The organism is Sorangium aterium (genome assembly GCF_028368935.1).
GTDB classification, from domain to species: Bacteria; Myxococcota_A; Polyangia; order Polyangiales; family Polyangiaceae; genus Sorangium; species Sorangium atrum.
Genome location: NZ_JAQNDK010000006.1, coordinates 727,501 through 842,843, shown reverse-complemented (window position 1 = coordinate 842,843; position 115,343 = coordinate 727,501). Strand labels below are relative to the sequence as shown.

Here is a 115,343-nt window from a genome sequence, read left to right as displayed (position 1 = left end):
TCGTCGCAGCCGCAGACCGGGTCGTACTGCTCGGTGCACGCCTCCGGGATGGTCTGGCAGGTGCCCGTCTGATCAGCCGCGCCGCACATGGCCTCGATGCTGTAGTTGCAGAACTCGCCCTTGTCGCACGCGAAGCCCGCGATGCCGCCGCAGATCTTCCCCGCAGGCGCGCACTCGCCCTTCGAGGCGACCGACACGCTCGCCGAGGCGGCGGCGCAGGCGTTGCTGTACGTCTGGCCGTCGCAGCCGCAGACCGGGTTGTACTCGAGCGTGCACGCCTCCGGGATGGGCGTGCAGGTCCCCGGCCCGTCCCACGCGCCGCACTCGACCTCGGGCGCGAAGTTGCAGAACTCGCCCTTCTCGCACGTCCAGCCGCCGCGGGTGCCGCACGCCTTGCCCTCTTCCGGAGGCGGCGCGCACTCGCCGCTCGACGCGACCGAGACGCCCGCCGCGTTCGCGGTGCACGCGTTGCCGTACGTGTTCCCGTCACAGCCGCAGACCGGGTTGTACTCCCTGGTGCACGCGCCCGGCGTGGGCAGGCAGGTGCCCGTCATGTCGCCCGCGCCGCACTGGGCGTCGGGCGCGAAGTCACAGAAGTACCCGTCCTTGCAGGAGAGGCCGAGGAGGCCGCCGCAGGTATCCCCCGGAGGAGGCGCGCACTCGCCGACCGACGACACCGACGTGCCCGCCGCGTTCGCCATGCACTCGTTGCCGTACGTGTTGCCGTCACAGCCGCAGACCGGCCTGTACTCCTTCGTGCACGCCTTGGGGATGGACTGGCAGGTGCCCGTCTGATCGGCCGCGCCGCACATGGCGTCGAGCTCGTAGTCGCAGAAAAGGCCCTTCTTGCAGGAGAGGCCGAGGAGGCCGCCGCAGGCCTTGCCCTGCCCGCCGCCGCCGCCCTTCACCTCCGCCGAGTCGGAGGCGGTGCTGTCGTCGGCGATCTCCACGTGACAGCCCGCGGCGAGCGGGAGCATCGAAAGCGCGAGCCAGAGGAAGGATCCGATACGGCTGCTCTTGATACGATTCTGGACGTTCATGTGTTCCTCCAAAAGAGCCCCGCCGTCCCCGGCGAGGCGATAGACATCCACGAGCCCCTCCCCTCCACCAGAGGAAGGGGCGCCTCGCGCCGCGCGCAGTACGTCGAGCGCGGCGCGCGAGTTCGTTGTTCGTCTCCCCGACCGCTCAGTCGGGGAGCGTCAATGTCACGGCGCGGCGCCCAGGCTCCGGCGCCGTGACCTCGAGGAAGAGCACGTCCTCGCGCTCCACCCCTTCACCGTCCGCGCGCACCGTGACGACGGCGGACTCGCCCGCCGGCACCACGAACGCCTCCGCCGGGCTGAACCCGAACGGCCCTGCGCCCCGGCGCAAGCGCGGCGCGCCGATGGCCACCTCCTCGGCGCACGAATTGCGGACGACCACGTCGCCTTCGCCGGCCTCGAGCGAGACCCACGCGGCGGGCTCGATCGTGAGGCAAGGCAGGTGCGCCAGCATCGTCCGCGTCGCGTCGATGGGCTCCCCGGTCAGCTGCAGATCCACCGGCTCCGACCGGCGCTCGCCCTGCTTCACCTGGATCCGCAGGACCTGCTCCGTCGACGCGTCCACCGCGGCCACGAAGCTGCCGTCGGCCTTGATCTCCGCGACGACGGGCGCGTCGGCGCTGTCGAGGTTCGTCACCAGGACCACGCCCTCCGCCGGCTCGACCGCGCCAGGCTCCCCCTTGAGGAAGACCTGTTGCCGCAAGACCATGGGGTCGCCCGAGACGCCGACGAGCCCCGTATCCAGGATCGGCTCGTGGACCGGCGGGCTCGGCTGCGGGCTCACGACACAGCCGCCAAGCAGCACCCCGAGGAGCGTCGCGACGCGCGCGCCCCGCCGTCCTCGGTGTCCGTATGTCGTCTGCATCGCCATGCCGGCCATTAGAGCAAACCTGGTGCCGAATGAAAAAGAACGGAAATCGACGCGAAATCCAAGGCACATATGTCTCATAGAGTGTCTCACTGTCTCAGATGGCACATCCGTGAGACACTGCGCGGGTGAGCCAAGCCGAAGGGACCCTGCTCGCCCGCCGCTACCGCCTGATCCGTCCCCTGGGGCGGGGGGGCCTGGCCACGGCGTGGCTCGCGCGCGACGAGGCGCTCGGGCGGGACCTGTGCCTCAAGCTGCTCGGCCACGCGCGCACGGCGGAGCGGGCGGCGTTCCGCGGCGAGTTCAGGATGCTGGCGGGGCTCTTCCATCCGCACCTCGTCCGGGTGCTCGACTTCGGCATGCTCCGGGAGACCGGCGAGCCGCGCTTCTACTTCACGTCGGAGGCGGTGCTGGGCGCGCCGCTCGACGAGTACGTGACAGGCCGCCGCTTCGAGGAGGCGCGGGCCGCGATCGTGGACGTGCTCGACGCGCTCCGGTTCCTCCACCGCGCGCGCATCCGCCACGGCGACGTGAAGCCGGCCAACATCCTCGTCGGGGCCTCGGGGCGCGCGGTCCTGATCGACCTGTCGTGCGCGGCGCGGCTCGGGGGGAGGCCCGACGACGGCGTCTCCGGCACCCGGGGCTACCTCGCGCCCGAGGTGATCCGCGGCGAGCCGGCCGACGGGCGCGCGGACCTGTTCTCGCTCGGCCGCACGCTCGAGGCGATCGCGCCGCTGCTCGCGGAGCCGCTGCCGGAGGCGATCGGCGCGCTCGCAAAGCGCCTCGTGCGGTCCGAGCCGCGCGACCGCCCGGCCGACGCGGGCGAGGTGCTCGACTGGGTGGGCGCCGCGCCGCGCGCCCTGGCCCCGCCGCCGCCGGAGCCGCCCCACCTCGTCGGGCGCGAGGGTGAGCTGCGCGCGGTCGCCGAGGCGCTCGCCGCGCTCGAGCGAGGCGAGCGCGGCCCGCGCGTCTGCGTGATCTCCGGGGAGCCAGGCTGCGGGAAGAGCCGCCTCCTGCGCGAGGCGACGTGGAGCGCCGAGCTCCGGATGGAGGCCGTGGAGGGCTTCGCCAGGGCCAGCGCGCCGGTGGCCTCGATGCTGCGCCGCGCGACCGGCGAGGAGGCGCTCCCCGCCGGCGCGCTGGGCGCCCTGCGCGCGCACGAGCGCCTGACGCGCGCGCGGGGAGGAGGAGGCGGCGACGCGGGGGCCGGGCCGCTGGTGCTCGTGCTCGACGACGCCGACGAGGTGAGCGGGGCGGACCGGGAGATGCTCGAGGCGCTCGCCCGCCTGCTCGGCCCCGAGGATCCGGTCCTGCTCCTCGCCGCCGAGCGCGTCCCGCACGGCGGCGGCCGCGCGCCGCTCGCCGCGGTGGCCGCCGAGGCGGGACGGAGCGCGCGCGAGGTCGCGCTGCCGCCGCTCGGGCGCGAGGCGGTGCAGCGCTGGATGGACGACATCGGCCTGGGCGACGCGACGGAGGTCGTGCTGCGCGCGAGCGCGGGGTGGCCCGCCGATCTCGTGGTGATCGCGGGGCGGCTCGCCGAGAGCGGGGACGTGGCCGGGCTCGACGCGACGACGCCCGGGGCGAGCGCGCGCTACGCGCTGCGGCTGCGGGGCCTCGGGCGGCCGCTGCGGGACGCGGTGGCGACGCTGGCCGTGCAGGGCGGCGCGGTCGCCGACGAGGAGCTGCCGCCGCTCGGGCTCCCGGTCGCGCACCTGGCCGAGCTCGCCGCCCGCGGCGTCGCCGCCCGCACCGCAGGGGGGTGGACGCTGACGCGCGCCGGGCCGATCGCCGCCCTCCTCTGCGCGCTCGGCGGCGAGGTGGTCCGCGCGGCGCACGCGCGGGCGGCCGCCGCCCTGCCGGCGCACGCCGAGCAGCGGGCGCTGCACCTCGCGCTGTCGGGCGACGCGGCGGCCGCCGAGCGCCTGTTCCTCGAGCGGCGCGCGGAGCGCGAGGCGGATCCAACGCCGTGGGCCGCGACCGCGGAGGCGCTGCTCGAGGCGGCGACGTCGGCGGAGGCGCGGCTCGAGATCGCGTCCACCCTCCAGCGCGCCGGCCGCGCGGCGCGGGCGCGCGAGGTGCTGGAGCACCTGCTCGCGAGCGACGAGGCCGGAGGGCTCGGCGCGCGGCGCGCGCAGGCGCTCGTCCGGCTCGGCGCGTGCCTGCTGGAGCTGGGCGACCCCACGGCGGCGCTCGCGCGGCTCGACGAGGCCGAGCGGGTCGAGCAGGCCGGCGGGGAGGGCTCGGCGTCATCGTCCACGCCGCGCGAGCGCGCGGCCCTCGCCGATCTCGCGAGCCGGGCGCTCTTGCGGCTCGGATCCCACGCGGAGGCGCGGGCCCGCGCCGAGCCGGCGCTCGCGTGGTGCGACGAGCCGGAGGTGCTGGCGAGCCTCCACGAGGACGTCGGCGTCGCGGCGAGCTACCTCGGCGAGCGCCGGCTCGCGGGACTGCACCTCGGGCTCGCCGCCGGGCTGCACCGCGATCGGCGCGCGCCGAGGGCGCTGGTGCGGGCGCTGTCGTACCAGGCGATCGACGCCTTCCGGGCCGGGGAGGTCGAGGCGTCGCTCGTGGGGTACCGGCAGGCGCTGGCGACCGCGGAGGAGCACGGGCTCGGCGACCTGGTGGCGCGCTGCAGCCTCAACGTGGGCACGGCGTGCCACCAGTCGGGCGAGCTCGGGGAAGCGCTCGCCGCTTACGAGCGCGGGGCGCGGCTGGCCTCCGCCCTGGGCCAGGCGGACCTGGTCCTCGTCCTCGATTTCGATCTGGCGAAGCTCTGGGCGGACGTGGGGGCGTTCGAGCGGGCCGCCCGCGTCGCCTCGCGGGTGGAGGCGGAGGCCGCGCGGCGGGGCGCGCCGTTCTTCGCGGCGGCGGCGGCCTCGGTCCTCGGGGACTGCGCGCTCGCGGCCGGCGACGCCGAGGAGGCGGCGCGCTGCTTCGAGCGGTCGCGGCGCGGCTTCGAGGCGCAGGGGGCGCAGCGGGAGGTGGTGGAGGAGGAGCTGGAGCTCTGCCGGGCCCACCTCGCGCGGGGCGCGGCGGGCGACGCGTGGGCCGCGCTGGGCCGTGCGCGCGAGCACGGAGCCGCCCGGGAGGCGCCCGACCTCGGGGCGCGCGCGGCGCTGCTGGAGGGGCGGCTCGCGCTGCTCGACGGCGAGGGCGACGGCAACCTCGGTCAGGACCTCACCGCTGCCCGGGAGCGCCTCGAGCGCGCCCTCGGCCTCGCCGAGCGCGCGGCGCAGCCCGACCTCGCCGCGGACGTCCGCCTGGCCCTGGCCGAGGCCCACGAGCTCGCAGGCGAGCCCGAGGCCGCCGCGGCGCAGCGGGAGCGCGCGGCAGCCGCCTGGACCGCCATGGCGCGCTCGCTGCCGGAGGCGCTGCAGCACGCCTTCTGGACACACCCCCGGCGCCGCGCGGCCCAGCCGTCGCGCGCGCCCGCGGCGGCCGAGCCCGCGGCGCAGCCGGCGGCGGAGCGCACGGCCAAGCTCGAGCGGCTCCTCGCGGTGTTCCGCAGGCTCAACTCCTCCGTCGAGATCGCCGACATCCTCGCGATGGCGATGGACGCCGCGATCGACCTCACGGCCGCGGAGCGCGGGTTCCTGCTGATCGAGCAGCCGGGCGGCGAGCTGCGCGTGGCGGTCGCGCGCAACGTCGACCGGGAGAAGGTCGGCAGGAGCCACCTCAAGTTCAGCTACGGCATCGCCGAGCGCGCGATCGCGACGCAGGAGCCCGTGGTCACCGTGGACGCCCAGGAGGACCCGCGCTTCCACGAGCACGCGTCGGTGCACGCGATGCGGCTCAGGTCCGTGATCGCCGTGCCGATCCGCTCGCCGGACGGCGTGCTCGGCGCGCTCTACCTCGACAACCGCTTCCGGCGCGCGCGCTTCGCGCCGGAGGACGTCGACCTGCTCCTCGCCTTCGCCGACCAGGTCGCGCTCGCGCTGCGCAACGCGCGGCTCGTCGACGATCTGCGCCGCCGCACCGTGGAGCTCGAGGCCGAGCGGCGCCGCGTCGAGGAGCTCCTGCGCGGCCAGGCCGCGGAGATCGACCGTCTGCAGGAGCAGGTGCTCGTCCGCCAGCAGGCGCTGGAGCACCGCTACGATTACGGCGCCATCGTGGGGCGCGGCCCCGCGCTCCGCGCTGTGTTCGCGACGCTCGACCGCGTGGTCGAGGCGCCGGTCAACGTGCTCGTGACGGGCGAGAGCGGCACCGGCAAGGAGCTCGTCGCGCGCGCCATCCACTTCGCCGGCCCGCGGAAGAGCGGCCCGTTCATGGGGATCAACTGCGCCGCGCTCCCCGCCGCGCTGCTCGAGTCGGAGCTCTTCGGGCACGTCCGCGGCGCGTTCACGGGGGCCGACCGGGACCGGACCGGCCTCGTGGTCGCGGCGCGCGGCGGCACGCTCTTCCTCGACGAGCTGGGCGAGATGCCGCTCGAGGTGCAGGCGAAGCTGCTCCGGGTGCTCCAGGAGCGCGAGGTGCGCCCGGTGGGCAGCGCCGAGGCCGTGCGCGTGGACTTCCGCCTCGTCTGCGCGACGAACCGCGATCTCCTGGCCGAGGCCGCGCGCGGGCGCTTCCGCGAGGACCTCTACTACCGCGTCGCCGTGGTGCAGATCCGGCTCCCGGCGCTGCGCGATCGCCTGGAGGACCTGCCGGAGCTCGCGCTCCACTTCGTGCGCCGCGCCGCCGAGCAGCTGGGCCGCCCGGCGCCGCACCTGTCCCACGAGGCGCTTCGGCGGCTCGGCCAGCACGGCTGGCCCGGCAACGTGCGCGAGCTGGAGAACGTGATCACGAAGGCGGTCGTGCTCTGCGACGGCCGCAGGATCGGCCCCGACGACGTGGACCTGCCCCGCGCGCAGGAAGGCGGCGGCCGCGGCGCGCTGCGACCGCCGCGCGACGAGCGCGCCGCGCTGCTCGCCGCGCTCGAGCGGACCGGCTGGAACGCGCTGCAGGCCGCGCGCGAGGCGGGCATGTCGAGAGCGACATTCTACCGGAAGCTGCGGAGGCTGGGAATCGAACGGCCGATCGAACCGCCAAACGCACGCACGACCGAACGGCCGAAAGGCGCCCGCGACGACTGAGCCCTTCCTCCAGCGCGGGCCCGATCCGGTGCTGGCGACTGGCGCTCTCGACGACGTCCGTCACAGGCGTACACACGCACCGTCCTCCGCGCGATAGCGCAAGTTCTCCCTTTCTGACATGGCCGGCACGGGGCAGTTCGCCCCACTTGGGGCAGTCCGGCCTCTTTCCAGTCATGAGCTTGCCAGCCGCGCGCCGACGCATGGAAGAGCCGACCCACGGTACGGCGTGAAAAAAGGCATCTCATCCTCCGGCGTGACGGGGGTCATGCTCCGCCGTGGCCACGGCCGCGCACCGACAGGCGCTCTCCACCGGGGGATGGCCCGGGCCTTGCGAGGGCGGCGGGCATGAACACAGCAAAATACCTCCTGCTGATGCCTCTCTCGCTCGCCGCTGCGGCCGGCTGCGATCGAGCGGAAGGCACGACTCGCTCGGACGGCAATCCCGCGGTGCCGGGCGAGATCGCCCAGCGGGCGAACAGCCCCACGCCGACGGCCGCCGACAACACGGGCAAGAACGATCGCGATCGCGATCCCGCCGCGCTGACCCCCGGGGACCAGGGCGAGAACGAGGCCGATCGCACGATCACCCAGAAGATCCGCCAGGCGGTGGTCGCGAACGACACGCTCTCGATGAGCGCGAAGAACGTCAAGATCATCACGACGGGGCAGGTGGTGACGCTGCGCGGCCCGGTGAAGAGCGACAAGGAGAAGGCCGATATCGGCGCGATCGCCCTCGGGATCCCGGGTGTGCAGAAGGTCGATAACCAGCTCGAAGTCGACGTTGACTGAACCGAATCGAACGGTCCGAAAGGAAGACACCATGGCAACGAAGAAAGCGGTCCTTGGCCTCGTGAGCACGCTCGCTCAGGCAGACATCATCGTCGGCGATCTGCAGCGCGCCGGCTTCATGACAGGCGACATCTCGGCGCTGTTTCCCGACAAGCACGGGACGCGGGACTTCGCGCACGAGAAGCACACGAAGGCGCCCGAGGGCGCGACGGCGGGCGCCAGCGCGGGCGGCGCGGTCGGCGGGACCATCGGGCTGCTCGCGGGCATTGGCGCCCTCGCCATCCCGGGGCTCGGGCCCTTCATCGCCGCCGGCCCCATCATGGCCGCGCTGAGCGGCGCCGCGGCCGGCGCCGCGCTCGGCGGCGTGACCGGCGCCCTGATCGGGCTCGGCATCCCCGAGGTCGAGGCCAAGCAGTACGAGGGGAAGATCAAGGGCGGCAACATCCTCATCTCCGTCCACGTCAACGACAGCAACGAGCGCGCGCTCGCCAAGCAGATCCTGGAGCGCAGCGGCGCGACCGACATCGCGGTCCTCACCGAAGAGGGGATCTCGTCGAAGCAGAAGGCCGTCGCCTGAGCGCGACGCTCTCTCTTCCCACGTGACCTCGGGCAGCTGCCCGCCTGACGCCGCGCATCGGCCGGCCTCAGGCGGGCAGCCGCTCGAGGTCGAGCTCGTCCGACGGCGTGATGTCGGCCTTGAGGAAGCGCTGCATCTGCCGGAGCGCATGGCCGTTGTCCTCCTCCGTCTCGGAGGCCGTGCAGTCCGACGGGACGAACAGCCGGTAATCGCGCATGTAGGCGTCGTTCGCGGTGAACAGGACGCAGATGTTCCCCGCCATGCCGGTGAGGAGGAGCGTCTGCGCGCCGAGCGACTCGAGCAAGATCTCCAGCGTGGTGCCGTAGAAGCCGGAGTGCTTGGGCTTGAGCACGAAATAATCGTCCTCTCCAGGCCGCAATAGCGCCGCGATCTCGCGGCCGCGGACGCCCTCTTCCAGGCAGTGCTCGATCTGACGGTGGAAGTTGGATTGCCAGCGGCCGAAGTTGTCGTTCACGTAGACCGCCGGAATGCCGGCGTCGCGACACCGCTGCTTCAGCGCCCGGACGCGGTGCGCCATCGGGAGCGCGTGGGCGAGCAGCCGGTCTCCTCCCGGGAAGTCCAGATCGTTGATCACGTCGATGAGGAGCAGCGCTGTCCGGCTCTCGTCCGGCGCGGCGCCGTGAAGGTCGTGGGAACGCCGAGGCATGTCACGCGGGTTATACAGCGGGCCAAGGCGCGTGGGGCAGCGATCACCACCGATCGGCGCGCGCCCGGTCCGCCGTGGCGAAACGCGACCTCGGCTGTGGCAGCGCGCGGCGGGAGGCGCAGGATCCGCGATGCCCCCGGGCGGCCGGGACGGGCGCGCGGCGCAGGCTCCGCGAGGACGCGTCGTCGGCCGCCGGCTTGCATTGCCCGCCATGACGGACCTGGCGCGGCCCCTCGGGTCGCCGCCCGGGTCGAAGGAGCGCACATGCCTCGCAGCATCTGGAAAGGGAGTATCAGCTTCGGGCTCGTGCAGATCCCGGTGGCCCTCTACCCCGCCGAGGAGCCCGACGAGCTCCACTTCACCCAGCTCGACAGGCGCACCATGGGGCCGATCCGCTATGAGCGCGTGAACCGGGAGACGGGCGAGCCGGTGAGCTGGGACGATATCGTCCGCGGCTATCCCTACGAGAAAGACGAGTATGTCGTCCTGTCCGACGAGGACTTGCGCCGCGCGAACGTGGAGGCGACGCAGACCGTGGACATCCTCGACTTCGTCGACGCCTCGGAGATCGACCCGATGTACTACGATAAACCGTATTTCCTCGCTCCCGCGTCCCAGAACGGCAAGAAGCGATCGCCGGTGACGGCGTATGTCCTCCTGCGCGAGGCGCTGCGGAAGACGGGCAAGGTCGGTATCGCGAAGGTCGTGATCCGGACGCGCGAGCACATCGCCGCGGTGAGGCCGCACGGCAGAGGGCTCGTGCTGAACCTGCTCCGGTTCGCGCACGAGCTCCGCTCCGACGAGGAGCTCGACCTGCCCGAGATGGACGCCAAGGGAAAGGGGCTCGGCAAGCGGGAGCTGGAGATGGCGGAGCGGCTGGTGGCCGAGATGGCCACCGCGTGGGAGCCGGAGAAATACAAGGACGAGTACCGTGACGACGTGATGAAGCTCATCGAGAAGAAGGTGAAATCCGGCCGCACGACCGCGCCAGCGGAGCCCGTGGAGGAAGAGCGCGAGCGCCGCGCCACCGGCACGGTGGATCTCATCGCGCTGCTCAAGAAGAGCCTCGGACAGAAGGGCGGGAAGGCCGCGAACGACGAGGCGAAAAACGGCACGAAAAACGACAGACCAGCGCCGGAAGAGGGCGGCAAATCCAGGGCGCGGAAGGCGGAGACCCCGAAGCGGAAGGGCGGCAGCTCGCGTCGGGCCGCGTAGCGAGCACGGCGAAGCGGTCCGCGCGCCGCCCGCCGGGCTGGCCGGGGGCGCGGAGGAGGGTAGAGCGAGCTCATGCGCCCCAAGTATCCGGCGGACGTCACGGCGGCTTTCCTCGAGCTGCAAGGGCAGGCCCCGCTCGCGGCGCAGAAGCTGGCTCCGGGCGCCCGCGTCGCCCCCGACGAGGCGCCGCCCTCCTTCGCCGCGATCCTGACGCAGCTGATCGAGACGCTGTTCTTCGCGTCCATGGCGACGGAGGAGGGGCGGCTCAACCCGATCGGCGTCGTGTTCGCCGAGCGCCTCGCCGAGTTCGAGTCCGGAGAGCCCGCGTGGGATCTCGTGCGGTTCGGGTCCCCGGTGGCGTTCGACGCGGAGCACCTGGCCAACCTGGCTCCGGCGAGCGCGTGGCCGCGCTCCTTCCTGGCCGTGGTGCCGCTCGAGGGGTCGCTCGCCGTCGCCGGCATCGCGGTGCCGCACGGCCGGCCGTCGTTCGCGCTCGATCAGCTCGTGCGCGTCGTCGCCCCGAAGCCCGGCGTCGTGGCCGTGTACCGCGGCGAATGGGAGGTCGTCCGATACGAGCGCGGCGCCGTGCGGACGTGGATGCCCAAGAACCTGCCGCTGCTCGACTCCATCGAGCGGACCGTCGCGCGGGACCAGGCGAGCGCGCTCGCCCGCAATGTGCGCGGCTATCTGCTGCGCATCGTCGAGGGGATGGTCGAGCTCGGCCGCGGCGGGCTCCTGGTCGTACTGGGACCGGGCGAGGGCCTGCCGCAGCTCTTCGGTGAAGAGGGCAATCAGCTCGACACCGAGGTCAAACGGCTGACCCCTGCCCTGTGCCTCGGCTCGGCCATCCTCGACCTCGCCGGCGCGCACGAGACCCACCTGCCGGACGGGCCATGCCAGCCGTCCGGGGGGAGGCCGGCGGCGAGCGAATCGGAGCACGCGCTCCAGCGGTCCGAGCGCGTCAGCCGGCTGCTCGAGCTCATCGTCCGGCTGACGACCGTCGACGGCGCGGTCGTGATGAGCCACGCCCTCGACGTGCTCGCGTTCGGCGCGAAGCTGCCGCCTCCGCGGGCGATCATCTCCGAGGTCTTCGCCGCCACGCCCGACCAGCGGATGGACGCGAGCTTGAGCCTCGACGCGCGAGGCACCCGCCACCGCGCGGCCGCGGCGTTCGTCGCGGGGTACCCGGAGCGGATCGCCTTCATTGTCTCCCAGGACGGCAACGCAGCGACGTTCCAGGAGATCGAGGGGAAGGTCGTCTACTGGCCGCTGTGACGAGGCGCGCCGTGCGATGTGCGACGTCAAAGATGCCGCAGGATGGCCGCAGGCATCTGATCGATCGGCGCCACGGCCGCGGCGAGCCCGGCCTCCAGCACGCGGCGGGGCATGCCGTAAACGACGCAGGACGACTCGGCCTCGGCGAGGATCCTCCCGCCCGCCGCGCGGATCGCCCGGGAGCCCTCCAGGCCGTCGTCCCCCATGCCCGTCAGCACGACCCCGAGGACGCCCGGCCCGAACTCGGCCGCGGCGCTCGCGAAGAGCAGATCCACCGACGGGCAGTAGAGGGACGAGTCGGCCGTCGCCACGAAGCGGACGCTGGCGCGCGTTAGGTCGCGCCGGACCTCGATGTGCGTCCCCCCGCGCGCGAGGACCACGAGCCCGGGCCGGAGCGGGAGATCGTCCGACGCCTCGACGATCGAGAGCGCGCTCGCGTCGTCCAGGCGGCGCGCCAGCGATTCCGTGTAGCCAGGCGGGATGTGCAGCGCGACGACGATCGGGGCCGGGAACCCGGCGGGCATCCCTGCGAAGAGCCGCGTCAGCGCCAGAGGGCCGCCGGTCGACGCGCCGATCACGACGACCCGCGTGCGCGAGAGCGCCGGGATCGCGCCAGGCGCGGGCGGCGGCGCGGGCGGCGGCTCTGCGCGGTGGATCTTGGCCTCGGCGGCGGCGAGCACCTTGCGGACCAGCTCGTCCGCGAGGCCGAAGAGGCGCTCGGTCGCGAGCGCCGTCGGCTTCTCCACGAGATCGGTCGCGCCTTCCTGGAGCGCCCTGACGCCGAGATCGCTGTCCGCGTCGGCGCTGCTGACGACGATCACCCGCGGCGCGCCCTCGCGCGGCAATGACGCGAGCACGCCGAGGCCGTCGAGGTTCGGCATCACGAGATCCAGCGTGACGACATCCGGCTTGTAGCGCGCGATCTTCTCCAGCGCGTCCAGGCCGTCCATGGCCGTGTCGACGACCTCTATCGCGGAGCTCGCGTTGAGGACCTGCCGCAGCACCTTGCGCACGAAGGCCGAGTCGTCGACCACGAGCACGCGGACCGCAGGGCGCCTCATCGCTCCGCGTTCCGGTAGAGGAACACGCCGCCCCGCTCCTCGCAGGAGAGCGCGGTGCCGAGCCTGAAGAGCGACTCGGAGACCCCGACCAGGAGGATCCCGCCCGCGGAGAGCGCCCCCGCGAGGTTCTTGACCACCCACCGCGCCGTGTTGTCGTGGAAGTAGATGAGCACGTTGCGGCAGATCACGACGTCGAGCTGCCCGAGCGACGCGACCTGGGACGCGTCGAGCAGGTTGATCCGCCGCCAGTCGATCGCCCGCCTGAGTTCGGCGCTCACGACGACGCGATCGGGCGTCACCTGCAACCACCGCTCGGCGAACGGAGGCGGCGGGGCGTTGCTCCGGAGCGAGCGGGGCCCGAGCACGCCGGCCTGGGCCCGCGAGAGCGCCCGCGCGCTGATGTCGCTCGCGATGACATCGACCTTGTCGAGCAGGCCCCGCTCGGCCAGGAGCATCGCGAGCGTGAACGGCTCCTCGCCGCTCGAGCAGGCCGCCGACCAGATCCGCGGCCGGCCGCCCGCCGCAACGCGCGGCGCGATGAACTCCGAGACCGCGAGCTCGATCTGCGCGAACTCGCGGAAGAAGTACGTCTCGCCCACGACCAGCCCGTCGATCAGCGCGTCCATCTCGGCGGCGCCCGCCGGGTCGTAGCGGAGGAAATAGTAGTAATCGAGCAGCGAGTCGAAGCCCGCGTCGATGGCGCGCGCCGACAGCTTGTCGCCGAGCAGCTCGCGATCGGCCGCGTCGTAGTGGAAGCCGATCTTCTCGGCGACGAGCGCGCTGAAGATCGCGAAGACCTGCGGGGAGATGGGGAGGCGGCTCGTCATGCCCACGGGATCAGGCCCACTGTGCGAGGACGGACGCGGACACGCGCCGCACCTCGGGATCTGGATCGGTCCGCGCGGCGCGCTCGACCGCCGCGAAGCCCTCGCGGGTGGCCACCGCGGCGAGCGTCGTGGCGGCCGCCTTCCGCGCCGGCGCGCGCGGCAGCCGGAGCGCCTCGAGGAGCGCGGCGTGCGCCCCGGGGAGCCGCATCCGCGCGAGCGCCGCGGTCAGGAGCGGCGAGAGCTCGTCGTCCGCCGTGCCCAGCGCGTCGAGGATGCCCTCGATGCGGCCCGGCACGGGCGTCGACAGCGCGGCGAGGAGCGGGCCCTGCGCCCGCGACGTGACGAGCAGCGCGACGAGCGTCCGCGTCGCCTCGGCGCCTGGCCGCCCCGCGATGAAGCTGGTCGCCGCCGCACGCACGCTCTCGTCGGGGTCGCTCGCCGCGCGCACGAGCGCCGGCAGGACCTCGGGCGACGAGAAGCCGGAGATCGCCGAGACCGCGACCAGCCGGGTCGCCACGTCCGGGGACGAGAGCGCGTCGAGCAACGTCGGCAGCGACGCCTCCCGCCCGGCGATGCCGAGCCCGATCAGCGCCGACCGCCGCATGTCCGTGTCGCCGTCCCGGGCCGCCTGCTCCAGCGCCTCGAGCGCGAGATCGCCCTTGATCCCCGACAGCGCCTCGATCGCCGCCACGCGCACCTGGCCGCTCTCGTCCCGGAGCCGCTCGGCGATGACCCCTGCCGCCGCCTCCCACCCGAGCTTCCCCAGCGACTGGCAGGCGTAGTACCGGACCCATGCGTCGCCGTCGCGGAGCCCCGCGAGGAGCGCGCCGATCACGCGAGGATCCCGGCGCGACTGCCCGAGCGCCCGCATCGCGACGGCCCGGATCCGCGCCGTGGGATCGGCCGCGACCGCGACGAGCGCGTCGAGCGCCGCCGGCGCCGCGAGGGACGCGAGGCCATGGATCGCCTGCTCGCGCGCCCGCACGTCGGGGTCGCAGAGGCCGTCGAGGAAGACCGGCAGCGCCGACGCAGGCGCGAGGTGCCCGAGGATCCGGAGGGCCGTCCGCCGCGCGGCCGGGGTCCCTTCGTGGGCCGCGGCGAGCGCGAGCCCCTCGACGTCCGGGCCGCCGAGGCACTGGATCGCGGTCGTCGCGGCGTGGACCACGCGGGGGCTCGGGTCGTCGAGGACCTGGAACAGCGCGCGCGCCGAGCTGGGCTCCGCGATGCGCGCGAGCGCGTCGCACGCCGCCGCGCGGACCTCCGCGTCCGGATCGGCGAGGCAGCGCTCCGCCTCGCCCGCCGCCGCGACGCCCCGGACGAGCGGCAGGAGCAGGAGCCTGCGCGGGCTGTCGCCGTCGCGCAGCGCCGCGAGCACCCGGGGATCCGCGCTCCGCGAGAGCTGGCCGAGCGCCTCCGCGGCGGCGCCCGCGACGGGAGGACCGGCGTCGAGCAGGCGCGTCAGCTCGAGCAGGGCGTCGTCGCCCCCGATCGCGCCGAGCACGCTGCAGAGGGCGGCCTGCTCGGCCGGATCCGCGCCCGTGAGGCTCTGGGAGAGCCGCCGCGCCACGCCGGGCGCCGGCGCCTCGCTCCGGAGCGCCTCGTCGATCGGCGCGGCCGTCCCGTAGCGCTCGCGGTACCGCTCGCGCAGTTCGGCGAGCGCCGCCGCGGCGACGCGCACGACGCCGTCGCTCGGCCGCCCGAGGAGGCGCACCAGCGGCGCCACGGCGCCGCGGCTGCCGGTGCGGCCGAGCGCCCGCGCCGCCTCGAGCACGTAGCGAGGATCATCGAGGAGGACCGCCAGCGGCCCGGTCGCGCGCGGGTCGCCGCTCCGGCCCAGCACGTCGATCGCCGGGAAGACACGGAAGAAATTCCCGCTGGAAACAGCCTCCACGAGCGAGTCGACCGCGGACCTGCCGCCGACCCGGCCGAGCGCCTCGATCGCGGCGACCGCGACGTTGTCGTCGGGGTGCGACGTGAGCTCCGCGAGCCGGGAGACGGCCTTCGCGCTGCCGCGGCGGCCGAGGATCTGCGCCGCGTCGGCGACGAGCGCGGGGCGAGGATCCAGGCTCAGGGCGAGCACGGCGGCGTCGACGTCGCCCAGCGACGCGACGAGCGCGTCGACCGTGGCGGCGATGCGCGCCTCGCTGTCGCGCCGGGTGGAGAGGCACGCGCACAGGGGGTGGACCGCCGCATCGCCGAGCGCGGCGAGCGACGCGACCACGGCCCGCCGCACGGTCCAGCTCGGATCCGCGAGCATCTCGACGAGCGCAGGCGCCCCCGGAGGCCCCGAGGCGGCGAGCCGCTCCACCTGCTCGACGCGCTGCCGCTCCGCGTCCGAGATGGCGAGCGCGGGGCGCCGGGCGATCACGCTGTCTCCGGCGGCGCGGGGTGCTGCGTCCCGTTCGCCTTGATGTGGGCGACGGCGTGGGCGACCGTGGCGACGATGCCCGCGACGGCGTCCGCGTGCTCCGCGCTCGCCTGCCGGATCCTGCCGAGCTGCTCGACCACCTGGCCAGCGTCGCTCGCGATCGCGCCGGTGTCCCTCGCGTGCCTGGCCGTGGAGGCGAGCAGCTCCCGGACCGGATCGCGCAGCCGCGAGAGCGAGGCGGCGTGCTCCTCGCTCCGGGTCGAGAGCTCGCCTACCCCCTTCTCGGCGGCCTGGAGCGACGCCGTGTGCCGGTTCGCGCCCGACGCGAGGGCGAGGATCGTCTCCGCCTGATCGGCCACGGCCCGCGCCGTCTGCCTGGCGATCCGGCGCACGGACTCCCCCTCCTTCGCCAGGGCCGCCGTCGCCTTGCCCTGGTCCGCCGTCGCGGCGGTCACCGCCGCCGCGAGCCGCGCGACCTGGCGGGCGGACGCCTCCAGCTGCTTCGCGGCCCGCGCCTGGTCGCCGATGCCCCGCGCCGACTGGGCCGACAGCCGGCGGATGTCGTCCATCGCGCGCGCGATCTCGGTCGCGCCGCCCGCCTGCTCCGCGAGGCCGGCGACCATGCGCTGCGACGCGCCCGTGACGTCCTGCGTGAGCGCCGTGATCCCGGCCAGGGTGCGGGTCTGCTCGATCATGGCGGCGTTGGTCTGCTGGGTCAGCGCGCGCATCTGCGCGGCGACCTTGGCGAGCTGCGACGCCCCTGTCGCCTGCTCGTCCATCGCCCGCGACACCCGCTCGGCGGTGGACGTGAGCTGCGCGTTGGCCTTCACGGCGTCCCGCAGCGCGCGCGCCTGCTCGGCGGTCGCGTCCTTCGTCTGCCGGGCCATGCGCCGCATCTCGGCGCTGCCCTGCGCGAGCGCCTGGATCGCCCTGGTCTGCTCGGCCGCGGAGCGCGCGACCGCCTTGCCCTCGTCGCTCATGCGCGACGCGGTCTGGGTCAAAGAGGCCACCGCCTGCACCTGCTCCGCGTTCGCCCGGTCGATGTCGCGGATCGAGCGGCCGAGCTCCTCGACCCCCTGCAGGATGGACGTGAGCGCCCGATCGGCGTCGCTCGCGAGCCGGGTCCCCTCGTCCGCGACCTTGACGCCCTCGCTCGAGGCGGCCACCGCCTCCCGGGCGCTCGCCTGGAGCGCGCGGACGATCTTGGCGATCTCGGCGCTCGAGACGGCGGCCCGATCGGCGAGGTTGCGGATCTCCTCGGCGACGACGGCGAAGCCGCGGCCGTGCTCCCCCGCGCGCGCGGCCTCGATGCTGGCGTTGAGCGAGAGGAGGTTCGTGCGATCGGCGATCAGGTTGATCGTCTGGACGATGTCGCCGATCTCCTCCGCCCGCTTGCCCATCTCCTTCATGACCGAAGCGGAGTCGGCCATCGCCTGCCGGATGCTCCCGAGCCCGGCGATGGACCGGCCGACCGTCGCGGCGCCCTGGCGCGCGGTCGCGACCCCCTGCTCGGCGGTCGCGCGCGCGGTCTCGACGATGGCGACGATCCGCCGCGTCGAGGCCTCGACCTGCGACGACGTGGCGGCGTTGCCGGCCGCGAGCCCGCTGATCTGCTCGGCGCTCTGCGCGACCTGCTGCGCGGTCCGCGCGAGCTGCTCGGTGGCGACCGCGTTCGCCTCGATGGTCGCCGCGTTCTTCTCGGCGGTGACCGCGACCTCCTCGACCGAGCTCGCGATCTCCGTGATCGTGCTCGCGGTCGTCGACGCGCTCCCGTCGAGCGCCTTCGCGCTCTCGGCCACCCCGCGGATCGACCGCGCCATCTGTTCGGCGGTCGCCGCGGTCTCCTCGACCGCGCTCGCCATCTCGGTCGCGTCCTTCGCGACGCGATCGAGGGAGCCGCTCACGCCCACGACAGCCGCGGCCATGCTCGAGATCTGCGCCCCGACCCCCTTGGCGTCGGCCGAGAGGCGCGCGACGCCCTTCGACATCTCCTCGATGGTGGCCCCGATCTCCTCGATCGCCGCGGCGTTGCTCTCCCCGCGGGCCGCCGCCTCGTCGGCCGATCCGCTCGTCACGGAGACCGCGCCGAGGAGCTCCTCGCTGGAGGACGCGAGCTCCTCGGCGCTGGCGCTCACCGCCTTCACCGAGCGGGCGATCTCCTCGAGCGCGACCGCGGTCGTATCCGACGAGGCGGCGAGCGCGTCGGCGTCGCCCTTCACGCTGGTGAGCGCGGGGGCGAGCGCGCCGATGCCTCCCGCCATGCCCTCGGTCCCCCTCACGACCTCGACGACGGCGTCGCCCACCCGCTGCCCCGTGCGGGCGAGCGCCTGCGCGGCCGCACCGATCTCCTCGAGCTCGCCCGCGAGCGCCCCCGCCATGGCCCCCTGCTCCCTGCCGGCGGTGGCCTGCTCGGCGCCGAGGGCGGCGAGCCGGGCGGCTGCCTGCTCGACGCCGGCGACGGTCGCGACCGCTTGACGGAGCGCGCGCTCGGTCTGCTCCGCCCGAGCGAGCGCGCCATCGATGTCCGCGATTGCATCAGCTGCCATGATCCTGCTCCTCACCGATGATCCTGCCGACGTCGACGAGCATGACGAGGCGCCCCCCGATCTTCGCGACGGCCCTGACGAACCCGGCGCTCTCCTCCGCCATGACCTCGGGGGGCGGCCGCAGCTCGCCCTCGGCGATGTTGACGACCTCGCGCGCGCTGTCCACCAGGAGGCCCACGGTGCGGCCGCCGTGCTGGACGACGATGACACGCGAGTCGAGCGTCGGCTCCGCGCTCGGGAGCCCGAAGCGGACGCGCAGATCCACGACCGGGACCACGCGGCCCCGGATCTGCACCAGGCCGCCGACGTACGATCGCGTCCCCGGCACCCGGGTCGCCCCGGCGAACGACTCCATGTGGAGCACGTCCACCGCCGAGATGACGTACTCGGTGTCCGCCACCTTCAGGACCACGTGCAGCTCGCTCACGAGGCCACCCAGACGAGCGCGCCGCGGCCGCCGCGGCCGGCGGAGAGCCTGCCGCTGAGGGTCACGAGGTCGAGGACGAGCGTGGGGCGCCCATCGCCGAGATCCGTCGAGCCAGACACGCCCGGCACCCTGACGAGCGGGTCCTCGAGCGGCCGCACGACCACCTCTTGCTGGCCGATCACGCGGGTCACGCCGAACGCGAAGGGCGCGCCGTGGCGGCGGACGACGAGCGCCCTGCGCGCGGGCGAGGCCCCGGTCTCGAAGAGGGCGCCGAGGTCGACGAGGGGCACGACCTCGCCACGGCGCTCGATCAACATCGTCCCGCCGCGCGCTTCGCCCGCGGCTGGCAACATCGTCCCGCCGCGCGCTTCGCCTGCGGCTGGCAACATCGTCCCGCCGCGCGCTTCGCCCGCGGCTGGCAACATGCTCCCGCCCCGCGCTTCGCCCGCGGCTGGCAACATGCTCCCGCCCCGCGCTTCGCCAGGGGCCGGGCCGCGGATGATGCGGGCGGCATCGATCTCCACGACCTCCTCGACGCCCGCGACGGGCGTCACGAACAGCTGGTCACCGCACAGGAAGGAGAAGGCGTCCACGATGGTCAACGTGAGCGGGATCCGGAGGGTGAAGGTGGTGCCGGCGCCGGGCGACGTGCTCACCGCGAGCTCGCCGCTGAGCTGCTCCACCGCGATGCGGCGCACGATGTCCATCCCGAGCCCGCGGCCGCTGGTCTTCGTCGCCTGGTCGAGCGTCGACAGCCCAGGGAGCGTGATGAGGTCGAGCAGCGCCGCGTCGCTCTCGGGCGCGGGGCGGCCGGCCCGCCTCGCCACCAGCGCGCGATCGATGCCGCGGCCGTCGTCGGCGACGCTGAGCTCGAGCTGATTGCTGGAGCGCTCGAAGCAGGAGACCCGGACGACGCCCTCCTCGGGCTTGCCGAGGCGCCGCCGCTCGGCGGGCGGCTCGATCGCGTGATCTACGGCGTTCCGGAGCAGGTGCACGATCGCAGGGAAGACGCGCTCCGCGACCGCCTTGTCGAGCTCGGCCTTGCCGGCGTCGATCTCGAGCCGGACCTGCTTGCCGGTCGCGCGGCCGAGGCCGCGGACGACGAGCGGCACGCGCTCGAGGAGCTCCTTCACGGAGATCATGCGCGCGCGCATGATGGCGCCGCGGAGGTCGCGCAGCGTCCGGTCGTGCTCGCGCAGGATCTCCGACAGATCGCGGGTGTCGACCCCCCGGGCGCGCAGCTCGGCGGCCGCCCGCGCGAGCCGGAACCGCGTGACGACGAGCGCCGACAGCTTGTCGAGCGCGTCGTCGAGGCGCGCCACCTCGACGCGGACGACGCCTCGGAGCTGGGGCTCCCGGTCCACCGGCTCGTCCGGCTCGCGCTCCGCCAGGGCCGCGACGGCCGGCGGGACGGCGGGCTCCACCGTGAGCGCGCGGACGCCGTCCGCCGCCGCCGCGCGCGCGACCTCCTCGTCGGGCGCGCTCGTGAGGACGAGGAGCGCGAAGACGATGCCGCCCGGCGCCCCATCGCTGGCCGGCACCGAGAGCGGGACGACCTTGACGATCTCGGCGAGCTTGCCGACGCGCTCGCGGACGGTCGTGATGTTCACCCCCTCGGCGGTGCGCGCCGGCGAGGGGGTGAAGTCGACCCGCAGCGCGCGCCGCCCGCCGGCCACGCCCTGCGCGAGCTGCACCCGCTCGCCGGGCCCGAGCTTCGCGAGGATCTCGGGATCGGCGCCGATCGTCGGCACGGGCGGCGACGGCGCGGCGGCGAGATCGAGCGCGGTGAGCGCGGCGAGGAGCTCCGGCGCCGCCGGCAGCACCGGCTTGCCCTCGGCGAGGGCCCGGGCCCGCTCCTCGATGGACCGGAGCCCGCGGAGCAGCACCTCGATCGACGAGCCGGAGAGGCTCCCGGCCGCCCGGTCCGCCGCCCGGAGCACGGTCTCCATCCCGTGGGCGAGATCCACGATCGGCTCCACGCCGACCATGGCGGAGAGGCCCTTGATGGTGTGGAGGGCGCGGAAGAGCTCCCGGATCGGCCTGGGGCTCGACTCGCCGGCGCGGAGGGCCGCCTCGACGGCGAGGAGGTTGGCCGTCGACGCGGAGAGGTGCTCTTCCACCTCGACGAGGTAGCCGGCCACGAACTCGTTCACATCGAGCGCGCCGGTCATCCGGCGCCGGCGACGCCGTCCTGCAGGAGCGCGCGCACGCTGGCCAGGATGGCGTCAGGAGTGAAGGGCTTCGTCATGAACTCGGACGCCCCCGCGGCGAGCGTGCGGGCACGAGACTCCTCATCACCCCGGGTCGTCACCACCAGGATCGGCAGGCTCCGCAGCCTGTCTTGACCCCGGATGAACTCGATCACCTCGAGTCCCCCGATATCGGGCATATTCAGGTCGAGCACCACGAGATCGAACGGCCTGAGCGAGAGCGTCTCAATCGCCTCGAGCCCGCTCGCCGCGTGCGCGAACCCGTGCTGCTCTGCCCGCAGGCAGGCCACCACCATCTCACGCATCACCCTGCTGTCATCGACGACGAGGATCTCTGCCACAGCGGTGCTCGGTCGAGGGAATAGCCTTTCCGAACACGAGGTGTCAATCGCGCCTGTGCGTCCGTGGGAGAATCAGGGAACTCCCGTCAGCCCCGCCCCGAGCTCCGGTTCCCCGGCTCGCGCGAGCAGCGCGCCGGCCGTGCGCTGCCTGCGCGTCGAGCCGGCGCCGGCGAGGTCTGCTGTGCTCGCTGACGAGTCCGGGCTCCCCCGAGGAGCGCCAGTGCGCCGGCGAACGTCGGCAGGCGCGCGAACGCCATGACAGCGGTCGATGGAAACCGGCGACCGCCGCGTGATGCGGGGCGCAATGACCAGAAGCAACCTGGCGCAACCTGCCGCGACCGGACGCCACGCCGCCAAACGCGACCGAACGCGACCAGACGCAACCAGAAGAGAGCGACAGGGCGTCTTTCATCGTATTACGCTTGCATCGTCGCAGGCTCTCACTCAGATGAGACTGGGCGGTAAAGACGCTTGCGGAACCAACGCGTCTCCGTGCCCCGTCCCGCCCCGAGAGGCGCCGCCCTCTAGCGATACGCCTCGCGGCCCCTGCTGCTCCTGGAGAACCATGAATCGGCCAATGACGATGGACTTCGTGCTCGCCGACGCCGCGCGCGATGCGAACGGCCCGCCCCGGCGCCCGGCGCCGGCCGCGGGGCGAGGCGTCCGGGAGGTGGGCATGGAGCCTCCGCCGAGCGAGCACGCGCAGCGCGGGGTGGTGTGGATCCTCGACGATTCGTTGCTGGAGGCCGAGATGGCCGCGCGCGCCCTCGCGCCGGGGTACGAGGTCCAACTCTTCACGGACGCCGCCGCGATGCTCGAGCGCGTGGCGGGCGGCGATCTGCCGGACGTCCTCGTGCTCGACCAGGTGATGCCGGCCATGTCCGGCACCGAGATCTGCGGCCTCTTGCGGTCGCGCCCCGCCACGGTCGGGCTCCCGATCCTCATCCTGACCGTGGCCGGGCAGGAGGAGGACCTCGTCGAGGGGCTCACCGCGGGCGCCGACGACTACGTGGTCAAGCCCTGCCCGGCGGCCGCGCTGTCGGCGCGCGTCGGCGCGCTCCTCCGCTCGAAGCGGCTCCGCGAGCGGGCCGAGCGGGCCGAGCGGGTCGCGGCGGTGGAGCGCGATCTGCTGCGCGCGCTCATCGAGCAGAGCGGCGACGGCATCATGGCCGCGGACGCGCGCGGGGCGCTCCGGATCTGCAACGGCGAGGCCCAGCGGCAGCACGGGGTGTACGAGCGCGACGCGAGCGACGCGATCGAGTCGCTCCGGCCCCGCGGGCTGCTCGCGCTGGACGGCCGGCCGCTGCGCCCCGACGAGGACCCGCTCCACCGCGCGCTCCTGGGCGAAAAGGTCGAGAACGCGCGCTGGCTCGTGACGCGCCCGGACGGCTCGATCCGCGCCCTCGCCGGGACGGCGTCGCCGCTCCGGCACGCCGACGGCTCGCCCGCGGGCGCCGTGCTGATCACGCGCGACGAGACCGACGCGATCGAGGCGGAGCGGGCGCTCCGGGACAGCGAGGAGCGCTATCGCGTGATCATCAGCGCGCTCGAGGAGGGCATCACGCTCGAGGACGAGCGCGGCGTCATCCGCACCGCGAACGCGAGCGCCGAGCGGATCCTCGGCCTGCCCATGGCCCAGCTCGTCGGGTCCACGATGCCGGGCCCGTCGTGCAGGCTCGTCCGCGAGGACGGCTCGCCCTTCCCTTTCGAGATGGTCCCCTCGCAGATCGCGCTCCGGACGGGCGCGCCTCAGTCGGGCGTCCTGCTCGGGCTGGAGCGGCCGGGCGGCTCGATCGTGTGGCTCTCGGTGAACGCGCAGCCGCTCCGCGGCGCGAACGGCTCCGTGGCCGGCGTCGTCTCCTCGTTCTTCGACATCACGGCGCGGAAGCGCGCGGAGGAGGAGCGGCAAGACCTGCTCGCCGCGGCGCAGTCCGCCCGTCGGGAGGCCGAGGCCGCCAGCCACCTGAAGGACGAGTTCCTGGCGACGATGAGCCACGAGCTCCGCACGCCGCTCACGGCGGTCCTCGGCTGGATCCGGATGCTGCGCACCGGCAAGCTCGCCGAGGAGCGCCGCGACAAGGCGCTGGAGACGGTGGAGCGCAACGCCCAGGCGCAGGCGCAGCTCATCGACGATCTGCTCGACATCTCGCGCATCATGGCCGGCAAGCTCCGGCTGGACGTCCATCCGATCGAGCTCGTGCCCGTGATCGACGCCGCCCTCGAGGTCGTGCGGCCGGCGGCCGACGCCAAGGGGGTGCGGCTCCTGCCGCTGATCGAGCCCGGCGTGGGCGCCGTCGCGGGCGACGCGGGCCGGCTGCAGCAGGTCGTCTGGAACCTGCTCAACAACGCGGTGAAGTTCACGCCGCGCGGCGGGGTGGTGCGCATCCGGCTCGATCGCGCCGACGGGTCCGCCGAGATCACCGTGTCCGACACCGGCCAGGGCATCGAGCCCGCGTTCTTGCCGTACGTGTTCGAGCAGTTCCGGCAGGCCGAGAGCGGCACGACCCGCAGGCACGGCGGCCTGGGCCTCGGGCTCACGATCGTGAAGAGCCTCGTGGAGATGCACGGCGGCACGGCTCACGCGCTGAGCGACGGGGAGGGTCAGGGCGCCACGTTCGTCGTCCAGCTGCCGCTCGCGGCGCCGCCGAGCCAGGGCCGAGGGCGCCGGCTGGCGCTGCTGCCGAGCGTCTCTGCCGGGAGCGACCGCCCGCCGGAGCTCGCGGCGCTGAACGTGCTCGTGGTCGAGGACGAGGACGACACGCGCGAGCTCCTCGTCACGATGCTCGAGCAGTGCGGCGCGCGCGTGACGGCCGTCTCGTCCGCGGCCGAGGCGCTGCTCGCTGTGAAGGCGCTGCAGCCCGACGTGCTCGTGTCCGACGTCGCGATGCCCGGCGAGGACGGCTACGCGCTGATCCGCAAGATCCGCGCGCTCCCGGCGGCGAGCGGGGGGCGGACCCCGGCGATCGCGCTCACCGCCTATGCGCGCACGGAGGATCGCATGCGCGCATTGCGGGCAGGGTTCACCACCCATGTCCCGAAGCCCATCGAACCGGCGGAGCTGCTCGCGGTGCTCACGACCATGTGCGGCTCGAGGGCGGGCGCCTAGGCACAACCCCCCTCACGTGCCTGACCTCCACCACCGGCACGAGAACCGCCCAAGCCCGCATACCTCCGTGTGAAGATCGGACGCCATCTGCAACGTCTGGGCGTCGACGAAGCGTCGGCCGGCCGTGCTGGCCGCCGAGGTACGCGGCCGTACGTGGGTCACCCGCAAGAACATCCACGTCGACCGCATCGCGAGCGCGTGGATCATCCGGCGCTTCCTCGATCCGGAGGCGTGCTTCAAGTTCGTGAGCGGCAAGGGTTACTCGCCGGAGCCGGGCGAGCTTCGCTTCGACATGTTCGAGGCCGAGTTCACCCACGAAGGCGACCGCTGCACGTTCGAGGTGCTCCTGAACCCGCCGCCGAACGAGTCGAGGCTGAACAGCGCCGCGAGCCGGAAGACGATCCGGCGCGACCGCAGGAGAGGCGCGGCCTTCGCGGTCTGCGTGTGCTGATCGAGCGCGGGCGAGAGCTCGCAGTAGAGAATGCCGACTGCGACCGCGACAGCCGCATACAGCGCGAACCCTGAGCGGGTCCCGATCTGGAGCGGGCTGAGACCGAGCGATGAAAGGTAGTCCGCGGCCGTCGCCGATGAGCCCACGATCCGCGACCTCCGGGCCCCGGTCAGGTGCAAGGCCGTTTCCGGCAAGGTGGACCAGGCATGTGGCCTCGTCTTCCGCTATCTCGACGAGAACAACTACTACATCACCCGTGCGAACGCGCTCGAGGGCAATGTGCGGCTCTATCATGTCAAGGACGGACGCCGGACGCAGATCGCCAGCTGGAGTGGCGCGGTGACTGGCAACTGGCACGAGCTGCGGGTAGATGCCCGCGAGGACCGGATCCAGGTTCACTGGGGCGGGAGCCAGATCATCGACGCGACGGACCGGACGTTCACTGCGCCGGGGAAGGTCGGTGTTTGGACCAAGGCGGACTCGGTCACGTACTTTGACGACCTCACCATCATGCCGCTCTGATCTGAGAAGATGCCGCTTGGACAAGAGGAGAAGAAGCGATGAGGAACATCGTTGATTGGCTCGGTCTCGCCGCGCTGATGGCGCTCGGCTGTAGCAACGCATCCCCGGCGCCCTCGGCCGAGCCGCCGGCGGTCGCGCGCCCCGCCGCTCCGCCTGCAGCCGATTCCGCCGCTCAGGCACCGGTGGCCGCCCCGGCCACCGTGGATCCCGCGGTCGTCGAGGCGTCCACGGGGGGCAAGGCGGAGGTCACCGAAGGCGTCGTGAAGGTCTCGTTCCCCCGGAACGACGTCAAGGTCGAGGTGGATGGCTGGGCCATGCCGCCGTTCATGGGCCTCACCTCGTGGGCCGGGTTCACCCCCGGCCACAAGCCGGGCGTCGAGGCCATGGTGATGGGCGATCTCGTCATGTTCGAGGACGAGGTGAACGACGCCATGAGCGCCGCCTTCGATGCCGGGCTCGAGGTCACCGCGCTCCACAACCACTTCTTCTTTGACCGGCCCAAGGTCTACTTCATGCACATCGGCGGCGAGGGCAAGCTGGACGCTCTCGGCAAGGGCGTACGCGCTGCCTTGGACGCGGCGCGGGCCATCCGGCAGAAGGCGCCGAAGCCGCGCGAGCGCTTCGAGGGGCCGGCCATTCCGGCCAAGAGCACCATCGACCCGGCCAAGGTGGAGGCGGCGCTCGGGGTCAAGGTCACCGCCAAGGACGGCATGGCCAAGGCGGTGATCGGCCGACCGGCCGCCGTCGCCGACTGCGGCTGTAAGATCGGCAAGGCGATGGGCGTGAACACGTGGGCCGCATTCGCAGGCACGGATGACAATGCCGTCGTCGACGGCGACTTCGCGGTCACCGAGGACGAGCTCCAGCCCGTCCTGAAGGCGCTCCGCGCGGGCAAGATCAATATCGTGGCGATCCACCATCATATGATCGGCGAAGAGCCGCGCATCCTCTTCTTTCACTACTGGGGGCGCGGCCCCGTCGCCGAGCTCGGCAAGGTGGTGAAGGGCGCCATCGGCCTGACCAAGAGCCAGCCATGACTGCGGGCCGACGGACTCAGGTTCGAGCGAGCCGGCCAGCTCCCGGCCAATCATGAAAGGCGTGAAGTTTCCAGCCCGCACGCCGCGCGCCGCCGGATCACTCCCTCCGGAAGCTCCGCTCGATGGTGTCCATCAGCTTCAGCACATCGAACGGCTTGCTGAGGATCGCGTCCGCGTCGATGCCGGCGCGCTCCGTCGCGCCGCGCGCGGTCATCACCACGGTGGGCGTGGCGGCGAGCGTCGGGTCGCGCTTCTGCTCGGCGCGAAACTGGAACCCATCCATGACCGGCATCATCAGGTCGAGCAGGACGAGCGCGATGGACGAGGGATCGTCCCGCAGGGTTGCCAGGGCCTCGCGCCCGTTCGCGGCGCAGGCGACGGCATATCCCTCCTCTTCCAGGAGCTCGCTCAAGGTACGGCGAATCGCGGCGTCGTCATCGACGATCAGGATGCGCTTGCTGGGACGGCTCATCGTCATGCGCACTCGCTCCCTTCGCAGGGTGACGGCGACCAGGGCGCCACGACCTCGGGCCGGCCCGCGGGCCCCCCTCGCGCCGGGCGCCTCAGGCGCCCTCGAATCCCGGCAGACCCCGCCGGCCCGAGCCCCGAGGGCCGGCGAGCGGCAGGGTCACCTTGAAGGTCGAGCCCTCTCCCAGGGCAGAGCTCACCTCGATCGAACCATCCAGCGCTTCGACCACCTGCATCGTGATGTAGAGCCCCATGCCCAGGCCGCCATAGTGCCGCGCCGACACGGCGCGCTCGAACCGCCCGAAGATCCGCCCGATGTGCTCCTGCGCGATCCCGATGCCGTGGTCCGCGATCGTCAACGTGGCCATCGGGCCCATCGGGGCGACGGTGATCTCGATCGGGTTTCCCTGACCATATTTGAGCGCGTTCGAGACGAGGTTTTCGACGACCTGCTCGAGCCGCACCCGATCCCAGCTCCCTGCGACGTCGTCCGCCGCGCTCACGGTGACCCGCGAGCCCGCCTCCGCGATCTCGCCGCCCTCCTGGAAGCGAGACACCACCTGCCGGACGATGTCCGACAGCCGGACCTGCTCCAGCTCCAGGGCGAGGCGCCCCGCGGAAATGCGGGAGATGTCGAGGAGGTTATCGACGAGCCGTCTCAGCCGCTCGCTCTGCCGGCGAACGAGCCCGAGCCGGTCCATGAGCCACGGGAGGCGCTCGCTGTCATGGCACAGCTCGGGCGCGCGGCGCATCAGGGTCTGGATCTGCAGCGCGAGCGGGGTGAGCGGCGTCTTCAGCTCGTGGGAGGCGATCGAGAGGAACTCGTCCCGCAGCGCGATCGCGCTCTGCGCGTCCCTGTACAGGCGCGCGTTGTCCACCGCGAGCGCGCAGCGGCGCCCGAGCTCCTCCGCCGCCGCGAGGTCCGCCGGGCTGTACCGGCGCTCGGATCGCACGACGATGAAGGTCAGCGTCCCGAAGAGCCGCCCCCGCCGCGCCAGCGGGACGCACATGAACGAGTGCCCCCCGATGGCCCGGATCACCCGGAGGTGATCGTCGTTCTGCGCGATGGCGCACATCTGCTCGTCGGTGAAGTGCTCGACGAGCACCGACCTCTGCTCGAGGAGCACCTTGGTCGGCGGGTGCTCCGGGTTGCCGTCGAGCTTGGGCGCGAAGCGCTTCGCCTCCTCGGCCACGGCGGCGAGCGAGGGGTCCGAGTGCGCCACGCCCACCCGCCGGAAGGTGCCGTCCTCCTCGTCGAGCGCGTCGACGAGGCAGAAGTCGGCGAGCACAGGCACCGCGAGCTGCGCCACCCGCGCGAGCGTCGTGGAATAGTCGAGCGACTCGGCCAGCACCACGCTCGCCGCGTCCAGGAAGCGAGGCAGCTCCTGCGCGCGCTCGCGCTCCGCGGCCTCGACGGCGCGCCGCCGCATCCGCGCCATCTCGATCTGCGTCCGGACGCGGGCGAGGAGCTCGCGCGGCGAGAACGGCTTCACCAGGTAATCGTCCGCCCCCGTGTCGAGGCCCTCGACGACGGCGTCCTCCCCCGCCCGAGCGGACACGAGCACCACAGGGACGCTGCTCGTCCTCGGGTCCGCCCGGAGCTCCCGGAGGAGCGCCACGCCGTCGAGCTCGGGCATCATCACGTCGCTCACCACGAGGTCGGGCGGGCGCGCGAGCGCGGCCTCGAGGGCCGCCCGCCCGTCCGAGGCCGCCTCCACGCTCCACCTCGGCGTGAGCAGGTGGATGAGGTACTCGCGCATGTCCGCGTTGTCGTCGGCGACGAGGATCCGCCCCTCTCCGCCCCCCGGGGTGACCTGCACGGGCGCGGCGTCGGCGCGCGGCTCCGGGCCCGTCGGCGCCGCGCCTTCGCACCCACGCGAGGACCACTGGGACGCCTCGAGCACGTGGAGGTTCGCGCTCGCCGCCGAGGGCGCCGGCTCCCCGGCGGCGACCACGCGCTCCGGCGCCAGGTGCGCGCGGCCCCTCGGGATCGCCACGGTGAACGCGCTCCCCTGCCCCACCGCGCTCGAGGCGCGCAGCGAGCCGCCGTGCGCCTTGACGAGCTCCTGGACGAGGGCGAGCCCGATCCCGGTGCCCTCGATGCTCCGGCTGCGCGCGCCCTGCACGCGGTGGAACCGCTCGAAGATGCGCGGGAGCTCCTCCGAGGGGATCCCGGTGCCGGTGTCGCGCACGGTCAGCTCGACGTGGTCCGGGTGAGCGCGCAGCGAGACCGCGATCTCCCCCTCGAACGTGAACTTGAAGGCGTTCGAGAGGAGGTTCATGACGACCTTCTCCCATTGCGCCGCGTCGACGTAGACGGGCTCGGGCAGCGGCGGGCAGTCCACGACGAGCGACAGGCCCGCGCCCTCGATCAGCGAGCGGAAGGAGCTCGCGAGCTCCGCGGTGAGCCGCGCGAGATCGGTGGGCGCGAACGACGTCTGGAGGCGCCCCGCCTCGATGCGGGAGAAATCGAGCAGCGTGTTCACGAGCCGGAGGAGCCGGAGGGTGCTCCTGTGGGCCGCGGAGAGGCCGTCGCCCGAGAGCGACCTCGCCTGGCTCGACAGCGCGTCCTCGACGCGCCCGAGGATGAGGGTGAGCGGGGTGCGGAACTCGTGGCTCACGTTGGCCACGAACTCCGTCTTGAGGCGGTCGAGCGTCGCGAGCTCGTCCCGGTGCTGCGCGACCTCGCGCTCGAGCCGCCGCTGCTCGGTGACGTCCCGCCCCTCGGCGATCATGAAGACCACCTTGCCCTGCCGATCCTTGACGGGGTTCAGGTTGAAATCGATGGTGATGCGCCGCTCACCTTCGTTGCCCCCGAGGACATCCACGTCGTACCTGACGAACTCGCCGCGCGCCGCGCGCCGCACCGCGTCCTTCAGGCGCTCCTGGATCTCCGGCGAGCCCTGCCACCAGCGGCACTCCCAGAAGGGCACGCCGTGCACCTCCCTCCGCTCCACGCCGGCGCCGCGGGTCGAGGTATGGTTCGACTCCCAGCTCGTACCGTGGGCGTCGAGCAGGCCGAAGAACTGGAAAGAGCTGTTCATCGCGACCCGCGCCGCGAGGAGCCGCATCAGCCCCGACTCGCGACCAGGGCTCGCGCGGGCGAGCTCCTGCTTCAGAAGCTCGGTGTCCCAGAGGAGATGTTCTTCGGAGTCATCCACGGGTCGCACGATCGCGAGGTCTTCCAGGCATTCGATGAAGTCGCGCCCTTCTGCGCGTTCCTCGCTCGACCGCTGTTTCATCCCTTCTCGCATCACGCTCGCGGCTGCTCGAGACAGAGAACAGCTCATCCTGATGCGCTTAGCGGAGATCGCCGACCACGCAAGGGCCGAGCGACAGCCACCTTGAACTTCCACGGGGGGCCCGCGCGTGGATCCGGATCGTTCGAGCGCAGGACCACCCCTGCGTGCGCCGCAGCAGCCGATCACCACGGGCTGCTGCTGAGGCAGCAGCCCCCTCCCACACCTCCTCCATGGTCACGGTCAAGGCAGAGCTGGCCCGGTTAGTGCATTTTGAGGACGGAGGATGGAGGACGGAGGGCGGAGGGCGGAGCGCTCAGTGACCGTCAGCTCATGAGGGCGCGCTGGGCGCCCAGGACAACTCGGTGGAACCCAAGACATCTCTTCAGCGCGCCCCCGGCGCTCCGGTGCTCCCGGACACGCCCTTCCGCTTCATCGTTCACTTCGTCGGTCGTTACCGTGCCTGGTACCTGGCGATGTTCGTGTTCGAGTCGGCCCACGCCTCGTGCGGCATCATGATCCCGTACGCCATCGGGCAGGTCATCCAGGGGGTCACGCAGGCGTCGGGCGCTGGCCGGGCCGTGCTGAGCGGACGGCTGCGCGACGCGCTGACGCTGTTCGTCGCGCTCATCGCCGGCGAGTTCCTGTTCAGCCGGATCGCCGGCCTCTGCCAGATCCTCGTCGGGCCGTGGCAGCGCCAGAACGTGACCCGCAATCTGTACGCGTACCTCCAGCATCACTCCCATCGTTACTTCAGCAACAACTTCGCCGGAGCGCTCGCCCACCGGATCAGCGAGACGTCGATGGGGGTCTCGCAGACCCTGTGGGCCATCCTCTTCGATTTCTGGCCCATCGCCATCGTCTTCTCGGTCTCGATCGGGCTGCTCTACCGCGCTCACCCGGCGCTCGCCGCGGTCGTCTCGGCCTGGGCGGTGCTGTTCGTCGGCATCTCCTACTGGCTCGCGACCCGGTGCCAGCCCCACGCGGTGCGCGCCGCGTCGGCGCGGAGCGAGACCACAGGCAAGCTCGTCGACTCGGTCACGAACCTCACGAGCGCGCGGCTCTTCGCCCGGTTCGGCTTCGAGCGCGCGTACCTCGACGAGCAGCTCAAGCAGGAGCTCCGCGCGGTGCGCCGATCGAACTGGTACTCCGAGCGCGTGCGCTGGTTCCAGTTCGCCTCCGCCGCGCTGCTCAAGGTGGGGACGCTCTACCAATCGCTCAGGCTCTGGGAGCGCGGCGACATCGGCGTCGCCGAGTTCGTCATGGCGACGAGCCTGTCGCTCCTCATCATCAACGAGGCGCGCAACCTCAGCCGCCGCTTCCTCGAGTTCTTCGAGTTCGTCGGCAACGTCGCGAACGGGGTGAACACCATCGTCCGCTCCCATGAGCTCGTCGACCGCCCCGAGGCCGTCGCCCCGACGGTCGAGCGCGGCCGGATCGAGCTCCGGGACGTGACCTTCGGGTACACGCCCGATCGGCCGATCTTCGAGGGCCTCAACGTGACGATCCCGCGCGGCCAGCGCGTCGGGCTCGTCGGCTTCTCCGGCTCCGGCAAATCCACCTTCGTCAGCCTCATCCTGCGTCTCTACGACATCGACTCCGGTCACATCCTGATCGACGGCGTGGACATCCGCGACATGACGCAGGACGCGCTGCACGCGCAGCTCAGCCTGATCCCGCAGGACCCGAGCCTCTTCCACAGGACGCTCCTCGAGAACATCCGCTATGGCCGGCTGAACGCGACCGACGCAGAGGTGGTCGAGGCCGCGCGGAAGGCGCACGCGCACGAGTTCATCATGCAGATGAAGGAGCAGTATCACTCCATGGTCGGCGAGCGCGGCGTCAAGCTCTCGGGCGGCCAGCGCCAGCGCATCGCCATCGCGCGGGTCATCCTGAAGGACGCGCCGATCCTCCTCCTCGACGAGGCGACCTCGAGCCTCGACTCGATCACCGAGCAGGCCATCCAGGACACGCTGGACGACGTCATGAAGGAGAAGACGGTGCTCGTCGTCGCCCATCGCCTCTCGACGGTGGTCCACCTCGACCGCATCCTGGTGTTCGAGAACGGCCGGATCATCGAGGACGGCACCCACGCCGAGCTGCTCGCGCGAAACGGGGCCTACAAGCGGCTCTGGAGCAAACAGTCGGACGGATTTCTGCCGGTGAGCGCCGCCGAGGAGCCTGCGGCGATGGAGGCGCCGACGGTCCGCGTGCACGAAGCACCGCGGCTCCAGCCGGCGGCTGACCGCGCCGACGAGCTCCCGCTGGGTACTCCGCTGAAAGCGTGGGAGGCACCGCTCGCCTGAGCGGCCGCCAGAAGGTCACGTTGGACGACGGCAGCCCCGCGGCGGGCGTCACGGGGCTGAGCGGCACCCACGCTCGATGACGTGGGGCGAGTCTGCCACCCGCCGCTTCATCGCCTTTCCTGGCCCGGAGAGCCCCTGCGCCAAGCTGTCGCCCAGCCCGCTGCCGGCGCCCTGCTCGTGCTCACCGAGCTCAGGCCGGGGCCGGCTCATTGAGACCTGCTCCCCCGGCTCGAAGGCGCGCGGGGCAGGAGCGCGCCAGGGCCGGAGAGGCGCGCTTACCGGAAGCTCCACGGCTGCGGCTGACCCAGGCGGGCGCGGAGGCCCTCTTCCCAGCGGACTAGCCGCGGCGTGAGCCACGCCGTGCCAACGGCCAGGACGACGCCGGCGACCACGTCGACCGCGTAGTGCCAGCGGAGGAGCATGGTGGAGACGATGATGTTCATGGAGAAGAACGCGGCCACCACGGCAAGCCAGAAGAGGCGCCGGTCGGTGCGCGCGCGGTGGAACGTATAGAGGGCGAACCAGAGCGGCGCGGCGGTGTGCAAGGAGGGAAAGACGTCCTTCATCGCGCCGCCGGCCTGCACGACGCTGCTCACGCAGCCCCAGAAGAAGCCGCCGTCCAGCGGCCCCTGGTAGAGGTGGCTCAGCGCCTTGATCGGGCCGTACGCAGGGACCGCCATGTAGCCGAGCTGGCCAACACAGTAGACGAGCGTGGAGCCGACCGCGTACTCCGTCGTCCCCCGGCCGGGGCGGGCGACCCAGACCGCCAGCACCATCGAGAGGAAACAGATCAAGAAGTAGCTGAAATAGAAGAAGGAGAACCACTCCACGATCGGGCGCGTGTTGAAGCGCTCCATCCAGAGGGCTGGCTCGACGTGGAAGAGGAGGAGGTCGAGGTGGAGGAGCTCCGCGTCGACGCTATCGCTCCGGACCGCCGGCAGAAGGGTCCGGAGCGACAGGTAGTTGAGGAGGAAGGCGCCGACGAGCGAGAGTCGGTAAAGCACGCTCCGGAGCAGCGGCGCCAGGAACGTGGCGCGACGAACGAGCAAACAGACGGACACCAGGGCGGCGATGCCCGCGAGATTGCGGTTCATGGACTGCGCTCGCAGCTCCGTCGGCGGCGCCCCGAGCAGGAACATCGTCGTCAAGACGAGATAGCCGATGAGGATCACGTCGTGGAGAGCGAACACGCCGACCAGGCCGCGTAGAGCGTCCTTCAACAGCGCGCCTTCGCGCTCGACGTCGACCAGCCCGCCGGAGCCGGCGACCTCGTCACAGTCCGTTGTGAGCCTCTCTTGCATTCGGGGACGTTCCAGGGATGGCATGGTGCGCATGGGCTGCTGACGCCGGGCCGCTCTCTATCACGTGTTCGCGCGTGGCGTCACCGTGACATCGGTGACGCTCCAGCGACCGGGAGGCAACAGGCGGAGCAACTCGGGGGCCACGCGGATGTCGAGTTTTTGACGGCCCGCCTCGCGCCGCTCGACGGCGGCAGGAGCCTCCGCGCCCCCGGCGCGGCGCCTGGGCGACAGCCCACCGCCGCCTCGGCGGGCCGCTCGCGTGCGAACGCGGCGACGCAGCGGCGCAGCGTCTACGCGTCGCCACGATGCCGCCGTCGCGTCCCAGGTTGCGCTGCAGGGCTCGCTGACGCGCAGAATCTGCGCGGCGGCGTCACCTCCGGCTCTGCGCGACGGCTGCGCCCGCGACGCCGGGGTCGGCGATGGTGCTCGAGAACTCGCGCCGTCAAGCGCTCTGGACACCGGAGCTCGATCCTCGCGGCGGCCCGGCGGCCGTGACGTCGGCGACGTCGCGAGCGCCCGAGTCGTCCACACGAGAGAGCGCGTCATCTCGACCGCGCGCCGAGGACGAGGCGCGATGGCCCGCCCGCTCACGACCCGTGGGGCAGTCTGCCGCGCGGCGGGCCGTCCGCTGGAACGCCGGTCTCGGCCGGGCTGAGCAGCGCTGGACGCAACGCGATGCAATGGGCGCGGCGCACGTCGGCGCAGAAACCGCGTCCTCCCCCGGGTGCGCGCGGAGCATCGCCGTCACCTCGCCCGGCTGGAGCGCACCCTGGACGCTCCCGAGCTCTCACGAGAATCCACGGATGGCCCTTGGATCCGCGCCGGTGACGTCGAGTGTCCATGGATCCCTCTTCATGGCACTCACGTTGCAGTCCCCCCGAGGAGCCGACATCGCTCAGCGACGATCCCACAGGGCACCACGCCTGGGTCGCCCGTGCGGGGGCTGAAGCGATGCGCCCAGACACCAAGGAGACGACTCATGGCACAGCAACACGGTCAGAGCAGCAGTCGTGGGTTCGCGGCGATGGACCAGAAGCAGCAACGCGCGATCGCGAGCATGGGCGGCAAGGCCGCGCACGAGAAGGGCACGGCCCACGAGTTCAGCTCCGAGGAGGCCCGCGCAGCCGGCCGCAAGGGCGGCGCGAGCGTGAGCCAGAATCGCGAGCACATGGCCGCGATCGGCCGCAAAGGCGGCGCGGCCGTGAGCCAGAACCGCGGACACATGGCGCAGATCGGGCGCAAGGGCGGCGAGTCGCGCAGCGACGGACCGAGCGGCGCGCCGGGTGAGGGCGAGCGCGAGGGCGAGCAGGGCAGCAGCACCGCGCAGCGCGCCGACCAGCAGCGCAACGAAGCCAACTGAGCGGCGCGGCGGCACACCAGCGTCGGTGATCGGGCGCGCGGGGATCCCTCCGCGCCCGATCTGCCGTCACGGCGACAGGGTGACGAGGAAGACGTCGGCGTTGCTTCGGTCGCCCGCAGGCGCGCTGTGCTCGATGGCGGGGAGGCCTCCGCCGAGCTCGATCCGCGCGCCGTGGAAGAGGCCGGCGGCGACGGTGTTCCCGCTGCCGGTGACGGCCTGGGCCGTGGCGAAGCAGAAGACCCCATCGCGGTAGACGTCGGACCAGAGCTCCTCGGAGAAGTCCTGGCTGAGCTTCGCGACGAACGCATCGCCCGACTCGGGCGGCTCGATCTCGACCGGCGCCCCGCCGAGCTCGAGCGCCTCCGTGAAGTAACCGCTCAGCACGTGGTTGCCCCAGGGATCCTGCGAGAAGCCCCAGACGAACTCGTCGCCCGCGGAGGGAAGCCCGCGGGCGGCGAGCGGCGCACCCGTCCCTGCGTCGAGCCGGGCCAGGTAGAGGTCGTACTCCCCGACCGGAGCCTGCTCGATGTCCGTGGACCCGACGCGGAACGGAGCGCTGTAGTTGCCGAGGACGACCGGATGGCCGTCGAGCCCGAGGGTGACGAACTTGGCGAACTGCTCGCCGGCGGCGCCGAGCGACCGAGCCCAGGCGAGGCCGCCCGATGCGAGATCGAACCGCAGAACGAGCCCATCGATGCCGTAGATCGGCTCGCCGTCGCGCGAGCCGTCGACGGCGCTCTCCACGGCGTGGCCGTCGATCTCGAGCTTTCCGCCGAACGCGCCGGCCGCGTAGAGGGCCGACTCGCCGACCGCGACGCTGCGGAAGCGCTGCCAGCTCTCCGCGGACCCGAATCGCCGGCTCCAGAGGTGGCCGCCGCTCGGGTCGAGCTTCGCGACGACGACGTTGGGACTGCCGCTCCCCTCGAGCGCGGTCCCGGGATCCTCGCTGAAATTGATGCTGCCGTCGACCATGCCGAGGACGACGATCTCGCCCGCCTCGGTGACGGCCACGGCCGTGGCGCCCTGGTCGAGCTCGCCGCCAAAGCGCTTGCTGAAGACGTGGTTGCCGTCGGCGTCGAGCTTGGCAACGAAGAGGTCCTTCCCACCGGCGCTCACGAGCGCCGTGCTCGGGTCCGCGCCGAAGTTGAGGGTTCCCTCGAACTCCCCGGCGACGACGACGTTGCCGATCGAATCCGTGGCCACCGCGAACGCAACCTGCTCGGACTTGTCGCCGAAACGCCTGCTCCAGACGTGGCCCCCCGCTGCGTCGAGCTTCACGACGAAGAGGTCGAGATCACCCTCGCTCACGAGGGCGTCCGCCTCACCGCCGAAGTTGATCGAAGTCTCGAAGCCGCCGACCAGGACGACGTTCTCGTGCGGATCTGCAGCGATCGCCTCGATTCGCTCGTTCTTGGCATCGCCGGCGCCGCGCCCCCACAGGGCATCTCCGAGGAACGCCGGAGGCTCGCCGCCACCACTTCCGCCCGCGCCGCCGCCGCTTCCTGCGCCCCCCACTCCACCTGATGCGCCCGCGCCCGCTTCGCCACCTTGCCCGCCGGCGCCTCCCACTCCACCGCTGCCGCCGGCGCCTCCGACTCCACCGCTGCCGCCGGCGCCCGCTTCGCCCCCTTGCCCGCCGGCGCCTCCGACTCCACCGCTGCCGCCGGCGCCGCCTTCACCGCCTTGCCCGCCGCCGGCTCCGGCCCCGCCCTGCCCGCCGACGCCGCCTTCGCCGCCTTGCCCGCCGGCGCCCCCGACGCCGCTCGCCGACGAGGTGGCGCCGTCCTCGGGCTCCGAGTCGCAGCCGTCGCAGCCCAGGGGAAGTCCCATGCCCGTCAGAAGAGCAATCCGAGCCACTTTCGTCACCAAGTGCGCTTTCATCAATCCTCCATATCCCGACGAAGAGCCCGAGCCACGGGCGCTCGGCGGAGCCAAGGCTGGTCCGGCCCCCCCTCGCCGTAGGCTGTCGAACGTCCTCAATCTGCTGTGTCGTGGACGTCAAGTACGCGTGCGCGCGGATCGAATCAAGCAGCTGTCGCGGCGAATTCGTGGCAACGAGCGGCTACCCGTGGATCTGCCGGTACGACGCGTCCCGCCTGACCGGCGCGCCTCGCCTGGGCGGCGCCCCCGCTGACCAACCGTTCTCTTGCACGCTGCCCGCGATGGGCTCGGACGCACGCTGCGCGCCGCAGGTTCGCCTCATCGTGGCAGAATGCCTCACCGTGAGCCCCGCGGCACCTCCGACATACGTGCCGCGCCGGGCGGCGGTGGGCGCGGTACGCGATCTGCATTGTCCCGCGAGCAATGTGGGTAGCTTGGCTCCGGAGCGCCACGACTCTCTTTGCGCTCGCGCTCTTCGCGCGCAGCGGCGATAAGCGCCGCGCGGGCAAGCGTCGGCGCGCGGGAGGCCGGCGTGGCGAAAGGGGCCTGACGAGCTCGCCCGAGCGCGCATTCGCGCGCGAACGAAGAGCGCCGCCGGCGCGCGTCCCCCCGCGCGCGCCGGCGGCGCGGCGGCCATGGAGGCCGTGTCCGCGGCGTCCGGTGCCGCAGATCATCACGCCTCCCGGGCAGCGGACCACACGACCGATCACCGAGACGAAGCGCCGGGCCAAAGCCCTCGGCGTCCAGACGCGGAGCGCCTATGACAGAGCGAGCCTACGATAAGAACACCGCCTGGACCCACGCCGTCATCCCTCCGATGACCCCCCTCGCGACCGACCACGAGGCGGACGTGTGCGTCGTCGGCGCGGGGATCGCCGGGCTGACGACGGCATATCTCCTCGCGAAGGCCGGCAAGAGCGTCGTCGTCCTCGACAACGGCGCCGTCGGCGGGGGCGAATCGGGGCTCACCACCGCGCACATCACGCACGCGCTCGATCGGCGCTGGGCCTCGCTCACGAAGCTCCACAGCAGGAGCCGCCTGCGCCTCGCGGCAAGGAGCCACACGACGGCCATCGAGACGATCGAGCGGATCGTCGCGGAAGAGAAGATCGACTGTGACTTCCGGCGCGTCCACGGCTATCTCTTCGCGGCCCCGGGGTCGCCCCCGGCCACCCTCCGGGACGAGCTCGAGGCCGCGCAGCGCGCCGGGCTCGGCTCCACTCATTACGTCGACCGCGCGCCGCTGCTCGATTTCGATACGGGGCCCGCGGTCCGCTTCCCCGATCAAGCGCAGTTTCATATTCGCAGGTACCTCGCGGGGCTCGCGCGGGCGATCGAGCGCGACGGGGGCAAGCTCTACACGCTCGCGCACGTGGTCGACGTCGACGAGGGCGCCGTGCCTCACGAGGTCGTCGTCAGGACGGCCCGCGGGCACCGGGTGATCGCCGGCGAGGCCGTGCTCGCCACGAACTCCCCCTTCATTCCGCGCATCGCCGTGCACCTGAAGCAAGCCGGTTACCGGACCTACGTCGTCGGCCTGCGCATCCCCCGGGGCGCCGTCCCGCCGGGGCTCTACTGGGATACGGCCGAACCGTTCCATTACGTCCGCCTCGCCAACATCAACGGCGCGGACGGCCCGGACGAGGTGCTCCTCGTGGGAGGAGAGGACCACAAGACCGGACAGGCCAGCGACGCGGACCAGCGCCACGCGCGGCTCGAGGCGTGGGCGAGAGAGCGCTTCACGCAGGCCGGCGAGGTGCTGCACCGCTGGTCCGGCGAGGTGATGGAGACGGTCGACGGCCTCGCGTACATCGGTCGCGTCAAGAAGGGCTCGAGGATCCTCATCGCCACCGGCGACTGTGGCAACGGCATGACGCACGGGACGATCGCAGGCCTCGTGATCTCGGATCTCGTGCAGGGCCGCGAGAGCCGGATGGCGTCGCTCTTCGATCCCACCCGCGTCAACCTGAGCCTGGCCGCCGTCTCCGAGTACGCGAAGGAAAACCTCAATGTCGCGTGCCAGTACGCCTCATGGTTCGGCAAGGGCGATGTCGATGACGTGGCGCAGATCGCGCCCGGCGCCGGCGCCGTCGTGCGCAGGGGCCTGAAGAAGCTCGCCGTCTACCGGGATCCGCAAGGGCAGCTCCACGAGATGTCGGCGATGTGTACGCACCTCGGCGGCGTGGTCTCGTGGAACTCCGCGGAGCGCAGCTGGGACTGCCGCTGTCACGGCGCCCGCTTCGACGCCGTGGGCCGCGTCCTTCGAGGCCCGGCGACGGCCGATCTCGCGCCGATCGCGCCGAGCGAGGCGCCCCTCAGCGCAGGAGGATCCATCTCGCCGCCGAAGGAGCGGGAGGGGGTCGCCGGCCCGACGCCCACCGTGCCGCTGCCGCAGAGTCGCCCGGCCACGTGAACGGAGCGAGTCGCGAACGCCAACAACCGGTGAGCGCAATGGATGTGGATGGACGTGATCGACGTGATCGACGCCATACGCGATGCGCGCGCCATGGGCCCATGAGCACGATGCGCGCGCGCTGGCGTAGTTGACCCCCGCGCGAGCGGCGTGCGATCATGATCGAGTAGTCCGGGACAGTCCCGGGCGGCTTGGTGATGAGATGAAATTGTTGCGCCCCCGTGCCTCCCGCGCCGCAGGCATAGCCCTGGCTGTCCTCTCGGTCGCCGGGGCGCTTCCGGCGCGGGCCGAGCCCTCGGCGGCGGATCGTCAGACCGCGCGGACGCTCCTCATCGAGGGGCGCAAGAAGCGCGACGCGGGGGACGTCGCCGGCGCCCGCGAGGATTTCCAGGCGGCCCATGCGCTCGTGCGTGCCCCCACGACGGGGCTCGATCTCGCGCGCGCCGACGAGGCGCTCGGTCGCCTGATCGAGGCCCGGGAGACGGCGTACGAGGTCGTCCACCTGCCCCTCGGGAGCGACGAGCCTCCGGTGTTCACGCAGGCGCGGGCGGCCGCCGCGACGATGGTCGAGCAGCTCGAGGCGCGCATCCCGTCGCTCCAGCTGCGGGTCGAGGGCGCGGCGCTGGACCAGATCGAGGCGCGCGTGGACGGCCAGCCGATCCCCCGCGCGGCGCTCCCCTACCCGCGCAAGCTCAACCCCGGTCGCCACGAGGTGGTGGTGACGGCGCCGGGCTTCCAGACGGGGCGGCGCGAGGTCACGCTGAAGCAGGCGGAGCGCGCGCCGGTGGAGGTCCGCATCCGCCTCGTGCCAGGGCCTTCGACCGAGCCGAAGGCAGGCGCGGCCGCAGGTGGGAGCATGGGCGCAAACGTGGGCGGAGGGCAGCCGCCGCCCGCGGATGCGCCGGCGGAGCCCCGCGCGCCGGTACCGCTGTGGGCATGGACGGCGGGCGGCGTGGGGCTCGCGGCGCTCGCGGGGAGCGCGGTGTTTGCTGTCGACCACATGGCCGCGCGGGCTCGGGTCGAGGAGGAGTGCCCCGGAGCCGTATGCGACCGGACCGTCCACGACTTCGAGAGCATGGAGGCGCTCCGAGCGCGGTGGAACCGCAGCCTGGGGCTTTCGGTGACCCTTGGCGCGGTCGGCATCGCCGGCGTGGGCGCGGCGCTGGGCGGCATCCTCCTGCGGCCCAGGGTGGGCGGCGAGCGGGCGTCGTCGCTCGTGCCGATCGCGACGCCCACGGCGCAAGGCGTGGTGTGGCAGGGGGTGTTCTGATGAGGGTGCGGTGGTTCTACCCGGCAACGACAGCCGGCGCGGCGCTCGGCGTCGTGATGGTCGGCGCTGCGGCGCTCGGCGCTGCGGCGCTCGGCTGCGCTCCCGAGCTCAGCCTGTCGACCCCCGCGGGGGCCGGCGGCGAGGGCGGCGGCGCGCCGCAGTCGGGCGGCGAGGTGCAGTGGGCGCGCGCGCTCGGGGGCGACGGAGAGCGTGCAGGGGCGAACGTGGCCGTCGCCGACGACCGCACCGCGGCGCTCCTCGGCAGGCTCACGAAGGCGGAGGACGTGGCCCTCGACGACGAGAGCGTGACCCCGATCGGCGAGGAGAACGTCTTCTGGGCGCGGCTCTCGGCGAGCGACGGGTCGGGGCTCGGGCTGAAGCGCTTCGGTGCGTTCGATCCGCAGACGGTGAACTCGCTCGTGCCGGACGGGAACGAGGGCCTCCTGGTCGCGGGGGAGTTCTCCGGCACGCTGGAGTTCGGCGGCGAGCCGCGGACGAGCGCCGGCGGGCGAGACGGCTACGTCGCGAGGCTCGACGCGGAGGGGCAGGAGCTGTGGCTGCAGCCGCTCGGGGGCATCGGCTTCCAGGCGGCGACGAGCGTGGCGACGACGGCGACGGGGCGCCTCGTCGTGGCCGGGCGCTTCTCGGGCGCGCTGCACGTCGGCGAGGACCGGCTCGAGAGCGCCGGGGGCAGCGACGTGTTCCTGGCCAGCTTCGACGCCGACGGCGCGCCGCTCTGGAGCGAGCGGTTCGGCGACGGCTTCGATCAGCAGGCCCGCGCAGTGGCGATGGACGAGCGCGGCAACGCGATCGTGGTCGGAGATTTCGCCGGCACGCTCGATCTCGGCGGCGATCCCCTGGAGAGCGCCGGGGATTTCGATGTGTTCGTGGCGAGCTTCGACGCGCTCGGCAAGCACCGCTGGAGCAAGCGCTTCGGCGACGCGGGGCCGCAGCGGGCCAAGGCGGTCGCGGTGGACGGGGCGGGCAACGTGATCGTGGGCGGGGAGTTCGGCGCGACGATCGATCTCGGCGGGGGCCCTCGGACGGCCGGAGAGCACCCGGCGGTGTTCGTGGCCAAGCTCGATTCGAAGGGCGAGCACATCTATAGCCGGGTGATCGGCGAGGACGGCGCGTCGCTGGGTCAGCTCCTCGTCGACGGCGCGGGGTACGTGGTCGTGGCGGGGGGGTTCCGCGGAGACACGACGCTGGCGGACGGCTCGGTGACGAGCGCGGGAGACGACGACGTGTTCGTGGCCAAGCTCGATCCGGACGGCGGCTACCAGTGGAGCCACCGCTTCGGCGGCGCTGGCGCGGACCGGGCGACGAGCGTGGCCATCGACAGCGACAGGCAGGTCTACGTGACCGGCGCGTTCACCGGGAAGGTGACGTTCGGGGAGAAGCGGATCGAGGGAGGCGAGGGCACGGACGTGTTCGTGACCAAGCTGTCGCCATGAAGGCCATGAAGGATGGAGGCGCGATGAAACGTGCGGGGACGAGGGGCGTGCGGTCGCGCGGGCGACGGTTGTCGGTGGGGCTCTTGGCGGGCCTGTTCGGGCTGATCCCGCCGGCCACCGGGTGGGCGGAGGACCCCGATACCGATCTGGATGGGGTGGTGGATTCCCAGGACAACTGCGTGCAGACCCAGAATCCGGATCAAGCGGATGCCGACGGCGATGCGGTCGGCGATGCGTGCGACGACTGCTCGTCCGTCGCCAATCAGGATCAGCGGGATTCGGACGCCGACGGCGTCGGCGACGCTTGCGACAACTGCCCTGTCGCGATGAACCCGGACCAGTCGGATGCGGAGGAGGACGGCACCGGCGACGCCTGCGACGACGATGACGACAACGACGGTGTCCTGGATGCCGACGACAACTGTCCTTTCACGGCGAACGCCAGTCAGATGGACTCCGATGGAGACGGCACCGGCGACGTCTGTGAGGCCGGTGACGACGACGGCGACGGCATCGACAACGACGTCGACAACTGCCGCGACGTCCCGAACTCGCTCCAGCAGGACAGAGACGACGACAAGATCGGCGATCTCTGCGACAACTGCCCTGCCACGCGCAATCCGAACCAGGAGGACAGCGACGGCAACGGCATCGGCGACTTCTGCGAGCCCGACATCGACGCCGACGGCGACGGGCTGCGCAACGCAGAGGACAACTGCCCTGCGGATCAGAACCCTGGCCAGGAGAACGCGGACGGGGACAGCCTCGGCGACGCCTGCGATCCCGACAGCGACGACGATGGCGTGGTCGACGTGGAGGACAACTGCGCTGTCGTGTCCAACCTGTTCCAGGAAGATACGGACGGCGACGGCACCGGCGATGCCTGCGAGGACGACGACGACAACGACGGCGTCGTGGACACGGAGGACAACTGCCCGCACGTGCCCAACCAGGATCAGACCGACGGCGACGGCGACCGCCGCGGCGACGCCTGCGACCTCGGGGCCGACGTCGACGGCGACCGCGACGGCATACCGGACGAGACGGACAACTGCCCGCACGTGCCGAACCCCGATCAGACGGACGCCGACGACAACGGCGTGGGCAACGCTTGCGAGGACGTGGACGGAGACGGCCTGAGCGACGCGGCGGACAACTGCGACGAGGAGTACAACCCCGATCAGGCCGACAGCGACGGCGACGGTCAGGGCGACGCCTGCGAGGAAGACGACGACAACGACGGCGTCCCGGACGAGCAGGACAACTGCACCTCCGTGCCCAACGCGGATCAGGCCGACAGCGACGAGGACTATCAAGGCGACGCCTGCGACGTCGATGACGCGGACGACGACAACGACGGCGTCCCGGACGGCGACGACAACTGCCCGCTCACGGCCAACGCGGATCAGGGGGATGGCGACGCCGACGGGGTCGGCGACGCCTGCGACGACAGCGGTGGTGCGGGTAGCAGCGGCGGCGGGTCCACGGAGCCGGAGGTCTCATCCGGGCTGGTCTGCGCGATGCAGCGAGGCGAGCGCGGCGGTACGCTCGTCGGCCTCGTGGCGCTCCTCGCCGGCGCGCTGGGCCTGGGCGCCCGCCGGCGGCGCGATCACGCAGCGTGACCGCCGCTGCGCGCGGTCCCGGCGCGCAGCGGCCACGCGGCCCCATGTGAACGCCGAGCGTGCCCGCTCGGTGGCTACCTGAAAGAGAAGAGGAAACTGCGAGCACAACGTGGGTTGTCACCCCACGACCGCACGCCGGCTTCACGATGGCTCCGCGTTTTTTTCGCGATCGGTCATTTTTCTGAGCCGTGACCTGACCGCGGCGGAACTACTCCGGATGAACGCGCCGGTAGTCCCGCTCCGCAACTCGCGCTGCGGGCGGGAGCGCCTGAGCCACCTCTGGAGACACCATGCGCCTAGCTCTCTCTCTCCCTCTCTCGTTGGTGACCGCCCTGTTTGGACTCACCCTCAGCGCCGGCTGTAGCGACAGCACCGTTGACGGCGCCGCCCCGTCCGGCGGCGCGGGAGGAGGCGACACCGCGAGCGGCGGCGGCAGCGCGAGCGGCGGCGGCAGCGCGAGCGGCGGCGGAAGCGCGAGCGGCGGCGGAAGCGCGAGCGGCGGCGGGGCCGGTACCGGCGCTGCGGGCGGAGGCATTGCGGCACCGACGAGCATCGTCGAGTGTCAGGGCAAGACGTACGCGTGCGGGGATCTCGTCGACAACGATGGCGACGGGCTCGTCGACGCGCAGGACCCGGACTGCCTCGGCCCGTGCGACAACACCGAGGGCAGCTACTACGGCGGGATCCCCGGCCAGGCGGGGCCGGCGTGCACCGTCGACTGTTATTTCGACCAGGACTCCGGCTCCGGCAACGACGATTGCCACTGGAACCACAAGTGCGATGAGCACGAGGTCGCACCCGGGTTTCACCCCGAGTCGATCAACGGGACGATGTGCGCCTATGACAGCCGGGCCTCGACGCCGGGCGCAGCGGGCAAGAGCTGCAGCGATCTCAACGGCGAGCAGTCCGATACCTGCCATACGATCTGCGGTCCTCTCACGCCGAACGGCTGCGACTGCTTCGGCTGCTGCGAGCTGCCGGCGGGCGGCGGCAAGTACGTCTGGCTCGGCTCCGACGCCGATGGCACCGGCGAAGGCTCCTGCTCGCGCGGCCACGAGTCCGACCCGACCCGCTGCGAGCCCTGCACGCCCGTGGATGCTTGCCTGAACGAGTGCGGCCACTGCGAGCTGTGCCTTGGCAAGGACACGCTGCCAGACGACTGCTTCGAGAGCGGCACCAGCGGAGCGGGCGTCGGCGGTGGAGGCGGCGGAGCCGCGACAGGCGGCGGCGGAGACGCGACAGGCAGCGGTGGCGGGCCCACCGGCGAGCCCCAAGGCCAGTGCGTAACCGGGGTCCAGCCGTGCGGGCTCGCCGGCCAGGCGCCATGTGCCGCAGGCTACTACTGTATCACCGGCTGCTGCCAGGTCATCCTGAACTAGCCCAGCGCCGGCCCGGGTTCTCCCTGGATTGGAGGACAGGGATAGAACCACGAAAGACATAGAAGAACCGGGGGGTTGGTATTCGCCCTGCTCGGCGCCCGCTGCGCCTGCGTGATTCACTGCCCCTGCTTGAAGCGGCGACGAGATCGCAGGCCGCGGCGCTGGCCGCTCACGGGCCGAGGAGCTCTGCCTGCGGCGACAAGACAGATTTGAAAGGAGACGAGTCGATGGTGATGCGCTCGATATCTGTTGGATTGCTGTGCGCCTTGATGGGGATGGGGTGCGGCGGCGACGACGAGGGTCAGCCGCAGAGCTGCTCGGTGGCCGAACAGACAGGGTGCGCCGCGCCGCAGGTGTGCGAGGAGGTGGAGGGCGCCCAGCCCGCTTGCTTCGAGCCGGTGACCCTGAGGGGGCGCGTCTACGACTCGCTCGACGACAAGGCCGTCGCGGGCGCGCGCGTGCTCGCCCGGGACCCGAGCGACGCGGTGATCTCCCGGGTGGCGGTCACCGGAGCCGACGGGACCTATGAGCTCGTCGTGCCCGCGCGGCGCGATCTGAGCGGCGCTCCGGTCGAGGCCAACATCACGCTGCGCGCCGACGCGCAGGCTTACGAGACGTTCCCGAAGGCACCGCGGGTCGCGCTGCCCATCGACCTCTCCACCGCAGCGGGCAAACCGCTCGCGATCGAGTCGGCGGCGACGGAGATCTCGCTGTTGCCGCTCTCGGACAGCGAGGGGCTCGGTTCCATCTCCGGGGTCGTCCACGCCGACCAGCCCGGCGGGACGCTGCTCGTCGCGGGCGGCGCCACCGGCGCGGCCGATCTCGACGGCAGCTACACCATCTACAACGTGGCTGCGGGCGACGTGACGGTGAACGGTTATGCCGCTGGCCTCGCGCTCGACACGGCGAGCGCGACCGTCAGCGCCGGCAAGGAGACGACGGGCGTGGATCTTCACGCGACCGGAGACGCCACGGCGGTGGTGAGCGGCAAGGTCGAGATCGTGAATGCTCCAGGCGGGAGCGCGACCTCGGTCATCCTCGTCGTGGCCGATACCTTTGACGAGGCGACCGCGCGCGGCGAGACCCCGCGAGGGCTACGGCAAGGCGACGTCACCGGCGAGTTCTCTATCGCCGGGGTCCCCGACGGCGATTACGTGGTCCTCGCCGCGTTCGAGGACGATGCGCTCGTGCGAGATCCTGACACGTCGATCGGCGGGACCGAGATCGTGCGCATCACGGTCTCTGGCCAGGACCTGATGGTCCAGGAGTCGTTCAAGGTGACGGGCGCGATCGGCGTGGTCTCGCCCGGCGCGAGCGCGCTGGAGGAGGTCAGCGGGACACCCACGTTCGTCTTCGAGGACGACTCCAGCGAAGATCTCTACGAGGTGCGGTTGTTCGACGCGCTCGGCGCGAAGATCTGGGAGAACCTGGAGGTGCCCAGGGTGACGGGGAGCGAGAGCGTCTCTGTCGAGTACGACGGTCCCGGGCTGATCCCCGGGATGATCTACCAGTTCAGGACCACCTCGAAGAAGGACGGCACGCCCATCTCGCAGACCGAGGACCTGAAGGGGGTCTTCGTCTACAGGTGATCGCGGGGCGCGCGGGCGCCGCCGTCAGCAGCGACGGCGGCGAGCGCGGCGCGCGCTGCCGAGCGCCACGAGGACGCCGCACAGCGCGAGCGCACGGGCCGCTCCTGGCGCGTGCCCGGTCTCACCGCCCATGGCGGTATACGCGCAGCTGATGCTCAAACAGCAGCATGGGCCCGGGGGCGCTCCTCCGTCGGATTGGCCTCCTCCCCCTTCCCCACCCCCACCCGCCGCATCTCGACCACCACCGACCCCAGCGCCGCCCGCCCCGCCGGCATCGGTGGAGCAATCGCCGCCGGCGCCGTCGCTCCTGCCTCCAGCGCCCTCGGCCGGTCCTCCGGCGTCGCCGCCGCCGCCCGCACCGCTGCCGCCTGCGCCGTTACCGCCCGCGACGCCGCCGCCTGCGCCGCTGCCGCCTGCGCCGCTGCCGCCTGCTCCGCTGCCGCCCGCTCCGCTGCCGCCCGCTCCGCTGCCGCCCGCGTCGCCGCCGCCTGCGCCGACTGCAGTTCCTCCGTCGTCTCCGCCTCCGACCCCTCCCACCGTGGCGCCGCTCGGCGTGTTCCGGCAGCCGAAGAAGGGATGGCACTCGTCGGTGGTCGTCGGATCCCCGTCATCGCAGTCGAGCGGGAGGTCGCTCAGACAAAGTCCCTGGAAGCAGACATCGCTGCCATTACAAACATCGAAATCATCGCAGCTGGCGCCGTCCGGCAGGCTCACGTCCGCGGGGCAGCTCCCTGCGCCGTCGCAATACTCCCCTGGATCGCACAGCGAGGTCGCGATGCGGCAGATCGTGGTCGGCGGCTCGGCGGTGCACAGATCCGAGCAGCAATCCCCGTTGCGCAGGTTGCCGTCGTCGCACTCCTCGCCTAGCCCGAGCTCGCCATCGCCGCAGATGGCGGGCCTCACCATGAGCACCGTCGGATCGGCCGCGCCGGCGAACAGGGGCTCGTCGGTCATCGCGCTCGACTCGTTGACGCCGTCCGAGTCCGCGTCGAAGAACAGCGTGCCCTGGTTCGTGACGACGAGTCCATCGGTCAGGGGAAGGAGGATCGCTTCGATCGTGAGCACCACCCACTCCCCCGGCTCGACCTCGCCGTCCCAGCCCACCGTGTTGGTGGTGGGATCGGCCGAGACCGCGCCGCTGTCCGCGAACGCGCCTTCCAGCAGGAGCTCGGGCGGGAGCACGTCAACGAACTCGAACCCTGCGTTGTCGTGCTGCACGCGCCCCCCCGTGTTGCTGATGAGCGCCGTATAGGCGAGATCCTCGCGGGGGATGCGCTCGCCGAGGACCGTGAGATAGCAGATCAGGCGCGCCGGCACGGAGACGTCGACGCGCACGCCGCTCTCGTTGTTCTCCGGCGCCGGATCGTAGTCGCTGGAGCTCACCTTCGCCGTGCCCTCGATCTCCTCGTTGACCGTGCGCGGCGCGAGCGTGGGCGCGACCAGGGTGACCGCGATCGACGAGCTCTCCCGTGCGGCGAGCGAGGCGCGCCGGCACACGAGCTCTTCGCCGGCCGGATCGCACGTCCAGCCGGTCCCCGCGGCGCTGACGAGGCTCGCCCCGGCGGGCAGCGCGGACGACACCACGACGTCGCTCGCGTCGCCCGGCCCTTCGTTGGCGACGTCGATCGTCACCGTGAACTGCGCGCCCGGCGACACAGGATCAGGCGCGGCCGCCTGGGTGATGGCCAGGTCCGCCCCGCAGGCGCCGGACACGACCGGCACCGCCGCGAGCGCGATGTTATCGACCGCGACGCCGCACGGCCCAGGGCGCCCGATATCCGTGCAGACCCGGCTGTCGTCCTGCGTGTAGTCGAATCGGAGCCTCACGGTCCGCCCCCGTAACCCAGCGCCAGGGAAGCGGATCGATACGTGCTTGCTCCCGCTGGAGCTGCCGGACCATACCGCGTTGTCCTCGAGGTAGTCCGGGTCGTCGCGGGCTGGAAGGTGCTTGGGGAAGTGGTGGCTCCCTCCGGTGATGATCCGCTCGGCGAACGCCTCCGCGAGGACCGCCCGGGGCGCGGCGCCAGCCGTGAGATCCTCCACGTGCAGCGTCAGGCCGTCGAACGCCTGGATGAGCTTTTGCGGATCGTCCTCCAGCTCGTAGGTGAGATCGAAGTCGAGCGTGACGTAGGAGTTCCCGGAGCTCTCCGGGATGGTCACGGCGGGCGACACCAGCGCGACGAGCGACGTCGCCGCCTCCTCGTCGTGAAATGCCGCGTTGTTTCCGGGCGTCAGCGTCTGCGCGACCGTCCACGGCGAGGCGGAGGCCGACCCGCCGGCGCGCACCGACTGCCACCCGGAGGGCAGCGCGGGCGCGCTCCCGGCGTTGAAATCCTCGCGGAGGAGTACCTCCGCGGCGCCCGGCGAGCCCGTCTCGAGCTGGATCGGCAGCTCGACCGTACCCTGAGCCGAGCTCACCGTGAGCGTCAGGTCGATCGGCGTTCCCGGAACGAAGTCCCGGGCCGTTTTGAGGACGAACGGCGCGTCGCCCGCGACGGTGCGGAGGGGCTCGATATCGGGGTAGAGCGCGCTCGCCCTCACGATGGTCACGGAGGGCGTCTCCGTCGACAGCGTGGCGGTGATCCGCGAGACGGTCGTCCTGCCGGAGATCGGGTTGGCGAGGTAGTTCTCCAGGTAGACGCCGACGTCGACGAGCTCCCCGGGATCGATGCGCTCGTTCGCGAGAGCGCCGCACGCGGTGTCCGCGATCCGGGTGCCGGCCGCGCGCAGCGGCGGGACGCGCGCGAGCTCGTCGAGGACGTCCAGGTGGACGTTGGGCGCGATCAGGGATGTCGACGACGGCTGCCCCTCGTCGAACCGCGGCGGGGTGGCCGTCATGCTGAAGACGCTGTAGAGCTCGCCGGCGAGCGCCACGCCGCCGATGCGGTCGCCGAGGTTCTGCCGGGAGGCGTCGTTGCCGTGGCCCGCGTGAAAGGGGTGGTCCGAGATCGCCGCAGGGGGGCTGAAGGAGGCGCCTTGATCGCTCGACGCGGTGTGGACGATCTCGGTCATGTCGCCCGAGCTCTCGACGTCCTGGTCGTAGTAGACGACGTGCGCTGTGCCGGTCGTTCGGTCGACGGCCACGAAGGGGAAGAACTGGGCCCGATCGCGCCCTGGATTGCTGTTGAGGAGGACGGCGGGGCCCGCGGTGCACTGCTCGGTGAAGGAGCGCAGCGCGATGTCCCCTGTCCCGCGGGCGCCGCTCCGCTGATAGACGACGTAGACCTGCCGCGTGGCCTGGTCGACGTCGATCGACGGGGCGCTCCTTCCTTGGTCGACGCCGAGGATCTGGTCTTCCGCGGGGTAGCTGGCCTCGTCGAGGAGGGTGAGCGGCTCCCAGGTGACGCCTCCGTCGATGGACCGGCGGCAACCGATGTTGCGCAGCGAGGTCCCCGGCTCGATGGCGCGAAAGACGGCGTAGACGACCGAGTCCCGGTCGGTCGCCCCGGGGAGGATGCGCGCGCTCGGCCCGTCCAGATCGCCGCCTGCAGGCGCCTGGGCGATCGTGGCCGCGGGCGACCAGGTGTGGCCGAGATCGTCGGAGTGGCTGTAGAGGATCCTCGGAGACGCTCCGCCGCGCTGAACCCAGGTGACGGAGAGGCGCCCGGTCGCCGCGTTGACGTCGATGGAGGCCTGCTCGGCGCTCTCCCCCGCGACGAACGCGGGAGCCACCTCGACCGGTGCGGACCACGAGGAGCCGGCCGTGCTGCCGGGGGTCGAGCCATGGATGCAGAGGCCCTGGAGGCCGTCGGTGGGCCGGACGTAGGTGGAGGAGCTGACGAACACGTCGCGGGTCGGATCGTGGACGACGCGGGGGGCGCCGAGCACCCGCCCGCCGGCGGCCGAGGGCAGCGCGCCCACGCCGTTCGGGCCGAGGACCTCGGCGAACGATCTGCCGCCGTCGGCGGAGCGCGCGACGCCGGACAGGCTGATCGGATCTGCGAGGGCGCCGCGCGGATCGGTGTAGGTCGCGACGAGGATGCTCGCGTCCGCGTTGGCGGCGATCGCGGCCTGGTGCTGGGCGCCGAGCGCATCGGGCGCGTGCACGGTGCGGTCGGCGCTCGCGACGGCCGCGAGCCGCGCCGAGCCGAGCGCCTCCGGTTCGTCGCTGCCACAACCGGCGCCGGCAGTGAGGAGCCCCCCGCTGAGCAACCAAGCGACCGTGCGTCGCGCGCGCATAACACCTCCGAACCCAGATAGATGCCGCGAGCTCGCAGGACGTGCCGATTTCCCCGACATTGCGCGGCCTGGCCGGCGAACGGGCGCGATGTGCTGGGGTCGGTCTCGGTCTCGCACAATTCCAGCGCAAGCCCCGCGCCACGCGAGGTATGCGCCCGGCGCGAAGGCGCGCGCCGACGCGCTTTCCCTTTCTTCCTCGCCGGCGAGCCGTGCGCCAGGAGCCGGTGCGTCGCGCGCGGAGCGTCCTGCGAGCGCTCTGGCGCCTGAACGCGCCTGGGCGGACGGCTCAGGCGCGGCGCCCTGGGCCGCCGCGGTCGTGGCCCGCCTGGGAGGCGGTCGGCTCGGGTGGACGGACGGGGAGGACGAGGTCCGCGAGACGGCGTGCCGCGGCGAAGGCCACCTCCGAATCTGCGGCGAGGCCCTCACCCGGGTTGGCGGTGGACCCCTCACCCAAGTTCGGTTCCTCACCCGTGGCGGTCCCCTCACCCAGGTTCGGTTCCTCACCCGGGTTGAATGGGGTCCCACCCGGGCCTCCAGGGGGGGCCCTACCCGGGCTGGAAGGAATCTTGGAAGAAACCTCACCCAGGTTGGAGCGCCCGCTCAGTGCGAGCATCGCGATGCCATGGAGGCCCGCGAAGAGCACGTGGGTATCCTCCTCCGGCCGCCTGCTGCCATGATGGCGCAAGAGCTCGACGAATGAGCTCCAAAGAGGGCGCGCGAGCCGCAGGCGCCCCTGCTCGCGCAGGCGGGCGCGGTCGAAGCGGCGCTCGGCCATCAGCCAGTACAGGTCCGGATGGCACAGCGCGAACTCGACGTAACCGACGGCGAGCGACCGCGCGTCGGCGCCGCCGCGCGCCCGCGCGTCGAGGCGCTCGGCGAGCCGCCGCCACCCGAGGCCATCGACGCGGATGAGGAATCCGTCGAGCGAGCCGAAGTGGTGATACAGCACCATCGTCGTCTGGCCCAGGAACGCGGCGATCTTGCGGGCCGTCAGATCGTCGCGCGTCAACCGTCCCTCACAGAGCGCCGTGAACACGCGCTCCACCGGTTCATCGGCATTCATCACACCCATGCCCACCATCTTGCCACGTCCGCGCCTCGCCCGTTGACGCCATCAGGATAACATTGTTATACTTGGTCATGGGATGGCTGCTTCGCAACGCAACGTCGGTCTCCTGTGCGCAGCGCGGGGGCCGCCGCTGGCTGGTAGGGTTGACGCTCGCGGGGGCGTGCACATCGCGACCGCCGGCGGCGGACGACGCGCCTGTAGCGCCGCCGTACGCGGTGGCGGACGGGTGGCCGCGTGTCCCTGACGGGATGGTGTTCGGCCCGGCGCTTGACGTGGCGGTCGACGCGCGGGGGCGCGTGCTGGTGAGCCATGCGGCCGGGCGCACGTCAGGGAACGACGCGCCGATCAGCGAACCCACGATCTTGGTCTTCGATCCAGAGACGGGCGAGCTGCTCGACGCGTGGGGAGAGGGGCTGTTCTTCTATCCGCACGGGATCGAGGTGGATCGCAACGACTTCGTCTGGGTGACGGACTCCGAGCAGAACCGGGTGTTCAAGCTGACGGCGGAGGGGGATGTGGTCATGACCCTCGGCGAGGCGCCATGAAGGGCATCGGTGTGTGGATCCTCGTATTGCTCGCAGGCATCGGGTGCGCGGCGAGCCCGGAGCAGTTCGACCGGCCCACCAACGTGGCCTTCGGCCTGGACGGCGACGTCTATGTGGCGGACGGCTACAACCATGCGCGGATCGCGCGCTTCTCCAAGGACGGCGAGTTCGTCATGGAGTGGGGCGAGAAGGGCTTCGGGCGGGGACAACTCGACACGCCTCACGGCATCGTCACCGACGACGAGGGGCGCGTCTACGTGGCAGACCGGGAGAACGCGCGTGTTCAGGTCTTCAGCGCGAACGGCGACTATCTGGCGCAGTGGAAGAGCGCCGCGCTGGGGCGACCGTGGGCGATCGCCTTCGGACCCGATCGGCACGTCTACGTCGTAGACGGAGGCGATCAGGATCCAGAGCGGCCCCGAGGGCATGTGCTGCGGATGAGCCTCGACGGGAAGATTGTGGACCGGTGGAGCACATCGGGGGACGGTCCCGGGGAGATCGATTGGGGGCACGGGATCGCCGTGGGGCACGACGGCAGCGTCTACGTCACCAGCCTGAGGGGTCGCGGCGTGCAGAAATTCCGGAGGACGAAGTGAGGAGGCGGGCGTTCGGGCTCGGGCTCACGGTCACCGTGGTTGCGTTGGCGGGGGCGGCGCCGAGCTGGGCACAGACGACGGGGGACATTCCGGTGCGATCTGGCGGCCGCGGCCATATTGCGCTGTACGGTATCTTCACGGCCTCGCCGCAGGACCGGGCGCTGAATACGATTCATGTCGCGGCGCAGGTGGCGGCGGGCGTTCGCCTGAACAGCTGGCTGCTCGCAACCACGGACGTCACCTCGGCCTGGACTACGTTTCGGATCGAGAGCGAGGCGCGGCGCTCGGCGTTCCGGTTCGGGAATCCGTTCGTGACCGTGCAGGCGGCGCTGCTCGAGGAGCGAAACCGCTCGATCTATGCCGGGGTCGGGGTTGCACCGCCGGTGACGACGTTCCCTGGCACCATCCCGGAAAATACGGAGGTCGAATACAATTACGCCGTAGCTACGGCCGCGCGCGGGTTCGCGGATTACTGGATGTGGGCACCGAACGCGATCCCGATCGCGCTGTTGCTCCGCAGCCGGGCGGAGCTGTCCATGCCGGTGATCGTTGGCGCTGAGCTGGATCCAGCCGTGCTCGTTTCCGTAAACGCCAATCCGTCTCGGCTGGCGGTCGTGGCCGCCGCTCACGCCGGCTTGCGGATGGGCCCGCTGACACCCGGAGTGCGGGTGCAGATGCTCGCACAGTCGGCGCCGCTCGCAGGGCGAGATTTCTCACAGTGGGCAGCAACCTTATATGCGAATGTGGAATTAGAGCCGGTGTTCGTACGCTCCCAGGTTGCCGTCAACCTGGATGCGCCGTCCGGGGTGACCGGGCAGCGAGGGGCAACAACGTGGGGGGTGTCGCTAGGAGGCGGGGTCCACCTGTAGAGCTGTTGAGCTCTTGTTTGGTTTTGTTGCCCGCCCACGATGCATCGCCTCCATGGCCTTCGAGCAATCGACGTCTACCGAGCTACGTTGCGCTCTGCCCTTTGCACTCTGCCCTGCCCCCCCGACCTGACCACTGGGTGGCGGAAGGTGGCGGAGTGGATGGCGGCCGCCACCGCTTCAATCACCAAAATCTTCAAAAATCGGCGGACTTCGAGTCCGGCACGGCGCTTGACATACCCGTCGGACATGAGCCAGCCTCGTGCGATCGTCCCCGGCGCTACGTATCTACTCACCCGCCGTGTACTGCGAAGGCACTTTCTCTTCCGCCCCGACTCCGCGATCACACGGCTCGTGATCTATACCCTGGCTGTCTCGGCCCACCGCTATGGTATCCTCATACACGCCCTCTGCGTAATGTCCACGCACATTCATATCGTTGTCACAGACACGCACGGCGAGCTCCCACGATTTCTACAGAGATTCCATCGGCTTGTCGCTCTCGGGACCAAGATCTTGCGCGCGTGGGAAGGGCCGGTGTGGGACCATCGAGCAACCAGCGTGGTACGGCTAGCAACACGGGACGCTCTGGTGGAGAAGATCGCTTACACACTCGCAAATCCGGTCGCTGCTGGTCTCGTACGGCATGCGCATGAGTGGCCAGGAGCCAAGGTGCTCGTCGGCGACATCGGCCGCGGCGTGCTGCGGGCCCAAAGACCTGAAATATACTTCAATCCACGGAACCACGAATGGCCAACCGACGCAGCTCTTGCGATCACACTTCCGCCGTCAATCAACGACTGCGACGCTGACAAATTTCGCCACGAGATCACCGAAAGGATCGATCTGCACGAGAGACAGGCTCGCACTACCCTGCAACGACAAAGGCTTGGCTTCCTGGGGGCTGCGCGCGCGAGGAACATTTCTCCTTACAAGCGAGCAACGAGCATCGAGCCACTTCGAGATCTCAATCCAACATTCGCAGTCGGCCGCAGACAGGCAGACGCACAGAACGCCGCCATCGCTGCCGTTCACGCCTTTCGCATCGCATACCGACACTCGATCAATCAATGGCGCGCAGGTGTTCGCAGCGTAACTTTCCCTGCGGGAACGTGGTGGATGCGCGTGTTCCACGGTGTCACCGTTAACGCGGGCGAGCCAGCGGCCGCATAGATGCAGGACCAGCTCACATTGACCCCAGAGCATTTCAAAAGCCGAAACCTGGGATATCAGCTCGCCCGCCGCACAACATTACCCACACCTGAATACGACACGGCGTTATTGCAGGCAACGGCAGGACCACACATTCGTTCTCCTCCAGGGCTCGACTCATGCACTACGTCGGGCGATTCGGCTGGCCGGCAGGCGCACCGGCTCGCCAGCTCGGTTCGCTCGATGACACCAGGCTCGGCGTGAACGGAGTCCGAGCGGTCGAAATGCCGGCGTGGAGTCGAGAGTCGACATTACCGTCGTGACTAGAGGCCATTCAGGACCGGGGCCGATCTGAAGTACCCGTCGTGTAACGCCCCCTCCTACGACGTCCACGCGATACGCTCCCAGCACGGTGTGGTCGCGCCCCCGGCCGCAGCACGGCAGGGTGGCACCTGCGCGGCGCGAACCACGGTCAGGTCGCGCGCGAAAACAACGGCGGGTCGAATCGCTCCGCCCATGCTAGACCGCGCTGCGCCGATGCCCCCCGAGCGCTCCCGCACCTCCACCTCGAGCTCCCCGCTCAGCGCCACGATCGCCGAGCTCTCAGGCCACGTCGACGACAGTGCTTCGAACGATACCGCTACCAGCGGCCCGCCCGCCTCCACGCCGGCCGACTTCGAGCTGCTCCCGTCGTTCGACCTCCCGGCAGACCGCCCGGTCATCACGCCCCGTGAGCTCGCCGCAGAGCTCGCCGCGGCGCCACCTGGCACCCGTCATGTCACAGGTTCGGCCGGTTCGGCCGGCGCCCTCGTCATCCGTCGCCTCGTCGCGGCCGCCGCCGGGCGCCGGATCATCGCCCTGACTCCCGACGTCGACAGCGCCCGCGCTCTGGCGGCCGACGCGTCGTTTCTGCTGGTCGATCGGGACGCCGACGACGCCGAGGCCGCCGGCTCGACCACGTTCGGCCGCGTCCTTCTCTACCTGCCGAACGAGGCCAGCCCTTACGCGGATGTCAACCCGGACCGCCGGGGCGCCCAGACACGCCTCGCCACGCTCTTCCACCTCGGCATGGACCTTCCCTGGTCGGTCCTCGTCTGCCCCATCACCGCGCTCGCCCGCAAGGTCGTACCCAGGGACGAGATCACCGAACACGCCGAGCTCGTCATCGCCGAGCAGGAGATGGATCGCGACGCGCTCTCCGCCCGCCTCGGTGCATCCGGCTACGTCCGCAGCCCCCTGGTAGAAGATCCCGGGACATTCGCCGTCCGCGGCGCCCTCCTCGATATCTGGGCGCCCTCCGCCGAGCTGCCGGTGCGCATCGACTTTTACGGAGACATCGTCGCATCGATCAAGACCTTCAACCCCGACGACCAGCGCACGGTCGCCGATGTGAAGGAGGTCTGGATCCCGCCGGCGCGCGAGGCGATCCTCACGCCTGCAAATGTCGAGCGAGCCCGCCAGCGGGTGCGCGCCGCGTGTGACGTCATCGACTTCCCCTCGACCAAGGCGCGCGCCTTGGTCGACGACGTCGCGAGCGGTCGCGCCTTCTTCGGGGCCGAAGGCTACTTGCCTGCCTTCATCGACCTCGTCTCCTTCACGTCGTACCTGCCCGACGACGCGCTCATCGTCCTTGAGGACCCATCCTCCGTCACCGCCGCCGTGCGCGACGAGCTCGGTCGCGCCGCGGCCGATCGGAGCCACAAGGACCGTGAGCCGCACTTCCCGCTGGCCGCCTTCTACGAGGACGAGGTGCACATTGCCTCGTGGCTCGGCGCCCGTACGGTGCTTGCCCTGCACCGCACCGGGGTTGAGGGTGCTGCGGAAAATCGGAACTCGCTGGAGCGCTTCGAGGTCGTCCCTGAGGACGTTCCATCGCTTGCGACGCGCGATCAGTCGGACCTCGAGCGCGCCATCAAGATCGCCCGTGCTTCACGCGGCAAGCACGGCGCCCTCGACCCGCTCGTTCGTCGCGTGGTCGCATGGCAAGAAGCGGGCCTACGAGTGCTCATCGCCGCACGCGCGCAGACCCAGGTTGAGCGCCTCGTCGCCCTGCTCCGCCATCGTGACGTGCGGGTGAAGGCCAACCTCGGTCCGTTCGACCCCGCGTTCTTTGATGGCAGCAGTTCCGCGTCTCCGCGCGAAACGGCCCTCGTCGTAACGGGCTCTCTTGCGCGCGGCGTCATCGCTCCTGCCGAGGGGCTCGCGTTGGTCACGGAGGAGGAAATCTTCGGTGCCCGCGCTCACCGCCGCGCCGCACGCGCCGCTTCCTCCTCCACGAAGCCGTCGCAGGCCTTCCTCGAGGACCTCCGCAATCTGGGCGTCGGGGACTACGTTGTCCACGTAGAGCACGGCATCGGGCGGTACCTTGGCCTCGTCCACAAGCAGGTCGGCTCAACCACGGTCGATCTCATCGCCGTCGAGTACGCCGGGGGCGACAAGCTCTACCTCCCGGTCTACCGCCTGAACCAGATCCAGAAATTCAGCGGCGGCGAGGGCGCCCCCAAGCTCGACCGGCTCGGCGGGCAGACATTCGCCAAGACGAAGGCGCGGGTCGAGAAGAGCGTCCGCAAGATGGCCGACGAGCTCCTCCGCCTCTACGCCGAGCGCCGCGCCGCCACGGCGGAGCCCGTTCCGCCGCCAGACGACGATTACCGTGCCTTCGAGGCGACCTTCCCCTTCGACGAGACGCCCGACCAGGCCCGGGCGATCACCGAGGTTGCGGCCGACCTCGAGTCCGGCCGCCCGATGGACCGCCTCGTCTGCGGCGATGTCGGGTTCGGAAAGACCGAGGTTGCCATCCGCGCCGCCTTCCGCGCCGCCAACGCCGGCAGGCAGGTCGCCGTCCTCTGCCCAACCACGGTGCTCGCGCAGCAGCATTACCTCAGCTTCCGATCGCGGATGGCTTCCTACCCCATCGAGGTCCGCGCCATGTCCCGCTTCCAGACCAAGCAGGAGCAGGACGACGTCTCCCGCGGCCTCCGCGACGGCAGCGTCGACGTCGTGATCGGCACCCACCGCCTCCTCTCCAAGGACGTCCACTTCAAGCGGCTCGGCCTGCTCGTCGTCGACGAGGAGCAGCGCTTCGGCGTCACTCACAAGGAGCGCATCAAGGCCCTCAAGACCAACGTCGACGTCCTCACGCTCTCGGCCACCCCCATTCCCCGCACCCTCCAGATGGCGGTCTCCGGCCTCCGCGACATGTCGATCATCACGACCCCCCCGATCGATCGCCGCGCCATCCGCACCGTGGTGACCCGCCACGACGAGGCCGTCCTCCGCGAGGCCGTCCTCCGCGAGCTCGGCCGCGGCGGCCAGGTGTTCTACGTCTACAACCGCGTCGAGGGCCTCTACGAGCGCGCCGCCCGCCTCGCTGAGCTCGTCCCGAGCGCCCGCATCTGCGTCGCCCACGGCCAGATGAGCGAGCAAAACCTCGAGCAGTCGATGCTCGACTTCGTCGAGGGGCGCTACGACGTCCTCTGCGCCACCGCCATCATCGAGAGCGGCCTCGACATCCCCCGCGCCAACACCATCCTCATCGACCGCGCCGACATGTTCGGCCTCTCGCAGCTCTACCAGCTGCGCGGCCGCGTCGGCCGCTCCAAGGAGCGCGCCTACTGCTACCTCATCGTCCCGCCCCCGAACGCCATGACCGACGAGGCCCGCGCCCGCATCGAGGCCCTCGAGCGCCACACCGAGCTCGGCTCCGGCTTCCAGATCGCCTCGCTCGACCTGGAGCTGCGCGGCTCCGGCGACCTCCTCGGCGCCGAGCAGAGCGGCACCGTCGCCCAGGTTGGCTTCGAACTCTTCTGCCAGATGCTCGACGAGGCCGTCCACGAGCTGCGCGGCGAGCCCGTGGTTCACGACGTCGACACCGAGCTCTCCTTCGACGCCGACGCACTTCTGCCAGAAGAGTACATTTCCGACGTGGGCGTACGTCTTTCCCTCTACAAGCGGCTCGCCGGTGCCGCCTCGACCGACGACGTGCAGGACCTCGCGGTCGAGATGGAGGATCGCTTCGGCGCGCCTCCGCTCGAGGCGCGCCGGTTCGTGCACCTCATGCGGCTCAAGACCGAGCTGCGCCGGCTGAAGGCGCTCGCATGCGAGGCGAGCGCCAAGGGGGTCACGCTGCACTTGCGCGAGGACACCCCGCTCGATCATGCCAAGGTGCTCAAGCTGGTCCAGCCGAAGAGCTCACCTTACCGACTCTCGCCCGACATGCGGCTCACCCGCCGAGCCAAGGAGGGAGAAGCCTTCACGAGCGGCCTGGAGGCGACCGACAAGCTCCTCAGCGAGCTCGCCGGCTGCCTCAAGGAGGGCGGTGATCTCGCCTAGCGTGAATGCCCACGACGTCGTCGTGCCGCGCTGAGGCGCCCGGGCGAGGCGACGCGGCGCTCCGGCGGTGATAACCTCCCTTGAGCGGAGGGACGGATGATCGATCGCCCGGATCGCGAGCAGCTCGCGGCGCTCCAGCGGAGCCTCATGACCTGCTGGTACAGCCCCTTCCAGCTGGCCCGCTCCGCGCTCGACATGACCGTCTCCCGCCTGATGGGCGCGCGCGACGATTTCCGCCTCCTCGAGGCGATCGCGGGGCCGCAACCGCCCTTCGACTATGCCGTCCGAAACGGCGTCGTGCGCGACGAGCTCTGGATCGATTACGTGGCGGACACGGGCGATGGCTTCAACCCCACCTACGCGATCGCCAGCCTCCTCGCGCGGCCGGTCCTCTCGCTCGGCGGCCGGGAGACGAGGCGCGGAGAGGTGCTCATCATGGGCGGCGACCAAGTGTACCCCTCGGCCACGCGTCAGGCGTACTGGACGCGGCTCGTCGAGCCCTACGCGGCCGCGCTCCCGAAGGCCGATGTGACGGAGGCGCCGCACCTGTTCGCCATCCCAGGCAACCACGACTGGTACGACGGGCTGATGAGCTTCATGCGCCTCTTCGGCCAGAAACGCACGCTCGGCGCCTGGAAGACGTTCCAGTCCCGGAGCTACTTCGCGCTGAAGCTGCCCCACGGCTTCTGGCTGCTCGGCGTCGACATCCAGCTCGAGTCCGACATCGACCAGCCGCAGATCGAGTATTTCTGCAAGCTGGCGACGCACGACATGCGCGACGGCGACCGCGTGATCCTCTGCACCGCCGAGCCCGACTGGGTGAAAGGCGCCATCTACAACCCAGAGCTCCAGAGCAACCTCGCCTTCTTCGAGAAGCAGCTCGCCGACGCGCGGCCCGGGGTCGAGATCGTCGCGCGCATCGCCGGAGATCTGCACCACTACCGCCGCCACGAGTCCGCGGATGGCCGGCAGAACGTCATCGCCGGCGGCGGCGGCGCGTTCCTGCACCCGACCCACGGCGAGCCGGTCACCGTCGTCCGCTCCGGCGCGGGCACCGACCAGCGCCCTTATATGTTGCGTGCCTCGTTTCCGTCAGAGTCGGAGTCGCGCCGGCTCGCCTGGCGCAACCTCTCGTTCGCTTGGCACAACCTCGGCTTCTGGCCTGCCGCCGCCTTCGTCTACATGCTCTCCTCCCTGACGCTGCCCCGTCCCGGGCCGGGGGCCGTGGGGTGGGTCCTCGTCGTCGTGCTCGTGTTCATCGTCTTCACGGACACCTACAAGACCTGGTATCGCCGGTTCGCGGGCTCGCTCCACGCGCTCGCGCACCTCGCGGCGGCGCTGGGGCTCGCGCACCTCGGCGGCGCGCTGCTCGGTGTCGACGTCCAGGACCTCCCGTCCATGTGGAGCCTCCTCGGCGTGACGCTCTTCGTCGGCGCCACCGGCGCCGTGGTCGGGTCGACGATCATGGGCCTCTACCTCCTGATCTCGCTCAACGTCGCGCGGCGCCACGGCAACGAAGCGTTCTCGGCGCTCCGGATCCAGGACTACAAGAACTTCTTGCGGATTCACGTCCACCGCGAGGGGCTCACCCTCTACCCGGTCGGGCTGAGGAAGGTGCCACGCGCGTGGAAGGTGGCCGATGATCGCAAGCCCGGCGAGCCGCGCTTCATCCCCGCCCGCGGCGCGCTGGCGCCGGAGCTCATCGAGGAGCCCGTCACCATCCCGATCGCGCGGCAGCGCCGGACCGTCCAGCTCACGGTCGACGCAGCGGGCGCCGGGCTCCACGAGTGCCCTGCGGGCGAGCGGCGGAGTCGCCCCCCCGCAACGGGCGTCGCGGCGGGAGCTGGCGCGCCCGAGCCCTAGAGGCACACCGGAGCCTGGGCGATCGTCCCTTCTGCATGAGGCAGTTCGCCTCAGCCGGGACATTCTGCCTTTGCGCTGGCAGGCACAGCCGCATCCGGGTCGTCGATTGTAGACGCGGTCGACCGCAGAAGGACCCCCTGCGTGCGGAGCTCGCCGCGAGCTCCTGCGCGCGCGAGCGTGAGGCCAGAGGACGCAGCGAGGTTTGCTCGCGCGAACCGGCTGCGCTCAGGGCGACGCAGCGGCGTTGGGCAGCCTCGGCGGAGCGACCTTGGGACAGATATCGCGCAGCTCACCGGGGGGTGAGAGCGGATCGGGGCCTTCCCTGGGGCAGGAGCGCGGGCCATTCGCGATGGCGTCCTGCCCACGGTCGTCCGGGGTCCATTCGCGGTTGATGCTGGGCGCGTTCGCGAGCCCCTCGGCGCAGGCCGCGGAGGCGACGACGAGGAGCAGCGCGAGCGCGGCGCGCATCGAGCAGCCAAGAGAGCATTTCATAGGCACATCCCATCTCCCCGCGGCGCCTGCGCTGGCGGCGCCAGTCAACGAAAGCCGTAGGGTTTCCCATCTCCCATCTTCCAACGGCTTTCACGGTCCGTGCCAGGTCGAGGTTGCCGGGCCGATCGGGATGCCGGGCCGCCCGACGCGGCCGCCAGAGGCCGCACGAGCGCCGGCCGAGCCGAGCGCGCCGACGGCGACCACAAGTTCCGGCGACGACGTGCGCATGGCTTGCGCCCCCACGCAAATGCCCCAGGTGGTGGGCGGGGGGGTCCGAGCGGAGCGCGATCCCGGAAGGAGTGTCCATCATGGCGAGAGACGTCTTCGAGGTGTTCAACGACCTCATCCAGCTCGATCGCGACGCGATCGCCGCTTATGACCGCGCCATCGAGGCGTGCGAGCACGCTCATACCAAGGAGAGGCTCGCGAGCTTCAGGGACGATCACGCGCGCCACGTGGTGGATCTGACCGCGCATGTGACGTCGCTCGGCGGCGTCGCGGCCAAGACCCGCGACCTCAAGGGCAAGCTCATCGAGGGGTTCACGGCGATCACGAGCCAGGGAGACCAGAGCGCGCTCCTCGCCATGCGCGGCAACGAGGAGCTCACAAACCGGCAGTACCAGGCCGCGCTGGACGAGTCGCTCACGACCGAGGCGCGCGCGATCATCGAGCGCAACTACGCCGATGAGCAGCGGCACCTCGCGTGGATCAAGGACGCGCTGTCAAGGAAGGTCTGGGAACAAGCCGCCTAGTGGGCGGTCGGCCCGCGGCGGTGGTGAGTACGATCGGAAGCAGATTCTACGGTTGGGGGTAATATGAAATCGAATCGGTCCATCCAACTTGCGCTCGCCATGGGAGCGTTCGCGGTCGTGCCGGCGCTCGCAGCCGCTCAGACGGGCGGCACGAGCACGCCGCAGCACCGCGAATCGGGCACCCCGGGAGCGGCGCAGGGCGGTGCGCAGCATCAGGGCGACAAGCCCAGCCCGAGCGGCGCACAGCGCGGGCAGCAGCAGCAGCAGGGGCAGGGTCAGAAGAAACAGGCGATAAAGCTCCAGGAGCAGATCTCGTTCCCGGTCGAGGAAGGGTGCACCTACACGGCCTCCGTGAACGGTCGGATCGATCCCGTCGCCACGGGCAAGTCGCAGCAGCCGTCGGGCGGCCAGACCGGCGGCGGCAACCTGGGACGGGGCGGCGCGGGAGAGCAGGGCCATACCGACGGCAGCCAGGCCCAGGCCCATGCCGGCGGCGCTCAAGGCGGCAGCCAGCCTCACGCAGGCGCCCAGGCGGGCGCGGCGCAAGCAGGCGGCCAGGCGGGGCCTGGTGCTGACTATCGCGAGGGTCAGGAGAAGGTGAAGCCCAACCTCACCGTAGCCGCCAGCGTCAGCTGCCCGAACGCGGTCGATCTCAAGGTCTCGGACACGCTGAAGACGGACAAGGCCGTCAGCCGCTCGGAGCTCGAGGAGATGATCTCGCGTCGAACGAGCATCGCGACCGAGAAGGGCGGGCGCTTCTGCATGTACGTGCCGCAGTTCGAGCTGACCCGCGAGAAGCTGAGCGGAAAGGGAATCGCCCAGCTCTGCCGCGTGCCCGCGGCGGCCGAGAAGGGCGGAATGCCGTAAACGCCGAAGGGGGGGAGAGGGCGATCCTGGGAGCGCGCGCCCTCAGGATCGCCCGGCGGCCACGGCGCCGCGAGCGCGCGCACGGCCTCTCAGGACATCGAGCCGGAGCTCAGATCAGAGCGGAGGGCACGGCGTCAGCCTACCGATCTTGAAGGGCCGGTCCGAGATCGAGTAATAGCTGCTCGCACTGACCGAAGCGACGCTCCAGGTGTGGCCCCCCGGGACTCCCGTGACATCGTCGGCGTAGAGACGCATAAAGGCCGTCCCCTCCCCAGCGGTAAACACGCCGCCGACGCACCGGCTGTCAGGATAGGCCACACTGCAGCCGTGCTTCGAGGTGGTGGAGTCGGCGATCGGCAACGCCCACTGCTTCGTGGTCGCGTAGACCGGGGACAGCGCTGGCGAGACCTGTGTCACTGGGCCCGTGATGATCGCGGTGTGCCCGGAGTACGACGCCGTCGCGTCGAGGATGAGGACGTCGCCCGCAGCAATGTTGGCGACGTTCGTGATCTCTGTGAAGTGGGTTGTTGCGGGGGCGACCGCGAAGAAGTTGTCGAAGTACAGCGCCGAGTTCGGGCTGACGTTGCCCCAGAGGACGGCGATGTCCGTGTTCGTGTAGCCGAAAGCCGCCTTCTGGACCGCCGTGAAGAACACAGCGCCGCTCGCCACCGGTGTGGTGTCAGCGATGAGATCGAGCGCGGTGTCGGAAATATCGACGCACGCATCGGCCGGGGCAGAGCCAAGCGCGACGAAAGAAGCAGCAGCAGACACCATCAGGAAACGAGCCATATTGCTGAGCATGAATTACCTCGGTTGACGGTTACCACGTTGCCGTTCTGCAGGCCGAGCAGATTCGGTAGAGGAGGCCGATCGTGTACAGCGATAGAATCGCACCTGGTCGCGTCGAGCCTAGCATCCAATGTTTACTCCCAATACAATGCATCCGTCAATACACTTCGAACATCGCATCGACTCAACGAATCACTTTTCTGGGCCCATGTAGGACACGAGAGCTCTTCAGCCGGCACCGCCGGATAATGTCTACCGCTTGATGGCCTCCTCGAATGATTAACTCAGCCATCTGCAGCTGACGCCACGCGCCAACGGCTCCGTGACGAGTAGCCGCGAGGAGAGATTGACCCCCGCAGACCCGTATCACTGGAATCCAGCAACACGCCACACGCCGAGCTCAGCGGCCCAATGGCGCTGCGACGGGTGGCGCCCAGGACGCGCGAGGAGCGACAGGTGGTTGGCGAAGAATCGCGCTGCGACGAATGGCCGGACGGTCGACGACCGGTGGCCCACGAGCAGAGCAATCGAGCCGTCCTTGGGAGAATGGTCCGCGTTGCTGGCGCGGCGACGAGCTGGTACATGCGAGGCGACCCGACGGGGTGCGCGGCTGCCAGGAGCACGCCCAGGCGCCGCACGGGCGCGCATTCATCGGCAGCCTCCGGCCGCGTCGCGCGGGGGCCCGCGGGGGCGAGGGGCGCCGCAAGGCGGCTTCTCCCAGCCGCCTCGCTCGTCGCTACTCCGCCGTCAGTACGGCAGTTCATCCAGCGCTGGGACCTCCGGCGGCCGCCCCCGCACGCCGTTCTTCCCGAGCCGCGCGGTGGTCGGCACCTCGGCCCCGGGCTGCGTCGCCTCGCCGTCGTCGTCCGGACCCGGCAGCGCCTGCGCCACGCCCCGCCGCCCCGTGAAGCGGAGATCCCGCGCGATCACCTCGGTGCGGTAGCGCCGGATGCCGTCCTTCTCGTAGCTCGACGTGCGCAGCCCGCCCTCGATGAGCACACCGTCTCCCTTGGACAGGACCTTCGCGAGCGCCTCGGCGCGCTGCCCCCAGAACACGATGTTGTGCCACTCCGTACGCTCCTTCGGCTCCTTGTTCTTGTCGACGAACGACTCGTTCGTCGCCATACGCAGCTGGAGCACCGGCGTGCCATTGCCGGTGTAGCGCAGCTCCGGATCCGAGCCGAGGTTGCCCATGAGAATCACCTTGTTCAGTCCATCAGTCATGATGTGCTCCAGTTCACCACGTTGTTGTCGTCTGCCATCGTCTACTGTCGTTCGAGAGCGTCAATCGCGGTCACCAACGACGTCTGCGGCCGTTTCACCTCCGCCCGCGACAGGCCATGTCGTCCCCGAGGGCGGTTCAGAAGGACGAGCGGCGCCCGGCGGCGATGGGCCGCCGGCGCGCCGCCTGCTCGGGCTCATGCATCCATCGCCGCGGCGACGCCGGGGCGCGCCAGCGCCGCCGCATCGACGGCGGCGCGGAGCGACGTGGCGAGCGTCGGCTTGCCGAGCAGCGCCTCGCGGGCGCGCTCCCTCCCCTGCCCGATGTGCTCGCCCGCGAACGACAGGTGCGCGCCGCTCTTCTCGACGACCCCGAGCTGGCAGGCGAAGTCGATGAGATCCGCCGCGCCGTCGATGCCCGCTCCCCACCGGATGTCGAACTCAGCTTCTCGGAACGGAGGAGCCATCTTGTTCTTGACCACCTTGACGCGCGTCCTGCTGCCAATGGCCTCGTCGCTCACCTTCACCGGCCCCACCCGGCGCACGTCGAGCCGCACGCTCGCGTAGAACTTGAGCGCGTTGCCGCCGGTCGTCACCTCGGGATTGCCGAACACGACGCCGATCTTCTGCCGGAGCTGGTTGATGAAGATGAGCGTCGTGTCGGTGCGGTGGCATATGCCCGTGAGCTTCCGCAGCGCCTGGCTCATCAGCCGCGCCTGGAGGCCCATGTGCGAGTCGCCCATGTCCCCCTCGATCTCGGCCTTGGGCGTGAGCGCAGCCACCGAGTCGACGACGATCACGTCGACGGCGCTCGAGCGCGCGAGCATCTCGACGATCTCGAGCGCCTGCTCGCCGTTGTCCGGCTGCGAGACCAGCAGCCTGTCGATGTCGACGCCGACCGAGCGCGCGTACGTGACGTCGAACGCGTGCTCGGCGTCGATGAACGCGGCGACGCCGCCCGCGCGCTGCGCCTCCCGCATCGCGTGCAGCGTGAGCGTGGTCTTCCCCGACGACTCCGGGCCGTAGATCTCCACGATGCGCCCGCGCGGGTAGCCCCCGATCCCCAGCGCCGCGTCGAGCGACAGCGATCCGGTCCGGATCAGGCCGATGTCCCGGGTCTCGTTCTCGCCGTTCAATGACATGATTGCCCCCTTCCCGAACTGCTTCTCGATGGTGCCAACGACGGTCTTCACGGTGCGAAGCTTCTCAGCGATCTCGGTCATCATCTCGGTCTCTCCTTGTCGACGTGCGTTCGTTGCGTGTTGCGTGTTGCGTGTTGGTTGTCGCGTGCTCGACGCGCGCGCCCCCGAGCGCGCGGACAGACGATCCAGCGCGGCCGTCGGGGCGGCCGCGATCGCGCCGGCATCGCTGCAGGCGCGGTGGTCCTTGGCGCCGCGGCGAGCTCAGGCACCCGCGGCGGTGGTGGCGGGCGCCGGCCCGGAGGCGGCCTCGCGGTCGAACAGCCGCGCGCCGATCGCCTCGGCCACGTGCGCCGCCCGCACCGCAGAGCTCCTGTCCATGTCGGCGAGCGTCCGGGCGACCCGCAGCACCTTGGTGTACGCCCGCGCGGAGAGCCCGAGCCGCTCCACGGCCGACGCGAGCACGCGCGCGCCGGTGGCGTCCGGCATCGCGACGCGGGCGAGATCGCGCGGGCCGAGCTCGGCGTTGTGCGTCGCCGCGACCTCCCCCGCCTCGAAGCGCCCGCGCTGCGCGGCCCGGGCCTCGACGACGCGCGCCCGCACCGCAGCGGAGCTCTCGGGCGCCTCGAGCGCCGACCGGCCGTCGGCGAGCGGCGCGCACAGGTGAGCGACATCGACGGGCGGCAAGGAGATGTGAAGATCGATGCGATCGAGCAGCGGCCCGCTCAGCCGCGCGCGGTAGGCGCGGACACGATCGAGGGAGCAGGCGCAGCGATTGCCGCGGTCGCCATGGAAGCCGCACGGACAGGGGTTGATGGCGGCCACCAGGATCGGGCGCGCCGGGAACACGACGCGGGCGCGGGCGCGGCAGAGGGCGACCGTGCCCTCTTCGAGCGGCTCGCGGAGCGCCTCGAGGACGCCGCGGCGGAACTCGAGCAGCTCGTCGAGGAACAGGCACCCATGGTGGGCCAGGGAGACCTCGCCGGGGCGGATGGGATCCCCGCCGCCGACGAGGCCCGCGGCGCTCACGGTATGATGCGGGGCGCGGAACGGCCGAATCGCGACGAGGCCCCTGTCCGGGGAGAGCAGCCCGGCGACGGAGTGGATCGCGGTGATATCGAGCGCTTCGTCGTAGGACATCGGCGGCAAAACCGTCGGCAGGCGCCGAGCAAGCATGGTCTTTCCGCTGCCAGGCGGGCCCATCATGATCAGGTTATGTCCCCCGGAAGCGGCGATCTCGAGGGCGCGGCGCGCCCCGTGCTGGCCGCGGACCTCGGCGAGATCCGCCGCTGCAGCGCTCGGCTCTGCGTCGATCGCGGCCATGGTCCCTGCACCCGCAAGTGGCCTGTTGCCGCGGAGGTGCGCGACGACCTGGCCGAGGTGCTCCGCGATGAGGACGTCGATGCCAGCCACGCTCGCCGCTTCGCGCGCGTTGCCCTGGGGAACGATCGCCCGCGTGACCCGCTGCGCCGCCGCGCCGCGCAGCGCGGGCAGGACGCCGCGCACGGGGCGCACCGCGCCGCTCAACGAGAGCTCGCCGAGCAGGCCAATCCGGTCGAGCCCCTCGGCGGGCACCTTGCCGAGCGCCGCGAGCGCGGCGATCGCGATGGCGAGGTCGTACGCGCCGCCGCTCTTCTTGAGGTCTGCCGGGGCGAGGTTCACGGTGATCACGTATTCGTCCAGCTCGATGCCCAGTTGCTGGAGCGCGGCACGGACGCGCACGCGGCTCTCGCGGACGCTCGCCTCGGCGAGGCCCACCATCTGGAAGAACGACGGACCGCGGCCCGAGTCGACCTCCACCCGGATGGGGTGCGCGTCGAGCCCGAGCAGAGAGAACGTGAGCGCCGTGGCCTGCATGCCAGAGCCCTTTCGCGAAAGGCGTGCCAGGCGGAGAGGGCGGCGAACTCAGGGAAATTCGCGGCGGAAGAGGTGGCGAATGCGGCGGAGGGGGTGGCGGCCGCCATGGGGAGCCGCCGGAAGGAGCTTCATCGGCGCGCCCGGCCCAGAACGAGGAACGCGCCCGGCCAGGGCGAGCTCCGCCCCGCCGCAGCTACTCGGGCGCCCGATACCTCGCCACGACGATCGTGATGTCGTCGTCCGGGCTCGGGCACCACCCCTCGACCTCCTCGAGGATCCGGTCGCGGATCACGCTGACAGGCTCGGTCTGGACAGCCTCGATGACGGCGCAGAGCCGCTCCAGCCCGAACTGCTCATGATGGGCGTTCCGCGCCTCGGTCACGCCATCGCTGTAGAGCACGAGAACGTCCCCGTCCCCAAGGTAGAGCTCCGCATCCCGCGTCAACGCGCCGATCTCGGGCAGCGCGCCGATCCAGACGCCTGAGCTCGGAATGCACGCGCAGCGCCGCGTCCGCGCCGAGCACACGATCAGGTCGTCGTGCGCGCCCGCGAACGTCACGCGCCCGTTGCGCTCGTACCGGAGCAAGAGGAGCGTCGCGTGCTCGTCGCGCTCCAGACGATCGCGGACGTTCTTGAAAATTGCCTTGTTGAGCGCCGTGACGACCTTCGCCGGGCTCGCGGCCGGGTCGTTGCACGTAAGCGCCGATACCATGCTCTGGATCATCAGCATGATGAGGCCCGCCGCGAGCCCGTGCCCCGCGACATCGCCGATCCCAAGCCACCCGCCCCCGTTCGCCGGGATCACATCGTAGTAATCGCCGCCGACCTCGGCCGCCGGCTTCATGACCGCGCAGAGGTCGAGCCCCTCGATCGAGAGCTGCTTCGGCACCAGCGTTGTCTGAATGCGCGCCGCGACCTGGCTCTCCTGACGGACCCGCTCCTGCTCCAGCCGCTCGCGCAGCTCCACCTCCCGGACGACCTGCCGGTGCAGCGCCGCGGCCTTGACCGCGGAGCCGAGCTGGAGGCGCAGCACCTCGTACATCATCCCGCTGGCGCGGTGATCGAGCACCGCGACGCCGAACCGCTCCTCGTCGCCGAACGCAACCGGAAGCACGATCCTGCTGATGCGCTCGTCGGCTTCCAGGAAGCCCGGGGGCGCCAGGAGGTGCGACGGGAAGCTCACGGCCGGCACCTCCACCTCGTGGCCGTCCTCCATCACGAACAGCGGCTTCATGGTGGCCTGCTGAGCATCGTCGTACAGCGACACGGCGACGTCCGAGAACCGCATCCTCGGCAGCTCCGACGCCAGCAACCCCTTGAGCACGGGCAGGCTCAAGCACGCGGAGAAGCCCCGCGCGCCGTAAGTGACATCGATCGCGGCGAGCTCCACGTTCAGCCGCTGCTCCCCCTCGACGTGCACGCACTCGCTCCCGATCAGGATGCGCGCGGCGTGCCAGAGCTGCTCCAGCGCTGCGTCGCCGCCCACGGGTGACCCCTGTACCCGCGAGCGCAAGAGCGATATCACGGCCTGGAACTCCTCGAGGAGCACGCCCTCGCGCCTCGCCCCGTCGAGGAGCGCCTGGAGCGCGCGCAGGAAGCGCCCCTCGTCGCCCGCGAGCTCCGCCTCCATCGCGGCGAGCAGGTCGCCCGCCCAGCCGTCGAGGGCGCCCCTCGGGATCGCCACGCTGCTGGCGAGCGCGCGCTCCAGCGACGCCCGCTGATCCGCGATGGGGCGCGGGAAGCCGCGCGCCGAGGGGACCGGCTGAAGGAACGTGTCGCCCGCGCGGTAGCCGCAGCCGCAGGACTCGCGCTGCGTGAGCTCCACACGCGCGAGCTGCAGCGCCTCGACAGCCTCGCCGTCGATCATGCGGAGGACCGTGCTCACGGCCATCCCCCCGAGCCGCTCGATCGGCTGGCGCACCGTCGTCAACGACGGCTTCGTGAAGCGAGCGATGCCGACGTCATCGAACCCGCACACGAGGACGTCCTCCGGGATGCGGCGTCCCTCGGCCTTGAGCACCTCGATCGCCGCGAGCGCCATCCTGTCGTTGGCCGCCACCACGGCGTCGAACGCCACCCCGCGAGCCAGGAGCTCGCGCATCGCCGCGCGCCCCGTCGGGATCGTGAACCCACCGAACACGAGGAGGCGCTCGTCGAAAGGGAGCGCCCGCGCCGCGAGCGCCCTCCGGTACCCGCAGGCGCGCAGCGCGGCCTCCTCGCTGCTGCTCGGGCCGCCGATGTACGCGATGCGCCGGCACCCGTGCTCGTCCGCCATGTGCCCGACCGAGATCTCGCTCCCGAGGGCGTTGTCGACCATCAGGCTCGGCACATCGTCGATCGCGGTCCCGATGCTGCACACCGGCAGCGGCGCGAAGGACCGGCAGAACGATCGCATGACCTCCATGCCGCCGTAAGGGGAGAGCGTCGATGAGGCGACGATGACGCCGTCGGCGGTCTCAGGGCCGATGAGGTGATAGAAGGTGCCCCGGTCCGCCACCTCCGGCCGGCGAGCCATGGCCGGGTCGCTGAACGCCGTCAGCAGGTTGACGTCGTGCGCCGCGGCGCCGCGCTCGATCCCGGCGCGCAGCTCGGACTGGTAGTCGCCAACGACATTGTCGATCAGAAATGCGAGCGTCCGACGCTTCCTCGTCATGGCCTCGGGCTCTCGATCATGCGTCCGCGATCGAGACCAGCTCCGGGCACATGCGATCCAGGGGCTTCAGGCTCCGACGCTGCCATGTCCGCTTCGCGTCCGTGACGAACCGTATCCTGCATCTGAGACCATGGCTCATCAGGCCGCAGATGAAGCCGACGAACGCCTTGAGGCAGCTCGAGCTCATGAAGCACAGGCCGCGCACGTCGAACTCGACGGTGCTCACCGAGAGGCGCATCACCTCGCCCTCCAGCGCCTTGACGTACCTGCTGAGCGGCGAACATGCCGCCATGTCGCCCGTGCCGGTGAGCTTGACGCTGAGGGTGTCGTCCCTCAAGGCCGGCTCGATCCCGAAGCTGTCGGTGACGACAGGATCCACGCTCAAGCAGCTCATCTCTTCTCCATCTCTCGACCGGCGCGCGCGATGACCGCCGGATCGTTGCTCTGGATGCTGCAGCCGACGGCCGGTGCGATGGTCGATGCGAGCTCTCCACACTACGACGTAGTCGCGCCGGATCCAATCCCTTCCCGCGAGCCGCGTGGATCGATCGCGCCACGCGCCACGCGCCACGCGCCACGCGTGAGCGCGGGGAGCAGGTGGACGGCGCACATGCGACGGCGCCGTGCGGTAAGCACCGCAACATTTCGCGAACAGGCTCTCGATGCAGAGCGCGCCAGCTCGATCCCGGTTTCCCGGCTTGGAGCGTGGGACGCCTCCGAACTTGCGTGGATGTCGTCCAGGCGCGTGGCGCCTCTCAGGGCAGGGGAAGTGGGCGCGTCAACGATCGCGCCGGCGTGGGCTCAGAGCGCGCTGACGAGCGGCCCGGCGTCGCCTTCGAGCCATTGCTCGGAGATCACGACGCTCGTCGAGAGCCCGGTCTGGAAGCGGTATCCTTCCTCGATCGAGAGGATCTCGATGACCCTCCTGTCGCCGATCCGGACGGGGAAGATCACCGAGATGCTCGACGGAAAGGCGCCGTCCTCGTCGGGCCTCTGCTCACCGACCGAGACAGACTCGCCTCCGGCCCCGGCGCCGAGCGATCTCACGGCGACCACCGACGGAACGCTGCAATCGATCCGCAGCCACTCGCGCTGCCGGCGCGCCTTGCACGCGCCGCCCCTCGCGGCGCGCGCGAGCGACACCTGCTCCGCGGCGTCCCACTCGGCCGCTGCCGGCCGCGCCGTCCGCTCGGGCGGCGGCGGCGTCGCCTCGAGCGCGCGCTTCTGCGGCGCCTCCGCGCCTCCTCCCGCGTCCGCCGGGTCTCCCGCGGCCCTCGCCTGCGGCCCGGCCGCCGTGCCTCCCGCCGGGGCGAGCACCGACTCCGCGGCCTGCGCCGGCGCGAGCGCGCCGAGCAGGACCATCCCGATCACCGCTCTCTTCTTCATAACGTCCTCAAGAAGGCGGCGAGCGCCGCCTTGTCATTCCTCGACATGTGGCTGGTGCGACCCATCCGGTCCTGGTTGGCGTCGATGAGCTCTTCGAGCGTCTTCGCGGATCCATCGTGGTAATAGGGCGCCGTCCCGCCGACGAAGCGCAGCGAGGGCGTCTTGAACACCTGGCCCGCCTTCTCCTCCGCGAACCCGGGCCGCGCCGCGAACCCAGGCATCGGGTAGCCCATGCGGTCGGTGTGCTCCGTCTCGGGCACGTGGCAGCGTGCGCATTGCGCCGTGTCGCTCATGAAGAGGGCGCGACCGTGCTCCTCCTGCGGCGTGAACTTCCGCGCCTCCCTGGGCGGCGGCACGAGGCCCGCGCGCAGGAACGCGGCCAGGTGACGCGCCCTCAGGGCGAGCTCGCTGTTGCCCAGACCGCCGGGCCCCCACCGGTGAAGGCCGAACCCCTCGCGGAGGCGCTCCGCCAGGTTCTCGCTCTGGGCGTTCCATCCATAGGGCCCCTCGGCCGACACGCGGCCCGCGAGCATGGGAGTCTGCCGGGGCACGCCGCCGCGCGGCTCCGCATCGGCCGGCTGGTTCTCGGCGGATCCGAGGAAATTGACGCTCTCACCGCCGACGTCCATCACGCGGGCCTCGTGCCACACATGGCCGTCGTCGCGCCCGTCCGGGTGGCAGCCGGCGCACCCGAGGCCGCCGCTCGTGCCCCAGTCGACCGCGTTGTAGAAGAGCTTCCGGCCGAGGGCGGCCTGCTGCGGGACCGGCGCGTAGGCCAGCGCGATGTACGGCACGGGGCTCAGCTCAAACGGCGCGTCGTCGCGGTGCTCGTCGAGGCGGACGATCGCGAGGGCATCCGTCGAGCGGCAGAACACCCACGCCATGGACTCGTCCGCGGACAGCGCGACGCCGCTGGGCGCGCCGCACAGGGTCGCCACGTAGATGTCGGGCCCCGCATGGCGGCCAAGATCGTAAGTGCGGAGCGGCCGGAGCGCCGGATCGACAGCGACCGCGTCGAGCTCCACCAGGGCGTCGGTGCCCTCGCTGGCGACGAGCAGCGTGCGGGCGCTCTTCCGGTACACGAGCGCGCGCGGCTGGACGAACGGGGCGAGCGAGGTGTTGGGGAGCTCCAGCTCCGCGTCGTCGAACCCCGCATCGTCGAGCGCGCCCGCCCGCCAGAGCGGCGCGCCCTGGCGGCGCCGCGGCGCGAGGGGCGCCTCGTCGCTCGTCATCAGGACGTCGACCGTCGAGGCGCCGAACCACGCCTGCTCGCCGAGCGCGCCCAGCGCGTGGCGCGCGACGAAGAGGCGGCGGCCGTCCGGCGAGAGCGCGGCCGCGTAGCCGAGCGACGCGGAGAGCGACTTGCCGTGAGGAGCCCGGAAAGGCGACGGCGGGAGGGCCAACGGCCTGGCCTCGGGAGCGCCGCGCAGCGCGATCCGGGTGAGCGCGGCGGACGTGAGGTGCGTGACGTACGCGGCCGCGCCGTCCTCGCGGATCACGACGCCGCGGGGCTCGCGCGGGACATCGATGGACCACGTCGCGGTCGCGGTCGCGAGGTCCACCGCAGAGACCTTGCCCGCCCACGCGCTCGTGACGAGCGCCGTGCGCTCGTCCGGCGTGATCGCGAGCCCCCAGGCGTCGGCCGGCAGGGGCACGCGGGCCGCTTCCACGAGCCCCGCCGCCGGATCGGGCCGCAAGATAACGAGGAGCCCGGGATCGCGGATCGTGACGAGCACCCGGTCCGCGAGCGCGAGGACCTGCGCCGGCCGCCCCGGCATGGCGATCTCGACCGGCGGCGTGCTCACGTCGACGGGAAGCGGGATGCGCCGGAGGACCGCGTGGTCCTCGTCGGCCAGGTAGAGCGCGTCGTCCTGCGGCGCGCGCACGAGCGCGCCGCCGATCCGCGTGACGGCCTGGAGCTTCTGCGGCGGCGGAGAGGCTGGCGGAGCCGGCGCGGCCGTCCCGGCGACTTCAGCGCTGCGCTCTACGGCCGGCGTCTCCCTGGAAGGGCGCGAGCAGGCCGCGGCGAAGAGCGCGGCCAGGAGGAGGGTTGATGGTCGGTGCTTCATCGGTCGCCCGTGCCAACGACGGCGCCTGGCGTCCGTATTCCTCGGCACCGTCGGTCCCGATCCTCCGCGCGCCGGCCACCGCTGCGCGGGAGGCGTCGAGGCGCCTGCGACAGCCCTCCCCCCTTTTCTTGGCGACCTTGGCGCCATGGCGGTTTCTCTGCTGATCCGGGGTAACTTCCCGCAGTAAAGCAAGAGAATCTCTCAGCCTCGCTGCGGCGGTGTGTGTGACATGCGCTGTGGTACGGTCATCGCGAGTCCCGTGCCTGGATACAGCGGCTCGCATATAGCGTTGGGGACCGTTGGTGGGACCGAGGGTGGGGCGACTCGGCACATGGGGAGGTGCCGGCGCTGGCCGGCTTCGCGCGCGGCTACGCCCGCCTCGGCCGGCGCCCGGCGCCCCTCACCGCGCGATAATCGGTGAGCAGCGACCCCAGGATCGTAACCGCCCCCGCGGCGACGTGGATGACCGCGGCGAGCGGGTCGCGCTTCGCGTAGCCGAGCGCGAACGGCGCCGCGATCGCCGACGCGCCGAAGGCATGGTCGATGACCTCGTGCGCCTCGATCGGTATCCGCTTTGCCAGGCTCAGCCGGTAGTCGGTGAGCAGGGAGACGAAGACGACCGAGGCGCCGAGCGCGACGCCCGCGACCTTTGCGGCCTTCGTCCGCGCGGAGAGCCCGGCCAGAGCGACGATGAGTCCGTTCGAGTAGTCGAGGACGGAGTGCACGTCCTCGGGGACGATCCGCGCGAGGGGCACGGCGCCGAGGAGCGGCCTCGCAGGGATCGTCGTCGTCCGCTGCACCGCCCGCACGCTCGGGGCGAGCGAGGCGAGCTCTGCAGTCGGTATGTCGTCCGGCGGCAGGTAGGTCGTCGGCAGCTCGTATGCGCCCAGCGAAACGTTGGATCGTGCCATGAGGTCCTCCCGCTCTACGCAGAGGCAATCCGCAGACCGGAGGACAGGCCTCCTGCCCAGCGCGGGGCCCAGCTCTCTTGAGCTCGGCCCTCCCGCGCCCGCGCCTCCGCGCGGGCCGGTCCGCGCGCGCCTCCAGCGGAGGCCTCTGTTCGTGCGATCGGCGATGCTAGGCTGCGCCCATGGGAGTCCGGATTATTCCTCTCGGCGGCCTCGGCGAGGTCGGGATGAACGCGATGCTGATCGAGGAGGAAGGCCGCCGCGTGCTCGTCGACTGCGGCGTCATGTTCCCCAACGACCAGGTGCTCGGCGTCGAGGTCGCGATCCCCGACCTCAGCTACGTTCGCGAGGCGGGCGGGGTCGACGCGGTGCTGGTCACGCACGGCCACGAGGATCACATCGGCGGGCTGCCGTCGCTGCTGCGCGAGTTCCCCGTCCCCGTGTACGGGACGCGCTTCACGCTCCGGCTGGTGCGCGAGCGGCTCGCCGAGCACGGCATCGACGTGCCGCTCCGCGAGGTCGAGCCGCAACGGCATTTCGTGGCGGGCCCGTTCCGCGCCGAGCCCCTCCGCGTGACCCACTCCATCCCCGACGCGGTCGGCTACGCCATCGAGACGGGCGAGGGGATCCTCATCCACACGGGTGATTACAAGATCGACCTCACCCCCGTGGCCGGCGATCGGCTCGATCTCGGCCGCTTCGCCGAGTACGGCCGCGCCGGCGTGGCGGCCCTCCTCTCGGACTCCACCAACTCGGAGCGCGACGGCTGGTCGGTCAGCGAGACCGCGGTGGCCGAAGGGTTCACCCGGCGGTTTCGCGAGGCGAAGGGGCGCATCCTCGTCGCGCTGTTCGCCTCCAACGTCCACAGGGTCCAGAGCGTCCTCGACCTCGCCGCCCAGCTCGGCCGCAAGGTGGTGCTCGCCGGGCGCAGCCTCGCGACCAACACGCGGATCGCCGAGGAGATCGGCATCCTGAGCGTCCCTCCCGGCGTGCTCGTGGACGACGCCACGGCGGCCTCGCTCCCGCCCGAGCGCCTCGTCGTGCTCGCTTCGGGCGCGCAGGGCGAGCCGAACAGCGCCCTCGCGCGCATGGCCATGGGCGACCACCACCGGCTGCGGGTCGATCCGGGCGACACGGTGATCTTCTCGTCCCGCGCGATCCCCGGCAACGAGATCGCCGTCAGCCAGCTCGCCAACCGCCTGGCGAAGCGCGGCGCCGTCGTGCTCGATCGCGGCCTCGATCCCATCCATGCGAGCGGCCACGCGCAGGCCGAGGAGCAGAAGATCCTCCTCGACGCGGTCCGGCCGGAGCACTTCGTCCCCATCCACGGCGAGTACCGGATGCTCCTCGCCCACGCGCGCACGGCGCTCCAGATGGGCGTTCCGCCGTCGGGGGTCTTCGTCGTCGAGGACGGCGACTCGCTGATCATCGAGGATGGCCGGATGCGCCTCGGCCAGACGGTGAAGAGCGGCCGGGTGTGGCTCGACGCGCGCGGCGGGCTCGACGTCTCCGAGCTCGTGCTCCGGGAGCGCGAGCAGATCTCGGATCAGGGGCTCGTGATGGTCCTGGTGGTGGCCGACCGCAAGACGGGCGAGATCTTGCGCGGCCCCGATCTCCTCGGGCGCGGCGTGGCCCACTTCGAGGAGGGCGGCCCGCTGTACGCCGCCGCGCTCGACAGCGCGCGCGACGCGCTCGCCGCGCTGTCGCCCGCGGCGCGCACGCTGGCGCCGGCGCTGGAGGACGCGCTCAGCCGAGGCGTGAGGCGGATATTCCGGCGCGAGGCGTCGCGGCGCCCCGCCGTGCTCCCGCTGGCCGTCCTGCTGTGAGGTCCAGCGCCTCTCGGTCAGGCGGCCCGGGCGGCTCGCGCGGGCCCGGCGCCTGACCGCGCCGACAGGCGATCTGGAGTGAGCGCGGCTGTCGCGCACTCTGGATCGCGCGGACCGCGGAGCCCCTTTGTTCTGTCGCGGCATGACCGGAGTCGCTTCATGGTCCATGCTGGGGGGTTGCCCTGAGGGTGCGTGTCCCGGCGAGCGCCCGAGCGGATCACCGCGCGACGCGGCACCATGGTGGAGCAGGCGAGATGAACGACAGTCCCACGAACTCGCGCCTCCTGGGCGAGGCGGAGACGACGATCCTGGAGGGAAGGCGCGCTGTCGCCGGCGCGAGGGCCGAGGAGCAGCGCGGCGCCGACCCCCGCCCTCCCCCGTCGTCGCGACAGGGAGCGCCCACCAGCCGGCGGGCTGCGCCGCCGGCGCGGCCGAGCGAGGACGTCGCCGCGGTCTATCTCCAGGAGATCTCGGGCAGCGCGCCGCTGAGCCGCGAGCTCGAGGTGGAGCTCGGCCGTCGTATCGAGTCGGCGGAGCGCGCGATGATCGAGGCCTGGGTCGCGTCGCCCGTCGCGCTGCGGGCGCTCGCGGCGCTCGCCGACGAGCTGCGGGCGGGGCGGGTGGACATGAGCGATCTGCTGCTGAACGCGGACGGAGGCGACGCGCCGAGCGACGCGACATCCGTGACGATGGCGCGGCTGCTCGGGCTCGCGCGGTCCCTGGCGGAGGCCGGGCGGACGGAGACGAGCGGACAGCGAGCGCGCGCCGCCCTCTCGTCTGGACTCTCCGACGTGCGCCTGGGCCCCCTGGTGGAGGAGCGGATCGAGCGCGCGCTGCGCGCGGCGATCCCCGCGGTCGATGGACGCGGGCGCGAGGCGATCGAGGGGACGCTCTCGGCGATGCGCGTCGCGGGCCGGGCGGCGGCCGAGGCGCGGGCCGAGATGGTCCGCGCGAACCTGCGGCTCGTGGCGGCGGCAGCCCGGCAGCTCCGTCACCGCGGCGTGCCGCTGCTCGACCTCATCCAGGAGGGCAATCTCGGGCTCATCCGCGCGGCGGAGAAGTTCGATTACCGGCGCGGCTATCGGTTCAGCACGTATGCGATGTGGTGGATCAAGCAGGCGCTCTCTCGCGCGCTGCTCTATCAGGGCCAGGTCATCCGGGTGCCTGTCCACATCGCCGAGACCCGGCGCCGGGCGCTGCAGGCGCGGCGGGAGCTGGAGCAGGAGCACGCGCGCGAGGCGGCGCCGGAGGAGGTCGCCGAGCGGAGCGGGCTGTCGATGGAGAAGCTCCAGACGCTGCGGGAGGTGGCGCTGCCGCCCGTGTACCTCGACGCGCCGGTCGGGGACGACGACGGCGCGCGCCAGGGCGACTTCTTCGCGAGCGAGGGCGCCGCGCCGGACGAGCTCCTGGTCCACCGCCGCCTGCACGCGCAGGTCTCTGCGCTGCTCGAGGCGCTGACCCCGCGAGAGCGCGACGTGCTGCGGCTCCGGTTCGGCCTCGACGGCGGGCAGCCGCACACGCTGGCGGAGATCGGGGGCATGTTCTCGGTGAGCCGGGAGCGCGTCCGGCAGATCGAGGAGAGCGCGCTGAGCAAGCTGCGGACGCTGTCGCGGAGGCAGGCGCTGGAGACGCCGCTCGGGGGCTGACCGGCGCTGCCGTCGCGAAGGCGCGCCGGCGGCCTCAACCCCGGCTCAGCGCGGCGAGTCGCCGTGGCGGAACTCCGCGGTCGCCTCGTCGAGCCGGGCCTTGAGCTGCGGATCGAGCGAGAGCTCGGCCGCGGAGAGCGTCGCGTCGAGCTGGTCGGGCCGGCTGGCGCCGATGATGGCCGACGTGACGGCCGGGTTGGCGAGCACCCACGCGACGGCGACGGTCGTGAGCGACTGGCCTGCTTCGGCGACGATGCCCGAGAGCTTCTCGACGGTCGCGAACGCACGCTCGTTCCAGTAGCGCTGCTGGTAGTTGGACGCCGCCGTGCCGAGCGTGAAGCGGGTGCCCGCCGTCGGCTCGCCGCGGCGGTGCTTGCCCGTGAGGAACCCGCCGGCGAGCGGGTTGTAGGGGATGACGCCGAGGCCCTCCTCCTGCGCGAGCGGGAGCAGCTCGCGCTCGATCTCCCGGAACAGGAGCGCATAACGCGGCTGCACGGACACGAACCGCGCGAGCCCGCGCACGTCGGCGCGGCCGAGCGCGCGCGCCAGGCGGTATGCCAGGTAGTTGGATACGCCGATGTACCGCGCCTTGCCCGAGCGAACGACGAGGTCGAGCGCCTCCAGCGTCTCGTCGATCGGGGTGTCGCGGTCGTCGGAGTGGAGCTGATAGAGATCCACGTAATCGGTGCCGAGCCGGCGCAGGGAGGCGTCGATCGCGTCCAGGATGTGCTTGCGGGAGGCGCCCTGGTCCCACGGGTTCGGGCCGACGCGGCCGACGCACTTCGTGGCGAGGATGAAGCGGTCTCGCTTGCCCTTGAGCCAGCGGCCGACGATCTCCTCGGTGCGCCCGGCGGCCTCCAAACCGCCGCCCAGCGGATACACGTCGGCCGTGTCGAGGAAGTTGACGCCGGCGCCAGCGGCCTTGTCGAGGATGGCGCGGGAGGTCTCCTCGTCCGTCTGGAAACCGAACGTCATCGTGCCCAGGCACAGGCGCGAAACGGTGAGGCCGGTACGGCCGAGTCGGGTCGTCGGGATGCTCATGATCTTCCGTTGGTGCTTTGGCTAGGTTGCTCGTGGCGTCGCGCCGGCGCGGTCGCCTCCCGCTCCCGCAGGGGGCGCGGGCCCGTCGTTTCAGGGCTCAATAATAGATCGGCCCGACGCTCCCGCCGCCGGCAACGACCGCGTCGCCGTTGATCGCGACGCTCCTCGGCGAGGCGAGGAACGCGACGACCCACGCGACCTCGCGGGCGTCGACGATCCGGCCGATGCTCACCGAGGCGGCGAACTCCTTCTCCGGCTCGGGCCTGACGCGCTCGGTGCGCGTCGCGCCGGGGTGCACGACCGTGACGTTGATCCCCTTCGGGCCGAGCTCGTCCGCGAGGTTCTTGGTGATCGCCGCCACGCCGACGTTGCGCAGGGTGGCGACCGGGCGGCCGGCCTTGCGCACGGCCAGCCCGCCGATGTTGATGATGCGGCCCCAGCCGTTCGCGATGAGGTGCGGCGCGACGGCGCGCGCGGTCCGCAGGTAACCCACGACCTTGATGTTGATGTCCTCGATCACCTGCGCGTCGACGATCTGGTCGAGGCGCGTCGCGGTCGAGATCCCGCCCGGCACGGCGGCGTTGTTGACGAGGATGTCCACGCCGCCCAGCGCGGCGACGGCGCGCTCGACGAGCGCGTTGACCGAGGTCTCGTTGCCGGTGTCGACAACCAGCGGGACGACGCGGCGGCCCGTCTCCGCCGAGAGCTCGGCGGCGGTCGCCTCCAGCTTGTCCTTGCCGCGCGCGGCGATCACGACGTCTGCGCCCTCGCGCGCCAGCTCCCGCGCGATGGCCTTGCCGATACCGCGGCTGCCGCCGGTGACGATGGCCCGCTTGCCGGTGAGTTCGAGATCCACGATCAGCTCCTTCCATCGGCAGACACGAGATCATGTGTCTTCTCGCGCCGAGAGAGCCGCGCCAAAGCACGTTTCATTCCACCCTGCGCTTGCCGCTATTCGCAGAGGGGATGGCGTGCGCCGGCGTCCGCGTCGCCCTGCCCGCGCCTGCCGGGCCCTCCTGGCGGCGCCGCGCGCGCCGGCACGCCGGGCGGCAGGTCTGCTTCGCAGGCAGCAGGCTGCTGGCGCCTTGCTGCGGGCGGAGCAGCTCGCCCATCACCGACGCGCGCGGAGCCAGCGCGGCGCGCGCGAAGGCGCCCCGCGCGAGCCGGCCGAGGTGGCGCAGGCAGCCGCTCAGCGCGGCGGCGGAGCCGTCCGAGCGGGCGCAGATCGCCGCGACAGGAGCCGGTCGACGACCGCGAGCACGCCCGCCGCGATCGCGAGGATCGGCGCGAACACCACGCCGCCGAACCACGCCAGCGCGTAGGCGACGCCGAGCAACGGGTCGCCCCCACCGGCGGGCGGGGGCGTGCCGCTCAGCACGGACACCTGCTCGCGCAGGCCGAGCATGTGGCAGACAACGAAGGCCGCGAGGAGCATCGCGGCGCCGAGGGCCAGCTGTCGGCTCACGGGGCACCTCCCGCCCCGGCGATCCGCTCCCAGAGCGGGCCGAAGCTCAGCGCGTAGAGCAGCGCCGCGTCGCCGACCTGGTTGCTCGCGGCGTACCGCAGCCGGTCGCCCTCGCGGATCGGGAACGCGGCGAGGTCGAGCGACGTGAGCAGCCCCCCGAGGTACGGCGCGTCGCCGAAGGCGGCGGCGCCGAGCAGCGCGAATCCGCTCGACCCGGCGCTCGCCCCGACGAGCGGCACGATCGGGCCCGAGTCCACGTCCTCCGGGCCGGCCCACGAGCGGGGCCACTCGCGCGCCCAGCCGAAGCCGAGGAGCTCCGCCCCGAGCTCGCGGCGCGCCCGCGTGTACTGATCGCGCGCGAAATCAGGGTCGATCAGGAGCAGCGCGTGCGCGACCAGCCAGAGGGACGAGCCCTCCGGGCCGTCCAGGATCCTGCCGTCGTGGGTGTAGCTCGATGCGAGCAGCCCCGTCTTCGGGTCCAGGAGCCGGGCGCGCGCCGCCGCGAGCCAGCGGCGGCCGAGCTCGAGGCCGCGGCGCTCCCCGTGCAGCGCGTCGGCCATGCGCATCGCGGAGAGGGCGAGCGTGTTGCAGAAGGTCCAGCACTCGTCGGGGTAGCTCTCGGCCGACAGCACGGGGCTCCGCTCCATGCGGGACCGCATCTCGGCGACGCGCGCGTCGAGCTCGGCCTCGTGATCGGTGCGACGCGCGACCAGGGCGCGCGCGCCCAGCATGAGCGCGATCTCGCCGTCCACGAAGAGGCTGCGCGCAGGCTGCTGCACGAACGGCCGCCGCGTGGCGTACGGCATCATGAAGTGCAGCATCCCCCGCTCGCGCTCGATCGCGAGGGTCTCGTCGACGATCCGGTCGATGACGGCGAGGTGGCGCGCCTCGGCGCCCGGATCCCGCAGCGCGGCGTTGGCGAGGCCGAGGACGAGGAAGGTCCGCCCCATGAAGTCCCACTCGGCGTTCGCGGCCCGCATCCGCGCGAGCGTCGCGCCCTGCGCCGCGCCGCCCTCCTCCCAGAGCGAGAGCTGGTGCGCGAGCAGCGCCTGCCCGCGCGGCGAGAGCCCGCCGGAGGCGCGGTGCTCGCCCGGCTCGCTCCGGAAGAAGAGGTGGAGGCACGGCAGCCACACGGCCGCGGCGACCAGCAGCGACAGCGCGGCGGCGCCGAGCCGGTGCAGGCGGCCAGCCGCCGCAGGGCGAACCGCGACGCCGGCGGAGGACGAGAGGTCGGTCATGAGACGGAGCGTGGCGCCGCGCCGTGGCCGGGCTGCGCGCAAGATGTGGCGGATCGGAGGAGGCTCCGGGGATCTTCTCGCTGGATAGCCGATCTCGTACATGAGCGCGACGATTGGGTCTACGAAGCGTCGGAACACTCCTACGACGACACCGACGTCGGCCTCGCCTCTTCGCGGTACGACAAGGAGGCCACGTCACCCCATCTGGCCTTACACCTACGCAAACATACCCCCGCGGTAGACGTTTGCCCTGCCGCGTGACCGGATCACGCAAACGAGGCGCCGATCCCCAAAGCGTCGCACACAGGCGCTTGAGCGTCTGATATTGCAAGCGTGAGGGAGCATACATGACGAACCACGCTGGATTCACAATCGACTTCAGGACCACGGCGGGGCCGCTGGTCCTTGGTATCGCGCTGCTCGCGGGAGGCTGCGCGGAGGAGGCCGCGATCCACGAGGCGACGAGAGCATCGAGCGACCGCCTCGCCGCGGGCACGAGCAGGGCGAACGAGGATCTGGAGAAGCACGGGTCCTGGAGCGCGCGCCGCCGGTGGCAATCACGGGGTGTGGGCGGCGGGGGCGCCCTCTATTCGCCGTCTATCAACCCGCACGACGGCCGCGAAATCTTCATGGCAAGCGACATGAAGGGGGTCTATCGCACGAGGGATTTCGGCAGGAGCTGGACGACCCTGCACTTTCACAAGCTCCAGGGCGGCGTCCTCTCACAATTCCGCTTCACCGCCGATCCCGACGTCCTCTATGGGGTGAGTTACACGCTGTCCACGAACGGCATCCAGGACGTGGCCACGCTGGCCAAGAGCACCGACGGGGGGGCGACGTGGGACGCCGAGATCACGACGCCAGGGCGGCCAGGAGACGGCCACTACCTGTTCGTTGACCGGCAGGGCACGCGGCGGCTGCTCTTCTCGGACTCCACGGAGCTCTACTTCTCGCGCGACGGCGGCCGCACCTTCCGCTCGGTCCACGCGACGACCTGGCCGGGCGGCCTCCTGGTCGGCGGCGTTTACTGGGATGGGCGCGACATCTATGTTGGTACGAGCGACGGACTGCTCGTCTCGCACGACAACGGAGGCACCTTCGCCGTCGACACGTCGATCGGCGGCATGCCGGCGGGCGAGAAGATCGTCTCGTTCGCCGGCTCCGGGCACGGCAAGAGGACGACCTTCCTCGCGGTCACGTTCTCCGCGACGGACGGCGAAGGCAACGCCCTCATCAGCGCCGACACGACCGGTGGGGAGCTCGACGCGTACGCTGGCCTCTACCGGCTGAAGCGCGATGGGAGGCGCTGGGAAGCCGCGACGTCCGGGCTCGGACCGACCGACAAGCTCGCCTTCGTGGCGATGCCCGACGACAACGCCAGGGTCGCGTACGTCGCCGGCGGCGATCGCGAGAAGCTCTCACCCATCGTCCTTCGCACGGTGAACGGGGGAGAGACCTGGCAGCACGTGTTCCGCACCGACCACAACGCCAACATCGACACCGGATGGAGCGGGTTCGGAGGAGACATGGACTGGGAGTTCGGCGAGTACGCGCTCGGCCTCTCGGTGTCGCCCACGGATCCCGACCGCGTTGCCCTCACGGATCTCGGCTTCGTCCACGTCAGCGAGGATGGGGGCAGGACCTTTCAGCAGGCCTACGTGAAACCAGCGGATGAGAACCCGAGGGGAGCAGACACGCCCATGTCCGGCGTTTATCGCACGAGCGGCGTCGAGCAGACGTCGGGCTGGTGGCTGACGTTCTACGACGAGGACACGATGTTCGCGTCGCTCACGGACATCCGCAGCGCCTTCAGCGAGCATGGCGGCGAGTCCTGGTCTCGCGACGGCGCGAACGGCCTGTCCCTGAACACCACCTATCACGTGGTCCGGCATCCGTACACGGGGGCGCTCTACGCCGCGACCGGGAGCGTCCATGACATCTACCAGAGCCCCTACCTGCGCGACGCGCGCCTCGACGGCACGCCGAGCCGCCCGGCCAGAGGGGGAATCATGGTGTCCGTGGACAAGGGCGCCACATGGTCGCTCCTCGCCGATCTCGGCCGTCCCGTCGTCTGGCTGGCGCTCGATCCGAACGATCCGGATCAGCTCTACGCGAGCGCGGTCAACAGCCTGACGGGAGGGATCTATCACCTCGATCTGAGCGCGCCGGGGGCGGCGCCCGCCGCGCTCCCGGCCCCGCCCCGCACGCAGGGTCACCCCTACAACGTCCATGTGCTGAAGGACGGAAGCATCGTGGCCACCTACTCTGGCCATCAGCCCGGCAACACCCGGACGTTCACCGACAGGTCCGGCGTGTTCCTCCTCCAGCCTGGAGCTTCGGCGTGGGAAGACCGCTCCTCGCCCGAGATGTACTACTGGACCAAGGACATCGTCATCGATCCGAACGACAGCACCGAGAGCACCTGGTACACCGCGGTCTTCAGCCACGACGAGCGCTTCTACGGGGGGCTGTACCGGACCAGGGATCGCGGCGCGACATGGCAGCGCATCAGCGATCGATATCGCGTCGAGTCATGCGCCATCGATCCGAAAAACGCGAACCGTATGTACATGACGACGGAGCGGGACGGGCTCTGGCTGACCGAAAACCTCGACGATGAGGCGCCGACCTTCGCGCTGGACGAGGACTATCCATTTCACCATCCGGTGCGGGTGTTCTGGAACCCGCACCGCTCGAAGGAGGCGTGGACGGTCAGCTTCGGCGGGGGCATGCGCTCCACGATCGACCGCTGATCGCGCTCGAGCACCGAGGACGCCGTCCGACCGACGTCATCCGGGAGTTAGACAAGGGGCCCACGAGATCGTTCGCCGCAGTCGGCATCGACCTCCCCGAGGCGAAGACCTCTCGCCCTCCAAGGCAAGGGACATCCTGAACCGCTATCCACGCGCGGGCGGTGGATCCACGGGGCTGCCCCGCCGGAAGAGCCTCCTCATGACGGCGCGGGTCATGACGAGGAGGTTCTCGCTGGTGAAGCGGAACCAGAAGCCGGCGTAGCAGCCGTTCGTGCGGAAGCCGGGGTTGGCCGCGGCGTAGCGCCGCGCGGCCGGGCGCTCGAAGTAGCGCGGCGGATACCGGCTCACCGTCTCCTCGGTCATGAAGATGTTGACGCGGAAGAGGCCGGTCTCGTCGTCGACGTGGTAGTTGCTCTCCCTGGCGAGCTTCAGGAACGCCTCGCGCACCGCCTCGTCCTCCGCGGTGCCCCGGCGCTTCGGATCGAAGAGCTCGTAGCGCGCGAGCGCCTCGGTGATGGAGACGAACCCGAAGAGGCTGGCGATCGAGAGCCGGTAAAGGCGGGTCCGCGGCGCGCGGCGCTTCGTCTCGAGCAAGAACAGGAGGCCCGAGACGAGGTGCAGCCCGCGGGTCCGGAAGTCGGGCGAGATCCTGAGCTTCCCGCCAACGATGGCCCGGCTGCGGGGCAAGGCGAGCGGCGCGGTCTTCCAGAACTGGAAGCCGACGATCGCCCCGGTGTCGGCGCGGCGGAAGACATGGACGACATCGTTGGTCCTCGCGTGGACGCAGAAGTGCCCGAAGTCCTCTGCCATGAGCGCGTTCGAGAGCGCGTGGAGCTCGCGCAGGCGCGGCTCGGTGAAGTCGCGCCGCTCGACGGTCTCGAGGCGGACGGCGGGGCGCAGCGGGGAGAGGCGGAGAAGGAGGTTCAGCATGGAGGGATCCAAGAGCGCCAAGACGGGCCCGTGTCCGCGGCGGCTGACCGCCGCTCTACGGAGCGCGCCCTCCGGCACGGTAGCCCATTTCCTCGCGGAGGCCGAGGCTGCCGATGCCAAGCCGAACGCAGCCCCTTGTGTGCAGGGCGCAAGGCGTCCATCGCCTGAAGCTCAACCCATCATCTCCCAACTTCATCGAATCCCCAGTCGGCACGAACGGGAAGCAACGCCCACAAACATCGCGAGACCTCTGTCTTCAACGCCTGTCGCGGGCTCGCGACGCGCGCACGAGCGGCTCACCCGACGGAACGATCATGGACTCTCTTACTTGCCCGCGAAGACAGACAAATCACTTTTGGATTCGCAGCATGACGCGAAGACACCGAAAGGTCTTACCATGACGACACATCTCACCCCGCTTTTCGTGCTCGTTGGAGCGACGCTTCCGCTCGTCGTGGCCGCGCTCGCGTGCAACTCGGCCGATCGGGACGAGCAAGCAGAGCACGTCGCCTCCGCCGAGGACGAACTGCCCCGCCGCGGGCGATTCAGCGACTTCGAAGCCACCACGGAACGAAATACGCGCAACTTGCTCCAACGGGGACAGGAGATCTTCCGATTCGACACCTTCGGCGACGAGCAGTTCTGGGGCGGCAAGCTCCGGTTGCACGAGAGCATCGCCAAGGTGACTCCAGCTCAGGCGCTGGAGCTCGGACTGAAGGTGGACGCGGACGCGCTCCCGTCGCGGCTCCGGGACAAGATCGCGCGTGGCCAGGTGGACCTCGACGACCCCGCCGTCACGCTGAGCCTCCTGCAGCTCGATGCGATCCTCGGGGTGACGGGCTTCTTCAACGCCCGCGGCAAGCTGATCTCCATCGGGCTCCAGTGCGCGTTCTGTCACTCCACGGTCAACGACTCCGTGCGTCCAGGCATCGGCACGCGCCTCGACGGCTGGGCCAACCGCGACCTGGACGTCGGCGCCATCATCGCTACGGCCCCGACGCTCCAGCCGATCGTCGACCTGCTGCCGAAGGTGCCCGCGGGCATCACCGAGGCAGGCGTGAGGGAAGTTCTGCTCAGCTGGGGGCCGGGCAAGTACGACGCCGAGCTGCTGCTCGACGGGAAGGCGTTCCAGACTGATGGAGAGACCTCCCTCGCGACCTTGCCACCGCCCGACGAAAGGACCTCCGCCGCGACCTTGCTCCCCAACGCGTTCGATATGGGCGGCGTCAACGAGCACACATGGACGGGCAACTGGGGCTCGGTGCCCTATTGGAACGCGTTTGTCGCCGTGACCCAGCTCCATGGGAAGGGTAATTTCTTCGATCCCAGGCTCAACGATCCCGTCAAGTACCCGAACGCCGCGGCCACCGGGATCTGGAATGTGGTCGTGGATCCGAAGGACGATCTCGTCACGTCGAAGCTCCCGGCGCTGCACTTCTACCAGCTCGCGCTCCCGGCGCCGAAGCCGGAGCCGGGGCGCGATTTCAACGAGGAGGCCGCCGAGCGCGGCGCGAAGCTGTTCACCGGCAAGGCGATGTGCACCGGCTGCCACAACAAGCCGCTCTGGACCGATGCTGGCTGGAACCTGCACACGCCCGAGGAGATGAAAATCGACGCCTTCCAGGCGAACCGCGCGCCCGGCAACTCGTACAAGACGATGAACCTCGCCGCCCTCTTCGTCCGAGAGCTAGGGCTGTTCATGAAGCCGAAGAACAAGGGTCGCTTCTACCACGATGGCCGCTTCGCGACGCTGCTGGACGTCGTGCGCAGCTACAACGAGCGCTTCGATCTGGGGCTCGACTCCGGCGAGAAGCGTGACCTCGTGGAGTACCTGAAGTCGCTTTAGTCGGGCGGGCCGGGTGGAATGGGCGCCGCCAGACCGGCCGAGAGCCCGGATGGGATGATGGATGAGGAGCGGCGCGAGGCAGCGCTAGGGCCTCGAATGGCTGCGCCTCCTCTACCCCCCGTACAGGGCGTGCAGCGCCCGCGTGGCCTCGTCCGCGGCGATGTTCACCGGGTCGATCAGCGCCGCGTCCGGACCGAACGTCGTGCGCAGCGGCCGCTGGCCGTGCGGCATCTCCAGCAGCCTCAGCAGCACGCCCGCGAGCTCTTCCGGGGATGGTCCCTCCATGGTCTTGACCATCTCGAGCACGGCACGCGCCACGCCGCCGAGCGCCCCGTACTCGGCGGCGCGCGCCGTGTCGTCGTCCAGCCACATGTTGTCGAAGATCTTCGTCCGGACCATTCCCGGCTCCAGGATCACGACGTCGATCCCGAAGGACGCGAGCTCACGCTTGTAGCCCTCGGCGATCATCTCCATCGCGGCCTTGGCCGAGGAGTAGAGCGCCGTGGTCGGCAGGGCGACGCGCCCGCCGACGCTGGACGTGAAGGCGAGCACTCCGGTCTTTCGCCGGCGCATGTGCGGCAGAACGGCGCGACAGACGCGCTGCGTCCCGAAGACATGCGTCTCGAAGAGCCGTCGCAGCTGATCGACGCTGCTGCACTCGGCCAGCCCCATCACGCAGCCGCCCGCGTTGTTCAGGATCACATCGATCTTCCCCGTCTTCTCCACGACCGTCGCGACCGCCGCGGCCACGGAGGCGTCGTCCGTCACGTCGAGCGCGACCGTCTCGATGGGGATCCCCGCGGTCGCGAGGCCGGCCACCTCGTCGCGCGCCGCGCGGTTCCTGCCATCGGGATCGCGCATGCCCGCGAAGGCCACGTACCCGTTCCTCGCGAGCGTCTCCGCCACGCTCCGGCCGATCCCCGTGCTCGCGCCCGTCACCAGCGCCACCCGCTTCGCCGTCATCGGTCCTTCCCTCCTCGGACGCAGAGGCCTCACCCGGCGCTCGTTGCCCCGCCGACGGTAATACACGATCCGACGAAAATTGAAATTCTGGCCAGAGATGTGCGGCAACCTCCAGCCAGAATCCAACTTCAAACCGGAGCCGCCGACAAACCGGAGCCGCCGATACCCCCTACGCCACGGCGAACCCGGCGCAGAGCAGGTCCTGAGGCCGGGACGACGAGCCGATGTGGACACGGAAATCCCCCGGCTCCACCACGCGGCGCCCCTCCGCGTCGACCAGGGACAGCTCCGAGGCGGGCACGTCGAAGCGCACCTTGCGCGCCTCGCCCGCGGCCAGGCTCACGCGGCGGAACGCCTTCAGCTCCTTCTGCGCCCATGTGGACGACGTCACCAGATCTTCGATGTACAGCTGGGCGATCTCGACGCCCTCGCGCCCGCCAGCGTTGGTGATCGTCACCTCGAACGACGCCGTGCCGCCTCGCTCCACGCTCGGCGTCAGGACGTTCAGATCGCCGTAGGTGAAGCGCGTGTAGCTCAGGCCGAAGCCGAAGGCGAACGCCGGCTCCTGCGTGAGATCCGCATAGCGATTCCCGTGCTGACCGCGGGCCTGGTTGTAGAATATCGGCTGCTGGCCCACGTGGTAGGGGAACGAGATCGTCAGCTTGCCAGAGGGGTTGATCTTCCCGAACACCGCCTCGGCCACGGCCCGCCCGCCCATCATCCCCGGATTGAACGCCTCGAGGATCGCCGCCGCGCCGAGCGCCGAGCGCGGCAGGACCAGCGGCTTGCTGTTGACGAGGACCACGACCGTCGGAACGCCGGTCCTGGCGATCGCGTCCGAGAGGGCCCTCTGGCCGCCCATGAGCTCGAGGGTCGCCGTGCTCTTCGTCTCGCCGATGAGCTCGATCCGATCCCCCAGGACCAGGACCACCGCGTCGGCGCTCCGGGCAAGCTCCACCGCCGCAGGGATGCCGGACTCGTCCTCGCTGAGAACCGAGCAGCCCGCGGCATAGACCACCTCGCACCCCGGGGGCGCAAGCTCCCGTATCCCATCCACGATGGTGACGATGCTCGATCGGGGGTGTTGCGGCCCGTTGCCGCCGCTCATCTGGCCCGAGCCGAGCGACCAGTCGCCCAGCTGGGCGATCGGGTCGTCCGCGTTGGGGCCGATCACCGCGATCCGCCGCAATGGCCTCGACGCCGCGCCCTCCGCGAGCGGCAGCAGGCCGTCGTTCTTGAGCAGCACGAGAGACGCCCGCGCGACCTCCAGGTTGAGGTCCCGGTGGGCCGCACACCCGATGATCTCCTGGATGCGCTGCTCGCTGCTGTACCCGGGGTCCTCGAAGAGCCCCAGGGAGAACTTGAGCGACAGGACGCGCCGGACGACCGCGTCGATCTCGGCCTCGGCCAGGAGCCCGCGGCGCACCGCCTCCTGGGCGCCCTCGTAGAACTGCGGCGTCGCCATCATCAGGTCGTTGCCGCTCCGGACCGCCACCGTGGCCGCCTCGGCCATGTCCTTGCAGACCTTCTGATCGAGCACGAGATTGCCCACGTTGTTCCAGTCGGTCACGAGGATCCCCTCGAACCCCCACTCCTCCTTGAGGACCTCCGTCAGGAGCCAGCGGTTGGCGGTGGCCGGGATCCCATCCATGGACTGATATCCAGTCATGAAGGCCATGCAGCCGCTCCTCGCGGCCCGCTCGAAGGGCGGCAGGAAATACGAGCGCAGGTAGCGCCGCGAGATGTTCGCCTCCGAGGCGTCACGGCCGCCCAGCGTCTCCGAGTACCCCGCATAGTGCTTGGCCGTGGCCAGCACCGCGTCCGGATCGTCCAGACCCTTGCCCTGATAGCCCTTGATCATCGCGCAGGCGAGCTCTCCGATGAGGTGGGGATCCTCGCCGAAGGTCTCCCCCACCCTGCCCCAGCGTAGATCGCGCGTGAGGCACAGGACGGGAGAGAACGTCCACTTGAGGCCCGTGGCCCGCATCTCGGCGGCGGTCACCCGCGCGACCTGCTCCAGGAGCCCCGTATCCCAGCTGCAGGCCATGGCGAGCTGCGTGGGGAAGATCGTCGCGCCCGCCCAGAAGGAATGGCCATGGATCCCGTCGTCGGCCATCAACACCGGAATGCCAAGTCGGGTATCCAGCGCGCGCCGGATCGCCGTGTCAGCGTCCTTCCCGTTGCAGTGCAGGAGGCTGCCGACCTTCATCCGCCCGATCGCGTCCTCCAGATCTCCCTGGGCGTCGAGCTGCATGAGCTGCCCCACCTTCTCGTCCAGGGTCATCCGACGCAGGAGGTCTTCCACCCGCTTTCCCACGGGTTGCTTGGCATCTTTGTAGAGCGGAGCGTCGTTCATGGGTTCTCCTGACCACGATGGGGAGCGCACGGCAACAAGTCCACGGTGGCGCTCGTCGCCTTCGTCGCGAGCGCCGCGGAGCGTGGCGGTGGGGTACTTCGGCTGAAGGTGGGGTCTTTCAAACCGCCAAGTCGCCATAAGACGCCAAGATTTTGTGGTTTTCTTGGCGTCTTATGGCGACTTGGCGGTTCCATCCTTCGACCAGGATGGGGGGAATCCCCCCACCGCCACCGAGCGCAGCGCGCAGGCTCCCTCGAGGTCCGTGTGCCGGCCGGACCGCGCGCCGCCAGAGACCCGGCCCTCGTCGACTCAGACGCGGAGCACGGCGCTGCCCCACGTGAGGCCGCCGCCGAGCGCGCACAGCAGCACGTGATTTCCGGGCAGGATCCGGCCGTCGCGGAGCGCCTCGTCGAGCGCCATGGCGACCGAGCCCGCGCAGGCCCCGGCCGCGCTGGCGCCGTCGACCGCGCCGAGGACGCGCTCAGGCGGGCACCCGAGGCGCTCGGCGAGGAGGGCGACGAGGTGCGGGTCGGCGTGGTGCGGGATCACCCAGTCGACGTCCGCGGGCGCAAGCCCGGCGGCGGCGACCGCCGAGAGGGCGTCGGCCCCGAGGTGCTCCTCCGCGGCCTGCCGCAGCTCGGGCTGCTTCACGCGCAGGTATTGCCGCCGGTCGGCGAGCCGCTCCACGGTGAGCGGCTCCGCGGATCCTCCGCCGGGCACCTGGAGCACATCGGCCTTCTTCCCGTCGGCGCGCAAGCCGACGCTGAGGATCCCGCGCCCGTCGCCGGTCGCCGGCCCGATCACCACCGCGCCGGCGCCGTCGCCGAACAGCTGGGCAGCGGCCCTGTCCCGCGGATCCAGGCGGCGGGAGAGCAGGTCCGCGCCGATGACGAGCACGTGCTTCATGGTCCGGGCCGTCACGAACTGGTTCGCCACCGACAGCCCGTAGAGGAAGCCCGTCAGCGACGCGGAGAGGTCGAACGACGGGATGTGCTCGGCGCCGAGCTTCTGCTGCACGTACACCGCGGTCGCCGGCATCGGCGCGTCGCCGCTCGAGGTGGCGAGGATGATCATCTCGAGGTCGCGCGGCCCGATGCCGGCCGCTTCGAGCGCCGCCTTCGCCGCCCGCGCCGCCAGGTCGCTCGTCCTCTCGCCGGGCGCGACGCGGCGCCGCTCGTCGCTCGCGCCAGGGTCGCCCGCCGCGCCGTCCGCCGGCGCGCCCGCCTGCGCCTCGCTCGTCGGAGCGGCGAGCGGCAGGGAGCGGCCTGTGCCGAGGATGCGCGCGCGTGGATTTCTGGCATCGGACGTCATCGGGAGCGCAGCCTACATCAAGGGCTGCTCGTTGGAACGGGCGATCGTGCCCTGCCGCTCGGTCCACGGAATGCTTGAGTCGCGGACGCGCTCCGGTACATAAAGCGCCTCGATGGCTACGAGCTCCGAAGACAGAGACCGCCCCGACACGGACGAAGCGCCTCCCGGCGAGGCCGACGCGCAGGACACCCGCAACGAGGACGACGGCGAGGACCGCGCCGCTGCCGGCGCCGACGCAGCGGCGCCGGCCAGAGCCTCGCGTCCTGCAAAGCAGGCCGGCGCAGCGCGGCGCCCGGCCGGCAAGAAGCCCGGCGCGCGGCCTCGCGCCGCCGCCCAACCGCAGGGCGGCTCGCTCGGCAAGAGCATGATCCTGTTCCTCATCATCATCGGCGGCCTCGCCGCGGCCTTCGCCTATTTCGGGCGTGAGCCCGCGGCCGGCACGGCCGGCCCCAAGTGGAAGACGGGGGACAAATCCCAGGTCGAGGTCACCCTCGTGTCCACCGACATCAAGGATCTCGCCTGCTGGTCGGCCGAGGAAGTCAACGGCCGGCACTGCGCGTTCGAGTCGCCCACCAAGGGTTGGTCCAAGGGCGATGCGGACGACAAGAAGCTGCTCCGTCCTTACACGACCACGGACCGCGTCCAGTTCCTCGCCTCCGGCCTGTGGAGCGAGCCCGCGCTCACCGACGGCAAGCTGCCGTCCGCACGGTTCGCGGTGAAATGCACCTACACCGTCGAAGGCAGGATGAAGCGGCCCGGCATCCGTTGGTCCAGCGAGGGCGCATGGCTCGACAGGACCGATGACTGGTACACGGGGCTCCTGTCGGACTGCAAGCTCATCACCCCCTGATGTCGCACGCGCCGCTGCATTCCTGGTCGTGACGCGCCGACCGCGGCGTACGACGCAGCGCATGCAGCCGTCGCTGCGCCGTGTGCCATACCCCCCTCGTGTGGCCACGACCCTCCGTGGTAGTGTGATTTTCGGCTTGGAGGTGCTCATGCCCTGTCATCGGGTGATCGCATTGCTGTTGTGGTCCGCATTGTTCGCCGTCGCTGGATGTGAAGCTGACCCGGGCACCGTGAACAATCTGCCGACCTATGTCGTCACCGCGTCGAGCTCCTCCAGCGGGGGCGCGGGCGGGGAAGGCGGAGCGACCACCACCGTCGCGACGACGAGCACAGGGGGCGAGGGCGGCATGGGCGGCGAGGGCGGCACGGTGTGCACGTGCGAGCCCGGGCTCTCGTGCTGTGGATCGGAGTGCGTCAACCTGGCCGGTGATCCGCGCAATTGCGGGTCGTGCGGCACGACCTGCACCGAGACTCAGGTCTGCATCCAGGGCCAGTGCGCGAATGCGTGCGCCCCCGGCTTCGGGTGCGAAGAAGGCCTCTGCTGCGGCGTGAGATGCTGCCGCGCCGGCGAGATCTGCTGCGACTACGGCGACAGCGCCGACGCGCCCGACCTTCACTGTCAGGCGACCGCGAACGGCACCTGCCCCCTCGCCTGCAGCGGCTGCGAGAACTGACGTACCTCGATAGCGGCGCGCGGCGCATCAAGCAGCGCCGCGCGCCGGCGCATCGCGCGCGCCGCGCATCGTGTGCGGGATGCGACTCGCGCGCGTCCGGCGGCGCCGCGCGTCGGCGCATTGCGCGCGCCGCGCCTCATGTGCACGGAAGGCGGCGCATCGCGCGCGGCGCGCCTCGTCTGCGCGCCGCGCACGCCACGTCGGCTCACGGCTTCTCGAAGATCTTGCCCGGGTACTTCCGCTCGAAGTGCCCCACCACGCCCCGGCCGATCGCCACGATGGTGAGCCCTGCGATGCCCATCTTGATGGCCGGCCCGATCACGGGGACGAAGCCGACCGCCCGGGTGGCGAGGAATTTCAAGCCCTGCCCGAGGATCGCGAAGCTCCCGCCGGCCGCGGTCGTCACCACGGATCCCACGTTCTCGCCGTAGATCTCGCCGACCATCGCCATCATGTGCGTCTCGATCGCGACGAGCCCGGCGGAGGTCGAGATCGGGAGCGGAAGCGCGGCGAACGCCGCCCCGCCGATCGCGTAGCGGTGAACCCATCGGAGAGCTTCATCCCTGCACGTCGTCATGTCCCGAGGTTGCCGCAAGTCTCGCCATCCGTCCATCGAGCTCCGCACTGGCGGAGCGAGCGCGTCGATGGCCCGGAATCCCCGCTCTTCTGTGCGCTGCCTTCCCGTGCCGCGGGAACCGCGCGTGCATGGCCGTCGCTCGGCTCGACCTCCGCGCTCGCGCCGGAGGGCGGTGCCCGAGGCAAAGCGACCCCGCGAGGGGATGTTGGACCATCGGAGCCCGTGGCGATCCGGGCTCCAGGAGGTGCCCATGACAGCTCGACGCGCGCTCTTCAGCCTGCCCCTCCTCTGCGCCTGCGCCGCCTTCGCGGCGCACGGCGCGGAGCCACGTCCCTCCTCGCCTGGAGCGGGGCCGCCGACCGGCCCTGCGCCCGCAGAGGCGCCCGACGCCGAGCGCGTCCCTCTGTTCGAGGGCATCGGCGCTCTCCATCACCCCGTGACGACGTCATCGCCGCTCGCGCAACGCTATTTCGATCAGGGGTTGCGGCTCGTCTACGCGTTCAACCACGACGAGGCGAGGCGCGCATTTCAGGAGGCCGCCCGGATCGATCCCGGCCTCGCCATGGCCCGCTGGGGCATCGCGCTCACGCTCGGCCCCAACATCAACCAGCCGGCCGACGCGGCGCGGGAGCGGGCCGCCCTCGATGCCATCGCGGAGGCACGCGTGCTCGCCGCGTCCGCGAGCGAGCGCGAGCGCGCGTACATCGACGCGCTGGCGGAGCGCCACGCTTCAACGCCGGGCCGCGACCGGGCGGCCCTCGACCGCGCCTACGCGAGCGCGATGCGCGAGCTCGCGCGCCGCTTCCCCGACGACCTCGACGCGGGTGTCCTCTTCGCCGAGGCGCTCATGGATCTGCGCCCGTGGGATCTCTGGACGCCGGACGGCCGGCCGCAGCCGGAGACCGACGAGATCGTCTCCACGCTGGAGGGCATCCTCCGGCGCGATCCCGAGCACGTCGGCGCGAATCACTATTACATCCACGCGGTCGAGGCGTCGCGCGCGCCGGAGCGGGCGTTGCCGAGCACCGAGCGCCTCGGCGGCCTGGCCCCTGGCGCTGGGCACCTCGTGCACATGCCGTCGCACATCTTCATGCGCGTCGGTCGCTACGCCGACGCCTCCGACGCGAACGAGCAGGCCGTGCTGGCCGATCGCCGGTACCTCCGCGAGCGGCGGCCGGAGGGCATCTATCCGATGATGTACTTCCCTCACAACCTCTATTTCCTCTCGGTCTCGGCGAGCATGGAGGGGCGCAGCGCCGTCGCCGTGCGCGCCGCGCGAGAGCTGGCCGACGCGGTCCCCGACCACAACGTCCAGCACATGCCGATGCTCGAGATGTTCCGCCCTGCGCTGCTGTTCGCGCTCGTCCGGTTCGGACGGTGGGACGACGTGCTCGCGGAGCCGGCGCCGCCGCCCGAGCTGCGGTACACGACGGGGATATGGCGCTATGCACGCGGCCGCGCGCTCGCCGCGACCGGGCGCCATGACGATGCCGCGCGCGAGGCGGCGGCGCTCCGGGCGATAGCGTCCGAGAGCTCGGACGACGCGACGATCGGCAAGAACCGCGCGAAGGACGTGCTCGAGATCGCCTCGCTCGTGGTCGAGGGCCAGATCGCGTCGGAGCGGGGCGAGACCGGCGCCGCTGCCCGCCTGCTCGAGGAAGCCGCGCGCATCGAGGACGAGCTGCGCTATTTCGAGCCGCCAGACTGGCCCGAGCCGGTCCGCCACACGCTCGGGGAGGTGCTCCTCAAGGCGGATCGCGCGCGCGACGCGGAGGCGACTTACCGGGAGGACCTGCGCCAGAACCCGCAGAATGGCTGGTCGCTGTGCGGGCTCGAGCGCAGCCTGCGCGCACAGGGCAAGGAAGAGGACGCAAACGCCGCACACGCGCGCTTCAAGCTCGCCTGGGCGCGAGCCGACCTGCGGCTGTCCGGGTCATGCCCGTGAATGTCCGGTCTCGAGCGGCTGAAGACCGCGAGAGAGGCGCGCATTGCCGGCGCGCACATCGGAGCATCTGCTAGGTTGGTGGGGTGTTGCGCGCGAAGCTTGGACACTCGGCGCTCTGGTGTCTTTTCTCTCTCGCCTCCAGCCTGTGCGCCGTCTCGCTCTTCGGCTGCGAGAGCACCAACCTGCCGCCGTATACCAGCCTCCCGGGGGAAGGCGCCGGCGGCTCGGGGTGTGCGCCGGGGCAGATCAGCGGCGCCAGCGGATGTGCGCAGGTGGGCATTCCGGGCTGCGTCGACGCGTTCGTCGACGAGGACGGCTTCTGTCGTCCCACGCTCGCGAAGTGCTCGCCCGGGACGATCCCGAAGCACGACGAGGGCTGCATTGAAGTCGGGATCCCCGGCTGTGCGGCGGAGTTCGTGGAGGGCGGCGCCTGTCATCCCACCATGGCCAAATGCCCGGAGGGAACATTCGCGGTCCCGCAGAAGGGCTGTGTTTCCATCGACGGCCCGGACGGCTGCGGCTCGATGCCGTGGGGCGAGATCGTCGAGGCCCCCGGCGATCTCCATGTCGATCCTGCCTACGAGGGAGGAGACGGCGACGGGTCGCGGGAGAGGCCGTTCACGACGCTGGCGGAGGCGCTGGCGAGCGTTCGGGCGGACGGGCGCGTCGTCCTGGCCGAGGGCGAGTACGACGAGCCGATCGAGATCACGAAGCCCATCGAGATCGTCGGGCGGTGCGCCTCGCGGGTGGTGCTCCGGGGCGAGCAGAGCGATCCCAGCGGCAACGTCAGCGCGGTCTGGATCCACGACGTCGAGCGGGCCGGCGTGAGCGGCGTGAGCGTGCTCAGCGCCTCGATCGGGATGCTGATCCAGGCAGCGGCGGTCTCGGTGCGCGACATCCGGGTGACGGGCGAGAGCGGCAATGGACTCGTGGTCGCGCTCCCTGGCGCGCGCCTCGATCTGTCGCGCAGCCTCATCCAGTCGTCGTGGGCGGACGATGGAGCGGGCGAGGTCTGGACGAGCGTGCTCGTCGTCTCCGGGGCCGAGGCGCGGCTCACCGAGAACGCGCTGGTCGGGGGCACGGTCAATCTGCGGATCAGCTCGGAGGCAGCGGAGGTGGTCGCGGAGGGCAACCTGCTGGAGGCAGCGGGGCTGCGGTCGGTGACGAGCGACGGCGTCGGCGTGCATCTCGAGGAAGGCACGCTCCGGCTCGACGCGAACGCGCTCGTCGACCATCGCCTGGGCGCGCTGGTGACGGGCGCCGGCGCGGAGCTCGTGGCGGCGCGCAACCTCATCGCCGCCCCGGCAGACGCGGCGCCCGAAGCCGGCGGCCTGGCCGTGGAGCATGGCGCGCGCGCCTCGCTCGCCTCCAGCGTACTGTCAGGGGCGTGCGATGCGCTGCTCGTCGTCGCGGACGCCGATACCGCGGTCGAGGCATCGGGCAATCTCTTCGACGGCGCGGCCGCCTCGGAGAGCGATCGCCTCGGAGTCGCCGTCGAGCAGCGCGGCGGAGCGCTCTCGCTGTCGTCGAGCCTCGTGCGCCAGGCCGGCGACGCTGGGCTGTTCGTCTCGGGCGGGACGCTCTCGGCGAGCGGCGTCGTCATCGAGGGCACGCGCGCGAGCCCGCTGCACCGGGATCGCGCCGCCGGCGTGCTCGTGCAGGGTGGCCGCGCCGCGCTTGCGTCCGCGTATGTCCTGGAGCCCCACGTCGCGGGCGTGTCCGCGTCCCAGGGCGCGACCCTCGAGATCGCGGACAGCCTCATCGAGCGCTCGCTGCCGGAGGAGCGCGACGGCACGGGCGGCGTCGGCCTGCTGAGCGCCGGGGCGGCGCAGGTCCTCGTCCAGAGGTCGGCCGTGCTGGAGAGCCGCGTGGCGGGCCTGCTGCTGGCCTCGCCGAGCACGGTGGAGGACACGGCCATCCTCGGGGTCGAGGGCGGCACGTTCTCGGCCCTGAGCGCCGGTGGGCAGACGGAATCGGTGCCGGACCTGGGCGATGGACTCGTGGTCCTGGGCTCGACGGCGCAGGTGAGCTACGTGCAGGTGCATCGCTGCGCGCGCGCCGGTTTGCTCTTCAGCGACAGCCGCGGCGCGCTCGTGAGCTCGGAGTCGACCGGCAACCGGTTTGGCCTCGTCGTGCAGGGCGCGCAGGCGCCGTCGGTGTCGGAGGACAACAGCTTCGAGGGCAACCAGGAGAGCGATCAGCTCGCCGGAGGCACGCTCCCCGTCCCGAGCAGCGCTGCACCCGCCCCGTGAATGACGATCGCTCGTCGAGCGGCGCGGGAGCGGCGCCGCCCGGCCCGGACAGACGTCGCGCCCGTCGCGGCGACACGCGCGCGACGCGCTCGCGGATGTCGTGTTGAGATCGCGAGGCGCGCGTCGAGGCGCCTCGCGCAGCGACGGTTTGCGTCGCCGAGAGCTTGCGTCGATGTCGCGAGAACGACGTCGGTCAGGGCTCACGATCGCGTCAATGACGACGATCGCGCACCTCACGGACTTCCATCTCCTCGAGGCGGATCACGACCGGCGCCGCGGCGCCGAGCGGTGGCGGCTTCGTTACCTGAGCTTCGGCCGCCCGATCGACGCAGCGCAACGCCGGCGCCGCACGCTGGCCGCGCTCGTCGAGGCGTGGCGGACCGGGGCGGACCACCTGGTGCTCACCGGCGACCTGACGGAAGACGGGACTCCTGCCCAGTTCGAGGTGCTCGCGGCCGTGCTGGCCGAGAGCGGTTGGGACCCGGCCCGCGTCACGTTGGTGCCTGGCAACCACGACGCGTATACCGACGGCGCGTGGGAGCGCGCGCTGGAGGGCTGCCTCCGCCCCTTCGCGGCGACGAGCGGGCAAGGGACGGCCATCGCGCTGCCCGGGGCCGTCCTGGCCGCGGTCTCGACCGCCATGATGCAACCGGTGACGCGCTCGGCGGGCGCGATCGCGGCCCGCGAACTCTCGTGGATCGCCTCGCTCGCCGCCGAGACGCGCCGCTCGGGCGACGCGCTCGTGCTCGCCCAGCACCACCCGCCGCTCCGCCATCCGATCGGAGCGATGCAGTGGCTGGACGGCCTCATCAACAGCGCTGAGCTCATGGCATTGCTCCACGAGCACGATCACCTTCACGTGATCCACGGCCATACGCACCGAGACCACGACGCGCCGGTGCGCTCAGGCGCGCCGCCTCGCATCTTCTGCGCTCAGGCGCTCGTGGACGGACCTTCACCGCTACGCCTCTACCGTGTGCGTTGCGGGCGCCTCCTGTCCGAGCGGGCGCGCGTTCGGAGCGGCGCGTCGGCGTTCGCGCTGGCGTAGAATCTCTCACACGCACTGCAGCGCGCGTTCCCCTCATCGCGCTCTTTTCGCCCAAGACGCGGCTCGTATAGAGTCCTCGTCCGATCATGAAATTCACGCGCTTGCTCAGGTGTACGATCACCGTCGTTGCTCTCTCGACGTTCGCGGCCCAGCTGGGCTGCGGCGGCGCCGCGCCCACGTCCGTGGCGCCCGTGATGGTCGACGCCGAACCTGTCGAGACGTCGAGCCCGAAGATGAACTCGCGTTCCGAGATCGGCGGCATGAACGAGGAGAAGGTGCAAGCGGCGTTCGAGCGCGTGTCGCCTCGGCTCTCGCGCTGCTATCAGAAGGGCGTCCAGCGGATCCCCTATCTCGGGGGCGAGATCCGCTTCAAGGTCCGGGTGACCGAGGAGGGCACGGCGCGCTGGGCGTTCGTGAAGGACTCGAACCTGGGCGATCGCGAGACCGAGGCGTGCATGCTGAGCGTCCTGAAGGCGACGAGGTGGCCGAAGCCGGTCGGCGGAGAGGGCCTGGCGGAGAACAGCTTCACCTTCGAGCCGAGCAGCGACGAGCGCCTGCCGGTGCCCTGGACGCCCGACCAGCTCGGGACGCCGTACAAGAAGGCGAAGCCGGCGCTCGCGACGTGCCGGAGCCAGGCAGGCGCCAGCCAGCTCAAGGCCACGCTCTACATCGACACCGACGGCAAGCCGCTCAGCGTGGGCGTGTCCAGCAACGACGAACGGGGCGAGGAGGCGGCCGAGTGTGTCGCCGGCGCGCTGCGCGAGATCACCTTCCCCTCCCCTGGCAGCTATGCATCGAAGGTGAGCGTCGACATCAATTGACGTGACTGACGTGACGCCGCGGACCGAACGCAGCGACCGCCCGCACGCCGGGCTGGCCGCTGGCGGAGGTATCCGGTGGCGGCCCGCTTCGCGCTGCGACCGGCCCTGTCCGACGCGGAGGCGGTCGCAGGGCTCGTTCATTGGGCGCGAAATCTACCGCCCTTGCTGGCAGCGCGTGCCGCGGGACTGCGCTACGCTCTCGTCGTGGGCAAGGTCCTCCGGCAGATCCTGGTGCTCTTGTGGAAGGTGGCTCGCCTCGTCCTGTGGAAGTGGCTGAAGCCACGCCTCATGAAGTTCGCGATGATCACGGCGGCGCTCGTCGGGGTCATCCTGCTCGTGGTGGCCGTGCTCGGCAGGCTTTAGCGGCGAGCGAGGCTCGCCTGCGCTGGCGGCCGCGGCCGGCGCAGGTGTCGTTCGCTTGTCCGCAGCCGCTTCCGGCAACTAGTCTCTCCCGCTTGCATGGCTAGCTCACCGCCTTCCTTGCTCCTCGCGGCCCTGACGTGCGCGATCGCGTCGGGCGGCGCCGCGGCTTGCTCCGAAGAGAGCCCCGCCGAGGCGGCGCCTGCCTCGCTCGAGGCGGACGCCCTGCGGACGCCCCCCGAGGCGGACGCGCCGCGCGTGTCCGCGGGACCGGACGCGCCGCGCGCCGCGGTCGTCGAGGCGGCGCACGTCACGAAGGCGCCGGCCCCGACCCAGGCGGAGGCCGAAGCGCCGCCCTCGTCGAGCGCAGCGGGAACGACGCCGCCGGCCAGCGCGGCGGGAGCGACACCGCCGGCCAGCGCGGCGGCGGAGGGCGCGCGCATCTACTCCAAGGCGCGGTTTGCGTGGATCAGCCCTGGCCCTTACCCGACGCGGGGCTGGAGCGGCTACCTGGGGCTCGGCGGCTCCGTCGCGCTGCGCGGCGGCAGCGCCGAGGCCGCGCGGACGCCGGGCGAGGGGTGCGACGCGTGGTACGCCATCGAGCCGCGGGGCTACGTCTGCGCTGGCGCCAGCGCCGCGGTCGACCCGAACGACCCGGTCGTGGTCGCGCTGCGGCCGCACGCGCCCAGGGTCGACTCCCCGTGGCCCTATGACTACGCGGAGTCGACCGGCGCGCCGCGCTACCCGCAGCTCCCGAGCGCGAAGGAGCAGCGGCGCGCCGAGTGGGACCTCGAGGAGCACCTCGCGAACATCGCGAAGGTGCGCGCCGCCGAGGGCGCTGGCGAGGAAGCCGTTCGAGAGATCGACGAGGCCCTCGTGGGGGTCGACCTGAAGCCCGCGGGGGTCGCCGCCCCGGCGCTGTTTCCTTTCGGCGGCCTCGTGCGCGAGGGGCGCGACCGGATCGTGAACGGCTCGACGGTGGCGTTCACCCGCGCGTTCGACGCGCAGGACCGGACCTGGGTGGTGACCTCGGACCAGGCGTACATGCCGAAGGATCGCCTGAAGCCCTACCCGCGCTCGAGCTTCCAGGGCGTCTGGCTGAAGGACGGGCGTTCGCTCCCGCTCGCGTTCTTCCGCAAGACCGATCGACCGAAGTACCAGCGGGGCGCTGGCGGCCGCCTCGAGCCGACCGGCGCGTCGTTCGCGCGGCTCGCCTCGATCGGGCTCACCGGTCGCGCCGAGTCCGAGGACGGCGAGCGGTTCCTCGAGACGCGAGAGCCGGGGGTCTACGTGCGCGCGGACGACACCGTCGTGATCGAGGCGGCGAAGAGCTCGCCGCTCGAGGGCGAGGCCGATCCGTCGTCGCCGCCGCGCAAGTGGATCGAGGTGAGCGTGCTCGGCGGCTGGTTCGTCGCCTACGAAGAGCTCACCCCGGTCTTCGCGACGCTCATCTCACCGGGGCGCGGCGGCGTCCCGAGGCAGGGCATCCCCGCCATCGAGACCGCGGCGACGCCGACCGGGCGCTTCCGCATCGACGGGAAGTTCGTGACGGCGACGATGGTGTCGAGCACGAACGACAAGATCGTCCACTCCGAGGTGCAGTTCGTGCAGAACTTCAGCGGACCGCACGCGCTGCACGGCGCGTACTGGCACGACGCCTGGGGCGAGCCGAAGAGCGGCGGCTGCGTCAACCTCTCCCCCATCGACGCGAAGCAGATGTTCGCCTGGACCGACCCGCCGGTGCCGGAGGGGTGGCACGGCCTGCGGGCCTCCCGCGACGCCGGCCGCTCCACGGTGGTCCTCATTCACCGCTGATCGCGCGCGCGATCCGGCCCGCGAGCCGCAGCGCGGCTTCCGCGAACACGTCCGGATCGAGCAGCAGGCCGACCACGAGGAAGCCGTCGCGCGGCATGTCGAAGAAGTAGCCGGGGTGGACGATGATCCCCTCGTCGCGCACGAGGAGCTCGACCCAGCCGTCCTCGTCGTGCACGCGCGGGACCTCCAGCGTCGCGTACCAGCCGCCGTCGATCGGGAGCCGCCGGACCGCGCCCCCGGCGTGCGCTTCGATCGCCGCGTCGAGCGCGGCCAGGTTGGCCTGCACGCGCGACAGGATCGCGCGCTGGACGGGCGCCCGCGAGGCGAGGATCTCCGGCAGCGCGAGCTGCACCGGGGTGCCGACCGAGAGGTAGGTGTCAGCGATGACCTCCAGCCGCTCCAGCGCCGCGGCGGCGAGCTCCGGCGGCCCCGAGACCGCGATCCAGCCGAGCTTGAGCTGCGGCAGCGCCATCACCTTGGAGAGCCCGCTCAGCACGAAGGTCAGCGCCTGCCGCGAGCCGGCGAAGCTCGGCAGGCGGTCCGGGGCGAGGTCTCCGTGGGCGTAGTCCCCGAAGACCTCGTCGACGATCAGCGCGAGCCCGCGCTCCCCGGCCCACGCCTCGAGCGCGGCAGCGTCGTCGCGGCGCACGAAGGAGCCGGTCGGGTTGTTCGGATGGACGAGCACCACCGCCCGCGTCCGCTCGCCGGCCGCGCGCTCGAGCGCGCCGAGGTCGATTCGCCATCCTTCCTCCCTGAGGAGCGGGTAGGGCGTGAGCGCGACGTCCTCGAGGCAGGCCAGGTACTCGAGCAGCGGGTAGGACGGCACGGGGACGAGCACGTCGTCGCCGCGCTCGGCGAGCAGCTTGAGCAGCCAGCCGTACGCTTCGCTGGTGCTGGCCGTCAGCACGACGCTCGACGGATTCACGTCGAGCCCGCGCTCCCGGTAGTAGCGCGACACCGCGGCGCGCGCCGCCGGATCGCCGAGCGGCAGCGGCGAATACCGCGCGCCGCGCGGCTCGCCGAGCGGCGCGATGAGGTGAGCCGTCTCGACGATCCCGCAGCGCGTCGGGTTCGACTCGGTGAAATCGACGAGCGCGCGCCCCGCCCCGCGCGCCTCTGCGAGCACGGACGCGAGGCTGTTGCCCGAGAGATCCCAGCCGGTGCGCGCCGCGAACCGCAGCGGCCGGGGCGCGCGCGCGTGTCCCGCGTCCGCCTCTGCCGCGGGAGGTCGATCCAGGCTCACCCGTTTCTCCATGCGTCCATGCTCCATCGCCGTCGTGCTCTACCCCGCCCCGCCGCTCGGCCACCGTGACACGGACGGCGTCGGACGGCAGCCGCGCGACGCGAGGGCGCACGGGCCGCGGGGGGTGCTCAGCCGCGGCGCCGCCGGCGCGCCGCCGACGCCGCCACGAGGGCGCTCGCGAGGCCCCAGGCGGCGCGGCTCGACGGCGGCGTGCGGTCCGGGCCAACCGCGGCCCAGGTGCACGCGCCGCTGGTCGCCTCGAGCTCTCCGTTCGCCATCCAGACGTCGCTCCCGACCGGGAGCTCGCGCGCGCCGAGCGAGGCGCCGCCGTAGAGGACGTCGATGGCCAGCGTCTCCCCGCCCGAGCCGCGCGGCGCGGCAACCGCGAACTGCCACAGCCCGCGGCGCACCTCCCGGAGCGGCGTGTGCATCGCCCCGCCGCGGACGGCGACCGTGAGCTTCCCATCGACGCCCCTCACCGGGGCTCCGTCAGGGCGCCGCAGCTCTATCGTCCCCCAGACCGGCCACGACGGGTCGGGCCTCGCGTAGGTGCTCGACAGGACGTACCAGCTCTTGTCGAGCGCCGGCTCGTTGCCGCCCGTCTCGGCGGCCTCGAGCGCGAGGCGCGCGCCTTCGAGATCGAGCACGCCGGGACCGAGCTGCGCGTCGAGCGGCACGGCGCCCCTCGGATACCGCGCGCCCGCCTGGAGCGCCTCCGTGACCTCCGCCTGGGTCAGGTTCGGGTTGACCTGGAAGAGGAGCGCGATCGCCCCTGCGACCTGCGGCGCCGCCATGGACGACCCTGACGCGATCGCGTGGTAATCATCGACGACGAAGCAAGGCTCGTCGCCGGGGCACCCGGGCGTATCGAACAGCCCTCCGGGATGGGTGCGCGGGTCGACGCCGCTGGCCATGGCGGCCGCGACCAGGCCGCCGGGCGCGCTGATCTCCGGCTTGGCCACGCCGAACGGCGTGGGACCAGCCGCGCTGAAGTAGCAGGCGCTGTCCTCTTCGATGTCCACGCCGTCGAGGCTCGTGAGGCGCACGCTCGTGGAGCTCCCCAGCGGCTGCCAGCGGACGCGGTTGATGGTGCATCCCACGGCGAGCAGCCCAGGGTGGCTCGCGGGCACGTTGATCGTCCCTTGCTTCATGGCGCGCGGGAACAGGAGCCCGAGATCGTGCGACGGCGAGACGTCGCCGAGCCCCGTCACCCAGAGCTGCGCGTCCCCTTGGCCTCGCAGGCGGATCGCGAACTCGCCCGCCTTCCACGCCCCGCTGAAGGCCACGACGGCGCTGTTCGTCGCTGAGGTGATGGGCGACTTCCCGTTCGCGACCCGGTTGATGACGGCGCCGGTCGTCTCGCCGTCGTCGCCGGTGTAACCGGCGTCGTCTCCGGGCTCGACCAGGCCGATCCACGCCTCGCCGCCTGGCCCCTCGAGGCCGACCGACACCTCGTCCCCGGGCCGGAAGGTGATCCAGACGTATCCTTCGCCGCGCTCCGCGCTCGGCGTGCGGATAGGCACGCGCGTCTCGGCGTGCGCCGACACGTGGGCCTCGGTGTGGATCCCGAGCGATCCTTCGCCGTCGATCTCGTACAGCGCGCCGCTGTTGCCGGCGGCGACGACGATCGCCCGCCCCGGATGAGCGCTGCCGACCATCGCTGCGAGCCCCGCCTCGAGCGGGCTCGTCCCGTCGTGGGGCCCGAAATCGCTCCCGACGCTCAGGTTGACGACCGCCGGCATGTTCAGCTCCTCGGCGCGGTCGAAGATGAACTGCACCGCCTTGAGGATGTCCGGATCGTCGAAGCCCTCGCCCGGCCGCGCAGGCGCGGCGATGATCAGCGTCGCGGAGGGCGCCACGCCGACATACCGCGGCCGCTCCGAGACCATCGGCCCGCCGTTGCCTGCAGCGATGGAGGCCACGTGCGTGCCGTGCCCCGCGATATCGCGGAGAATGCCGGGCATGCTCTTCGCGAGCATCGCGTCGATGTCGGCGTCGGAGAAGATCGCGCACGCCGACTGGTCCGGATCATCGCACCCGTACGTGTGCTCGAGCGCCGCGTGCAGCCCCTTCGGGCTTCCGGCCTGCAGCATCCATCGGATCCGTGTCTTGCCGTCCTTGTCTCGAAAATCCGGGTGGGTCACGTCGAGTCCGGTGTCGACGACGCCGACGACCACCCCCTTGCCGTCCGCGCCGGTGACCTTCCTGTACGGCTCGACGCGGATCCACCCCTTGGACCGATCCAGCAGGGGCTGCCGCGGCGGTCCTGTGAGCAGCCTGAGCTGCGGGTGCGCGGCGGAGAAGGCGCCGACGTCGCCGGGCGCGAGCCGGATGGTCCCGAGGCCCGGCGCGACCGGGAGCAGCCCGAGCGCTCGTGCGTCGGCGCCGGCGGGCAGCGGCACCATCACCGGGATGCGCCCGCGCGGATCGGCGAACGGGTGCCGACCCAGGCGCGAGCTGAGCAGGCGCGCCACCGCCGGGGCCGGGACGTCGGCGCGCGCTTCACCGGCCGCGAGGGCGAGGCCGAGCAGCGCGATGGAGAGCGGAGACCTGCGGGCGAGCACGCCGCGAGTCTACACCACGTCCGCGCGCGGCCGAGGACTCGAAGGGCGCCGCCCTCGCCGCGCGTTCTCCGGAGCGCGCCGCGGCCCGCTCACACCGGCGGCACGAGGTGCTTCTTGCGCGGCCTCTCCTCGACCTTGCCGGCGTACCGCTCGAAGCGGCGCGCCACCTCGCGGCGGAGGTTCGCCGTCGGGATGATCGCGTCGATCACGAGCTCGCTCGCGAGCTTCTCCAGGTCGACGTCGGCCCGGTACTCGTCGCGCAGCTTCTGGACGAGCGCCTCGCGCTCGGGCCCCGCCGGGATCGCCTGGATCTTGTTGAAGTAGACGGCGTTCACCGCGGCGCTCGGCCCCATCACCGCGATCGAGGCCGAGGGGAGGGCGACGCACTCGTCGGGCGCAAACGCCGGCCCGCACATCGCGTAGAGCCCGGCGCCGTACGCCTTGCGCACGACGACGGACAGCTTCGGCACGCTCGCCTCGCTCACGGCGGCGATCATCTTCGCCCCGGCCCGGATGATCCCCTGCCTCTCGACGACGGTCCCGATCATGAAGCCGGGCACGTCGGCGAGGTACAGGAGCGGGATGTTGAACGCGTCGCACAGCCAGATGAACCGCGCCGCCTTGTCGGCCGAGTCCACGAACAGCACGCCGCCCTTGTATTTCGGCTGGTTCGCGACGATGCCGACCGCTCGTCCCTCGACGCGCGCGAGCCCCGTGACGATCTCTCGCGCGTAGAGCTTCTTGATCTCGACGAAGCTGCCCTCGTCGATGATCGCGTCGATCACGGCCATGATGTCGAACGGCTTGTTCTCGTCGGCGGGGATCACGTCCTCGAGCGGCCGCTGCCCTGGCTTCTCCGGCCTCGGCTCGACGCGGGGCGCGGCCTCGGCGGAGCTCTGCGGCATCAGCGCGAGGTAGCGCTTCGCGAAGGCGATCGCCTCCTCCTCGGTCTTCACGAGGACGTCGCCGCACCCCGAGACCGAGCAGTGCATGCGCGCCCCGCCGAGCTCTTCGAGCGTGACCTTCTCGCCGATCACCATCTCCGCCATCCGCGGAGAGCCCAGGTACATGCTCGCGTTGCTCTCGACCATGCACACGACGTCGCAGAACGCCGGGATATAGGCGCCCCCCGCCGCCGACGGGCCGAACAGCAGGCAGATCTGCGGGACGAGGCCGCTCAGCTCGACCTGGTTGTAGAAGATCCGCCCCGCGCCGCGCCGCCCGGGGAACATCTCGATCTGGTCGGTGATGCGCGCCCCCGCGGAGTCGACGAGGTAGAGCAGCGGGCACCGGAGGCGCCGCGCTGTCTCCTGAACGCGCAGGATCTTCTCGACGGTGCGGCGCCCCCACGAGCCGGCCTTCACCGTCGAGTCGTTCGCCATCACGCACACGGGGCGCCCGCCCACCGTCCCGGTGCCCGTGATGACGCCGTCGGCCGGCAGCTCGGGATCCAGCGCGTTGGCGAGCGCCGCGTCCTCGATGAAGCTTCCTTCATCGACGAGCAGCGCGACGCGTTGCCGCGCGAACAGCTTGCCCTGTTCCGCGTTCTTGTCGTGGTACTTCTGCGCGCCTCCCTTCTCGATGCGCGCCGTGAGATCCCGCAGCTTCTGATCGAGCGACATGGCGCGACCCATAGCCCTAAGCGCGCCGGGCGACCACCTCCCGCGCCGCCGATTCGAGCTCCCGCGCGGTCCGGGCGACCAGCACCTTCGTCGACGCGGCGGCGTAGCGCGGCATCGCGCTGTCTCCCGTCCCCCAGGCGCCCGGCCCCTCGGGGCAGAGCCACAGGAGCGCCCGCGCCCTGTCGCGCAGCCTCCTCACGACCTCCGCCTCGTCCGCGAAGTAGTTCGTGCGCCCGTCGCCCAGGATCACGAGGGTCACCCGCCGGTCCACGTCACGCCCGTGTCGCTCCTCGAAGGCCAGCAGGGCGCGCCCGTAATTCGAGTTGTGCGCCCGGCTCACCACCTCGCCGCGCTGGATCCGATCGAGCGCCGAGCCCGCCGGCAACGCCTCGAAGAGCTCGGTCGTCTCGGCGAGCTCGCTCACGAAGACGAACGATCGCGTCCGGTCGAAGAGCTCCTGCGCCGCGCAGACGAACTCGAGCATGAACCGCGCGGCGACGCGGACCGAGTCCGACACGTCGCACAGGATCATCAGGCGCGGCTTGTCGCGCCGCCGCGCCCGCCGCGCCGGCTGGAACGGCACACCGCCGGTCTGGAGGCTGCGCCGCAGCGTCCGGTGGGGATCGATCCTCCCGCGCCGCGCGCGGCGCCTGCGGAGCCGCTCCGCGCCGCGCAGTCGCTGGGACAGCTCTTTCACGGCGCGACGCACCTCCTCCATCTCGCCCTCGCCGAGCGAGGCGAACGGCACATCCATGCGGCCCTCGGCAGCTGGCTCTTCGCCCTCGAAGCGCCGGAGCGACAGCGTCACGTGCTCGCGCACGCGGTGCCGCATCCGCTCCAGCTCCGCGGCGAGCGCCTCCGCGAGGGCCCTCCCCCGCTCCTCGCCGAGCGCCTCCTCGAGCGCGCTCCGGATCCGCCGCAGCGCGCTGGCGACGGCCGGCACCCCGAGCTGATCCATCACCCGCTGCGCGAAGAACCCGACCTGGAGCGAGCTCGTCATCGGCGCGAGAACGCGCGCGATCCCGGCTGCCTGGAGCGCTCGGTCGAGCTCCCCTGCGGTCCCTGCGAGCGCCTGGAACGCGATCGCGTCGCCCGAGGCGCCGCTCCGCTCCGCCGCCGCGCTGAGCAGATCGCGCAGGGCGGAGAGCTCCCCATCCGAGAACCCTCGCTCCCGCAGGCGCCCCCACAGATCGCCGACGTGCGCGCCCTCGGGGGAGAAGAAGCGGTCGAAGCAGGCGCGGTACCGGCGGAGATCGGCGGCGCGCTCGACGACCACCGCGCCGATGGCGTCGCGCAGCGCCCCACGGTCGCCGAACCCGACGAGGGCGCACGCGCGCGTGACATCGATGGCCTGCGCCGTCGAGACGGCGAAGCCGTCGCGGCGCAGCGCCCAGAGGAACTCGTCGATGGCGAGGAGCATGGAGAGCGTACCGGTCCAGCCCGCGCGGCCCCGCGGCGGCTACGGCGCCGGCGCGGGCTCCGCGAGCAGCGCCTTCAGGAGCTTCTCGACCTCGGCGTGCCGGGTCGGGTCGTACCCGACCACCACGTCCCGGATGACGCCCTTCTTGTCGATCACGAACATGGTGGGGAGCGCCTTGACGCCGTAGGCCGCGGAGGTCGACTCCGACGCGTCTGCCGCGACCGCATAGCGCATCGAGAGGGCCTGCGCTGTCTTCGTCGCGACGCCGACCTCGTCGGTCGTCACGCCCAGGACCCGCAGCCCCTGCGCGGCGTACGCCGCGTGCCACGCCGAGAGCTGCGGGGCCATCAAGCGGCACGGCGCGCACCAGGTCGCCCAGAAATCGAGCAGCACCACGTTTCCGCGCAGGGCCCCGATGTTCGCCGGGACGGCCCCTCCGACGGTGGTGAGCGGCTTCCAGGCTGGCGCGAACGTGCCGATCTTGTCGAGGCGGAGGATCTGATCGTGCCCCGGGAACGGCACCAGCGTCGGCGCGACGTCTCGCTCTCGACCGCCGCGCCGGATCCGGAGGTTCACCACGTTTCCAGGCCCCGCGAGCGCGACACGCGCGACGAGCTGCTTTGGCTCGTCGATCTGCACGCCGTCCGCCGCGAGGACCTGGTCCCCGTCCAAGATGCCCGCCTTCGCCGCCGGCGAGCTGTTGATGACGTGCTTCGCGACCACCCCCCCGGCCGGCCCTGGCTCCAGCTCCACGCCCAGCCAGGCGCGGCGGGACGCCTCCTCGGCGGCTGCGCGTGGGGCGCCTCCCAGCAGCGCAGCGCCCGACAGCGACACCAGCGTGGCGGCCAGGAGGGCGCGCCATGCGCGGCCTCGCCTGGAAGAGGCCAGGTACATCCGGGCAGTGTAGCATCTCGACCGGTGCGGTCCCGAACCCGCCTCTCTGCGTGGTGCGCGCTCGCTGCGGCGTCGCTCGCCTCGATGACGCTCTCGACGGAGGCGCGGTTCTGCGCCGGGTGGGCCCCTCTGCCGCTCGGCTGTGCGCCGCCCCCGTCGTCCCTGTCCCGCGCGGACGTCGCGGGGACCACGGAGTGGATCGGACCCGGCTCCAGCTCCACCGCCGAGGCGCGCGCGCCGGCCGAGGCGCCCGCTGCACCTCCGGCGGCGGCGCCCTCGGCCTGGGAGCTCGCCGGCCAGCTCGCGACCTTCCAGCCCGTCACGGATCGAGCTCGTTCCCAGCACTTCACCGGGGAGATGGAGGCGGAGGTGAGGATCAACGCGGCGGCTGCGCCCTACCCGCAGCTGGGTCCGGATCGCGTCCTCCCCTCTGGCGCGGCCGTTGTCGAGTTCCACTACCGGGCGGGCTCGCCGGAGCCGGCCACGCTCCTGGCCATGGTGAAGCGACCGGCTGGCTACGACCCCGACGGCGGCAACTGGGAGTACCTGGTCCTCACGCCCCAGGGCACCTCCACCCACCGTGGCGCTCTGCCGCTCTGCAAGCGCTGCCATGCCGACGCTCCGCACGACCACCTCTTCGGCGGCCCCCGGTAGGCGCTCGCGGGCCCTCGACGACGCAGTGCGTCACAGCGCGCGTTAGCCAGCGATCTCGGTCCGCAAAGATTGCGAAGCACGGCATGGCACGCGACAGCGGTGCCCGAGCACCTCGTCGGACACCGATCCGCGACTACCGAAGAAACCGCGACGAAACGTGAGTATTCCATTGGACGTGTGCACGCGCGAGGACGCGCCGAGGAGGAGGCCGCGAGATGGCACGGAGGCTGCTCCAGGCGGAATTGACCGTGTTCTGCGCTGTGGGCTGCAGCGTGTCTCGGTCCTCCTCACCTAGTAACGGGCCTCACTAGCTTGTGCTTGGTCGTTCAGCTGGCGCCATCCGCCTCGTCCATGGCGTCGCTGCTGCTTGGCTTACGGCTTCTTCCCGTTTCGTCAGCTTGGCCTGCTCGCCTCGTTGTGAGTTTCTGAGCTTCGCTTGCCCTTCGAGAGCGTGTGAAAGCGCGCGGCCATTCCGTGACGGAGTCGCCGCGCGCCCTGTTTTTGTCCTGCGTTCGTTGCCCGCCGCCGGCGTGGTGCGCGTCGAAGGCATGGCCTGCCCCGTTCGCCCGCTTCGCTCTGCGGCAGCTCAACCTTGCGGATGGGATCAGCCTTGGCGGGCAAGCAGACTCGGCCATTCGGAGGGAGTCGCGGGAGGGCGAGGCGCGAGGGCACAGGAAGCAGCGATGTTTGCAGCGACCTCGGCCGCAAACGCCGCGCATCCGAGCAGACGCCCTCAGGCCTCGATCACTTTTCCTTTGACAGCTCGCTCAGGGGCGTATAAACGCCGGCACTCACTTCGCGCAACCGAGCGCGACGCGGGAGTGCGGTGGCGTAGCCACGTCTTGCACTTGTCTTCACCAGAGCGCCCATAGCTCAGCTGGATAGAGCATCGGCCTACGAAGCCGGGGGTCGGAAGTTCGAATCTTCCTGGGCGCGCCTGATCGGTCGTGTAAAAGGTCCTGAGCCCCTCATGGACGTCATGGATGACGGAGCGGAATTGCTCCTCTCCCCTGTGGCACAGCTGGAGGAACCAGCGAGCGTCGATGCGCTGTGGATGCGCGAGGCGCTCGCTGAGGCCGAGGCTGCGGCAGGTGCCGGTGACGTCCCCGTGGGGGCGCTCATCGTCGATGCGACGGGGACGGTGCTGGCGCGCGGTCGAAACCGCCGCGAGGTCGATCAGGATCCGACCGGCCACGCCGAGGTGGACGCGCTGCGGGCGGCGGCCAGGCGGCTTGGTCATTGGCGGCTCGAAGGGGCGACGGTCTACGCGACGCTGGAGCCGTGTCCCATGTGCGCGGGCGCGCTCGTCAATGCCAGGATTGCGCGCCTCGTCTACGGCTGCCCGGACCCGAAGGCGGGAGCTGTCGACACGCTGTTCGCGATCGGGCGCGACAACCGGCTCAACCATCGCTTCGCGGTCACCTCGGGCGTGCTCGCGGACGAGTGCGCCGGCGTGCTCCGCGCGTTCTTCGCGAAGCTCCGGACCGCCGCCTCGAAGCGCTGACAGCCCGGCCCGCGCGTGCCGGCGTTAAGGCGCCGCCCAGGCGCCGCCCTCGTCCTCTCCCGATCTCTCCTCGCCGGCTTCACCGCCGTCCTCACCGATCTGACGGGGCGCCAGATGCGGCGCAGGGGAGCCTCGCACCACGACCTCCTGGAGCCCCTTCTCCAGCTCCTCGTCGGAGATCCGCTGGCGCCTGTGCGCGATCTGCATGAGCTTGCGCAGGTACCCGCTCCACGCAGGCGTCACCTCGCCGTTCGCGTCGAAGTGCTGCACGCTCGGGTTTGGCAGGATCGACGCGATGTACAGCGCCTGTCCGAGGGAGAGCTGCGCCGCCGACGCATTGAAGTAGTGCCGCGCGGCAGCGCCGATGCCGTAGACCAGCGGCCCGAACTCCACCGCGTTCAGGTAGAGCTCCATGATCTGCTCCTTGGTGAGCTCCTGCTCGAGGTACATGGTGAGCAAGGTTTCCTGGAGCTTGCGCGCCACGCTCTTGGTCCGCTCGAGGTAGAGGTTCTTGGCGAGCTGCATGCTGACGGTGCTCGCCCCCCGCACGAACCGCCTCTTCCGGAGGTTCTCGCGGATCGAGTTCTTGATGGCTTCCTCGTCGAACCCGTGGTGCCGGTGGAAGGCGCCGTCCTCCGTGGTCAGCACGGCGACCTCCATGAAGCGGGAGATGTCTTCGTAGGAGACCCACTCGGGGGTCCCTGGCCCGGACTCGATTTCGACGCGCTTGCCGCCGGGCCCGTAGACCAGGCGCCGGAACGCGCGCTTGAAGCGATCGACGCTGAGCTCCGGTGGCATCTCGGTCACGCGGCAGGTGTTGGAGATACCCCAGTCAAGCAAAAAATTCCGGTCGAGGTTCGCGGTATCGAACCGGAGCTTCCCTTCGATGCCGAACGAGCCGGCGAGCCTCATGCCGTGGAGCTTCGCCACGATGCCTTTGGGCACCGAATCCAGCATCGACTGGCAAGCCGTGAGAGGCACCTCGAAGTTGCCGCGGACCCGGTGTGAGTTTCCGGCGTGCTCGTATTCGCCGCGCGCGATCAGCCTCAGTGCACCGAGGTCGACCTCGGCGTCCTCGGCGACGAGCTTGGACCCGTCGAGCTTTGCGTTCGCCTTCGCTCGCCATGCCAGGTCGAGGCCAGCGATGGGCTCGTCTGCGAGGGCCGCGCTCCGCAGGGAGAGGTTTTTCAGCCTTCCTTCGCCGTCGATGCCAAGCGTCTGGCCGTCGGCAGAGAGGACGACCCGCGCTCGGCTGACGATCGACGTCCGCGCCACATCGAACAGGCCCATGTCCCCTTCATGGACGCCGAGGGTGGAGAGCCAGATGGGTCCGCCCTGCACGTCGGCGACGATCTCCTGTGGGGTCTCCTTGGCGTCGCTGATCGGCACGCGAAGGCGAAAGGTGAGCGCCTGCTGGGCGTCGGCGCCGGCGGTCGCGATCGCGGCCTCTCCAGGCGAGAGCTCCACCACGAGCGAGCCTGCCTCGCGCCGCACGGCGAGGTGGCCCGGTCCCAGGTTGAGATGATCGGCGTCGCGCTGGAGGCGCGCGGTGACGCCCGCGACGTCGACCTTGGCGTCCTTGCCGAGCGCCAGATCGATGCCCTGCGCCGCCCGCAGGAGGGCTTCTCGAACCGCAGCCCCTCGATTCCGCGCCGCCTCGACCCCGCCGCTGAGCTCGTCTGTCCTCGTCAGCTGTGCCGGCTGGGTGCGCCCGCTCTGCTCAGGCACGACCTGAGGTTCAGGGGTCACCTCCGGGAGGGCCACGTTCGCGTCGATGGCGTCGGCCGAGAGCTCGCTCACCTGGTACCGTCCCTGCTCCCGGGCAAGCACCAGGCGGCCGTGCCGGACCGAGAAGGCGGCGCGTCCCAGGGACAGGATCGCTTCGCGCGCAGCGATGGACGTCCGCCCTCCCTCGCGCGACAGGTGCACGTTGTCGGCCGACAGGCTCTCCCCGGGTGAATCGGCCCGATCGGTCCAGACGAGCCGCAAGCCCTCCAGCTCGGTGCTGCCGCCCCCCTCGCTCGTCGCGGTGCTGGAACGTCCTGCCGGCTGCCCCGCCCGCCAGGTCTCCAGCTCGTGGAGGATGCCCTCCCGCGGGCCAACAGCGGAGACAGTTCCCCCGCGCATCGTCACGCGTCGTCCCGAGACGCCCAGCGCGACGGCGACCTCATCCAGCCGGATGGAGATGCTCGGAGCCCCGCGCAGGTGGACGTCCACCCCCTTCAGGGAGACGCCGCTCCAGGTGGGCCGGACCTGGTCGATCGACAGCGATGCCCCGTACCCATCAGCCGCCCGCTCGGCCTGATAGCGCAC

Annotated in this window: 80 protein-coding genes and 1 tRNA gene (1 of these 81 running past the window's edge); 40 read left to right on the top strand and 41 right to left on the bottom strand. The window is 71.5% G+C overall.

Going from position 1 to position 115,343, the window contains the following annotated elements:
* Nucleotides 1-1,040: the 5' portion of a Kazal-type serine protease inhibitor family protein gene (locus tag POL72_RS47210; protein WP_272103644.1), read on the bottom strand. It extends 82 nt beyond the left edge of the window; 1,040 of the gene's 1,122 nt are visible here — the first part of the coding sequence; the start codon lies at nt 1,038-1,040; its stop codon lies off the left edge, out of view.
* A gap of 145 nt (nt 1,041-1,185) precedes the next feature.
* Nucleotides 1,186-1,905 (bottom strand): hypothetical protein, encoded by a 720-nt coding sequence (locus POL72_RS47205; protein ID WP_272103642.1) that lies wholly within the window; start codon nt 1,903-1,905, stop codon nt 1,186-1,188.
* A gap of 131 nt (nt 1,906-2,036) precedes the next feature.
* Here POL72_RS47205 and POL72_RS47200 point away from each other — a divergent pair, with 131 nt between their 5' ends.
* The 3 genes from POL72_RS47200 (at nt 2,037) to POL72_RS47190 (ending at nt 8,343) form a co-directional block, all read left to right on the top strand.
* The gene (locus POL72_RS47200; RefSeq protein ID WP_272103640.1) at nt 2,037-6,977 is read left to right on the top strand and encodes a sigma 54-interacting transcriptional regulator; all 4,941 of its coding nucleotides are present in this window, start codon (nt 2,037-2,039) and stop codon (nt 6,975-6,977) included.
* A 345-nt stretch (nt 6,978-7,322) separates the two neighbouring features.
* Complete coding sequence (locus POL72_RS47195) at nt 7,323-7,766, top strand: BON domain-containing protein (RefSeq protein WP_272103638.1); 444 nt, start codon at nt 7,323-7,325, stop codon at nt 7,764-7,766.
* A gap of 31 nt (nt 7,767-7,797) precedes the next feature.
* Nucleotides 7,798-8,343, top strand: a complete 546-nt coding sequence (locus POL72_RS47190) for a DUF3341 domain-containing protein (RefSeq protein ID WP_272103636.1) — start codon at nt 7,798-7,800, stop codon at nt 8,341-8,343.
* Between the two features lie 67 nt (nt 8,344-8,410).
* On the opposite strand, the gene POL72_RS47185 is transcribed toward POL72_RS47190, so the two are convergent.
* A complete protein-coding gene (locus tag POL72_RS47185; protein WP_272103634.1) occupies nt 8,411-9,010 on the bottom strand; it encodes a cysteine hydrolase family protein in 600 nt (199 codons plus the stop codon).
* Nucleotides 9,011-9,274: 264 nt separating this feature from the next.
* Between POL72_RS47185 and ku the strand changes: the two genes are divergently transcribed.
* Complete coding sequence (gene ku / locus POL72_RS47180) at nt 9,275-10,225, top strand: non-homologous end joining protein Ku (protein WP_272103632.1); 951 nt, start codon at nt 9,275-9,277, stop codon at nt 10,223-10,225.
* 72 nt (nt 10,226-10,297) lie between these two features.
* Complete coding sequence (locus POL72_RS47175; protein WP_272103630.1) at nt 10,298-11,500, top strand: putative sensor domain DACNV-containing protein; 1,203 nt, start codon at nt 10,298-10,300, stop codon at nt 11,498-11,500.
* A 26-nt stretch (nt 11,501-11,526) separates the two neighbouring features.
* On the opposite strand, the gene cheB is transcribed toward POL72_RS47175, so the two are convergent.
* Genes cheB through POL72_RS47140 form a run of 7 tightly spaced genes read right to left on the bottom strand, consistent with a single transcriptional unit; the run spans nt 11,527 to nt 21,280 of the window.
* Nucleotides 11,527-12,561 (bottom strand): chemotaxis-specific protein-glutamate methyltransferase CheB, encoded by a 1,035-nt coding sequence (gene cheB, locus POL72_RS47170; protein WP_272103629.1) that lies wholly within the window; start codon nt 12,559-12,561, stop codon nt 11,527-11,529.
* Nucleotides 12,558-13,388 carry a CheR family methyltransferase gene (locus POL72_RS47165; protein WP_272103627.1) on the bottom strand — a complete coding sequence of 277 codons (831 nt, stop codon included), beginning with the start codon at nt 13,386-13,388 and terminating at the stop codon, nt 12,558-12,560. The genes cheB and POL72_RS47165 overlap by 4 nt, the downstream gene beginning before the upstream one ends.
* A gap of 10 nt (nt 13,389-13,398) precedes the next feature.
* Nucleotides 13,399-15,756 (bottom strand): HEAT repeat domain-containing protein, encoded by a 2,358-nt coding sequence (locus POL72_RS51475; protein WP_272103625.1) that lies wholly within the window; start codon nt 15,754-15,756, stop codon nt 13,399-13,401.
* Nucleotides 15,753-18,302 (bottom strand): methyl-accepting chemotaxis protein, encoded by a 2,550-nt coding sequence (locus POL72_RS47155; RefSeq protein ID WP_272103623.1) that lies wholly within the window; start codon nt 18,300-18,302, stop codon nt 15,753-15,755. The genes POL72_RS51475 and POL72_RS47155 overlap by 4 nt, the downstream gene beginning before the upstream one ends.
* Nucleotides 18,292-18,729, bottom strand: coding sequence for a chemotaxis protein CheW (locus POL72_RS47150; RefSeq protein ID WP_272103621.1), 438 nt, complete (start codon nt 18,727-18,729; stop codon nt 18,292-18,294). The genes POL72_RS47155 and POL72_RS47150 overlap by 11 nt, the downstream gene beginning before the upstream one ends.
* Nucleotides 18,726-20,900: a chemotaxis protein CheA gene (locus POL72_RS47145; RefSeq protein WP_272103619.1), complete on the bottom strand. Its 2,175-nt coding sequence runs from the start codon at nt 20,898-20,900 to the stop codon at nt 18,726-18,728. Before POL72_RS47145 ends, POL72_RS47150 begins: the two co-directional genes overlap by 4 nt.
* Entirely contained in the window at nt 20,897-21,280 is a 384-nt protein-coding gene (locus POL72_RS47140) for a response regulator transcription factor (protein ID WP_272103617.1), read from the bottom strand. The genes POL72_RS47145 and POL72_RS47140 overlap by 4 nt, the downstream gene beginning before the upstream one ends.
* Nucleotides 21,281-21,857: 577 nt before the next feature.
* On the opposite strand from POL72_RS47140, the gene POL72_RS47135 reads away from it, so the two are divergent.
* The 4 genes from POL72_RS47135 to POL72_RS47120 all read left to right on the top strand — a co-directional run bounded on the left by POL72_RS47135 (nt 21,858) and on the right by POL72_RS47120 (nt 26,396).
* The gene (locus POL72_RS47135) at nt 21,858-24,386 is read left to right on the top strand and encodes a hybrid sensor histidine kinase/response regulator (RefSeq protein WP_276598080.1); all 2,529 of its coding nucleotides are present in this window, start codon (nt 21,858-21,860) and stop codon (nt 24,384-24,386) included.
* Between the two features lie 124 nt (nt 24,387-24,510).
* On the top strand, nt 24,511-24,837 hold the full coding sequence (locus tag POL72_RS47130; RefSeq protein ID WP_272103614.1) for a chromate resistance protein ChrB domain-containing protein: 327 nt from the start codon (nt 24,511-24,513) through the stop codon (nt 24,835-24,837).
* Nucleotides 24,838-25,032: 195 nt separating this feature from the next.
* Nucleotides 25,033-25,359: a hypothetical protein gene (locus tag POL72_RS47125; RefSeq protein WP_272103612.1), complete on the top strand. Its 327-nt coding sequence runs from the start codon at nt 25,033-25,035 to the stop codon at nt 25,357-25,359.
* Nucleotides 25,360-25,397: 38 nt separating this feature from the next.
* Nucleotides 25,398-26,396, top strand: a complete 999-nt coding sequence (locus POL72_RS47120; RefSeq protein ID WP_272103610.1) for a DUF1259 domain-containing protein — start codon at nt 25,398-25,400, stop codon at nt 26,394-26,396.
* Nucleotides 26,397-26,493: 97 nt separating this feature from the next.
* Here POL72_RS47120 and POL72_RS47115 read toward each other — a convergent pair whose 3' ends face one another.
* Together POL72_RS47115 and POL72_RS47110 are read right to left on the bottom strand one after the other, a co-directional pair.
* The gene (locus POL72_RS47115; RefSeq protein ID WP_272103608.1) at nt 26,494-26,874 is read right to left on the bottom strand and encodes a response regulator; all 381 of its coding nucleotides are present in this window, start codon (nt 26,872-26,874) and stop codon (nt 26,494-26,496) included.
* 85 nt (nt 26,875-26,959) lie between these two features.
* Nucleotides 26,960-30,106, bottom strand: a complete 3,147-nt coding sequence (locus POL72_RS47110) for an ATP-binding protein (RefSeq protein ID WP_272103606.1) — start codon at nt 30,104-30,106, stop codon at nt 26,960-26,962.
* 362 nt (nt 30,107-30,468) lie between these two features.
* Between POL72_RS47110 and POL72_RS47105 the strand changes: the two genes are divergently transcribed.
* Nucleotides 30,469-32,409, top strand: coding sequence for an ABC transporter ATP-binding protein (locus tag POL72_RS47105; protein WP_272103604.1), 1,941 nt, complete (start codon nt 30,469-30,471; stop codon nt 32,407-32,409).
* A 275-nt stretch (nt 32,410-32,684) separates the two neighbouring features.
* Here the strand turns inward: POL72_RS47105 and POL72_RS47100 are convergent, their stop codons facing one another.
* Complete coding sequence (locus POL72_RS47100; RefSeq protein ID WP_272103603.1) at nt 32,685-33,710, bottom strand: phosphatase PAP2 family protein; 1,026 nt, start codon at nt 33,708-33,710, stop codon at nt 32,685-32,687.
* 979 nt (nt 33,711-34,689) lie between these two features.
* Here POL72_RS47100 and POL72_RS47095 point away from each other — a divergent pair.
* Entirely contained in the window at nt 34,690-35,070 is a 381-nt protein-coding gene (locus POL72_RS47095) for a KGG domain-containing protein (RefSeq protein ID WP_272103602.1), read from the top strand.
* A gap of 66 nt (nt 35,071-35,136) precedes the next feature.
* Here the strand turns inward: POL72_RS47095 and POL72_RS47090 are convergent, their stop codons facing one another.
* A complete protein-coding gene (locus POL72_RS47090) occupies nt 35,137-36,900 on the bottom strand; it encodes a PE-PGRS family protein (protein ID WP_272103600.1) in 1,764 nt (587 codons plus the stop codon).
* A gap of 811 nt (nt 36,901-37,711) precedes the next feature.
* On the opposite strand from POL72_RS47090, the gene POL72_RS47085 reads away from it, so the two are divergent.
* The 6 genes from POL72_RS47085 (at nt 37,712) to POL72_RS47060 (ending at nt 46,678) form a co-directional block, all read left to right on the top strand.
* Entirely contained in the window at nt 37,712-39,364 is a 1,653-nt protein-coding gene (locus POL72_RS47085; protein ID WP_272103599.1) for an FAD-dependent oxidoreductase, read from the top strand.
* A gap of 202 nt (nt 39,365-39,566) precedes the next feature.
* Nucleotides 39,567-40,634, top strand: a complete 1,068-nt coding sequence (locus POL72_RS47080; RefSeq protein ID WP_272103597.1) for a peptidase associated/transthyretin-like domain-containing protein — start codon at nt 39,567-39,569, stop codon at nt 40,632-40,634.
* On the top strand, nt 40,634-42,088 hold the full coding sequence (locus POL72_RS47075; RefSeq protein WP_272103595.1) for an SBBP repeat-containing protein: 1,455 nt from the start codon (nt 40,634-40,636) through the stop codon (nt 42,086-42,088). Before POL72_RS47080 ends, POL72_RS47075 begins: the two co-directional genes overlap by 1 nt.
* 23 nt (nt 42,089-42,111) lie before the next feature.
* Nucleotides 42,112-43,710 (top strand): thrombospondin type 3 repeat-containing protein, encoded by a 1,599-nt coding sequence (locus POL72_RS47070; protein ID WP_272103593.1) that lies wholly within the window; start codon nt 42,112-42,114, stop codon nt 43,708-43,710.
* Between the two features lie 290 nt (nt 43,711-44,000).
* Nucleotides 44,001-45,089: a hypothetical protein gene (locus POL72_RS47065; protein ID WP_272103592.1), complete on the top strand. Its 1,089-nt coding sequence runs from the start codon at nt 44,001-44,003 to the stop codon at nt 45,087-45,089.
* A gap of 227 nt (nt 45,090-45,316) precedes the next feature.
* Nucleotides 45,317-46,678, top strand: a complete 1,362-nt coding sequence (locus POL72_RS47060; RefSeq protein WP_272103590.1) for a peptidase associated/transthyretin-like domain-containing protein — start codon at nt 45,317-45,319, stop codon at nt 46,676-46,678.
* A gap of 24 nt (nt 46,679-46,702) precedes the next feature.
* Here the strand turns inward: POL72_RS47060 and POL72_RS47055 are convergent, their stop codons facing one another.
* Entirely contained in the window at nt 46,703-50,857 is a 4,155-nt protein-coding gene (locus POL72_RS47055) for a hypothetical protein (RefSeq protein WP_272103588.1), read from the bottom strand.
* 286 nt (nt 50,858-51,143) lie between these two features.
* Nucleotides 51,144-51,929: a TetR/AcrR family transcriptional regulator gene (locus tag POL72_RS47050; RefSeq protein WP_272103586.1), complete on the bottom strand. Its 786-nt coding sequence runs from the start codon at nt 51,927-51,929 to the stop codon at nt 51,144-51,146.
* Nucleotides 51,930-51,997: 68 nt separating this feature from the next.
* Between POL72_RS47050 and POL72_RS47045 the strand changes: the two genes are divergently transcribed.
* The 6 genes from POL72_RS47045 to POL72_RS47020 all read left to right on the top strand — a co-directional run bounded on the left by POL72_RS47045 (nt 51,998) and on the right by POL72_RS47020 (nt 61,280).
* Nucleotides 51,998-52,471: an NHL repeat-containing protein gene (locus POL72_RS47045; protein WP_272103584.1), complete on the top strand. Its 474-nt coding sequence runs from the start codon at nt 51,998-52,000 to the stop codon at nt 52,469-52,471.
* A complete protein-coding gene (locus POL72_RS47040) occupies nt 52,468-53,067 on the top strand; it encodes an NHL repeat-containing protein (protein WP_272103583.1) in 600 nt (199 codons plus the stop codon). The genes POL72_RS47045 and POL72_RS47040 overlap by 4 nt, the downstream gene beginning before the upstream one ends.
* Nucleotides 53,064-53,936 carry a hypothetical protein gene (locus POL72_RS47035; protein ID WP_272103581.1) on the top strand — a complete coding sequence of 291 codons (873 nt, stop codon included), beginning with the start codon at nt 53,064-53,066 and terminating at the stop codon, nt 53,934-53,936. The genes POL72_RS47040 and POL72_RS47035 overlap by 4 nt, the downstream gene beginning before the upstream one ends.
* A gap of 246 nt (nt 53,937-54,182) precedes the next feature.
* Nucleotides 54,183-55,106: a transposase gene (locus POL72_RS47030; protein ID WP_272103878.1), complete on the top strand. Its 924-nt coding sequence runs from the start codon at nt 54,183-54,185 to the stop codon at nt 55,104-55,106.
* 495 nt (nt 55,107-55,601) lie between these two features.
* Nucleotides 55,602-59,417, top strand: a complete 3,816-nt coding sequence (mfd, locus tag POL72_RS47025; protein WP_272103579.1) for a transcription-repair coupling factor — start codon at nt 55,602-55,604, stop codon at nt 59,415-59,417.
* Between the two features lie 96 nt (nt 59,418-59,513).
* Entirely contained in the window at nt 59,514-61,280 is a 1,767-nt protein-coding gene (locus POL72_RS47020; RefSeq protein WP_272103577.1) for a metallophosphoesterase, read from the top strand.
* 225 nt (nt 61,281-61,505) lie between these two features.
* Here the strand turns inward: POL72_RS47020 and POL72_RS47015 are convergent, their stop codons facing one another.
* The gene (locus tag POL72_RS47015; protein ID WP_272103576.1) at nt 61,506-61,772 is read right to left on the bottom strand and encodes a hypothetical protein; all 267 of its coding nucleotides are present in this window, start codon (nt 61,770-61,772) and stop codon (nt 61,506-61,508) included.
* A 308-nt stretch (nt 61,773-62,080) separates the two neighbouring features.
* On the opposite strand from POL72_RS47015, the gene POL72_RS47010 reads away from it, so the two are divergent.
* Both POL72_RS47010 and POL72_RS47005 read left to right on the top strand, forming a co-directional pair.
* Complete coding sequence (locus POL72_RS47010; protein ID WP_272103574.1) at nt 62,081-62,524, top strand: ferritin-like domain-containing protein; 444 nt, start codon at nt 62,081-62,083, stop codon at nt 62,522-62,524.
* Between the two features lie 63 nt (nt 62,525-62,587).
* Nucleotides 62,588-63,391 carry a hypothetical protein gene (locus POL72_RS47005; protein ID WP_272103572.1) on the top strand — a complete coding sequence of 268 codons (804 nt, stop codon included), beginning with the start codon at nt 62,588-62,590 and terminating at the stop codon, nt 63,389-63,391.
* Between the two features lie 114 nt (nt 63,392-63,505).
* Here POL72_RS47005 and POL72_RS47000 read toward each other — a convergent pair whose 3' ends face one another.
* From POL72_RS47000 to POL72_RS46960, 9 genes are all read right to left on the bottom strand, one after another.
* The gene (locus POL72_RS47000; RefSeq protein ID WP_272103570.1) at nt 63,506-64,192 is read right to left on the bottom strand and encodes a hypothetical protein; all 687 of its coding nucleotides are present in this window, start codon (nt 64,190-64,192) and stop codon (nt 63,506-63,508) included.
* A gap of 735 nt (nt 64,193-64,927) precedes the next feature.
* Complete coding sequence (locus tag POL72_RS46995) at nt 64,928-65,404, bottom strand: single-stranded DNA-binding protein (protein WP_272103568.1); 477 nt, start codon at nt 65,402-65,404, stop codon at nt 64,928-64,930.
* 194 nt (nt 65,405-65,598) lie between these two features.
* Complete coding sequence (gene recA / locus POL72_RS46990; RefSeq protein WP_276598079.1) at nt 65,599-66,627, bottom strand: recombinase RecA; 1,029 nt, start codon at nt 66,625-66,627, stop codon at nt 65,599-65,601.
* Between the two features lie 177 nt (nt 66,628-66,804).
* Nucleotides 66,805-68,397 carry a YifB family Mg chelatase-like AAA ATPase gene (locus tag POL72_RS46985; RefSeq protein WP_272103567.1) on the bottom strand — a complete coding sequence of 531 codons (1,593 nt, stop codon included), beginning with the start codon at nt 68,395-68,397 and terminating at the stop codon, nt 66,805-66,807.
* A 193-nt stretch (nt 68,398-68,590) separates the two neighbouring features.
* Nucleotides 68,591-71,050, bottom strand: coding sequence for a SpoIIE family protein phosphatase (locus POL72_RS46980; RefSeq protein WP_272103565.1), 2,460 nt, complete (start codon nt 71,048-71,050; stop codon nt 68,591-68,593).
* A gap of 16 nt (nt 71,051-71,066) precedes the next feature.
* Entirely contained in the window at nt 71,067-71,444 is a 378-nt protein-coding gene (locus POL72_RS46975; protein ID WP_272103563.1) for an STAS domain-containing protein, read from the bottom strand.
* Between the two features lie 407 nt (nt 71,445-71,851).
* Nucleotides 71,852-72,436, bottom strand: coding sequence for a hypothetical protein (locus tag POL72_RS46970; protein ID WP_272103562.1), 585 nt, complete (start codon nt 72,434-72,436; stop codon nt 71,852-71,854).
* Nucleotides 72,433-74,505 carry a hypothetical protein gene (locus tag POL72_RS46965; RefSeq protein WP_272103560.1) on the bottom strand — a complete coding sequence of 691 codons (2,073 nt, stop codon included), beginning with the start codon at nt 74,503-74,505 and terminating at the stop codon, nt 72,433-72,435. Before POL72_RS46965 ends, POL72_RS46970 begins: the two co-directional genes overlap by 4 nt.
* A 368-nt stretch (nt 74,506-74,873) precedes the next feature.
* The gene (locus POL72_RS46960) at nt 74,874-75,416 is read right to left on the bottom strand and encodes an SPW repeat domain-containing protein (protein ID WP_272103558.1); all 543 of its coding nucleotides are present in this window, start codon (nt 75,414-75,416) and stop codon (nt 74,874-74,876) included.
* Nucleotides 75,417-75,595: 179 nt separating this feature from the next.
* Here POL72_RS46960 and POL72_RS46955 point away from each other — a divergent pair, with 179 nt between their 5' ends.
* Nucleotides 75,596-77,239, top strand: a complete 1,644-nt coding sequence (locus POL72_RS46955; RefSeq protein ID WP_272103556.1) for a ribonuclease J — start codon at nt 75,596-75,598, stop codon at nt 77,237-77,239.
* A gap of 254 nt (nt 77,240-77,493) precedes the next feature.
* Complete coding sequence (locus tag POL72_RS46950) at nt 77,494-78,885, top strand: sigma-70 family RNA polymerase sigma factor (protein ID WP_272103554.1); 1,392 nt, start codon at nt 77,494-77,496, stop codon at nt 78,883-78,885.
* A 45-nt stretch (nt 78,886-78,930) separates the two neighbouring features.
* On the opposite strand, the gene POL72_RS46945 is transcribed toward POL72_RS46950, so the two are convergent.
* The 4 genes from POL72_RS46945 to POL72_RS46930 all read right to left on the bottom strand — a co-directional run bounded on the left by POL72_RS46945 (nt 78,931) and on the right by POL72_RS46930 (nt 82,629).
* Entirely contained in the window at nt 78,931-79,926 is a 996-nt protein-coding gene (locus POL72_RS46945) for an aldo/keto reductase (protein WP_272103553.1), read from the bottom strand.
* A gap of 97 nt (nt 79,927-80,023) precedes the next feature.
* Nucleotides 80,024-80,782, bottom strand: coding sequence for an SDR family NAD(P)-dependent oxidoreductase (locus POL72_RS46940; protein WP_272103551.1), 759 nt, complete (start codon nt 80,780-80,782; stop codon nt 80,024-80,026).
* Nucleotides 80,783-81,115: 333 nt separating this feature from the next.
* Nucleotides 81,116-81,391: a hypothetical protein gene (locus POL72_RS46935; protein WP_272103549.1), complete on the bottom strand. Its 276-nt coding sequence runs from the start codon at nt 81,389-81,391 to the stop codon at nt 81,116-81,118.
* Nucleotides 81,388-82,629 carry a linalool dehydratase/isomerase domain-containing protein gene (locus POL72_RS46930; protein ID WP_272103547.1) on the bottom strand — a complete coding sequence of 414 codons (1,242 nt, stop codon included), beginning with the start codon at nt 82,627-82,629 and terminating at the stop codon, nt 81,388-81,390. The genes POL72_RS46935 and POL72_RS46930 overlap by 4 nt, the downstream gene beginning before the upstream one ends.
* 347 nt (nt 82,630-82,976) lie before the next feature.
* Between POL72_RS46930 and POL72_RS46925 the strand changes: the two genes are divergently transcribed.
* Complete coding sequence (locus POL72_RS46925) at nt 82,977-85,382, top strand: beta propeller repeat protein (RefSeq protein ID WP_272103545.1); 2,406 nt, start codon at nt 82,977-82,979, stop codon at nt 85,380-85,382.
* 144 nt (nt 85,383-85,526) lie between these two features.
* On the opposite strand, the gene POL72_RS46920 is transcribed toward POL72_RS46925, so the two are convergent.
* Complete coding sequence (locus POL72_RS46920) at nt 85,527-86,312, bottom strand: hypothetical protein (protein WP_272103543.1); 786 nt, start codon at nt 86,310-86,312, stop codon at nt 85,527-85,529.
* 397 nt (nt 86,313-86,709) lie between these two features.
* On the opposite strand from POL72_RS46920, the gene POL72_RS46915 reads away from it, so the two are divergent.
* Nucleotides 86,710-88,158 carry a hypothetical protein gene (locus tag POL72_RS46915; RefSeq protein ID WP_272103542.1) on the top strand — a complete coding sequence of 483 codons (1,449 nt, stop codon included), beginning with the start codon at nt 86,710-86,712 and terminating at the stop codon, nt 88,156-88,158.
* Between the two features lie 111 nt (nt 88,159-88,269).
* On the opposite strand, the gene POL72_RS46910 is transcribed toward POL72_RS46915, so the two are convergent.
* The 3 genes from POL72_RS46910 to POL72_RS46900 all read right to left on the bottom strand — a co-directional run bounded on the left by POL72_RS46910 (nt 88,270) and on the right by POL72_RS46900 (nt 92,788).
* Complete coding sequence (locus POL72_RS46910; RefSeq protein WP_272103540.1) at nt 88,270-89,121, bottom strand: SDR family NAD(P)-dependent oxidoreductase; 852 nt, start codon at nt 89,119-89,121, stop codon at nt 88,270-88,272.
* A 169-nt stretch (nt 89,122-89,290) separates the two neighbouring features.
* Complete coding sequence (locus tag POL72_RS46905; RefSeq protein WP_272103539.1) at nt 89,291-91,477, bottom strand: glycoside hydrolase family 3 N-terminal domain-containing protein; 2,187 nt, start codon at nt 91,475-91,477, stop codon at nt 89,291-89,293.
* Nucleotides 91,478-91,786: 309 nt separating this feature from the next.
* Entirely contained in the window at nt 91,787-92,788 is a 1,002-nt protein-coding gene (locus POL72_RS46900) for a 3-oxoacyl-ACP synthase III family protein (RefSeq protein WP_272103537.1), read from the bottom strand.
* Nucleotides 92,789-92,900: 112 nt separating this feature from the next.
* Here POL72_RS46900 and POL72_RS46895 point away from each other — a divergent pair, with 112 nt between their 5' ends.
* Complete coding sequence (locus POL72_RS46895) at nt 92,901-93,638, top strand: hypothetical protein (protein WP_272103536.1); 738 nt, start codon at nt 92,901-92,903, stop codon at nt 93,636-93,638.
* Nucleotides 93,639-93,867: 229 nt separating this feature from the next.
* Nucleotides 93,868-94,311: a hypothetical protein gene (locus tag POL72_RS46890; protein WP_272103534.1), complete on the top strand. Its 444-nt coding sequence runs from the start codon at nt 93,868-93,870 to the stop codon at nt 94,309-94,311.
* A gap of 205 nt (nt 94,312-94,516) precedes the next feature.
* Here POL72_RS46890 and POL72_RS46885 read toward each other — a convergent pair whose 3' ends face one another.
* Nucleotides 94,517-94,888, bottom strand: a complete 372-nt coding sequence (locus POL72_RS46885) for a hypothetical protein (RefSeq protein ID WP_272103532.1) — start codon at nt 94,886-94,888, stop codon at nt 94,517-94,519.
* Between the two features lie 250 nt (nt 94,889-95,138).
* On the opposite strand from POL72_RS46885, the gene POL72_RS46880 reads away from it, so the two are divergent.
* The 6 genes from POL72_RS46880 to POL72_RS46855 all read left to right on the top strand — a co-directional run bounded on the left by POL72_RS46880 (nt 95,139) and on the right by POL72_RS46855 (nt 103,129).
* Entirely contained in the window at nt 95,139-96,833 is a 1,695-nt protein-coding gene (locus POL72_RS46880; protein WP_272103530.1) for a tetratricopeptide repeat protein, read from the top strand.
* An 83-nt stretch (nt 96,834-96,916) separates the two neighbouring features.
* Entirely contained in the window at nt 96,917-99,085 is a 2,169-nt protein-coding gene (locus tag POL72_RS46875) for a DUF1565 domain-containing protein (protein WP_272103528.1), read from the top strand.
* 214 nt (nt 99,086-99,299) lie between these two features.
* Complete coding sequence (locus tag POL72_RS46870) at nt 99,300-100,133, top strand: metallophosphoesterase family protein (RefSeq protein WP_272103526.1); 834 nt, start codon at nt 99,300-99,302, stop codon at nt 100,131-100,133.
* An 86-nt stretch (nt 100,134-100,219) separates the two neighbouring features.
* Nucleotides 100,220-100,954, top strand: coding sequence for an AgmX/PglI C-terminal domain-containing protein (locus POL72_RS46865; protein WP_272103524.1), 735 nt, complete (start codon nt 100,220-100,222; stop codon nt 100,952-100,954).
* Nucleotides 100,955-101,158: 204 nt separating this feature from the next.
* Nucleotides 101,159-101,317: a hypothetical protein gene (locus tag POL72_RS46860; protein ID WP_272103522.1), complete on the top strand. Its 159-nt coding sequence runs from the start codon at nt 101,159-101,161 to the stop codon at nt 101,315-101,317.
* 96 nt (nt 101,318-101,413) lie between these two features.
* Nucleotides 101,414-103,129 carry a L,D-transpeptidase family protein gene (locus tag POL72_RS46855; protein WP_272103520.1) on the top strand — a complete coding sequence of 572 codons (1,716 nt, stop codon included), beginning with the start codon at nt 101,414-101,416 and terminating at the stop codon, nt 103,127-103,129.
* Here the strand turns inward: POL72_RS46855 and POL72_RS46850 are convergent.
* The 5 genes from POL72_RS46850 to POL72_RS46830 all read right to left on the bottom strand — a co-directional run bounded on the left by POL72_RS46850 (nt 103,116) and on the right by POL72_RS46830 (nt 110,872).
* Entirely contained in the window at nt 103,116-104,372 is a 1,257-nt protein-coding gene (locus POL72_RS46850) for a pyridoxal phosphate-dependent aminotransferase (protein WP_272103518.1), read from the bottom strand. The two genes, POL72_RS46855 and POL72_RS46850, sit on opposite strands and share 14 nt — an antisense overlap.
* Nucleotides 104,373-104,500: 128 nt before the next feature.
* Nucleotides 104,501-106,936, bottom strand: coding sequence for a S8 family serine peptidase (locus POL72_RS46845; protein ID WP_272103517.1), 2,436 nt, complete (start codon nt 106,934-106,936; stop codon nt 104,501-104,503).
* An 89-nt stretch (nt 106,937-107,025) separates the two neighbouring features.
* Nucleotides 107,026-108,558 (bottom strand): acyl-CoA carboxylase subunit beta, encoded by a 1,533-nt coding sequence (locus POL72_RS46840; RefSeq protein WP_272103516.1) that lies wholly within the window; start codon nt 108,556-108,558, stop codon nt 107,026-107,028.
* Nucleotides 108,559-108,574: 16 nt separating this feature from the next.
* Nucleotides 108,575-109,978 carry a VWA domain-containing protein gene (locus tag POL72_RS46835; RefSeq protein ID WP_272103514.1) on the bottom strand — a complete coding sequence of 468 codons (1,404 nt, stop codon included), beginning with the start codon at nt 109,976-109,978 and terminating at the stop codon, nt 108,575-108,577.
* Between the two features lie 39 nt (nt 109,979-110,017).
* Nucleotides 110,018-110,872, bottom strand: coding sequence for a redoxin domain-containing protein (locus POL72_RS46830; protein WP_272103512.1), 855 nt, complete (start codon nt 110,870-110,872; stop codon nt 110,018-110,020).
* Between the two features lie 24 nt (nt 110,873-110,896).
* Here POL72_RS46830 and POL72_RS46825 point away from each other — a divergent pair, with 24 nt between their 5' ends.
* The 3 genes from POL72_RS46825 (at nt 110,897) to tadA (ending at nt 113,030) form a co-directional block, all read left to right on the top strand.
* Entirely contained in the window at nt 110,897-111,526 is a 630-nt protein-coding gene (locus tag POL72_RS46825) for a hypothetical protein (RefSeq protein ID WP_272103511.1), read from the top strand.
* An 862-nt stretch (nt 111,527-112,388) separates the two neighbouring features.
* A tRNA-Arg gene (locus POL72_RS46820) sits at nt 112,389-112,462 on the top strand.
* A 43-nt stretch (nt 112,463-112,505) separates the two neighbouring features.
* Nucleotides 112,506-113,030 (top strand): tRNA adenosine(34) deaminase TadA, encoded by a 525-nt coding sequence (tadA, locus tag POL72_RS46815; RefSeq protein WP_272103509.1) that lies wholly within the window; start codon nt 112,506-112,508, stop codon nt 113,028-113,030.
* A gap of 24 nt (nt 113,031-113,054) precedes the next feature.
* Here tadA and POL72_RS46810 read toward each other — a convergent pair whose 3' ends face one another.
* The gene (locus tag POL72_RS46810; RefSeq protein ID WP_272103507.1) at nt 113,055-115,343 is read right to left on the bottom strand and encodes a biosynthetic peptidoglycan transglycosylase; all 2,289 of its coding nucleotides are present in this window, start codon (nt 115,341-115,343) and stop codon (nt 113,055-113,057) included.

Coding starts and splice junctions, on each gene's coding strand:
- POL72_RS46880 (WP_272103530.1), top strand. CDS start 95,139: ATGACAGCTCGACGCGCGCTCTTCAGCCTGCCCCTCCTCTGCGCCTGC.
- POL72_RS47020 (WP_272103577.1), top strand. CDS start 59,514: ATGATCGATCGCCCGGATCGCGAGCAGCTCGCGGCGCTCCAGCGGAGC.
- POL72_RS47145 (WP_272103619.1), bottom strand. CDS start 20,900: ATGACCGGCGCGCTCGATGTGAACGAGTTCGTGGCCGGCTACCTCGTC.
- POL72_RS47045 (WP_272103584.1), top strand. CDS start 51,998: ATGGGATGGCTGCTTCGCAACGCAACGTCGGTCTCCTGTGCGCAGCGC.
- POL72_RS47060 (WP_272103590.1), top strand. CDS start 45,317: ATGGTGATGCGCTCGATATCTGTTGGATTGCTGTGCGCCTTGATGGGG.
- POL72_RS46870 (WP_272103526.1), top strand. CDS start 99,300: ATGACGACGATCGCGCACCTCACGGACTTCCATCTCCTCGAGGCGGAT.
- POL72_RS46925 (WP_272103545.1), top strand. CDS start 82,977: ATGACGAACCACGCTGGATTCACAATCGACTTCAGGACCACGGCGGGG.
- POL72_RS47205 (WP_272103642.1), bottom strand. CDS start 1,905: ATGCAGACGACATACGGACACCGAGGACGGCGGGGCGCGCGCGTCGCG.
- POL72_RS46960 (WP_272103558.1), bottom strand. CDS start 75,416: ATGGCACGATCCAACGTTTCGCTGGGCGCATACGAGCTGCCGACGACC.
- POL72_RS47120 (WP_272103610.1), top strand. CDS start 25,398: ATGAGGAACATCGTTGATTGGCTCGGTCTCGCCGCGCTGATGGCGCTC.
- POL72_RS46945 (WP_272103553.1), bottom strand. CDS start 79,926: ATGAGCATCCCGACGACCCGACTCGGCCGTACCGGCCTCACCGTTTCG.
- POL72_RS47115 (WP_272103608.1), bottom strand. CDS start 26,874: ATGACGATGAGCCGTCCCAGCAAGCGCATCCTGATCGTCGATGACGAC.
- POL72_RS47065 (WP_272103592.1), top strand. CDS start 44,001: ATGCGCCTAGCTCTCTCTCTCCCTCTCTCGTTGGTGACCGCCCTGTTT.
- POL72_RS46975 (WP_272103563.1), bottom strand. CDS start 71,444: ATGAGCTGCTTGAGCGTGGATCCTGTCGTCACCGACAGCTTCGGGATC.
- POL72_RS46855 (WP_272103520.1), top strand. CDS start 101,414: ATGGCTAGCTCACCGCCTTCCTTGCTCCTCGCGGCCCTGACGTGCGCG.
- POL72_RS46965 (WP_272103560.1), bottom strand. CDS start 74,505: ATGAAGCACCGACCATCAACCCTCCTCCTGGCCGCGCTCTTCGCCGCG.
- POL72_RS47015 (WP_272103576.1), bottom strand. CDS start 61,772: ATGAAATGCTCTCTTGGCTGCTCGATGCGCGCCGCGCTCGCGCTGCTC.
- POL72_RS46885 (WP_272103532.1), bottom strand. CDS start 94,888: ATGACGACGTGCAGGGATGAAGCTCTCCGATGGGTTCACCGCTACGCG.
- POL72_RS47195 (WP_272103638.1), top strand. CDS start 7,323: ATGAACACAGCAAAATACCTCCTGCTGATGCCTCTCTCGCTCGCCGCT.
- POL72_RS47090 (WP_272103600.1), bottom strand. CDS start 36,900: ATGGGACTTCCCCTGGGCTGCGACGGCTGCGACTCGGAGCCCGAGGAC.
- POL72_RS47050 (WP_272103586.1), bottom strand. CDS start 51,929: ATGGGTGTGATGAATGCCGATGAACCGGTGGAGCGCGTGTTCACGGCG.
- POL72_RS46980 (WP_272103565.1), bottom strand. CDS start 71,050: ATGACGAGGAAGCGTCGGACGCTCGCATTTCTGATCGACAATGTCGTT.
- POL72_RS47165 (WP_272103627.1), bottom strand. CDS start 13,388: ATGACGAGCCGCCTCCCCATCTCCCCGCAGGTCTTCGCGATCTTCAGC.
- POL72_RS47175 (WP_272103630.1), top strand. CDS start 10,298: ATGCGCCCCAAGTATCCGGCGGACGTCACGGCGGCTTTCCTCGAGCTG.
- POL72_RS47100 (WP_272103603.1), bottom strand. CDS start 33,710: ATGCAAGAGAGGCTCACAACGGACTGTGACGAGGTCGCCGGCTCCGGC.
- POL72_RS47135 (WP_276598080.1), top strand. CDS start 21,858: ATGACGATGGACTTCGTGCTCGCCGACGCCGCGCGCGATGCGAACGGC.
- POL72_RS46905 (WP_272103539.1), bottom strand. CDS start 91,477: ATGAACGACGCTCCGCTCTACAAAGATGCCAAGCAACCCGTGGGAAAG.
- POL72_RS46955 (WP_272103556.1), top strand. CDS start 75,596: ATGGGAGTCCGGATTATTCCTCTCGGCGGCCTCGGCGAGGTCGGGATG.
- POL72_RS46910 (WP_272103540.1), bottom strand. CDS start 89,121: ATGACGGCGAAGCGGGTGGCGCTGGTGACGGGCGCGAGCACGGGGATC.
- POL72_RS47110 (WP_272103606.1), bottom strand. CDS start 30,106: ATGAAACAGCGGTCGAGCGAGGAACGCGCAGAAGGGCGCGACTTCATC.
- POL72_RS46835 (WP_272103514.1), bottom strand. CDS start 109,978: ATGCTCCTCGCCATCGACGAGTTCCTCTGGGCGCTGCGCCGCGACGGC.
- tadA (WP_272103509.1), top strand. CDS start 112,506: ATGGATGACGGAGCGGAATTGCTCCTCTCCCCTGTGGCACAGCTGGAG.
- POL72_RS46915 (WP_272103542.1), top strand. CDS start 86,710: ATGACGACACATCTCACCCCGCTTTTCGTGCTCGTTGGAGCGACGCTT.
- POL72_RS47095 (WP_272103602.1), top strand. CDS start 34,690: ATGGCACAGCAACACGGTCAGAGCAGCAGTCGTGGGTTCGCGGCGATG.
- POL72_RS47190 (WP_272103636.1), top strand. CDS start 7,798: ATGGCAACGAAGAAAGCGGTCCTTGGCCTCGTGAGCACGCTCGCTCAG.
- cheB (WP_272103629.1), bottom strand. CDS start 12,561: ATGAGGCGCCCTGCGGTCCGCGTGCTCGTGGTCGACGACTCGGCCTTC.
- POL72_RS46840 (WP_272103516.1), bottom strand. CDS start 108,558: ATGTCGCTCGATCAGAAGCTGCGGGATCTCACGGCGCGCATCGAGAAG.
- POL72_RS46950 (WP_272103554.1), top strand. CDS start 77,494: ATGAACGACAGTCCCACGAACTCGCGCCTCCTGGGCGAGGCGGAGACG.
- POL72_RS46895 (WP_272103536.1), top strand. CDS start 92,901: ATGGCTACGAGCTCCGAAGACAGAGACCGCCCCGACACGGACGAAGCG.
- POL72_RS47155 (WP_272103623.1), bottom strand. CDS start 18,302: ATGGCAGCTGATGCAATCGCGGACATCGATGGCGCGCTCGCTCGGGCG.
- POL72_RS47080 (WP_272103597.1), top strand. CDS start 39,567: ATGAAATTGTTGCGCCCCCGTGCCTCCCGCGCCGCAGGCATAGCCCTG.
- POL72_RS46995 (WP_272103568.1), bottom strand. CDS start 65,404: ATGACTGATGGACTGAACAAGGTGATTCTCATGGGCAACCTCGGCTCG.
- POL72_RS46830 (WP_272103512.1), bottom strand. CDS start 110,872: ATGTACCTGGCCTCTTCCAGGCGAGGCCGCGCATGGCGCGCCCTCCTG.
- POL72_RS47070 (WP_272103593.1), top strand. CDS start 42,112: ATGAAACGTGCGGGGACGAGGGGCGTGCGGTCGCGCGGGCGACGGTTG.
- POL72_RS47005 (WP_272103572.1), top strand. CDS start 62,588: ATGAAATCGAATCGGTCCATCCAACTTGCGCTCGCCATGGGAGCGTTC.
- POL72_RS46985 (WP_272103567.1), bottom strand. CDS start 68,397: ATGCAGGCCACGGCGCTCACGTTCTCTCTGCTCGGGCTCGACGCGCAC.
- POL72_RS46865 (WP_272103524.1), top strand. CDS start 100,220: ATGAAATTCACGCGCTTGCTCAGGTGTACGATCACCGTCGTTGCTCTC.
- POL72_RS47055 (WP_272103588.1), bottom strand. CDS start 50,857: ATGCGCGCGCGACGCACGGTCGCTTGGTTGCTCAGCGGGGGGCTCCTC.
- POL72_RS46970 (WP_272103562.1), bottom strand. CDS start 72,436: ATGAAGAAGAGAGCGGTGATCGGGATGGTCCTGCTCGGCGCGCTCGCG.
- POL72_RS46900 (WP_272103537.1), bottom strand. CDS start 92,788: ATGACGTCCGATGCCAGAAATCCACGCGCGCGCATCCTCGGCACAGGC.
- recA (WP_276598079.1), bottom strand. CDS start 66,627: ATGATGACCGAGATCGCTGAGAAGCTTCGCACCGTGAAGACCGTCGTT.
- POL72_RS46920 (WP_272103543.1), bottom strand. CDS start 86,312: ATGCTGAACCTCCTTCTCCGCCTCTCCCCGCTGCGCCCCGCCGTCCGC.
- POL72_RS47085 (WP_272103599.1), top strand. CDS start 37,712: ATGACAGAGCGAGCCTACGATAAGAACACCGCCTGGACCCACGCCGTC.
- ku (WP_272103632.1), top strand. CDS start 9,275: ATGCCTCGCAGCATCTGGAAAGGGAGTATCAGCTTCGGGCTCGTGCAG.
- POL72_RS47030 (WP_272103878.1), top strand. CDS start 54,183: ATGAGCCAGCCTCGTGCGATCGTCCCCGGCGCTACGTATCTACTCACC.
- POL72_RS47010 (WP_272103574.1), top strand. CDS start 62,081: ATGGCGAGAGACGTCTTCGAGGTGTTCAACGACCTCATCCAGCTCGAT.
- POL72_RS47040 (WP_272103583.1), top strand. CDS start 52,468: ATGAAGGGCATCGGTGTGTGGATCCTCGTATTGCTCGCAGGCATCGGG.
- POL72_RS47185 (WP_272103634.1), bottom strand. CDS start 9,010: ATGCCTCGGCGTTCCCACGACCTTCACGGCGCCGCGCCGGACGAGAGC.
- POL72_RS46930 (WP_272103547.1), bottom strand. CDS start 82,629: ATGACCGACCTCTCGTCCTCCGCCGGCGTCGCGGTTCGCCCTGCGGCG.
- POL72_RS47075 (WP_272103595.1), top strand. CDS start 40,634: ATGAGGGTGCGGTGGTTCTACCCGGCAACGACAGCCGGCGCGGCGCTC.
- POL72_RS47000 (WP_272103570.1), bottom strand. CDS start 64,192: ATGCTCAGCAATATGGCTCGTTTCCTGATGGTGTCTGCTGCTGCTTCT.
- mfd (WP_272103579.1), top strand. CDS start 55,602: ATGCTAGACCGCGCTGCGCCGATGCCCCCCGAGCGCTCCCGCACCTCC.